127 protein-coding genes and 2 tRNA genes (2 of these 129 only partly in view) are annotated in these 108,038 nt (G+C 60.9%); 79 read left to right on the top strand and 50 right to left on the bottom strand.

The window, feature by feature from the left end:
• Positions 1-553, top strand: the 3' portion of a protein-coding gene (pyrF, locus tag V5N47_RS03670; RefSeq protein WP_338729498.1) for an orotidine-5'-phosphate decarboxylase. The gene continues 248 nt to the left of window position 1, outside the view; only the last 553 of its 801 coding nucleotides appear in the window; its start codon lies off the left edge, out of view; the stop codon is at positions 551-553.
• Here the strand turns inward: pyrF and V5N47_RS03675 are convergent.
• Positions 550-759: a hypothetical protein gene (locus V5N47_RS03675; protein WP_338729499.1), complete on the bottom strand. Its 210-nt coding sequence runs from the start codon at positions 757-759 to the stop codon at positions 550-552. The two genes, pyrF and V5N47_RS03675, sit on opposite strands and share 4 nt — an antisense overlap.
• Positions 760-835: 76 nt before the next feature.
• Between V5N47_RS03675 and V5N47_RS03680 the strand changes: the two genes are divergently transcribed.
• From V5N47_RS03680 to V5N47_RS03695, 4 genes are all read left to right on the top strand, one after another.
• Positions 836-1,321, top strand: a complete 486-nt coding sequence (locus V5N47_RS03680; RefSeq protein ID WP_338729500.1) for a DnaJ domain-containing protein — start codon at positions 836-838, stop codon at positions 1,319-1,321.
• Between the two features lie 86 nt (positions 1,322-1,407).
• On the top strand, positions 1,408-2,784 hold the full coding sequence (locus V5N47_RS03685; RefSeq protein ID WP_338729501.1) for a twin-arginine translocation signal domain-containing protein: 1,377 nt from the start codon (positions 1,408-1,410) through the stop codon (positions 2,782-2,784).
• A gap of 57 nt (positions 2,785-2,841) precedes the next feature.
• Positions 2,842-3,510, top strand: coding sequence for a phosphoglycolate phosphatase (locus V5N47_RS03690; protein ID WP_338729502.1), 669 nt, complete (start codon positions 2,842-2,844; stop codon positions 3,508-3,510).
• 66 nt (positions 3,511-3,576) lie between these two features.
• Entirely contained in the window at positions 3,577-5,172 is a 1,596-nt protein-coding gene (locus V5N47_RS03695) for a GTPBP1 family GTP-binding protein (protein ID WP_338729503.1), read from the top strand.
• Here the strand turns inward: V5N47_RS03695 and V5N47_RS03700 are convergent, their stop codons facing one another.
• The 6 genes from V5N47_RS03700 to V5N47_RS03725 are packed head-to-tail and all read right to left on the bottom strand — an operon-like array spanning position 5,173 to position 8,538.
• Positions 5,173-5,604 (bottom strand): DUF488 family protein, encoded by a 432-nt coding sequence (locus tag V5N47_RS03700; RefSeq protein ID WP_338729504.1) that lies wholly within the window; start codon positions 5,602-5,604, stop codon positions 5,173-5,175.
• Between the two features lie 39 nt (positions 5,605-5,643).
• Entirely contained in the window at positions 5,644-6,057 is a 414-nt protein-coding gene (locus V5N47_RS03705) for a GNAT family N-acetyltransferase (protein ID WP_338729505.1), read from the bottom strand.
• A gap of 1 nt (position 6,058) precedes the next feature.
• On the bottom strand, positions 6,059-6,733 hold the full coding sequence (locus V5N47_RS03710; protein WP_338729506.1) for an HAD family hydrolase: 675 nt from the start codon (positions 6,731-6,733) through the stop codon (positions 6,059-6,061).
• A 33-nt stretch (positions 6,734-6,766) separates the two neighbouring features.
• A complete protein-coding gene (locus tag V5N47_RS03715) occupies positions 6,767-7,252 on the bottom strand; it encodes a hypothetical protein (protein ID WP_338729507.1) in 486 nt (161 codons plus the stop codon).
• A complete protein-coding gene (mch, locus tag V5N47_RS03720) occupies positions 7,249-8,181 on the bottom strand; it encodes a methenyltetrahydromethanopterin cyclohydrolase (RefSeq protein ID WP_338729508.1) in 933 nt (310 codons plus the stop codon). The genes V5N47_RS03715 and mch overlap by 4 nt, the downstream gene beginning before the upstream one ends.
• 45 nt (positions 8,182-8,226) lie before the next feature.
• The gene (locus V5N47_RS03725) at positions 8,227-8,538 is read right to left on the bottom strand and encodes an MTH1187 family thiamine-binding protein (RefSeq protein WP_338729509.1); all 312 of its coding nucleotides are present in this window, start codon (positions 8,536-8,538) and stop codon (positions 8,227-8,229) included.
• A 78-nt stretch (positions 8,539-8,616) separates the two neighbouring features.
• Between V5N47_RS03725 and V5N47_RS03730 the strand changes: the two genes are divergently transcribed.
• The 3 genes from V5N47_RS03730 (at position 8,617) to V5N47_RS03740 (ending at position 10,941) form a co-directional block, all read left to right on the top strand.
• The gene (locus V5N47_RS03730) at positions 8,617-9,660 is read left to right on the top strand and encodes a YihY/virulence factor BrkB family protein (RefSeq protein WP_338729510.1); all 1,044 of its coding nucleotides are present in this window, start codon (positions 8,617-8,619) and stop codon (positions 9,658-9,660) included.
• A gap of 60 nt (positions 9,661-9,720) precedes the next feature.
• Positions 9,721-10,605: a mechanosensitive ion channel domain-containing protein gene (locus tag V5N47_RS03735; protein ID WP_338729511.1), complete on the top strand. Its 885-nt coding sequence runs from the start codon at positions 9,721-9,723 to the stop codon at positions 10,603-10,605.
• A gap of 126 nt (positions 10,606-10,731) precedes the next feature.
• Entirely contained in the window at positions 10,732-10,941 is a 210-nt protein-coding gene (locus V5N47_RS03740; RefSeq protein WP_338729512.1) for a hypothetical protein, read from the top strand.
• 519 nt (positions 10,942-11,460) lie between these two features.
• On the opposite strand, the gene V5N47_RS03745 is transcribed toward V5N47_RS03740, so the two are convergent.
• Positions 11,461-11,531 (bottom strand) — tRNA-Gly (locus tag V5N47_RS03745).
• 228 nt (positions 11,532-11,759) lie between these two features.
• On the opposite strand from V5N47_RS03745, the gene V5N47_RS03750 reads away from it, so the two are divergent.
• The 25 genes from V5N47_RS03750 to secY are packed head-to-tail and all read left to right on the top strand — an operon-like array spanning position 11,760 to position 25,891.
• Positions 11,760-12,644, top strand: a complete 885-nt coding sequence (locus V5N47_RS03750; RefSeq protein ID WP_338729513.1) for an RNA methyltransferase — start codon at positions 11,760-11,762, stop codon at positions 12,642-12,644.
• A gap of 4 nt (positions 12,645-12,648) precedes the next feature.
• Positions 12,649-13,662, top strand: a complete 1,014-nt coding sequence (locus V5N47_RS03755) for a 50S ribosomal protein L3 (RefSeq protein ID WP_338729514.1) — start codon at positions 12,649-12,651, stop codon at positions 13,660-13,662.
• Positions 13,662-14,405: a 50S ribosomal protein L4 gene (gene rpl4p / locus V5N47_RS03760; protein ID WP_338729515.1), complete on the top strand. Its 744-nt coding sequence runs from the start codon at positions 13,662-13,664 to the stop codon at positions 14,403-14,405. The genes V5N47_RS03755 and rpl4p overlap by 1 nt, the downstream gene beginning before the upstream one ends.
• Entirely contained in the window at positions 14,402-14,653 is a 252-nt protein-coding gene (locus V5N47_RS03765; protein ID WP_332899751.1) for a 50S ribosomal protein L23, read from the top strand. The genes rpl4p and V5N47_RS03765 overlap by 4 nt, the downstream gene beginning before the upstream one ends.
• Before the next feature lie 2 nt (positions 14,654-14,655).
• The gene (locus V5N47_RS03770) at positions 14,656-15,381 is read left to right on the top strand and encodes a 50S ribosomal protein L2 (protein ID WP_338729516.1); all 726 of its coding nucleotides are present in this window, start codon (positions 14,656-14,658) and stop codon (positions 15,379-15,381) included.
• Positions 15,378-15,800 (top strand): 30S ribosomal protein S19, encoded by a 423-nt coding sequence (locus V5N47_RS03775; RefSeq protein ID WP_338729517.1) that lies wholly within the window; start codon positions 15,378-15,380, stop codon positions 15,798-15,800. Before V5N47_RS03770 ends, V5N47_RS03775 begins: the two co-directional genes overlap by 4 nt.
• A gap of 3 nt (positions 15,801-15,803) precedes the next feature.
• Entirely contained in the window at positions 15,804-16,265 is a 462-nt protein-coding gene (locus V5N47_RS03780; protein ID WP_338729518.1) for a 50S ribosomal protein L22, read from the top strand.
• Entirely contained in the window at positions 16,265-17,164 is a 900-nt protein-coding gene (locus V5N47_RS03785; protein WP_338729519.1) for a 30S ribosomal protein S3, read from the top strand. Before V5N47_RS03780 ends, V5N47_RS03785 begins: the two co-directional genes overlap by 1 nt.
• A complete protein-coding gene (gene rpmC / locus V5N47_RS03790) occupies positions 17,164-17,376 on the top strand; it encodes a 50S ribosomal protein L29 (protein WP_332899756.1) in 213 nt (70 codons plus the stop codon). The genes V5N47_RS03785 and rpmC overlap by 1 nt, the downstream gene beginning before the upstream one ends.
• Positions 17,377-17,379: 3 nt before the next feature.
• Positions 17,380-17,721, top strand: a complete 342-nt coding sequence (locus V5N47_RS03795) for a ribonuclease P protein component 1 (RefSeq protein ID WP_338729520.1) — start codon at positions 17,380-17,382, stop codon at positions 17,719-17,721.
• A complete protein-coding gene (locus V5N47_RS03800) occupies positions 17,712-18,038 on the top strand; it encodes a 30S ribosomal protein S17 (protein ID WP_332899758.1) in 327 nt (108 codons plus the stop codon). Before V5N47_RS03795 ends, V5N47_RS03800 begins: the two co-directional genes overlap by 10 nt.
• Positions 18,038-18,436: a 50S ribosomal protein L14 gene (locus V5N47_RS03805; RefSeq protein WP_338729521.1), complete on the top strand. Its 399-nt coding sequence runs from the start codon at positions 18,038-18,040 to the stop codon at positions 18,434-18,436. The genes V5N47_RS03800 and V5N47_RS03805 overlap by 1 nt, the downstream gene beginning before the upstream one ends.
• Complete coding sequence (gene rplX, locus V5N47_RS03810) at positions 18,433-18,789, top strand: 50S ribosomal protein L24 (RefSeq protein WP_338729522.1); 357 nt, start codon at positions 18,433-18,435, stop codon at positions 18,787-18,789. The genes V5N47_RS03805 and rplX overlap by 4 nt, the downstream gene beginning before the upstream one ends.
• Complete coding sequence (locus tag V5N47_RS03815) at positions 18,782-19,483, top strand: 30S ribosomal protein S4e (RefSeq protein ID WP_338729523.1); 702 nt, start codon at positions 18,782-18,784, stop codon at positions 19,481-19,483. The genes rplX and V5N47_RS03815 overlap by 8 nt, the downstream gene beginning before the upstream one ends.
• Positions 19,480-19,998, top strand: a complete 519-nt coding sequence (locus V5N47_RS03820) for a 50S ribosomal protein L5 (protein ID WP_338729524.1) — start codon at positions 19,480-19,482, stop codon at positions 19,996-19,998. Before V5N47_RS03815 ends, V5N47_RS03820 begins: the two co-directional genes overlap by 4 nt.
• Positions 19,995-20,159 (top strand): 30S ribosomal protein S14, encoded by a 165-nt coding sequence (locus V5N47_RS03825; protein WP_332899763.1) that lies wholly within the window; start codon positions 19,995-19,997, stop codon positions 20,157-20,159. Before V5N47_RS03820 ends, V5N47_RS03825 begins: the two co-directional genes overlap by 4 nt.
• Position 20,160: 1 nt before the next feature.
• The gene (locus V5N47_RS03830) at positions 20,161-20,553 is read left to right on the top strand and encodes a 30S ribosomal protein S8 (RefSeq protein ID WP_338729525.1); all 393 of its coding nucleotides are present in this window, start codon (positions 20,161-20,163) and stop codon (positions 20,551-20,553) included.
• 3 nt (positions 20,554-20,556) lie between these two features.
• Positions 20,557-21,093 (top strand): 50S ribosomal protein L6, encoded by a 537-nt coding sequence (locus V5N47_RS03835; RefSeq protein ID WP_338729526.1) that lies wholly within the window; start codon positions 20,557-20,559, stop codon positions 21,091-21,093.
• Entirely contained in the window at positions 21,093-21,806 is a 714-nt protein-coding gene (locus V5N47_RS03840; RefSeq protein ID WP_338729527.1) for a 50S ribosomal protein L32e, read from the top strand. The genes V5N47_RS03835 and V5N47_RS03840 overlap by 1 nt, the downstream gene beginning before the upstream one ends.
• Positions 21,803-22,252 carry a 50S ribosomal protein L19e gene (locus tag V5N47_RS03845; RefSeq protein ID WP_338729528.1) on the top strand — a complete coding sequence of 150 codons (450 nt, stop codon included), beginning with the start codon at positions 21,803-21,805 and terminating at the stop codon, positions 22,250-22,252. Before V5N47_RS03840 ends, V5N47_RS03845 begins: the two co-directional genes overlap by 4 nt.
• Positions 22,252-22,806, top strand: coding sequence for a 50S ribosomal protein L18 (locus V5N47_RS03850; protein WP_338729529.1), 555 nt, complete (start codon positions 22,252-22,254; stop codon positions 22,804-22,806). Before V5N47_RS03845 ends, V5N47_RS03850 begins: the two co-directional genes overlap by 1 nt.
• A complete protein-coding gene (locus tag V5N47_RS03855; protein ID WP_332899769.1) occupies positions 22,803-23,444 on the top strand; it encodes a 30S ribosomal protein S5 in 642 nt (213 codons plus the stop codon). Before V5N47_RS03850 ends, V5N47_RS03855 begins: the two co-directional genes overlap by 4 nt.
• Positions 23,444-23,908: a 50S ribosomal protein L30 gene (gene rpmD, locus V5N47_RS03860; protein WP_338729530.1), complete on the top strand. Its 465-nt coding sequence runs from the start codon at positions 23,444-23,446 to the stop codon at positions 23,906-23,908. The genes V5N47_RS03855 and rpmD overlap by 1 nt, the downstream gene beginning before the upstream one ends.
• Before the next feature lie 2 nt (positions 23,909-23,910).
• Positions 23,911-24,411 carry an uL15m family ribosomal protein gene (locus V5N47_RS03865; protein ID WP_338729531.1) on the top strand — a complete coding sequence of 167 codons (501 nt, stop codon included), beginning with the start codon at positions 23,911-23,913 and terminating at the stop codon, positions 24,409-24,411.
• 4 nt (positions 24,412-24,415) lie between these two features.
• Positions 24,416-25,891, top strand: a complete 1,476-nt coding sequence (gene secY / locus V5N47_RS03870; RefSeq protein ID WP_338729532.1) for a preprotein translocase subunit SecY — start codon at positions 24,416-24,418, stop codon at positions 25,889-25,891.
• Between the two features lie 259 nt (positions 25,892-26,150).
• Here the strand turns inward: secY and V5N47_RS03875 are convergent, their stop codons facing one another.
• On the bottom strand, positions 26,151-26,762 hold the full coding sequence (locus tag V5N47_RS03875; RefSeq protein WP_338729533.1) for a hypothetical protein: 612 nt from the start codon (positions 26,760-26,762) through the stop codon (positions 26,151-26,153).
• Between the two features lie 151 nt (positions 26,763-26,913).
• Between V5N47_RS03875 and V5N47_RS03880 the strand changes: the two genes are divergently transcribed.
• Complete coding sequence (locus V5N47_RS03880) at positions 26,914-27,360, top strand: ArsR family transcriptional regulator (protein WP_338729534.1); 447 nt, start codon at positions 26,914-26,916, stop codon at positions 27,358-27,360.
• An 81-nt stretch (positions 27,361-27,441) separates the two neighbouring features.
• On the opposite strand, the gene V5N47_RS03885 is transcribed toward V5N47_RS03880, so the two are convergent.
• On the bottom strand, positions 27,442-27,930 hold the full coding sequence (locus tag V5N47_RS03885; protein ID WP_338729535.1) for an SRPBCC domain-containing protein: 489 nt from the start codon (positions 27,928-27,930) through the stop codon (positions 27,442-27,444).
• 243 nt (positions 27,931-28,173) lie between these two features.
• Here V5N47_RS03885 and V5N47_RS03890 point away from each other — a divergent pair, with 243 nt between their 5' ends.
• A complete protein-coding gene (locus tag V5N47_RS03890; RefSeq protein ID WP_338729536.1) occupies positions 28,174-28,371 on the top strand; it encodes a hypothetical protein in 198 nt (65 codons plus the stop codon).
• A 34-nt stretch (positions 28,372-28,405) separates the two neighbouring features.
• On the opposite strand, the gene V5N47_RS03895 is transcribed toward V5N47_RS03890, so the two are convergent.
• The 4 genes from V5N47_RS03895 to V5N47_RS03910 all read right to left on the bottom strand — a co-directional run bounded on the left by V5N47_RS03895 (position 28,406) and on the right by V5N47_RS03910 (position 31,822).
• On the bottom strand, positions 28,406-28,921 hold the full coding sequence (locus V5N47_RS03895; RefSeq protein ID WP_338729537.1) for a hypothetical protein: 516 nt from the start codon (positions 28,919-28,921) through the stop codon (positions 28,406-28,408).
• Between the two features lie 93 nt (positions 28,922-29,014).
• The gene (locus tag V5N47_RS03900) at positions 29,015-31,252 is read right to left on the bottom strand and encodes an amino acid permease (RefSeq protein ID WP_338729538.1); all 2,238 of its coding nucleotides are present in this window, start codon (positions 31,250-31,252) and stop codon (positions 29,015-29,017) included.
• Positions 31,249-31,677, bottom strand: a complete 429-nt coding sequence (locus V5N47_RS03905) for a universal stress protein (protein WP_338729539.1) — start codon at positions 31,675-31,677, stop codon at positions 31,249-31,251. Before V5N47_RS03905 ends, V5N47_RS03900 begins: the two co-directional genes overlap by 4 nt.
• Positions 31,670-31,822, bottom strand: a complete 153-nt coding sequence (locus V5N47_RS03910) for a hypothetical protein (protein ID WP_338729540.1) — start codon at positions 31,820-31,822, stop codon at positions 31,670-31,672. The genes V5N47_RS03905 and V5N47_RS03910 overlap by 8 nt, the downstream gene beginning before the upstream one ends.
• An 87-nt stretch (positions 31,823-31,909) precedes the next feature.
• Between V5N47_RS03910 and trkA the strand changes: the two genes are divergently transcribed.
• Positions 31,910-33,244, top strand: coding sequence for a Trk system potassium transporter TrkA (trkA, locus tag V5N47_RS03915; RefSeq protein WP_338729541.1), 1,335 nt, complete (start codon positions 31,910-31,912; stop codon positions 33,242-33,244).
• Entirely contained in the window at positions 33,241-34,776 is a 1,536-nt protein-coding gene (locus tag V5N47_RS03920; protein ID WP_338729542.1) for a TrkH family potassium uptake protein, read from the top strand. The genes trkA and V5N47_RS03920 overlap by 4 nt, the downstream gene beginning before the upstream one ends.
• On the opposite strand, the gene V5N47_RS03925 is transcribed toward V5N47_RS03920, so the two are convergent.
• Genes V5N47_RS03925 through V5N47_RS03935 form a run of 3 tightly spaced genes read right to left on the bottom strand, consistent with a single transcriptional unit; the run spans position 34,773 to position 37,472 of the window.
• Entirely contained in the window at positions 34,773-36,359 is a 1,587-nt protein-coding gene (locus V5N47_RS03925) for a TrkH family potassium uptake protein (protein WP_338729543.1), read from the bottom strand. The two genes, V5N47_RS03920 and V5N47_RS03925, sit on opposite strands and share 4 nt — an antisense overlap.
• A gap of 1 nt (position 36,360) precedes the next feature.
• Positions 36,361-37,044 carry a TrkA family potassium uptake protein gene (locus tag V5N47_RS03930; RefSeq protein WP_338729544.1) on the bottom strand — a complete coding sequence of 228 codons (684 nt, stop codon included), beginning with the start codon at positions 37,042-37,044 and terminating at the stop codon, positions 36,361-36,363.
• A gap of 44 nt (positions 37,045-37,088) precedes the next feature.
• Positions 37,089-37,472 carry a hypothetical protein gene (locus V5N47_RS03935; protein ID WP_338729545.1) on the bottom strand — a complete coding sequence of 128 codons (384 nt, stop codon included), beginning with the start codon at positions 37,470-37,472 and terminating at the stop codon, positions 37,089-37,091.
• 104 nt (positions 37,473-37,576) lie between these two features.
• On the opposite strand from V5N47_RS03935, the gene V5N47_RS03940 reads away from it, so the two are divergent.
• The 7 genes from V5N47_RS03940 to V5N47_RS03970 all read left to right on the top strand — a co-directional run bounded on the left by V5N47_RS03940 (position 37,577) and on the right by V5N47_RS03970 (position 41,735).
• Positions 37,577-38,209 (top strand): adenylate kinase, encoded by a 633-nt coding sequence (locus tag V5N47_RS03940; RefSeq protein WP_338729546.1) that lies wholly within the window; start codon positions 37,577-37,579, stop codon positions 38,207-38,209.
• A gap of 83 nt (positions 38,210-38,292) precedes the next feature.
• On the top strand, positions 38,293-39,207 hold the full coding sequence (locus tag V5N47_RS03945; protein WP_338729547.1) for a DUF106 domain-containing protein: 915 nt from the start codon (positions 38,293-38,295) through the stop codon (positions 39,205-39,207).
• Positions 39,208-39,243: 36 nt separating this feature from the next.
• A complete protein-coding gene (gene cmk / locus V5N47_RS03950) occupies positions 39,244-39,819 on the top strand; it encodes a (d)CMP kinase (RefSeq protein WP_338729548.1) in 576 nt (191 codons plus the stop codon).
• Positions 39,819-40,703 (top strand): RNA-guided pseudouridylation complex pseudouridine synthase subunit Cbf5, encoded by an 885-nt coding sequence (locus V5N47_RS03955; RefSeq protein ID WP_338729549.1) that lies wholly within the window; start codon positions 39,819-39,821, stop codon positions 40,701-40,703. The genes cmk and V5N47_RS03955 overlap by 1 nt, the downstream gene beginning before the upstream one ends.
• Before the next feature lie 65 nt (positions 40,704-40,768).
• Positions 40,769-40,841: transfer RNA gene (locus tag V5N47_RS03960), tRNA-Pro, on the top strand.
• A gap of 493 nt (positions 40,842-41,334) precedes the next feature.
• On the top strand, positions 41,335-41,556 hold the full coding sequence (locus V5N47_RS03965; protein WP_338729550.1) for a hypothetical protein: 222 nt from the start codon (positions 41,335-41,337) through the stop codon (positions 41,554-41,556).
• Positions 41,553-41,735 carry a hypothetical protein gene (locus V5N47_RS03970; RefSeq protein ID WP_338729551.1) on the top strand — a complete coding sequence of 61 codons (183 nt, stop codon included), beginning with the start codon at positions 41,553-41,555 and terminating at the stop codon, positions 41,733-41,735. The genes V5N47_RS03965 and V5N47_RS03970 overlap by 4 nt, the downstream gene beginning before the upstream one ends.
• A 13-nt stretch (positions 41,736-41,748) precedes the next feature.
• Here the strand turns inward: V5N47_RS03970 and V5N47_RS03975 are convergent, their stop codons facing one another.
• On the bottom strand, positions 41,749-42,189 hold the full coding sequence (locus V5N47_RS03975; RefSeq protein ID WP_338729552.1) for a hypothetical protein: 441 nt from the start codon (positions 42,187-42,189) through the stop codon (positions 41,749-41,751).
• A gap of 69 nt (positions 42,190-42,258) precedes the next feature.
• Positions 42,259-43,989, bottom strand: a complete 1,731-nt coding sequence (ilvD, locus tag V5N47_RS03980) for a dihydroxy-acid dehydratase (RefSeq protein ID WP_338729553.1) — start codon at positions 43,987-43,989, stop codon at positions 42,259-42,261.
• Between the two features lie 107 nt (positions 43,990-44,096).
• Between ilvD and V5N47_RS03985 the strand changes: the two genes are divergently transcribed.
• The 8 genes from V5N47_RS03985 to V5N47_RS04020 all read left to right on the top strand — a co-directional run bounded on the left by V5N47_RS03985 (position 44,097) and on the right by V5N47_RS04020 (position 49,344).
• On the top strand, positions 44,097-44,804 hold the full coding sequence (locus V5N47_RS03985; protein ID WP_338729554.1) for a glycosyltransferase: 708 nt from the start codon (positions 44,097-44,099) through the stop codon (positions 44,802-44,804).
• A gap of 51 nt (positions 44,805-44,855) precedes the next feature.
• Entirely contained in the window at positions 44,856-45,824 is a 969-nt protein-coding gene (locus V5N47_RS03990) for a beta-ribofuranosylaminobenzene 5'-phosphate synthase family protein (RefSeq protein ID WP_338729555.1), read from the top strand.
• 31 nt (positions 45,825-45,855) lie between these two features.
• Positions 45,856-46,692 carry an HTR-like protein gene (locus V5N47_RS03995; RefSeq protein ID WP_338729556.1) on the top strand — a complete coding sequence of 279 codons (837 nt, stop codon included), beginning with the start codon at positions 45,856-45,858 and terminating at the stop codon, positions 46,690-46,692.
• A 44-nt stretch (positions 46,693-46,736) separates the two neighbouring features.
• Positions 46,737-47,609, top strand: coding sequence for a hypothetical protein (locus tag V5N47_RS04000; RefSeq protein ID WP_338729557.1), 873 nt, complete (start codon positions 46,737-46,739; stop codon positions 47,607-47,609).
• The gene (locus V5N47_RS04005; RefSeq protein ID WP_338729559.1) at positions 47,606-47,977 is read left to right on the top strand and encodes a hypothetical protein; all 372 of its coding nucleotides are present in this window, start codon (positions 47,606-47,608) and stop codon (positions 47,975-47,977) included. The genes V5N47_RS04000 and V5N47_RS04005 overlap by 4 nt, the downstream gene beginning before the upstream one ends.
• A gap of 32 nt (positions 47,978-48,009) precedes the next feature.
• Complete coding sequence (locus V5N47_RS04010; RefSeq protein WP_338729560.1) at positions 48,010-48,330, top strand: transcription factor S; 321 nt, start codon at positions 48,010-48,012, stop codon at positions 48,328-48,330.
• Positions 48,331-48,398: 68 nt separating this feature from the next.
• Positions 48,399-48,773 carry a CBS domain-containing protein gene (locus tag V5N47_RS04015; RefSeq protein ID WP_338729561.1) on the top strand — a complete coding sequence of 125 codons (375 nt, stop codon included), beginning with the start codon at positions 48,399-48,401 and terminating at the stop codon, positions 48,771-48,773.
• Positions 48,774-48,834: 61 nt separating this feature from the next.
• Positions 48,835-49,344 (top strand): hypothetical protein, encoded by a 510-nt coding sequence (locus V5N47_RS04020; protein ID WP_338729562.1) that lies wholly within the window; start codon positions 48,835-48,837, stop codon positions 49,342-49,344.
• Position 49,345: 1 nt separating this feature from the next.
• On the opposite strand, the gene V5N47_RS04025 is transcribed toward V5N47_RS04020, so the two are convergent.
• The 3 genes from V5N47_RS04025 to V5N47_RS04035 form a co-directional block, all read right to left on the bottom strand.
• Positions 49,346-50,257, bottom strand: a complete 912-nt coding sequence (locus tag V5N47_RS04025) for a hypothetical protein (RefSeq protein WP_338729563.1) — start codon at positions 50,255-50,257, stop codon at positions 49,346-49,348.
• Positions 50,258-50,347: 90 nt separating this feature from the next.
• Positions 50,348-51,193: a ZIP family metal transporter gene (locus tag V5N47_RS04030; RefSeq protein WP_338729564.1), complete on the bottom strand. Its 846-nt coding sequence runs from the start codon at positions 51,191-51,193 to the stop codon at positions 50,348-50,350.
• 39 nt (positions 51,194-51,232) lie between these two features.
• Entirely contained in the window at positions 51,233-51,922 is a 690-nt protein-coding gene (locus tag V5N47_RS04035) for an SDR family oxidoreductase (protein WP_338729565.1), read from the bottom strand.
• A gap of 87 nt (positions 51,923-52,009) precedes the next feature.
• On the opposite strand from V5N47_RS04035, the gene crtI reads away from it, so the two are divergent.
• The 3 genes from crtI to cruF are packed head-to-tail and all read left to right on the top strand — an operon-like array spanning position 52,010 to position 55,219.
• A complete protein-coding gene (gene crtI / locus V5N47_RS04040; protein WP_338729567.1) occupies positions 52,010-53,497 on the top strand; it encodes a phytoene desaturase family protein in 1,488 nt (495 codons plus the stop codon).
• Positions 53,494-54,390, top strand: coding sequence for a prenyltransferase (locus tag V5N47_RS04045; protein ID WP_338729569.1), 897 nt, complete (start codon positions 53,494-53,496; stop codon positions 54,388-54,390). The genes crtI and V5N47_RS04045 overlap by 4 nt, the downstream gene beginning before the upstream one ends.
• The gene (gene cruF / locus V5N47_RS04050; RefSeq protein WP_338729570.1) at positions 54,380-55,219 is read left to right on the top strand and encodes a bisanhydrobacterioruberin hydratase; all 840 of its coding nucleotides are present in this window, start codon (positions 54,380-54,382) and stop codon (positions 55,217-55,219) included. The genes V5N47_RS04045 and cruF overlap by 11 nt, the downstream gene beginning before the upstream one ends.
• On the opposite strand, the gene V5N47_RS04055 is transcribed toward cruF, so the two are convergent.
• Entirely contained in the window at positions 55,216-56,166 is a 951-nt protein-coding gene (locus V5N47_RS04055; RefSeq protein ID WP_338729572.1) for a phytoene/squalene synthase family protein, read from the bottom strand. The genes cruF and V5N47_RS04055 overlap by 4 nt on opposite strands.
• Before the next feature lie 300 nt (positions 56,167-56,466).
• On the opposite strand from V5N47_RS04055, the gene V5N47_RS04060 reads away from it, so the two are divergent.
• Positions 56,467-57,921: a glycosyltransferase gene (locus tag V5N47_RS04060; RefSeq protein ID WP_338729573.1), complete on the top strand. Its 1,455-nt coding sequence runs from the start codon at positions 56,467-56,469 to the stop codon at positions 57,919-57,921.
• Between the two features lie 31 nt (positions 57,922-57,952).
• Here the strand turns inward: V5N47_RS04060 and V5N47_RS04065 are convergent, their stop codons facing one another.
• A complete protein-coding gene (locus V5N47_RS04065) occupies positions 57,953-59,263 on the bottom strand; it encodes a phosphoribosylamine--glycine ligase (protein WP_338729574.1) in 1,311 nt (436 codons plus the stop codon).
• A gap of 159 nt (positions 59,264-59,422) precedes the next feature.
• On the opposite strand from V5N47_RS04065, the gene V5N47_RS04070 reads away from it, so the two are divergent.
• On the top strand, positions 59,423-59,821 hold the full coding sequence (locus V5N47_RS04070) for a universal stress protein (protein ID WP_338729575.1): 399 nt from the start codon (positions 59,423-59,425) through the stop codon (positions 59,819-59,821).
• A 41-nt stretch (positions 59,822-59,862) separates the two neighbouring features.
• Positions 59,863-60,135 carry a hypothetical protein gene (locus V5N47_RS04075; RefSeq protein WP_338729576.1) on the top strand — a complete coding sequence of 91 codons (273 nt, stop codon included), beginning with the start codon at positions 59,863-59,865 and terminating at the stop codon, positions 60,133-60,135.
• Here V5N47_RS04075 and V5N47_RS04080 read toward each other — a convergent pair.
• From V5N47_RS04080 to V5N47_RS04095, 4 genes are all read right to left on the bottom strand, one after another.
• Positions 60,132-61,352, bottom strand: a complete 1,221-nt coding sequence (locus V5N47_RS04080) for a TIGR00300 family protein (protein ID WP_338729577.1) — start codon at positions 61,350-61,352, stop codon at positions 60,132-60,134. The genes V5N47_RS04075 and V5N47_RS04080 overlap by 4 nt on opposite strands.
• A 78-nt stretch (positions 61,353-61,430) precedes the next feature.
• Entirely contained in the window at positions 61,431-61,814 is a 384-nt protein-coding gene (locus V5N47_RS04085; RefSeq protein WP_338729578.1) for a hypothetical protein, read from the bottom strand.
• 50 nt (positions 61,815-61,864) lie between these two features.
• A complete protein-coding gene (locus V5N47_RS04090; protein ID WP_338729579.1) occupies positions 61,865-62,455 on the bottom strand; it encodes a hypothetical protein in 591 nt (196 codons plus the stop codon).
• The gene (locus V5N47_RS04095) at positions 62,452-63,123 is read right to left on the bottom strand and encodes a thioredoxin domain-containing protein (protein ID WP_338729580.1); all 672 of its coding nucleotides are present in this window, start codon (positions 63,121-63,123) and stop codon (positions 62,452-62,454) included. Before V5N47_RS04095 ends, V5N47_RS04090 begins: the two co-directional genes overlap by 4 nt.
• Before the next feature lie 104 nt (positions 63,124-63,227).
• Here V5N47_RS04095 and V5N47_RS04100 point away from each other — a divergent pair, with 104 nt between their 5' ends.
• The gene (locus V5N47_RS04100) at positions 63,228-63,938 is read left to right on the top strand and encodes an SOS response-associated peptidase (RefSeq protein ID WP_338729581.1); all 711 of its coding nucleotides are present in this window, start codon (positions 63,228-63,230) and stop codon (positions 63,936-63,938) included.
• A complete protein-coding gene (locus V5N47_RS04105; protein WP_338729582.1) occupies positions 63,935-64,381 on the top strand; it encodes a pyridoxamine 5'-phosphate oxidase family protein in 447 nt (148 codons plus the stop codon). The genes V5N47_RS04100 and V5N47_RS04105 overlap by 4 nt, the downstream gene beginning before the upstream one ends.
• A 1-nt stretch (position 64,382) precedes the next feature.
• On the opposite strand, the gene V5N47_RS04110 is transcribed toward V5N47_RS04105, so the two are convergent.
• Positions 64,383-64,901, bottom strand: a complete 519-nt coding sequence (locus V5N47_RS04110; RefSeq protein WP_338729583.1) for a gamma carbonic anhydrase family protein — start codon at positions 64,899-64,901, stop codon at positions 64,383-64,385.
• Positions 64,902-65,000: 99 nt separating this feature from the next.
• On the opposite strand from V5N47_RS04110, the gene V5N47_RS04115 reads away from it, so the two are divergent.
• Entirely contained in the window at positions 65,001-65,717 is a 717-nt protein-coding gene (locus V5N47_RS04115) for a fumarylacetoacetate hydrolase family protein (RefSeq protein WP_338729584.1), read from the top strand.
• A 41-nt stretch (positions 65,718-65,758) separates the two neighbouring features.
• Positions 65,759-66,190, top strand: coding sequence for a universal stress protein (locus V5N47_RS04120; protein WP_338729585.1), 432 nt, complete (start codon positions 65,759-65,761; stop codon positions 66,188-66,190).
• Between the two features lie 804 nt (positions 66,191-66,994).
• Here V5N47_RS04120 and V5N47_RS04125 read toward each other — a convergent pair.
• Complete coding sequence (locus V5N47_RS04125) at positions 66,995-67,429, bottom strand: PaaI family thioesterase (protein WP_338729586.1); 435 nt, start codon at positions 67,427-67,429, stop codon at positions 66,995-66,997.
• A gap of 124 nt (positions 67,430-67,553) precedes the next feature.
• Here V5N47_RS04125 and V5N47_RS04130 point away from each other — a divergent pair, with 124 nt between their 5' ends.
• The 4 genes from V5N47_RS04130 (at position 67,554) to V5N47_RS04145 (ending at position 71,316) form a co-directional block, all read left to right on the top strand.
• On the top strand, positions 67,554-68,744 hold the full coding sequence (locus V5N47_RS04130) for a redox-regulated ATPase YchF (RefSeq protein ID WP_338729587.1): 1,191 nt from the start codon (positions 67,554-67,556) through the stop codon (positions 68,742-68,744).
• Between the two features lie 42 nt (positions 68,745-68,786).
• Positions 68,787-70,199, top strand: coding sequence for a carotenoid oxygenase family protein (locus tag V5N47_RS04135; protein ID WP_338729588.1), 1,413 nt, complete (start codon positions 68,787-68,789; stop codon positions 70,197-70,199).
• Positions 70,200-70,238: 39 nt separating this feature from the next.
• Complete coding sequence (locus tag V5N47_RS04140; protein ID WP_338729589.1) at positions 70,239-70,790, top strand: carboxymuconolactone decarboxylase family protein; 552 nt, start codon at positions 70,239-70,241, stop codon at positions 70,788-70,790.
• 91 nt (positions 70,791-70,881) lie between these two features.
• Positions 70,882-71,316 (top strand): ester cyclase, encoded by a 435-nt coding sequence (locus V5N47_RS04145; protein WP_338729590.1) that lies wholly within the window; start codon positions 70,882-70,884, stop codon positions 71,314-71,316.
• 1 nt (position 71,317) lies between these two features.
• Here V5N47_RS04145 and V5N47_RS04150 read toward each other — a convergent pair whose 3' ends face one another.
• Together V5N47_RS04150 and V5N47_RS04155 are read right to left on the bottom strand one after the other, a co-directional pair.
• A complete protein-coding gene (locus tag V5N47_RS04150) occupies positions 71,318-71,800 on the bottom strand; it encodes an isoprenylcysteine carboxylmethyltransferase family protein (protein WP_338729591.1) in 483 nt (160 codons plus the stop codon).
• 442 nt (positions 71,801-72,242) lie between these two features.
• Positions 72,243-72,527, bottom strand: coding sequence for an antibiotic biosynthesis monooxygenase (locus V5N47_RS04155; protein ID WP_338729592.1), 285 nt, complete (start codon positions 72,525-72,527; stop codon positions 72,243-72,245).
• A gap of 168 nt (positions 72,528-72,695) precedes the next feature.
• On the opposite strand from V5N47_RS04155, the gene V5N47_RS04160 reads away from it, so the two are divergent.
• On the top strand, positions 72,696-73,541 hold the full coding sequence (locus V5N47_RS04160; RefSeq protein ID WP_338729593.1) for an alpha/beta hydrolase: 846 nt from the start codon (positions 72,696-72,698) through the stop codon (positions 73,539-73,541).
• On the opposite strand, the gene V5N47_RS04165 is transcribed toward V5N47_RS04160, so the two are convergent.
• Positions 73,538-75,004, bottom strand: coding sequence for a Na+/H+ antiporter NhaC family protein (locus tag V5N47_RS04165; protein ID WP_338729594.1), 1,467 nt, complete (start codon positions 75,002-75,004; stop codon positions 73,538-73,540). The two genes, V5N47_RS04160 and V5N47_RS04165, sit on opposite strands and share 4 nt — an antisense overlap.
• A gap of 233 nt (positions 75,005-75,237) precedes the next feature.
• On the opposite strand from V5N47_RS04165, the gene V5N47_RS04170 reads away from it, so the two are divergent.
• The 3 genes from V5N47_RS04170 to V5N47_RS04180 all read left to right on the top strand — a co-directional run bounded on the left by V5N47_RS04170 (position 75,238) and on the right by V5N47_RS04180 (position 79,351).
• Entirely contained in the window at positions 75,238-76,635 is a 1,398-nt protein-coding gene (locus V5N47_RS04170; protein WP_338729595.1) for an FAD-binding oxidoreductase, read from the top strand.
• Between the two features lie 138 nt (positions 76,636-76,773).
• Positions 76,774-78,216, top strand: a complete 1,443-nt coding sequence (locus V5N47_RS04175) for a hypothetical protein (protein ID WP_338729596.1) — start codon at positions 76,774-76,776, stop codon at positions 78,214-78,216.
• 70 nt (positions 78,217-78,286) lie between these two features.
• A complete protein-coding gene (locus V5N47_RS04180; RefSeq protein ID WP_338729597.1) occupies positions 78,287-79,351 on the top strand; it encodes a hypothetical protein in 1,065 nt (354 codons plus the stop codon).
• A gap of 1 nt (position 79,352) precedes the next feature.
• Here V5N47_RS04180 and V5N47_RS04185 read toward each other — a convergent pair whose 3' ends face one another.
• The 4 genes from V5N47_RS04185 to V5N47_RS04200 form a co-directional block, all read right to left on the bottom strand.
• Positions 79,353-80,198 carry an ion transporter gene (locus tag V5N47_RS04185; RefSeq protein ID WP_338729598.1) on the bottom strand — a complete coding sequence of 282 codons (846 nt, stop codon included), beginning with the start codon at positions 80,196-80,198 and terminating at the stop codon, positions 79,353-79,355.
• A 42-nt stretch (positions 80,199-80,240) separates the two neighbouring features.
• Positions 80,241-81,428, bottom strand: a complete 1,188-nt coding sequence (locus tag V5N47_RS04190; RefSeq protein WP_338729599.1) for an alpha/beta hydrolase — start codon at positions 81,426-81,428, stop codon at positions 80,241-80,243.
• Between the two features lie 138 nt (positions 81,429-81,566).
• Entirely contained in the window at positions 81,567-82,892 is a 1,326-nt protein-coding gene (locus tag V5N47_RS04195) for a ferritin-like domain-containing protein (RefSeq protein WP_338729600.1), read from the bottom strand.
• A gap of 161 nt (positions 82,893-83,053) precedes the next feature.
• The gene (locus V5N47_RS04200) at positions 83,054-84,568 is read right to left on the bottom strand and encodes a phosphoenolpyruvate carboxykinase (ATP) (RefSeq protein ID WP_338729601.1); all 1,515 of its coding nucleotides are present in this window, start codon (positions 84,566-84,568) and stop codon (positions 83,054-83,056) included.
• Positions 84,569-84,865: 297 nt separating this feature from the next.
• Between V5N47_RS04200 and V5N47_RS04205 the strand changes: the two genes are divergently transcribed.
• The gene (locus tag V5N47_RS04205) at positions 84,866-86,005 is read left to right on the top strand and encodes an FAD-dependent oxidoreductase (RefSeq protein WP_338729602.1); all 1,140 of its coding nucleotides are present in this window, start codon (positions 84,866-84,868) and stop codon (positions 86,003-86,005) included.
• A 142-nt stretch (positions 86,006-86,147) separates the two neighbouring features.
• On the opposite strand, the gene V5N47_RS04210 is transcribed toward V5N47_RS04205, so the two are convergent.
• A complete protein-coding gene (locus V5N47_RS04210; protein WP_338729603.1) occupies positions 86,148-86,813 on the bottom strand; it encodes a helix-turn-helix domain-containing protein in 666 nt (221 codons plus the stop codon).
• A gap of 124 nt (positions 86,814-86,937) precedes the next feature.
• Between V5N47_RS04210 and V5N47_RS04215 the strand changes: the two genes are divergently transcribed.
• Positions 86,938-88,503, top strand: coding sequence for a fused MFS/spermidine synthase (locus V5N47_RS04215; RefSeq protein WP_338729604.1), 1,566 nt, complete (start codon positions 86,938-86,940; stop codon positions 88,501-88,503).
• A gap of 15 nt (positions 88,504-88,518) precedes the next feature.
• On the opposite strand, the gene V5N47_RS04220 is transcribed toward V5N47_RS04215, so the two are convergent.
• The 4 genes from V5N47_RS04220 to V5N47_RS04235 all read right to left on the bottom strand — a co-directional run bounded on the left by V5N47_RS04220 (position 88,519) and on the right by V5N47_RS04235 (position 93,134).
• Positions 88,519-89,607, bottom strand: coding sequence for a sulfite exporter TauE/SafE family protein (locus V5N47_RS04220; RefSeq protein ID WP_338729605.1), 1,089 nt, complete (start codon positions 89,605-89,607; stop codon positions 88,519-88,521).
• Between the two features lie 177 nt (positions 89,608-89,784).
• On the bottom strand, positions 89,785-90,087 hold the full coding sequence (locus V5N47_RS04225) for a hypothetical protein (RefSeq protein ID WP_338729606.1): 303 nt from the start codon (positions 90,085-90,087) through the stop codon (positions 89,785-89,787).
• Between the two features lie 137 nt (positions 90,088-90,224).
• Positions 90,225-90,419 carry a cold shock domain-containing protein gene (locus V5N47_RS04230; protein WP_332899843.1) on the bottom strand — a complete coding sequence of 65 codons (195 nt, stop codon included), beginning with the start codon at positions 90,417-90,419 and terminating at the stop codon, positions 90,225-90,227.
• A gap of 342 nt (positions 90,420-90,761) precedes the next feature.
• On the bottom strand, positions 90,762-93,134 hold the full coding sequence (locus V5N47_RS04235) for an amino acid permease (protein WP_338729607.1): 2,373 nt from the start codon (positions 93,132-93,134) through the stop codon (positions 90,762-90,764).
• Between the two features lie 157 nt (positions 93,135-93,291).
• Here V5N47_RS04235 and V5N47_RS04240 point away from each other — a divergent pair, with 157 nt between their 5' ends.
• From V5N47_RS04240 to V5N47_RS04260, 5 genes are all read left to right on the top strand, one after another.
• Complete coding sequence (locus V5N47_RS04240) at positions 93,292-94,143, top strand: alpha/beta hydrolase (protein WP_338729608.1); 852 nt, start codon at positions 93,292-93,294, stop codon at positions 94,141-94,143.
• Positions 94,144-94,798: 655 nt separating this feature from the next.
• A complete protein-coding gene (locus V5N47_RS04245; protein WP_338729609.1) occupies positions 94,799-95,236 on the top strand; it encodes a CPBP family intramembrane glutamic endopeptidase in 438 nt (145 codons plus the stop codon).
• A 338-nt stretch (positions 95,237-95,574) separates the two neighbouring features.
• Positions 95,575-95,835, top strand: coding sequence for a hypothetical protein (locus V5N47_RS04250; RefSeq protein WP_338729610.1), 261 nt, complete (start codon positions 95,575-95,577; stop codon positions 95,833-95,835).
• Complete coding sequence (locus V5N47_RS04255) at positions 95,822-96,217, top strand: E2/UBC family protein (RefSeq protein ID WP_338729611.1); 396 nt, start codon at positions 95,822-95,824, stop codon at positions 96,215-96,217. The genes V5N47_RS04250 and V5N47_RS04255 overlap by 14 nt, the downstream gene beginning before the upstream one ends.
• Before the next feature lie 228 nt (positions 96,218-96,445).
• Positions 96,446-97,603 carry a ThiF family adenylyltransferase gene (locus tag V5N47_RS04260; RefSeq protein ID WP_338729612.1) on the top strand — a complete coding sequence of 386 codons (1,158 nt, stop codon included), beginning with the start codon at positions 96,446-96,448 and terminating at the stop codon, positions 97,601-97,603.
• A 1,191-nt stretch (positions 97,604-98,794) separates the two neighbouring features.
• Here the strand turns inward: V5N47_RS04260 and V5N47_RS04265 are convergent.
• The 8 genes from V5N47_RS04265 to V5N47_RS04300 form a co-directional block, all read right to left on the bottom strand.
• A complete protein-coding gene (locus tag V5N47_RS04265; RefSeq protein ID WP_338729613.1) occupies positions 98,795-99,280 on the bottom strand; it encodes a histidine kinase in 486 nt (161 codons plus the stop codon).
• Positions 99,281-99,361: 81 nt separating this feature from the next.
• Positions 99,362-100,384 (bottom strand): deoxyhypusine synthase, encoded by a 1,023-nt coding sequence (locus tag V5N47_RS04270; RefSeq protein ID WP_338729614.1) that lies wholly within the window; start codon positions 100,382-100,384, stop codon positions 99,362-99,364.
• Positions 100,385-100,449: 65 nt separating this feature from the next.
• The gene (locus V5N47_RS04275; protein ID WP_338729615.1) at positions 100,450-101,211 is read right to left on the bottom strand and encodes a Nif3-like dinuclear metal center hexameric protein; all 762 of its coding nucleotides are present in this window, start codon (positions 101,209-101,211) and stop codon (positions 100,450-100,452) included.
• A 222-nt stretch (positions 101,212-101,433) separates the two neighbouring features.
• Positions 101,434-102,234: an agmatinase gene (gene speB, locus V5N47_RS04280; RefSeq protein WP_338729616.1), complete on the bottom strand. Its 801-nt coding sequence runs from the start codon at positions 102,232-102,234 to the stop codon at positions 101,434-101,436.
• Complete coding sequence (locus tag V5N47_RS04285; RefSeq protein WP_338729617.1) at positions 102,235-102,612, bottom strand: translation initiation factor IF-5A; 378 nt, start codon at positions 102,610-102,612, stop codon at positions 102,235-102,237.
• A gap of 42 nt (positions 102,613-102,654) precedes the next feature.
• Positions 102,655-103,722 (bottom strand): aminotransferase class I/II-fold pyridoxal phosphate-dependent enzyme, encoded by a 1,068-nt coding sequence (locus V5N47_RS04290; RefSeq protein ID WP_338729618.1) that lies wholly within the window; start codon positions 103,720-103,722, stop codon positions 102,655-102,657.
• A gap of 161 nt (positions 103,723-103,883) precedes the next feature.
• Entirely contained in the window at positions 103,884-105,542 is a 1,659-nt protein-coding gene (locus V5N47_RS04295) for an AarF/ABC1/UbiB kinase family protein (protein ID WP_338729619.1), read from the bottom strand.
• 15 nt (positions 105,543-105,557) lie between these two features.
• Positions 105,558-105,914, bottom strand: a complete 357-nt coding sequence (locus V5N47_RS04300; protein ID WP_338729620.1) for an Hsp20/alpha crystallin family protein — start codon at positions 105,912-105,914, stop codon at positions 105,558-105,560.
• A gap of 90 nt (positions 105,915-106,004) precedes the next feature.
• Here V5N47_RS04300 and glp point away from each other — a divergent pair, with 90 nt between their 5' ends.
• Positions 106,005-107,222 carry a gephyrin-like molybdotransferase Glp gene (glp, locus tag V5N47_RS04305; RefSeq protein ID WP_338729621.1) on the top strand — a complete coding sequence of 406 codons (1,218 nt, stop codon included), beginning with the start codon at positions 106,005-106,007 and terminating at the stop codon, positions 107,220-107,222.
• On the top strand, positions 107,219-108,038 hold the start of the coding sequence (locus V5N47_RS04310) for a molybdopterin biosynthesis protein (protein WP_338729622.1). It continues 1,064 nt past the right edge of the window; the window shows 820 of its 1,884 coding nt (coding positions 1-820); its start codon is at positions 107,219-107,221; its stop codon lies beyond the right edge, outside the window. The genes glp and V5N47_RS04310 overlap by 4 nt, the downstream gene beginning before the upstream one ends.

Here is a 108,038-nt window from a genome sequence, read left to right on the forward strand (position 1 = left end):
ACACGGCAAAGACGTGCCCGTCATCTTAGATGCCAAACGCGGCGACATCGGCAACACGGCGCGCAAATACGCGCAACTCCTTGACGACGCAGACGCCATCACCGTGAACCCGTACATGGGTCGTGACACGCTCGAACCGTTCCTCTCACAGGAGGAGAAGGGCGTGTTCGTTCTCTGTCGCACCTCGAACCCGGGCGGCGCAGACCTTCAAAACCTCACGCTCGAATCCGGTGAGAAGTTGTACGAGCGCGTCGCCGCACTCGCAGACCTCTGGAATAGTAACGGCAACGTCGGCCTCGTCGTGGGCGCGACGACGACCGAAGAACTCGAAACCGTCCGCGAGCAGGTGCCAGACATTCCGTTTCTCGTGCCCGGCGTCGGCGCACAGGGTGGCGACGCAGAGGCCGCAGTCGAGTTCGGCCTCGCAAACGGCGTCGGCGTCGTAAACTCCTCTCGGGGAATCATCTTCGCGGGCGAAGGCGAACAATTCGACAAGGCGGCAGGCGAGGCGGCAAAGCGGCTGAAAAAGCGACTGAATCAGTACCGCGACTAGCTCCGGAAGGTATCGACGCCGTCCGAGAACTCGTCTTCTTCGGGGGTGGACGTTGGCTCTTTTGCCCCGCGAATTTCGGTGACGCAGTTCGTACAGTACCCGAAGCTGTCGTCGTAGTGGGTGGCACAGACAAGCTTCCCACAGCGACCGCAGTCGTCTGTAATCTCACGGGTACCACAGAGCTGGCAGGTGCCGGAGACGGACATGGCTACTTGTAGCACAGGAAGCCACTTGAGCATGCTGGGCGAGAGGTTTAGGGTCGTGTGGGTCAAAGCCACACGCGTGAACCAGTCGCGGCTCCTCCTCTCGTTGACCGCCGTGTTCGCCGGCATGACAGTGCTGTTTCTCGTCTTGAGTTTCGTCTACACGCCCGTGCTGCTCGTGGCGACGGCGCTGTTCGGCGCGACGACGTACGCCCTCTGGTTTCATGCGACGGGCAAACTCCAACAGCAGGTGTATCAACAGGCACGCACCGCGCGGCGGCCGCCACGCCAAGAGCGCGGCGGGTTCGGTGCAGGGCCACGTCAACAGTGGCGTGGGCCGCGACAAGACCGGCGCACCCAACAGCGAGTTCGGCGGCCGTCTCGACCCAATCAGTCGGTGGTAGAGGCCTACCGGATACTCGGCCTCGACCCTGGTGCGGACGCAGCAGCGGTCAAGAAAGCCTATCGGAAACGTGTCAAAGAGACACATCCCGACACCGAACGCGGGAGTGAAGAAGCGTTCAAACGCGTGACGGCAGCTTATGAACGTCTCTCGAATAGGTGAAAGTAATCCAATCAAGCATTACCAATTAATATGTATAAATTTTGGAGAATGAATAGCTATTTAGTAACTGCTGGCGAGTGACAAATATGGCATCTCGACGAAATTTTCTGAAAGCGAGCGGGGCGACATTCGCACTTGCGTCTCTTGGTTCTCTTGCTGGCTGTACGCAACTTGAAACCATCACCGGCCCGAGCGCACCAGCGTATTCGAGCTGGCTATACGACCCGGAAACGGTGCTCAACGTGGACAATCACCTCTTTATGTCAATCGACGTCCAGAGCTACTACGAGCACGAAGACCAGCTTCCAGAATCGCTGTTCGAATCGCTCGACCAACTGGACGAGGAGATTGATTCGGTCGAATTAGACGAGTTACAGCACATGACCATGCTCGCCTACGGCGAAACCGACTTCAGCCGCGCGGGGATGTCGTGGGTCGTCTCCGGATCGTTCGATAGCGAAGAGATCAGCGAAGAAATCGAGAACGAACTCGAGAAGAGTCAGAGCGGCGAGGACGTAGAGAAAGGCGAGTACGAGGGGTACACACTCTACAGCATCGAACAGCCCTACGGCTACGGCATGTCCGGCGAGTCCGACTCCACGATGTCCGTTACCTTCGCCATTGGTGAGGAGAACGCACTGCTCGGGATGGTCGTCGATGCAGAGGCAACCGCGAAGGCGGCCGTCGAACAGATGATCGAGTCGGATGCAGGCAACGTAGAGCGCTACTACGACACCAACGAGAACGCGAAGACAATGATGCAGGAACTCGGGGACGCCACCGTAGCGATGGGCCTGAACCTCGAAGTCAGCATCTTAAAAGACTGGGTGCCAGACGAGGAAACCGAGATAAAAGCCGTCCTCGACGACTTAGAGGCGATGGGCATGGGCGCGACCATCAACGGCGAGACGACGGAGAACAAAATCATCCTCGTCTACGAAGACGAAGACGCCGCGAGCGCAGAGAACGTCGAAGCGCTCATCGAGCGCCTCAAAGAGGAGTCCGAGGAGTTCGAAGAGAACACCGCAGAGATTACGGTGAGCGCGGACGGCCGCGCCGTCGTCGTCACCTCCGAAGTCGATACCGACGAGCTCTGGAGCGATTATCAGGACAATAGCGGCGGCCTGATGGGCACAGGCACAGGCAGTTCCTCTACGAGTTTCTCCAGTGACGCAAACGCCGAAGCCCCCCAAGTGTCGCTCAGCTTCGAGCAGAACACGGACGGCACGGTCACCATCACCCACCAAGGCGGCGACCACGTCACGGACGCACTTTATGTCGAGTACATCGACGACGAAGGCTACGACCAGTTCGAGTTCTGGATGCCCGAAGGCGGCGCAATCGCCGCGGGCGACTCCTACACGACGACATACGCCGTGAGTGCAGACACCCAACTCACCGTCCTCTGGACCGGGCCAAATGGCAGCAGCTTCGAGACGCTCGGCGTCTTCAGCGCGTACTAGCCCGGTCGCACTTTTCGAAAGCGGAAACCAGTAAGGCACAGAGTACGCACACGGTGTATGGTTCCGCCGCTCGTCCTCGATATCGACGGCACGTTGAGTCGCGCAGACCGCTCTCTCGACGAGCGGGTGTTTCCCATCATCCGAAACTGGGATGCACCCGTCGTTATCGCCACCGGGAAGGCGCTTCCCTACCCGGTTGGCCTCTGTGATTTCATCGGCATCCCGATTCGCGTCATCGCAGAAAATGGGGGCGTCGTCACCGTCGATGACCGCGTTGACTACCTCGGCGACCGCGCGGGCGCACAGGCCGTTGCGGATGAGTACGTCGCGGCGGGGCACGACCTCGGGTGGGGCGAGGCCGACTTCGTCAACCGCTGGCGCGAGACGGAAGTCGCGGTGTCGCTCGACTCCCCGAAACAACCACTGTACGAAATCGCCGAGCGTCACGGCCTCGAAGTGGTTGACACGGGCTTTGCCTACCACGTCAAAGACACCGCGATGAGCAAGGGGAAGGCGCTCAAAGTCACCGCGGATCACCTCGACCTGTCCCCCGAGGATTTCGTCGCGCTTGGCGACTCAGAGAACGACGTGTCCACGTTTTCGGTCGTCGGACGGTCGTTCGCGATGGCGAACGCGGACGAAAAAGCGAAGCAGGCGGCCGATTTCGTCACCGAGGGGTCGTACGGCGACGGCTTTGTAGAGGCGATAGACCAGATTACTGGGTAGCAGTTTGAGTGTCAATTGATAACACGCCTGACAACACTTTTCTTCGGTGGTGAACTATGGTGATTCATGAGCCCCGACCGGGCTATCCTCGAGAAAGCGCTCCAACGTGGCGAACAAGAGGATGGCAACGTCGAGTTCAAAGAACGGCTCAGCAAGGACCTGCACCTGGCAGGTGGCCGGCTCGAAAGCCTCGCGGCGCAACTGCGCCACCGCGTTCTCTCCGGAGGCGGCGAGGCACTGTACGTCGTTGGTGTCACCGACGACGGCGGGCTGGCGGGCCTCGAACCCGACGCATTTGCAGAATCGATGGACGTTCTCTCATTTCTCGCAGACGAAGCCGGTGCCCACATCGAAGCGGTACAGACGTGGGGCATAAACGACGGCATCGTCGGCGTCGCCACGGTAAAAGAAGGCGGCGTCCTCGAAACCGATGACGAGCACATCGTGGTTGGCACCGCTGGACACGTAGACCACGGTAAGAGCACGCTCGTTGGCTCGCTTGTCACTGGACAAGCCGACAATGGCGAAGGCGGAACGCGCACCTATCTCGACGTGCAACCGCACGAAGTCGAACGCGGTCTCTCTGCTGACCTTTCGTATGGCGTGTACGGCTTCACCGACGAGGGGCCGCTACGGATGCACAACCCCTTCCGCAAAGAAGAGCGCGCGCACATCGTCGAACAAGCAGACCGACTCGTCTCCTTCGTCGATACGGTTGGCCACGAACCGTGGCTTCGGACGACGATTCGCGGGCTGGTTGGCCAGAAGCTCGATTACGGCCTGCTCGTCGTCGCCGCGGACGACGGCCCGACCAAGACGACGAAAGAACACCTCGGGGTGTTGCTGGCGATGGACTTGCCGACCATCGTTGCGATAACCAAAATCGATGCCGTCACCGAAGACCGCGTCGTGGCGGTCGAACACGAAATCGAACGCATGCTCCGCATGGCCGGCAAAGCGCCGCTCTCGATTGCCCGCCACGGCGTGGATTCGGCAATCGAGGAGATTAGCCCACGCGTCATCCCCATCCTCCGGACGAGTTCGGTCACGATGGAGGGCTTAGACGTGCTTGATAACCTGTTCGAACGACTCCCGAAGACGGCCTACGGCGAAGGCGACTTTTCGATGTACGTAGACCGGTCGTACAACGTCGTGGGGGTCGGTCCCGTCGCTTCCGGGACGATTCGGTCAGGAACGGTCGATGCAGGCGACGAACTCTTGCTTGGGCCGATGGCGGATGGCACCTACCGCGAGGTCGAGGTGCGTTCGATCGAGATGCACTACCACCGTGTCGACCACGCGAAGGCGGGCCGCATCGTCGGCATCGCGCTCAAAGGCGTCAAAGAAGGCGACATCCAGCGCGGGATGGTGCTCGTCCGCCGCGACGCAGCGCCGACTGCCGTCCGCGAGTTCGAAGCCGACGTGATGGTTCTCAACCACCCGACGCGCATCGGCGACGGCTACGAACCGGTCATCCATTTAGAGACCATCAGCGAGACGGTGACGTTCACGCCAAGCGAGGGGCAGCTGCTCCCCGGTGACACAGGCGGCACCCGCGTCCGCTTCAAATTCCGGCCGTACCACGTCGAAGTCGGCCAGCGATTCGTCTTCCGCGAAGGGCGGAGCAAGGGCGTCGGGACGGTCACGAAAGTGTCCGAGTAGTCACCGACGGGCTTCGAGTTCGGCACGCAGAATCGTCCGGTGACACCGCTTTTTGTTTGTGTTTTCAAAACAGACGAGCGCGATGTTCTCACCGGATTCCAGCCGTGAGCGGAGCCGCTGCATCGCAGCCTGCGCCTCGTCGGTCGTCAAGTACTCGCGGTATCTCGATTCGAAATCGCACCCATCCCACGCGGCGTTGTGGGCCTCTTCGTCACAGAAACCTTGGAGCTTCAGGTCCTCGTGGCGGGTTTTGGTCGCAGAGAGGAGGTCTGCAGGAGGTCCGAGTGCGGGGATGTTCTCGTCTACTGCACCCGAGAACCACCGGGTCGGTTTGCGGACGACACCGACGAGCGTCGTCTCTTCGGGTAGTTCTGCGAGGTCGTGCTGGATGGCAGCGAGATACGTGTCGGTGAGCGTCCCCTCCGTCGTCATGGCGTAAGGTTTCATCGAGCGATAGCAAAGGTCTGGTGCCTACTCCGTCCGCAGAAACATCCCCTTCGACGCCGGGGCCGTGGGCTCGAAGCCCCAGCGCTCGTAGAAGCCGTCTACGTCTGCGATGAGGTTCACGTAGGCCTGTGGCGGAGCCGTCTCCTCGACGTACGCCATGAGCGCGTCCATGATACGCGTGCCGAGGCCCTGTCCCTGAAACTCGGGGCGGACGGCCATGTCGCAGAGGTGGTAGACAGAGCCGTCGTCACCGACGATACGACCCATGCCGACGACGTCGTCGGTCTGGTCGTGAACCGCGACGACGCCGAACACCGAGTTCGGCAGGCCCTGTTCGACGGCTTCCCGCGAGCGTGGAGCCATTTCCGCGGCCTCGCGGAGGGTGAGAAACTGGTCTACAGTCGGCAACTCCTCGCGGATGGCAACCGTCGCGGCCATCTCAGGCAGACCACGGTTTGTCGAGCAGGTCGTGGAGCGTCTCGACGGTGTAGTCCGGGTGGTGTTTGTCTGGGGTTGCGCCGGTGTGGTCTGGCACCCACACTGCGCCGACGCCGGCGGCTTGCGCGCCCGGCACGTCCGCTTCGAGGGAATTGCCGACGTGAACCGCGCGGTCGGGCGCGGAGTCGAGCGCGTCGAGTGCCCGATAGAACGGGTCTGGTGCGGGTTTCGCTGGGCCGTCGTAGCCAGCGTGGACGACCACGTCGAAGTGGTCGCGGATGCCGAGGCTGTCGAGTTTCGGCGCTTGCATCTCCGGGCTGCCGTTGGTCACGATGCCGAGGTGATGGTCAGAGAGGGCTGCTAACGCTTCTTTCGCACCGGGCAGGAACGTCACGTCGCCGTGGTCGCGTTCTGCGGCGAACACCTCCGCGACGGTTCTGCCCACTGACTCGTCGTAGCCGCCGTCGGTTGCAATCGCGGCGAAGCAGTTTGCGCGCAGTTCGTCGATGGTGTCCGCGTCAGTGAACTCGTGGAAGCGAGCGAAGTAGTCGCGCACGGTGAAAAACGGCTCAACGCCGGAGATTTCAAACGAGTGGTCGAGGATGTCTGTGGCGGGGCGACGATACGTACAGAGGGTGTCGTCAATGTCGAAGAGAATCGTATCGACAGCGGTCATTACCCGAGAGAATGCGCCCGACGGACAAAAGGCTCAGGCTCGGTAACCGTCGGCAGTTCGGTCCGCGAGGTTCAAGAGCACAGCCCAGTCGAGCATGCGTCGAACGCGCTCTGTCCAGATGTCCTCCCACGTTTCGGGGTTGCGGTGGCGCTCCCAGTTCGGGACGTGTTCTTCGAAGCGATCGAAGACTTCGGCCGACGTGAGCGGCTCGTCTGCAGCTTCGAGGAGGGTGAGGAGGTCGTCCGCGCCGAAGATGCGCTCGCGGAACGCGGCGGCGAGGTCTGCGGTATCGTACTCCTTGCGGATGCGCGAAAAGCCGGAGTCACCCTCGTTTGCGAGGCCGAGCGCCTGTAAGAAGGTGAGCCACTCGCGGGCTTGGTCGCGGGCAGGGACGTCCGCTTTCGCCATCATCCGCGCACAGCAGTCGTCCACGGAGCCGGCGACGAGCGGGACGGCACGGTGGGCTGTCTCGATGTAATCGAGCGACTCGGGCGGCACGGGGACGACTTTGAACTTCACAGCTCGAAACTCTCCGCGAGCAGGTCTTCGTGGGTGTCACCGAACACGTGGGTTGGGCCGCCGACCACGTCGATGGTGACCTGTGCCGGGGCGAACAGGCTCTCGGGGATGTCGTAGAACTCCCAGTCAACCGACTCGAAAATCTCCGCGAACGGCGTGCCGAAGTCGTCGGTCGCAGACGAGACGATTTCGTCGAAGCGGTCGAACTCGTCTTCAACGACGAGGTGCACCTGTCCGCCGTAGGCGAGCGCGTCGTTGGTGCGGGCAATCGCGGCTTCCTCGCTTCCGGCGACGGGGGCGACGGGGGCGCTTGCGCTCACAGAGAGCACCGAAAGTGGGTCGTAGCCGAGTTCCGAGAGGCGGAAGACGGCGAGTTCTGCGGCGCGAGCGGCGATGGTGACGCTGCCCGTGATGCTCGCCGTCGAGAAGGCGGGGAGGAAGACGGCGTTTGGCGACACATCAGTTAGTTCCGCGACGTGTTCTGCGACGGCTTCGGTGGGAAGGCGCTCCGATTCGACGGCGAGGGTGGCAAAGTCGAAGTCGTCTTTGTAGCCAACGCGGTCGAACTCAGACTCCTCTGCGACGAGCGCGCGGGCCGGGCCACTCCCGAGGCCTTCGAAGTCTTCGACGGCGAGTTCCCAGCCGGCTTTCTGCGAGCACAGCAGGGCAAATGCGGGATGGTCGGTGGACAGTTCGACGTGGGGCAGGGGCGCGCCAGCGACTTCGTCCATGCGCGTCTGGATGGTGGCAAGCCCGGCCGTCTGAATTTCTGCGAGCAACAGTCCGGCCTCGATGCCGCCGAGCGCTTCGACGCCGAAGTCGAGGACGGTCGCTTCGTTGTCGAGGGCAAACGCCTCGATTGCGAGTTCGTCGGCGAAGTCGAGCGCTTCATCGACGAGTTCGAGCGTCATCCGGTTGAGACTCTCCATGCCCACGATTGCGGGCCGCCGGATAAACCGTTTTTCAGTTCGAGACTACCGGTCGCTTCGCGCCTCGTGGCCGAGGACGCGTTCGACGGCCGTTACTTTCTCGCGGGCAGTCTGGGTTTTCGTCCGCTTGTCATCGATTTTGAGAACCGTGCTCACCCGGTCGCCGTCTACGGCTTGGTGGGCGGCTTGCACGGCGGCGAACAGTTCGCCAATGTCGTCGGTCTCGATGACGGTTCCCATCGGGTTCGTTTCGTATTCGACGGCGAAGTCATCGAGGGCGGCGACGGCTTTCGCGACTTCGTCTGCCATACTGCCTTCACGGACAGGCGCGACGCTGAGAAGTGCAACGACGGTCATAGCAGAGAGCGCACCCGCCAGCCGCAAAATCGTTGTCCTCGCCATCGTGTTTTTCCGGTGTGGTGACGTGATAGTGGTATGAACGCGCGCCTCGACCGGCCGGTCACCGTGGCCCGCGCCGTCGTCCACGAGATTCGGACGGAGAACATCACGTTCATGGCAGGTTCGATTGCCTACCACGCATTCGTGTCGCTGTTGCCGCTTCTCTTGCTCGTCACCGCTGTCATCTCAACGGTCGGAAACCAGACGCTGCAAGAGGGGTTCAGCCGCCTGATGCAGGCCGTCTTGACCGAAGATGCGGGCGATATTCTCATCACCGAACTCCAGACCGGCGGGAGTTCAACCGGCGTGTCAATCATCGGGCTTGTCGTCCTCGTCTGGGGGACGCTCCGCATCTTCCGCGGGCTCGATACCGCCTTCTCTGACATCTACGAAACCGAAGCTGAGAACACCTTTTTCGACTCGCTCGGCGACGGCCTCATCGTGCTGGTGGCAGTCGCCCTTGCCTTGCTCATCGGCGGCTGGGTCGAGACGAGTCTTCCCGAATTCGGGTCGCCTGCACTTCGGTGGGTCGTCCAACGCGGTATCCTCGTGGTGGGCCTCTCGTTCGCCTTCTTCCCCATGTACTACATCTTCCCCGACACGGACGTCTCGGTGCGCGAAGTGCTCCCCGGCGTCGGGTTCGCCGCTGTTGGCCTCGTCGTCTTCGAGACGCTGTTTCGCCTCTACACCGGCGGTGACGAGAGTAGTATCATCGGCGGCATCATCATCCTGCTAACATGGCTCTACTTCAGCGGCCTCGTCATCCTCATCGGCGCGGCAATCAACGCCGTCCTCTCGAATCGGAGCAAGGACGTGAACATCGAACCGGTCGTCGGCGGGATTCGTCCGCTCGAAAAACAGTCCGACATCGACCGCACCCACCTGACAGAACGACTCGCTGAACTGGACGCCCTCCTTAAACGAGAAGACATAGACGAGTTGGTCGTCACTGCAGATGGGACGAAAATCACCCTGCCGCGCCCGCTCAACGTGACCGCGGACACAACAGAGTCGCCGCTGCATCTCGGTGACGGCACCGTTGGCTTCGAGATTCGCTGGTCGCCGCGCGAAGACGAGTGATTCGTGACAGATAGCCAGTAGTATTTTACCCACACCGTCCTTGCCGATGGGTACAGAGAAATGATGTTACAGGTAGGGGTTCCACCGACAGTCGAAGGGATTATGGCCCAGTACGCTGGCCTGCTCGGCAAAGTTGCAGCCTTCATCCTCGCGTTCGTCGTCGTCTACATCATCGGACGAGCCATCGTCGCGCCGCTCGCCAGCCGCGCCATGGACAAACGCGGCTTCGACGAGACGATTGCGAACCTCGCGGAGAAGGTGGTCGGCGTCCTCACCCTCTTTTTCGCTGTCGCCGTGGCCTTCACCGTCGCTGGCTTCGGTGCGTTCCTCGCCGCCTTTGCAACCCTCGGGGGCGCACTCGCACTCGCCTTTGGCTTCGCCGCCCAAGACCTGCTCAGCAACTTCGTCGCCGGGCTGTTCATCCTCAAAGACAAACCGTTCGAAATCGGCGACTGGATCGAGTGGGAGGGCTACGCCGGGCGCGTCCAAGACATCGACCTCCGGGTCACTCGGGTCAAGACGTTCGACAACCAGCTCATCACTGTCCCGAACGCCGACCTCGCGAACAACCCGCTCATCAACCCCGTCGCGTTCGATACGCTCCGCCAGAAGTTCGTCTTCGGCATTGGCTACGACGACGACATCAATCAGGCGACGGACATCATCGTCGAAGAAGCCGAGAAGAACGACGACATTCTGGACGACCCTGCGACGTCGGTTCGCGTCACCGAACTCGGCGACAGCGCCGTTGGTCTCCAGTCACGCTTCTGGATAAAAGAGCCGAACCGCGCCGACTTCGTTCGCACGCGGTCTGAATATGTGCAAGCCGTCAAAGAGCGATTCGACGCCGAAGGCATCGACATGCCGTACCCGTACCGCCAACTCACCGGCGGCGTCACGGTCGATGGCGTGCCACAGGAAGTCGCTCTCGAAGCCGACGACTAGCGACACATCTGCGGTTTCATTCTTTGTTTTTATAATGGTAGTTTCGCACGCGAACGAGCACGCACGCGTAAGGCACACCTAATGTCATCCAAATAACTACATACGGCCACAGGTCCAACTGAGAATATGGACTGGCTCACGGCAGGGAATGGCGCACTGTTGCGTATTGGCCTGTATCTCCTCATCTTCTGGCCAACCGTAGGCTACTACGTCTATTCAGAGTCAACGCGACGAGACCTTTCACGCCCGAAAGTCCGAGGCGTGGTGTACGGATTTTTCGGGATTCTCGGCGTCGTCGTGTTTCTTGCGCAGTACGGGACGAAAGAGCGGGAGTGAGTGAAAGCACCACTTTCACGAACGTCGAAGCGGTCGCAGACCACTTTGGGATTTGAACGCCAGTCGCAAATCAGAGATTTGCTCCTTAGTTCAGAATCCCACGGTACCGCACACACCCTCGAACGGACGTGTGAGCGACGCACGCGTCGCTCACGGTGTTGTTCTCGGTAGAAGTGCGCTGACTGGGAGTGAGCAAACGCTTCGCGTTTGCGAGCCTTGGAGAGCCAAAGGCTCTCCTGCGTTTGAACCACCTGAACTTCGTTCGCGTCGCTCACTCGTTCCGTGCTTCAAATCCCAGTAGTACGACGACAGCAAATTCAGCCATTGCGACGCGATAAAACGCGTCGCTGGAAGATTTGAATTTGAAGAAGTGCGCTGACTGGGATTTGAACCACAGTCGCTCCCGTTCGCTTCGCTCACCTCTCGCTCCCTGATTCAAATCGCCACGGTACCGCACACACCCTCGAACGGACGTGTGAGCGACGCAAGCGTCGCTCACGGTGTTGTTCTCGGTAGAAGTGCGCTGACTGGGATTTGAACCCAGGTTGTGACCATGGCAAGGTCACGTGATACCACTACACTATCAGCGCGTGCCTGTTTCGGCGTTCAACTGCATTCGAATAGAGGTGGAGGATGGAATAAAAGAGTTGCGAATCAGGGGCGAAAATCGTGTGAGGGCGGGGCGAACCAAACTGTGCCAAAACTCACGCAAACGTGAGTGTCAGGCCCTCACACGCCCGCAGACGAAGCGAGGCCTTTTTACCACAGGATACGGTACAATCGCCACAGTCTAGTGTCGAGGCGCGAATGCGGACAGTATGACTGTCAGCATCCTCGTTCCCTCGTCTCTCGTCAGAGAGGCCGAGGACAAACGCGAGGCAACTCGAAAAATCGGCTACGTCGCCCGCGCGGCTACGATATTCAACGTAGACCGCGTGACCATCTTCCCCGACGAAGCAGGGGAGAATCGATGGGAAGGCGACTTCGTCGAGACCGTACTCCGGTACGCCGCAACGCCCCCCTACCTCCGCAAGGAGGCGTGGGGCAAGCGCGACGAGTTGCAGTATGCGGGCATTCTCCCCCCGCTTCGCACCGCGACACAGACCGGCTCCGAATCAGACGATTCGGAGTCGATAAGACAGGGAATCGTGACCGAGGTCGGACCTGACGGGCGCGTTCGGGTCAATTGCGGACTGCAACACCCGATCTCCCTCATCGTGCCTCCATCCATGGAGTCGCCCGGTGTGGGGGAGCGCGTGACCATCAGGATCTCTTCGCGACGTCCGGTCCGTGCGAAAATCGTCGACCAAGCCCCACCCGGGTTTGCCGTCGAACGCATGGACCTCCCAGAAGCACTCGGCCGTGAGGACGCTGGGTTCCGAATTGCAACCTCGCGCCACGGGGAAGCACTCTCCGTGGGGCGACTCGGAACGCTGGCCGGGCGCATCCAGACCGATGGAGCGACCATCGTGTTTGGGGCGCCCGATAGAGGGCTTGTGGAAATCTTCGGCGTTGAGGAAGCTGAGATCGCCGCTCATCGGAGCGGGATCTGGGACACAGACGCGGACGCTCCGCGTGTCGAATCAGGCGCACCCAGCCGGTTCGACCTTTGGCTCAATGCGATCCCGAATCAAGGTAGCAAGACCGTGCGAACGGAAGAAGCACTGTTCGCCGTGCTTGCCTGCCTGACACTCAAAGAGTGATACGATGCCACAACCAAGCAGACCACGCAAAGGTTCGCTGGGCTACGGGCCGCGAAAACGCGCGGCAAGTGAAGTCCCGCGGTTCGGCTCCTGGCCAGCAGACGACGGTCAGCCCGCACTGCAAGGCTTCGCAGGCTACAAAGCCGGCATGACCCACGTGGTGATGATTAACGACGAGGCAGAATCGCCTCGCAACGGGATGGAGGAAACCGTCCCCGTCACCATCGTGGAAACGCCGCCAATGCGCGCTGTCGCGCTCCGTGCCTACGAACAAACGCCGTATGGAAAGCGTCCGCTGACGGAAGTCTGGACCGATGAGTTCCACCCGGAACTCTCCCGCGTCTTAGACGTCCCAAGCGAGCAAGATGAAAGTGCCAAAGAAGAGCTGCAGGAAGCCCTCGATGCCGGTACCGTCGCGGATCTGCGTGTCATCACGCACACCGTGCCGTCCGACATCAACGGCGTCCCAAAGAAGCGCCCTGACGTGATGGAATCCCGCATCGGCGGGGGCTCCATCGAAGAGCGCGCCGAGTACGGACTCGAACTCATCGCCGAAGGCGGCGTCCACGAGATGTCGGACGTCTTCCGCGCCGGTGAGTACCTCGACGTTGGCGGGATCACCAAGGGTAAGGGTACCCAAGGGCCCGTCAAACGCTGGGGCGTCCAGAAACGCAAGGGCAAGCACGCCCGCCAGGGATGGCGGCGTCGCATTGGCAACCTCGGCCCGTGGAACCCGAGCCGCGTTCGCTCGACCGTTCCACAGCAGGGGCAGATGGGCTACCACCAGCGCACCGAGCTGAACAAACGGCTCATCGCGCTCGGCGATGGCGACGACGCCAGCGTCGACGGCGGTTTCGTCGGCTACGGCGAAGTCGACGGCCCATACGCGCTCGTCAAGGGCTCGCTTCCGGGCCCCGACAAGCGCCTCCTGCGCTTCCGACCAGCCGTCCGACCGAACGACCAACCGCGCCTCGACCCTGAGGTGCGCTACGTCTCCACCGCATCGAACCAAGGATAATGAAGGCAACAATTCGCAGTCTGGACGGCTCTGAGGCCGGTTCGCTTGACCTTCCCGAGGTGTTCGAGACGGAGTTCCGTCCCGACCTCATCAAGCGCGCTGTCCTCGCCGCTCAGGCAAACCGGAAACAGGACTACGGTTCCGACCGATACGCCGGGCTCCGAACGCCCGCGGAATCGATGGGTAGTGGCCGTGGTATGGCTCATGTCCCACGCCAGAACGGCGTCGGGCGTGCCGTCCCACAGGCCGTCGGTGGTCGCCCAGCGCACCCACCAAAACCCGAAAAGGACCGCTCGCTCAACATCAACGACAAAGAGCGCCAACTCGCCGTCCGCAGCGCAATCGCCGCGACGGTTGACGCCGAACTCGTGGCCGAGCGCGGTCACCAGTTCGACGAAGACGTTTCGCTCCCGCTCGTCGTCTCTGACGAGTTCGAAGACCTGCTGAAGACGCAGGAAGTCGTCTCGCTGCTCTCCGCCCTCGGCGTCGACGCCGACATCGAGCGCGCAGAGGACCGCAAGGTTCGCGCAGGCAAAGGGAAGATGCGCGGTCGTAAGTACCGCCGTCCAACGTCCATCCTCTTCGTCACCGCAGGCGAGCCGTCGAAGGCGGCTCGTAACCTCGCAGGCGCAGACGTCGCAACCGCGGCGAACGTGTCCGCAGAGGACTTAGCGCCCGGCACACAGCCCGGTCGCCTCACCATCTGGACGGAAAGCGCCGTAGAGGAGGTCGCAAACCGATGAGCCTCATCAAGTACCCGTACGTGACTGAGAAGGCGATGAACGCCATGGACTTCGACAACAAGCTCCAGTTCATCGTGGACTTAGACGCGAACAAGGACGAGATCAAAGCAGAGATTTCAGAGCGCTTCGACGTGTCGGTCACCTCCGTCAACACGCAGGTGACCCCGAAAGGCACGAAGAAAGCGACGGTGTCGCTGTCTGACGACGACGACGCGCAAGAAGTCGCCTCACGAATTGGGGTGTTCTAACCATGGGACGCAGAATTCTTGGCCAACGTCGCGGTCGCGGGACGCCCACGTTCCGGGCACCATCGCACCGATACAAAGCAGAGCTCTCCCACCGTAAGGTTGAGGACGCGGACGTCATCTCCGGCACGGTCGTTGACATCGAGCACGACCCAGCACGGAGTGCGCCGATCGCCGCCGTCGAATTCGAAGACGGTGACCAGCGTCTCATCCTCGTCGCCGAAGGCGTCGGTGTAGGCGACACCGTGCAAGTCGGCATCACCGCCGAAATCAAACCCGGCAACACGCTCCCGCTCGCCGAAGTCCCTGAGGGGATTCCGGTGTGCAACGTCGAGCGCCAGCCTGGTGACGGTGGCAAGTTCGCTCGCGCCTCTGGTGTGAGCGCACTGCTCATCACCCACAACCGCCAGAACGCAGTCGTGAAACTGCCAAGTGGCGAAATCAAGCGGCTTGACCCACAGTGTCGCGCCACGATTGGCGTGGTCGCTGGTGGTGGCCGCACCGAGAAACCGGTCGTCAAAGCCGGGAAGAAGTACCACAAGATGAAGGCACGCGGGTCGAAGTGGCCTCGCGTCCGTGGTGTTGCGATGAACGCCGTTGACCACCCGTTCGGTGGCGGTGGCCGCCAGCACCCAGGACGACCGAAGTCCGTCTCGCGTAACGCACCACCGGGCCGCAAGGTCGGTGACATTGCGTCCAAACGCACTGGCAGAAAGCGAGGTTCCAAATGAGTTCTGACTACCGTACCGGCCGTGAGGGTGAGTTCACCTACCGCGGTCACACGCTCGAAGAGCTGCAGGACATGGAGCTCGACGAAGTTGCGGAACTGCTCCCCGCACGGATGCGGCGAAGTATCAAACGCGGCCTGTCCATCGAGCAGGAGAAGCTCATGGAAAAGGCAGCTAACCGAGACGCGCAAGAGTCGGCCAACAACCCGATTCGAACGCACCTGCGCAACATGCCTGTCCTTCCGGCGTTCGTCAACAAGACGTTCTCCGTCTACACGGGACAGTCGTTCGAGCGCGTGCGTATCGAGCCGGAAATGATCGGCCATTACCTGGGCGAGTTCCAGCTCACGCGCACGTCGGTTACCCACGGACAGGCTGGTATCGGGGCAACCCGTTCCTCGAAGTTCGTGCCCCTCAAGTAAACCATGGGAATCAGCTACAGCGTGGACGCAGACCCGGACACCACCGCGAAAGCGATGCTTCGGGAGCGTCACATGAGTCACAAGCACAGCAAGGAGATTGCCCGCGAAATCAAGGGCATGACCGTCGGCGCAGCCAAGGACTACCTCGCAGAGGTCGTCGAAGGCAAGCGCTCGGTGCCGTTTAAGTCCCACAACTCGGGCGTCGGCCACCGGTCGGACATCGACGGTTGGGACGCAGGTCGCTACCCAGAGAAGGCATCGAAGGCCTTCCTCGACCTGCTCGAAAACGTCTCCGCGAACGCAGGCAACCAGGGCTTCGACGGCGACACGATGGAGATCGTCCACATCGCCGCCCACAAGGTTGGCGAAGTGCCCGGCCGCAAACCGCGTGCCATGGGCCGCGCCACCGCGTGGAACACCCCACAGGTTGACGTCGAAATCATCGTTGAGGAGGTCGAAAACTGATGGCAGACGAACACCAATTCATCGAAGACGGTCTCCAGCGTACCGCCATCGACGAGTTCTTCGGCGAAGAACTCGCTCGCGCAGGCTACGGCGGCATGGAAGTCGCTAAGACGCCGATGGGTACGCAGATTATCCTCAAGGCTGAGAAGCCCGGGATGGTCATCGGCAAAGGCGGGAAGAACATCCGAAAGGTTACCCGCCAGCTCGAAGAGCGATTCAATCTCGAAGACCCACAAATCGACGTTCAGGAAGTCGAAGAACCAGACCTGAATGCGCAGATTGTCGCAGACCGCCTCGCCAACGCGCTCGAACGCGGTTGGTACTTCCGGAAAGCCGGTCACACGACCATCGACCGCATCATGGACGCAGGCGCACTTGGCGCCGAAATCGTCCTCTCCGGGAAGGTCACTGGCGCACGCTCACGCGTGGAGAAGTTCAACCGTGGCTACATCAAGCACAACGGTGAACCCGCAGAAGCCATCGTCGACGAGGGTCAGGGCGTCGCCGTCATGAAACTCGGTACGATTGGCGTTACGGTGAAGATCATCCCACCAGAGGCGCGACTGCCCGACGACTTCAAAATCCACGACGACGTGGACATCGAAGCCGCACCGGAAGTCGAGTCTGACGACGACGGCGTCGAAGACCTGCTCGCAGAGTCCGACGAGGACGACGAGCCAGTCGACGACGCAGAACCGGCCCCCGAGGCTGACGAAGTCGTAGAGGAAGAAATCGTCGAAGAAGCGGACGTCGAAGCCGACGACGACGAGGCAGACTCCCAGAGTGAGGACGCCGACGTCGAAGAAGAACTCGACGACCTCGACGAAGCCGTCGAAGAGGAAGCAGAAGAGCTGCTCTCTGAGATGGAAGACGATGACGACGAGGAGGACGAGGAATAATGGCGATTCTCTACACCGACGAGATTCGTGACATGACGCCCGCAGAGCGCGAGGCGGAACTCGAAGAACTCGAAACTGAACTACTGAACGACCGCGCAATCCAGGCCGCCGGTGGCGCGCCTGAGAACCCCGGTCGAACTTCAGAACTTCGCCGAACCATCGCCCGAATCAAGACGATTCAGGCGGAGGAAGGCGACGCAGACGAGGAATAAGGAATGCTGACCCCCGAGACACTCCCACGACACGAACTCATCGGCCTGCACGTGCGGGTCGCTGCTGCCCCAAACCCCGACGTAGTCGGGATAGCGGGGCGTGTGGTGGGCGAAACCACCCAGATGCTCAGCATCGAGGTGGGGTCTCGGACGAAGCACGTGCCAAAGCAGGCCTCGACACTCGAGTTCGGACCCATAGATGAAGCTGCGGCCGACCGCAAGGAGGCCGGGACCGCATCCAAACCAGCAGGCGAGGATGCGGCTTACGTTACGGTGGATGGGGCCCGACTGCTCTCACACCCTGCTCTTCGCACAGAAACTACAGGAGATTCCAAATGGCGTTAGGACTGAACGTACCAGAACCGGAGGCCACTTGCGCCGACGAGAACTGCCCATTCCACGGCTCGCTTGCCGTGCGTGGTCAGCTCCTCGAAGGCAAAGTCGCCTCGACGGATATGGAGAAAACCGTGATCGTCGAACGAGAGTACGACGTGAAAGTACCAAAGTACGACCGGTACATGAAGCGACGCTCTCGCATCCCGGCCCACGCACCAGAGTGCCTGGGTCTGGAGGTCGGCGACACGGTTCGTATAGCAGAGACACGACCGCTTTCGAAGACGAAAGCACACGTCGTGGTCGAAACAACAGGAGGCGATGCCTGATGAAGGCGCTCAAAGCCGACATCACCCAAGGGCTCGAAAAGGGTTCGATTATCAAGTGTGCCGACAACACCGGCGCACGCGAACTCAAGGTCATCAGTGTTGCCGGCTACTCCGGCACCATTAACCGCCACCCCAAAGCGGGGCTCGCGGACAAGGTGACCGTCTCCGTGACGAAGGGGACCCCGGAAATGCGCCGGCAGGTCCTCGAGGCCGTCATTATCCGCCAGCGGAAACCGATTCGCCGCCCAGACGGGCAGCGCGTCAAGTTCCAGGATAATGCCGCCGTCATCGTCGATGAGAACGAAGACCCTCGCGGGACCGAGATTAAAGGTCCAATCGGGCGAGAGGTCGCAGAACGCTTCGGAAGCATCGCTTCCACAGCTACGATGATAGTATGACTCGACAACCAACCAAACAGCGCAACCAGACCGAGCGCGCACCGCTGCACAAGCGTCAGCGCCAGGTTCGTGCCACGCTCTCGGACGACCTCCGTGAGCAGTACGGCAAGCGAAACGTCCGCGTGAACGTGGGCGACACCGTCGAGGTTATGCGCGGCGACTTCGCTGGCGAAGAAGGCGAAGTCATGGAAGTTGACCTCAAAAAGACCGTCATCTACGTCGAGGGCGTGACCCTCGAAAAGGCAGACGGCGAAGAGGTCCCCCGTGCACTCGACACCAGCAACGTCCGCGTGACCGAGCTGAACCTGGAAGACGACGTCCGCGAGGCGCGCCTGGAGGAAGACAATGAGTAATCACCAGAAGCGACTCTCAGTGCCAAACTCCTGGCCGGTCGAGCGTAAGACCGCTGTCTTCACCGTGAAAGCGGGCGCAGGCCCCCACGGCGAAGAGGGTGTGCCGCTGCTCATCGTTCTTCGCGACGTACTCGGCTACGTCGACTCGAAGAAGGAAGCACGTTACGCGCTCAACCAGGGTACGGTGCTCGTAAACGGCAAGCAAGTAACCGACGAACGTCGCCCAATCGGCATGTTCGACATCCTGTCGTTCACCGAACGCGACGAATACTACCGCGTCTTCCCCGACGAGGGAGGTCGCCTCGCACTCACCGCCATCCCCGGCGATGCCGCAGACTCGAAACTCGGCAAGATCACGGGCAAGCGCAGCGTGCAGGGTGGCAAGACGCAGCTGTCTCTCCACAACGGCCAGACGCTCCTCTTCGACGAGGACCCTGGCTACAACGGCGGCGACTCGCTCGTCGTGTCCAGTGACGCAGAAGTCGTTGCCCACTTCGTCTACGAAGAGGGCGCGCTCGTCACGGCAATCAAGGGACAGCACGCAGGCGAAATCGGCACCATCGAGAACATCGAAGTTGCCCCATCGTCTGCCTCGAACCGCGTCGTCGTCTCCCAAGACGACGGCTCGTTCGAAACGGTCGAAGAATACGTCGTCGTTATCGACGAGAACTTCACCGGAGGTGACGACGAATGAGCGAGGCTGAGTTCCACGCAATGCGACAGCCCCGTGTCGAAAAAGTCGTCGTCCACATGGGTGTCGGCCGCGGTGGGCGCGAGCTCGCCAACGCAGAAGACATCTTAGAAGACGTGACCGGCCAGCAGAGCGTTCGGACGCTCGCAAAGCGTACGGTCCCGGACTTCGGCATCCGCGAGGGTGACCCAATCGGTGCCAAAGTGACGCTCCGCCACGAGGACGCAGAAGAGTTCCTCACGACGGCGCTCACGCTCGTCGACCTCAAACCAAAGCAGTTCGACGACAACGGCAACTTCAGCTTCGGCGTTCCGGAACACACGGAGTTCCCAAGCCAGGAGTACGACCCGAACATCGGGATTTACGGGCTTGACGTCACCGTCAACCTCGTCCGTCCCGGCTACCGTGTCGCAAAGCGCGACAAGGTCAATCGACAGATTCCGTCGGCCCACAAGCTGACGGTCGAGGACGCAATCGCGTACCTCGAATCGACGTATGACGTGGAGGTGAACAAATGAGCGAGGAACTCGGCGAGCACGCCACGAAGCGGACGGGCCAGCTCCAACAGTGCCAGCGATGCGGTCGCAAACAAGGCCTTGTTGGCAAGTACGACATCTGGCTCTGCCGGCAGTGCTTCCGTGAGATTGCCCGAAGCATGGGCTTCAAGAAATACAAGTAACATGGCAGATAACGACCCACTCAGCAGCGCACTCTCCGGCATCGACAACGCCGAGAGCGTCGGTCATCTGACCCAGACAGTTGAGCCCGCCTCGAATATCATCGGCAGCGTGCTTGAGGTCTTCTACGACCGCGGGTACATCAACGGCTTCGAGTTCGTCGAAGACGGCAAAGCCGGTCGATTCGAGGTTGAACTAAAAGGCGCGATCAACGAATGTGGTTCGGTCAAGCCCCGCTACTCGGCGGGTGCAGACGACTACGAGCGATGGGAGAAACGGTTCCTCCCAGCCCGTGACTACGGGACGCTTGTCGTGACTACCAGCCACGGGATCATGAGCCACTACGAGGCCCGCGAACAGGGTATCGGTGGCCAAATTATCGCGTACGTGTACTGAACCATGGCACGAGTAGAACTCGAAATTCCAGACGATGTGACGGCCGAAGTCGACCGCTTCGACCTCACAGTAAGCGGCCCAGAAGGATCGGTAACGCGCCGACTCTGGTACCCGAACGTCACCGTCTCCGTCGACGACAGCGTTGTCGTCATCGAGAGTGACGTTGAGAAAGCCAAGATGAACGCCACCATCGGGACGTTCTCGAGTCACATCGAGAACATGTTCCACGGCGTGACCGCAGGATGGGAGTACAAGATGGAAGTCTTCTACTCTCACTTCCCAATGCAGGTTCGCGTCGAAGGTGACGACGTTGTCATCCAGAACTTCCTCGGTGAGAAGTCCCCGCGACGGACCACCGTTCACGGCGACACGGAAGTTCAGATTGACGGCGAGGAGCTGACGCTCACCGGTCCCGACAAAGAACACGTCGGCCAGACCGCAGCGGACATCGAACAGCTCACGCGCGTCAAAGGCAAAGACACACGGGTGTTCCAGGACGGCGTCTACATCATCGAAAAACCACAGCGAGGTGACGCCTGATGGCAGACGAAGACCAACCACAAGAACTGACCGACATCAGCGGTGTCGGCGAGGCAAAGGCAGAGGCACTCCGCGAAGCAGGCTTCGAAACGGTCGAAGCCGTCGCACGCGCCTCCCAGTCTGAACTCGCCGAGGTTGATGGCATCGGTAACGCCCTCGCCGCCCGTATCAAAGCGGACGTCGGTGGCCTCGAAGTCTCAGAGGAGACGGAAGCCGAAGTCGAAGACGAAGACGCAGAAGCCGAGGAGGCGGACGCCGAAGACGTCGAGACCGAACTGCAGCCACGCGGACTGGTCGATAAGACCCCCGACCTCGACGACGAGGAAGCGCGCCTGCTCCAAGCACGCGCCCGCACTGGCAAACCGCAGTTCAACCGCCAGGACTACCACAAGAAAAAGCGCACGCCGACCTCGTGGCGCAAGCCACGCGGCGGTCTCTCGAAGCAGCGCCGCGGCATCAAGGGCAAGGGCCCGATGGTCGAGGCAGGCTACCGCACCCCGAAATCGATTCGGGGTCGCCACCCAAGCGGCTTCGAAGAAGTGCGCGTCTTCAACGTCGACGACCTCGAAGGCGTCGACGGTGACACGCAGGCAGCCCGTATCGCTGGCTCCGTCGGTGCTCGCAAACGCGAACGCATCGAAGAGGAGGCAGAGGAGAAGGGCATCCGCGTGCTCAACCCAACCTACGTCGAAGTTGAGGTGACAGAAGAATGAGCGACCTGAAAGCCCAGCGCCGTCTCGCAGCCGACGTCTTAGACGTGGGCAAGAACAAAGTCTGGATGGACCCAGAAGCCTCAGCCGAGATTGCAGACGCAATCACGCGCGAGGACATCCGCGAACTCGTCGCAGATGGCTCCATCAAGGCACAGGACAAGCGCGGGAATTCCCGCGGTCGTGCCCGTGAGCGCAACAAGAAGCGCGCCTACGGACACCGCAAAGGCCCCGGTTCCCGCAAAGGGAAGGCTGGCGCACGGCAGAACAAGAAAAAGGACTGGACGAGCCGCATTCGCGCACAGCGAAAGAAGCTCAAGGAACTCCGCGACGAGGGTGAACTCAACCGCACCCAGTACCGCTCGCTTTACAACAAGGCAAGCGGTGGCGAGTTCCGCAGTGTTCAGTACCTGCTCAACTACATCGAACAACAGTACGGTGACGAATAATGGCTAACGGACCACGATACAAGGTTCCGATGCGGCGCCGCCGAGAGGTCAGAACGGACTACCACCAGAGGTTGCGCCTGTTGAAATCCGGCAAGCCTCGTCTGGTCGCTCGAAAGAGCAACCAGCACATCAGGGCGCAGCTGATCACGGCTGGAGACGAAGGCGACGTGACACTTGCAAGTGCAACGTCCGCCGACCTCGCCGAGTTTGGCTGGGAGGCCCCGACTGGTAACCTGCCTGCAGCGTACCTGACCGGCTTCCTCGCCGGCAAGCGCGCGCTCGCAGCAGGCCTCGAAGAGGCAGTGCTCGACATCGGCCTTAACACGGCAACCCCCGGCAACAAAGTGTTCGCAGTTCAAGAAGGCGCAATCGATGCAGGACTCGACATCCCGCACAACGAGAGCGTCCTCGCTGACTGGTCTCGCACCCGTGGCGAACACATTGCCGACTACGCAGCATCGCTCGACGAACCACTCTACAGCGGAGAGTTCGACGCGACCGAACTCCCCGAGCACTTCGACGAAGTGCGTGAACGACTGGAGAACGAACTATGAGCAGAAACAACAACGGCTGGGAGCCACGAACCCGTCTCGGTCGGAAAGTCGCAGAGGGCGACATCACCACGATGGAAGATGCCCTCCGCTCGGGTCTCCCGCTGAAGGAGCCCCAGATCGTCGACCAGCTCCTCCCGGGGCTCGAAGACGACGTGCTGGACATCAACATGGTCCAGCGCATGACTGACTCCGGCCGCCGTGTCAAGTTCCGCTCGGTCGTCGCCATTGGTAACCGCGATGGTTACGTTGGCTACGCCCAGGGCCGGGACGACCAGGTCGGTGGCTCCATCCAGAAGGCAATCGAGCGCGCAAAACTGAACATCATCGACGTCTCGCGTGGCTGCGGGTCGTGGGAATGTGGCTGTGGGCGACCCCACACCGTCGCACTCCGCACGTCCGGCAAGGCAGGCAGCGTCGAGGTCGAACTCCAGCCCGCCCCACGCGGGCTTGGACTCGCGGGCGGGGAGACCGTCCGTTCGGTGCTCGAGCTCGCCGGTATCGAAGACATCTGGACGCGCTCGTCGGGGAACACCCGTACGACCGTCAACTTCGCAAAAGCAACCTTCAACGCGCTTCGCAACACGGCTGAGGCCCGCGTGCCCCAGCACGCCCGCGAGCAGCGTGAGGTGATCGAATAATGCGAGCACTCGTCCAGATTCGCGGTGAAGTGAACATGGAACAGGGCGTCCGCGACACGCTCTCCATGCTCAACATCCACAAAGTCAACCACGCGACCTTCGTCCCGGACACGGAGGCCTACCGTGGCATGGTCACCAAGGTCAACGACTACATTGCCCACGGTGAACCAAGCAAGGACGTCGTCGTCACGCTCCTTCGGACGCGCGCAGAGCCGCTCGAAGGCGACACGACCGTCGACGACGAGTGGGTGGCAGAAAACACCGATTACGACGACATCGAGAGCCTCGCAGACGCGCTCTTCGCAGAAGAGACGAACCTCCGCGAGCAAGGCCTCTCTCCCGTGCTTCGCCTCCACCCCCCACGCAAGGGGCACAACGGCATCAAGCACGTTACTAAAGAGGGTGGCGAACTCGGTAAGCACACGACAGAGGAGATCGACCACCTCCTCGAGGCGATGCGATAACCATGACCAGTAAGAAACGACGCCAGCGTGGCTCGCGCACCCACAGCGGCGGTACCCACAAGAACCGGCGTGGTGCCGGACACCGTGGTGGCCGCGGTCGCGCCGGTCGCGCAAAACACGAGTTCCACAACTACGAACCGCTTGGCAAACACGGGTTCACCCGGCCGCCGTCCGTCCGCGAAGACGTCCGCACCGTGGACGTCCAGACGCTCGACGAGAACGCGGTGCTCTACGCCGCAGACGGTCTCGCAGAAGAGACCGACCACGGTTTCAAGCTGGACGCCCGCGACATCGTCGAGGACGGTCACGACGTCGACGTCGTGAAAGTGCTCGGTGGCAGCCAGATTCGTAACCAGCTCGTCGTAACGGCTGACGACTTCAGCGAGAGCGCACGCGAGCTCATCGAGGGCGAAGGCGGCGACGCCATCCTCAGTGAGCGCGGCGAAGAGCGCCAGGCTGAACTCGAAGCAGACGACGAAGACGAAGACGAGGACGCGGAGTAGACCCATGGGCTGGAAGGAGGCTGCTGAACCGGTGCTCACCCGAATGCCGTCGGTACGCAGACCGGAAGGTCACGTGCCGTTCCGTCGCAAGCTCGGCTGGACAGCGGGCATTCTGGTGTTGTATTTCTTCCTGACGAACGTGTTCCTGTACGGACTCGGCTCCGGGCAGTCTGACGTGTTCGGGCAGTTCCGCTCCATCCTCGCGGGTGGTCAGGGGACAATCCTGCAGCTCGGTATCGGTCCAATCGTCACCGCAAGTATTGTGCTGCAGCTACTCGGCGGCGCCGACCTCTTGGGCCTCGACACGAGTAACCCGAGAGACCAGATCCTCTATCAGGGCCTCCAGAAGTTCCTGGTGGTCGTGATGATTCTGCTCACCGGCCTCCCGATGGTCTTCGCAGGAAACTTCCTGCCCGCAGACCCACAGGTCGCCCAGAGCCTCGGCATTGGCCTTGGCGGCGTGAAGTGGCTCATCTTCGCCCAGATCTTCGTTGGCGGCATCCTCATCCTGTTCATGGACGAGGTCGTCTCGAAATGGGGCGTTGGCTCAGGGATTGGCCTGTTCATCATCGCCGGTGTGAGCCAAAGTCTCGTGGGTGGCTTCTTCGCCGTCCCCGGGATTGGCTCGAACGAAGCCGGGCTGTTTGCGACGTGGTTCGGCATGCTTACCGGCAGCGTTGACATGCCAAGCCTCCTGACGGTTCCGGGCTTGCAAGTGCTCTTCATGGGTGAAGGGCAGATTCTTGCGCTCATCACGACCCTCCTCATCTTCGGTGTGGTCGTGTACGCAGAGAGCGTCCGCGTCGAGATTCCCCTCTCGCACTCGCGTGTGAAGGGAGCTCGCGGTCGCTTCCCCGTCAAACTCATCTACGCGAGCGTCCTGCCGATGATCCTCGTTCGTGCGCTCCAAGCGAACATCCAGTTCCTCGGACGCATCTTAGAGGCCCAGTGGGCCGGAATGCCCGGCTGGGTCGGCACGTACGCCCAAGGCCAGCCCGTGAGCGGGTTGTTCTACTACCTCGCTCCCATCCAGTCACCAGGGCAGTGGATGTGGTGGCTTGGCCAGACGACGGCCGAGCCGTGGATGATTATCATCCGCGTGCTCATCGACCTGACCTTCATGGTCATCGGTGGAGCTATCTTCGCCATCTTCTGGGTGGAGACCACCGACATGGGGCCGGAAGCAACCGCGCGCCAGATTCAGCGCTCGGGGATGCAGATTCCCGGCTTCCGCCAAAGTCCCGGTGTCATGGAGAAGGTCTTAGAACGCTACATCCCGCAGGTCACCATCATCGGTGGTGCCCTCGTGGGCCTGCTCGCCGTCATGGCGAACATGCTCGGCACCATCGGTGCCGTCTCCGGGACGGGACTGCTGCTCACCGTCTCCATCACGTACAAACTGTACGAGGAGATTGCTGAGGAGCAACTCATGGAGATGCACCCGATGATGCGCCAGATGTTCGGCGGCGGCGGCGACTAAGTAGATACTGGAATGTCGAATTGACTGAATTCGGCGTTCTGAGCCTTTTATTTCACTCTGTCTAAGCAGCTCTGTCGTTGCGAGTTGGGGTTGTTGCAATTCTACTGAGACTCCTGCGCCAACCCACTTTCTAGCTTCCTCCTGTTCGATACCGACCTGCTCCGCTGGATACCCCGCTGCGGTAGCCGTTTCTTTAGTGTCGCGCCAGCTGTTCGGTGCTGGCAAGTAACCGAACCGCTTGGGGTACCCCGGAACCGTGTTACGGGATATTGTCGGTCTTCCGTTTGAGTTCCCGTTCATCCCGCCAGGTCTGCCCGTGCTCTGTCCGCAGAAGAAAGGCGAGGTGTGATGCCGCCATCCCGTTATCGTACTTTTCTCGTTCTGTTTCGTCATCCGAGTACTGTCGCTTCAACACCCACGTCTTCGCCAGGTACGCCGGAGAGGCGAGCATTCCGAGTTCCCACGTGTACCCGCCATCGAAATCCTCGATGACCGCCACAATATGGGAGGCTCGGCCACACAGAATATCGAATACACCCCACCATAACGCCATCTGCTCCGATTCTATCCCAAAATCTTCTAACTGCATCGCCACCGACGGCGGCGTCTCTCGTCGGTCTAATCGGTCGTACACCAATTCTCGACGTTTCGCCGCCGGACTCGGCTCTTCGTTTTCGTCGCTGTCGTCACCCGCCCCGACAACCAAGTAACGGTGCTCGTGATTCTTGATGCGCTGTAGTTCTTGGCCATTCAGGATGCTTTTCAGCGTCTGGTGCTCCTCGGGAGTCAATACCCCCACAACCGCGTCGCCGAGTACATGCTGTATCGCGTCTTCAACGTCGTCTTCCTCGATGTCGGAAGGAACCGTCATTATCATACCCGTCGAAATGTCACACCATTAATCCTCGTACTACTTTCACCTTCACGTTGCTACTTTTTACGAGACTGGTTGCAGTACCATTTACAGATTCATCTTCACTGAGATACAAATAGTTATGTTGGCAGACCCAATATACACAAATATGCACCCGAGCAACGCTGGCCGGAACCATATCGACATCCGCCACACCACCAGCGACACCCCATCGAGTGCGACAGACAGCTTCAACGAGTGGCTCGCGCTCCAGAAATCCACCGACGAAACCCGTGCGAACATCATCGCTGACCTCGTTGGACACCCGACCATGGCCACCGTTGAGGAACTCGATTACATGAACCCCGACCTCAGCGACCACTCCATCCGAAGACATCTCAATATCCTCATCGACGCGAAAGTCGTCAAAGAGTACGAACTCGACACCCGTCTTCGCAACTATCCATACAAGTTCTACGGGGTTACCACAGAAGCCCGCGACCTGTTCGACCGGAACAACCTGTTCCCTGCCGACGCCTGGAAACGCCAGTACGCAAAAGTCAAAAAGACGCCCCGTATCCGCGAAGTTGAAACCATGCCACGGCCCGACAAGTGAACGATTGGAGACCGCGCGGGATGCCACCGACGCGCTACGAGGTGCAAGCGTCGAAGTCGTGACCGGTTTTGCGAACTGAACTTAGAGTGCGCCCCAGTCAACCGGCCCGCTCACGAAGCGTTCGTTGAGCCGCGGCAACACCGTTTCAGCCCACGCTTCGACGAAGTAGTCGTAGGCCTTCGTCCACGCTGCGCCTTCGCCCCAGCCGCTGTGGGTCAGCGTGACCTGCGTGCGGTCGTTCGGGAGGTCACGGAAGCGGACAACGACGCTCGTTCGCTGGTCGCGGACGGTGGGCAGCGACGGTGGGGCGTTCCACGTGAAACTCAGCATCCGCTTCGGTTCGATGGCGAGGATGACGTTGCCTTCGCCGCCGCGGAGGCCGTCATCCGCATCGGGACTGAAAAACAGCTCGTAGGTGCCCATCACGACGAGGTCAACGGTACAGTCGGGCGCGAAGAAGCTTCGAACGCCCGCGTCGGTGGTCCAGGCGTCCCAGACAGCGGCTCTGCTGGCCGGAACAGTGACCGTTGCGTGGATGACGCGCTCTCTGCCGATAGAACGAAGCTGCATACAGAGCGTAGGCTGGCAGAGAGCGTAAAGTCGTGCGCTCGCCAACCCGTTGTGGCATCCGGCCCCACAAACAACCGATTCTGAGAGTGAGAGGAGCCCCCGCAAAGAGCGATGCCCGTTGGCCGGTCGTTCACCCAAACTGGATATTGCAAAACCCAGAGGTGGAGACGCGCGCTGGGATAATGAGCGCGATTCAGGGCGACTGACTGGTCAGAATACGGCGCTTCGGCGCGAGGTTGAAACGTGTGGTACGCCAACCCACACCACATGTGGGTGTTGCAAATCGGCCTCGAAGGCTCCGGTGTCGAGACAGGACTCGGAGACCTCGTCGCCGCGGCGGTCGTCTGGGTGAGCGTGCTTGCGCTCCCGCTGCTGATAGGGAAAGCCTACGACTTCTGCTACGAGTTTTTCGATCCGGTCGTCGAAGACGACTGGGAGTGACGCGTTTCGAAACCGTTGGGTAAGAAGTGGTGGGTTAGTCGAAACTGAAGATGCCGTCGTCAGAGTCGTCTGATTCTGTCGTGGTGGTTGATTCGGTCGTCGTAGACTCGGTTGTGGTCGTGGTGGAGGTCGTCGCAGTCGTATCGGTCGTGGTGGTCTCTTCGGTTGTGGTCTCCGTGGTGGTCGTGTCTGTCGTCGTTTCCGTGGTCGTCTCCGTAATCGTCACCGTTGGCTCGGTCGTCGTGGTGGTTGTGGACGTTGTGGTTTCCGTCGATGTTTCCGTCGAATCGTCCGCGTCGTCATCGTCTGCGTCGTCATCGTCAGTCGTCGTGGACGTGGCTGTCTCTTGGGTGGTTGTCGTTGCCGTCGTGGCCGCCGTCGTCGTGGTTGCCGTCGGAGTTGCCGTGTTCGCCGTGTCAGAGTGATTGCCTTCAGCGAGGTTGCTGACGGACGAGCCCATTTCGGGCGCGAAGGGAGCGATACCCGTCGAGACGGCGATACCCGAAACGAACAGCAAGAGCCCAACGGCGAAGAGAGATTTTTGTGTCACACCCATTGTTGAGTATCCCTTACCTGTCACCCCTCGTTATTATCGGGAGGCTAAACCGGTGAAACGGTCAAAAAAGCGGGGAGGCGTGGTCGATTACCGACCGAATAACCGCTCGCGGAGGGTGCGACTGCGGCCTTTCTCTGCGAGCAATACCGAACACGAGATGTCGTCCACCACGTCGAGGACGAGCGACCCGCGAACGAGGCGGGTGAGCAGGCCCTTTTCGGTCGCGCCGATGATGACGAGCGACGACTCTTTCGCCGCCGTCTCGATGGCGCCTTCGACGTCGCCCGTGGTGTCGATGCGGAGGGTTACGTCCGTGAGGTCGTGGTCTGTGGCCCACTGCTCTAAGAACGCGCGACCTGATTCCTCCTCGTCGGGTGAATCGACGGCGTGTAGCAGCGTAATCTCCGAATCGTACTCTGCGCGCAGCATCGTCGCCACGGCCGCAGAGAGGTCTGAGTCCGGGCCACCGGCGGTCGGGACGAGCAGTTTCGACGGGTCGAACCCGCGGTTTTTGAGCACGAGGAAGTCACACGGGATGTTCTCGGTGAGTTCGTCGAACGTGCTCTCTGCGCGCCCGGGTGCGCCGTGGGAATCTTTGCCCCAGCCCATCACGACGAGGTCTGCGTCGTGGGATCGCGCCGCGTCGAAGATTTCCTCGAACGACCGGTGTGAGAGGATGGTGTGAGTGTCTATGTCCACGCCGAACGTCGTCGCGTCTTCGCGGGCGCGTTCGAGCAGCGACGAGGACTCTGCGTCGAGTTGGTCTTTGTAGGCTGCGGCCCCCGCAAGCGCCGTCTGGTCGGGGACGGTGATGATGTGGACGGCGTCTACGGTGCCACCTTTCTGCTTTGCCACCGCGCTCGCAAGTGAGATGAGGTCTTTCTCGCTCGCCGGGTTTGCAAGCGGCACCATCACGCGGTACTGACCACCGTCTGGCTGAACCGCGCCTGCCGCGGAGACGGCGGGTTCTGGCATCACTTCAGAGCGGTTCAGGATGTACTGGCTCAAGATGCCCTGTTTCTCCGTCCGCGAGCGGGCGTAGAAGACGTACCAGAGCGCGGCGAAGGCGACGAAGGCGAAGCTAAGGGCGATGATTTCCGGATTGATGAACGCGATGAGCGCAAACGAGATGAGCGCGCCGAGAATCGGCACGATGGGATAGAACGGCACCTTGTAATCCGGTTTGTAGCCCGCTGGGTTCGCCTCGCGCATCACGATGAGCGCGATGTTGAGCAGGCCGTAGATGATGAGGTGGAGCGTACTCCCGGCCGTTGAGAGGGTCTCTAAGTCACCGAACAGGATGAATAACAGAATGAACCCGCCGGTGAGCGCGATTGCGCGATACGGCGTCCCAAAGCGTGGGTGGATCGTGTTCAGGTCTTCGGTGACGATTTTGTCCCGACCCATGGCGAAGTTGATGCGCGAGGAGGCGAGAATCGAGGCGTTCGCACTCGATGCCGTGGCGAGCAAGCCCCCGAACAGGAGGGCAATGGCCCCGGCTGGCCCGAGTAAGATGCGCGCCACGTCCACGACGGCGGTGTCGTTGCCCGCGACCACGCTGTTTGGCACGGCGGCGAGGACGACGAGCAAGACAAGCGCGTAGATGGCGGTGACGAGCAGGACGCTCCCGATGACTGCGCGCGGTAGGTTGCGGCCGGGGTCTTTGATTTCCTCTGCGACAGACGTAATCTGGACGAAGCCCAGATACGAGACGAAGATGATGCCCGTCACAGGAAGCAACGGCCCGTAGCCATCCGGCGCGAACGGCCGGAGCGAGGAAATGTCCGCTTGCAGCGCGCCAACGGTCGTGAACACCGCGAGGATGGCCACGAGCGTGACGACGATGATGTTTTGGAGCCGTCCGGTCTCCTTTGCGCCCACGTAGTTGATGAAGGTGAACAGCGCCGCGCCGACGAGCGCGATGATTTTCGCACCCGTTAGCGTGAACGGCCCCAGCGCAAGTGTGGGCACGTCGACGAACACGGAGACGTACTGACCAAAGCCGAACATGTAGAACGCAGAGGCAAACGCAAGCCCCATCCAATTAGCCCAGCCAGCGACGCTGCCGAACAGCGGCCCGAGCGCGTGATTGACGTAGTAGTACGCGCCCCCGGCTTTCGGCATGGCCGTGCCGAGTTCGCTCGCGGAGAGCGCGGTCAGCAGGGCAATCCCCCCACCAAGGACGAACGCCGCGGCGGCGAGCGGGCCTGCGGTCTGGACGGCCACGCCGGGCAGGACGAAGATGCCCGCCCCAATCATGGTGCCGACGCCGATGGTTAACGCGGCGAGCGGCCCGAGGTCTTTTGCGAGTTCTTCCTCGCTCATTCGTCTGAGGCGTCCGGCAAGACGACCACCGGCCGGTCGGTGTCGGTCACGAGAGACAATGCAACATCACCGGAAAGCAGGCGAACCCACCGGCTTCCTCCGCGGGGCGAAAAGGCAATTGACGTCGCGTCTACGTCCGTGGCAGTGTCGAAAATCGTCTCCGCGACGTCCGTTCCGTAGCGCAGTTCGGTCTCGACGGTCCCCACGGTGAGCGTGTCTTTGACGACGGCGAAAATGTCTGCTGCGCCCTCTTGTCGTTGTTCGACCGACGCCTTGTCGGGTGCGCCACCTGCTTTCTCGATGACGTGGAGCGCCACGACGCGGCTGTCGGCGTCGAGATACGGCGCGAGTGCGAGACAGGTCGTTCGTGCGTCAGTCTCGTCAGCGACCGGGACGACGACGCATTCGACGAGAGAGTTACCCATCGACACCACCGCCCGGTGGTTCGTGTTCGATGGCGAGGCCGTGACTTTTCCCGTTGCTGGCGAGTGAATGGTTCATGATAGGTGCAGACAGACTACTCGAACTTAACTGGTCGGTGTCGTCGGTCGATACGTGAGCAATTTGCACACTGCGACGGTCTGAGGAATAGAAATGAACTTACCTGCCCCGGCAATACACGACAACCATGAAGAGTCTCGCTCGTGAGGGGTCTGGATGCGAGTAATCGTTGTGGGAGCCGGTGAAGTCGGCTCAAGTATCGCAGCGAGCCTCGCAGACAGCCACGAAGTGGTCGTGATTGATATTGACCGCGACCGCGTCGAGGCGCTCACCTACTCACTCGACGTGCTCGCTATCGAAGGCGACGGCGCAGACCTTGACACGCTCAGAGAAGCCGGTATCGAACAGACCGACATGGTCATCGCCAGCACGGACGACGACGAGACGAACATCGTGACCTGTGGGACCGTCAAAACCACGAGTGACGCCTTCACCATCGCCCGGGTGAAGAACACGAAGTATCTCACGACGTGGCAGAGCAAAGAAGGCGCATTCGGCGTCGACTTCCTCGTCTGTACGGACCTCCTGACCGCAGAGAGCATCGTCCGCGTCGTTGGCCTCCCCGCGACCCAAGACGTAGACGCCTTCGCAGGCGGGAGCGTCCTCATGGCCCAGTTCGGCATCTCCTCTGAGAGCCCCATCACCGGTCAAACGATTCGAGACGCAGACCGGTTCGACTCGCTCACGTTCGCCGCCATTTTGCGGGGAGATGAGGTCGTCATCCCGCGCGGGGAGACGACAATCGAGACCGACGACCAAGTCATCGTCATCGGAAGTCCAGAGAGCGTCCGCGGCTTTGCGATGGAACTTGCGCCCGGACAGGGAGGGAATGGCCAAGACGTGGTCATTATCGGCGGCAGCGAAATCGCCTTCCAGACCGCCCGCCTGCTCGAAGCCCGCGGCTTTCACCCGCGACTCATCGAAGACCGAGAGGCGCGCGCGCTCGACCTCGCTGAGAAACTGCCGAACACCACGGTCATGCAGTCAGACCCGACCGACATCGAGTTTCTCACTCGTGAGATGGTCGGGGAGGCCGACATCGTCATCGCTGGTCTCGAATCCGACGAACGCAACCTGCTCGCCTCGCTGCTCGCAAAGCGCCTTGGCGCGAAACGCACGGTTGCCATCGTCGATGCGGGCGAGTACGTCGACCTGTTCGAAGCCGTTGGCGTGGACGTGGCCGTAAATCCTCGAGAAGCGACCGCAGAGGAGATTACGCGCTTTACCCGCGACGAGCAAGCAGAGAACGTCGCGCTCATCGAATCAGATCGTGCGGAGGTGCTCGAATTCGAAATCAAAGCAGAGAGCGTGCTCGCGGGTCGCCCGATTCAAGAGTCCGTCGCAGACCTCCCCGAAGGCGTCGTCATCGGCGCGGTGACCCGCGACAACCGCATGATTACCCCGCGCGGGGACACCGTCATCGAAGTGAACGACCACGTTGTCCTGTTCGTTGACCACGATGCAATCGACGCGGTGACCGCGAGCGTATGAAACGGCGCGTAAACTGGTGGACGAGTGTCAGCCTGACCGGCACCGTCATCAAGTACCTCTCGGTCGCGCTGTTGCTCCCGCTGTTCGTCGCACTCGTAGACAGGGAGGGCATCATGACGTTCGTCGCCACCATCGCCATCACGCTCACCGTTGGTGTGGCCTTAGAGCGCTTCGAACGCGACGACGAGTTGGGCTTTCGTGAAGGCTTCTTGATGGTCGCACTGACGTGGTTCGGCGTCGCCGTCATCGGGACGATTCCGTACCTCATCGCGGGCTACGGCACCGAGTCCATGCTCGCAAACCCCGTGAACGCGCTGTTCGAGTCGATGAGCGGGTTTACGACAACCGGAGCGACGGTGATGGGCGACTTCACGATTCACTCGCGCGCCATCCTCATCTGGCGACAGTTGACGCAGTGGCTTGGTGGCATGGGAATCGTCGTCCTCGCCGTCGCGATTCTCCCCGAACTCTCGGTCGGGGGCGCACAGCTCATGGACGCGGAAGCGCCCGGCCCCGGCCTCGAAAAGCTCACCCCGCGAATCGCAGAGACGGCGCGGGCGCTCTGGGGGGCGTATCTCGGCTTCACCGTCCTCGAAATCGTGTTGCTCTACGGGCTACATCTGGGCGGGATGGCCCCGAACATGGACGCATACAACGCCGTCGCCCACGCGCTCACGACGATGCCGACGGGCGGCTTCTCCCCCGAAGCCCGCAGCATCGAAACGTTCTCTGCGGCCGTCCAGTGGGTCATCATCCCCTTCATGGTCGTGGCGGGCACGAACTTCGCGCTGTTCTGGCACGTCCTCACGGGGGAACCCAAGCAGTTATTCGAAGACAGCGAGTTTCGCGCCTATCTCGGCGCGATGGCCGTGCTCTCTGCGGTAATTGCTGGCTTGCTCTTTACGGGTGCGGGCATCGGAACTATCGCCGGACAGGTGCCCCCAATCATCGGTGAGGCGGAAGATTCGCTTCGCCACGCCACCTTCCAAATCGTCTCGATTGTGACGACGACGGGCTACGCTTCGATGGACTTCAACACGTGGAGTGCGCCCACCCAGTACCTCCTGCTGTTCGCCATGTTCATCGGCGGCAGCGCGGGGTCGACGGGTGGGGCAGTCAAAATCGTCCGCTGGCTCGTCATCCTCAAATCGCTCCGCCGTGAGCTGTTTACGACCGTCCATCCGGAAGCCATCTCACCGGTGCGCCTCGGCGGCCGGGCGGTCGATGAGCGCGCGATTCGTGGCATCTACGCCTTCACGCTGCTGTACGTGCTCATCTTCTTTTCCGGCGTGCTGTTCATCCTCGTGGACATGACGCGCGTCCAAGATTCGCTGTCGGTGCTCGAAGTCATGAGCGCCGTCGCCGCGACGCTCGGGAACGTCGGGCCGGGCTTTGGCGCGGCCGGACCGATGAACAACTACCTCGTGTTCACCCAAGAGAGCAAGCTCTTTATGGTGTTCTTGATGTGGGTTGGGCGACTGGAAATCTTCCCCGTGTTCGTCCTGCTCACGTCTACGTACTGGCGGAGTTAGGGGTTCAGCCCGTAAATCGCCGCCCGCACGAACACGAGGATGGGGATGATTTCTAAGCGCCCGACCCACATGTTGAGAATGAGCATCCCCTCTGCAAGGCGTGGCATCGTCGGCCCGGTGATACCGGTCGAAAGTCCGACGTTGCCCTGTGCGCTCGCAACCTCAAACAGCGCGTCTGCGTAGGTGAAGTCGGGGCCAGCGAGGTTCGTGAGTAAGACGCTCCCGACGATGAGCAAGATGAGCCAAAGGAGGGTGACGATGGCCGCCTCTGCGAACTCGCGCTCCATCTCATTGCGGTGGAGCGTCCGGCCATCCATCTTGAGCGTGACGACGGCGTTCGCCGGGAGGAATACGCGTCTGAACTGCCAGCGAATCCCGCGGCCAATCGTGTAGCCGCGGATGATTTTGATGCCACCGACCGTACTGCCTGCGGCCCCGCCCATCGTCATCGCCCCGGAGAGGATGACCTTCCCGCCCGCAGACCACGTCCCGATGGGGGCGGACTGAAAGCCCGTGCAGGTGAGCGCGCTGATGAACTGGAACGTCGAATCGCGAAGCGAAAGCGCAGGCGCGAGCGTGGCGAGGTTCTGGATCGTGAGCGCGACGACGCCGAGACCGAACAGGATGAACAGCCAGCGCGTCTGGAGGTCGGACACAAAGTGGCGCAGGTCGCGTTCTGTGAGGACGAGGTAGTGGATGGGGAAGGCAATCGCGCCGATCGCCATTATCGGCAGGAGCACGACTTCGATGAGCGGGGAGTCGTAGGTCCCAATCGAGTTGTCGGTGACCGAAAAACCGCCGGTCGAAAGGCCCGTCATCGCGTGATTTATCGCCTGCCACGCGACTTCCGTCGTCGGGAGCGCGCTGCCGTAGTCAGAGAGGCGAATCGCCATGAACAAGAGCGCAATCGAGAGAAGCGTGTAGCCGAGGAACATCTTCCAGACGGTTCTGACCGTCGAGACGACACTCGGGTGGATTTTCTCCTCGCGGGTCTCGCTCTGGTAGAGCGCGTAGCTTCCACTGCCGGGGCGGGCGAGAATCGAGACGGTGAGGACGATGACGCCCACGCCGCCGACCCACTGGATAAGTGACCGCCACCAGAGCAGTGCCTTTGGCATGGTCGGTTCGTGAACCGCCATCGTCAGGCCGCTGCCCGTCCAGCCGCTCATCGACTCGAAAAAGGCGTGCAGCGGCGACCGGAAGTGGGCGAGGCTGGAGCCGTAATCGACACCCGCAGGGACGTAACTCGCCGCAACGGAGTGGGGCACGAGGTACGCGGCGAACAGGAAGGGCAACGCGCCGAAAATCGCGGTCGCGAACCACCCGGCGGCGGCGATGACCATCCCGTGTTTCATCCGCGGGGCGGGCGCGTCGTCGAACAGCTTCCGGGCGAGGCCACCAGTCCCGGCGGTAATCGCGGCCGCGAGGACGAACGCCCCGGCGACGTAGAGTTCTCCGAACGCAAGCGCCACGCCCGCAGAGAGGGCGAGTAAGGCTGCTTCCATCAACACCAGCGCGCCAACGTCGCGGAAGATGGTGGCGAGGTCGGTGGGTACGATGCCGTCGCGGGTTCGATATACCATTTCAGTTGCGGTCCTCGTAGTGGCCAAAGATATCGGTTACCTCCGGTGTTGCGCCCTCCCCCGAATACACGGTCAGCAGGTCGCCCGCTTCGAGTCGCGTGCTCCCGCGGGGCGTAATCGGATGGCCCTCGCCGTTTCGCTCGATGGCCACGATGAGCATTTCCGCCGAGAGTAAGCCCGCCGCGTCGGCTTCCTGCAGCGTCTTACCGTCGATTGGCGAGTCCTCTTTGACAATGATTTCGAATACTTCAGCCTCGTCACCGATGCGCATGTAATCGACGATTGCCGGGCGTTTGACTGAGCGATAGAGGTACTCTGCGATGAGCCGCTGTGGATTTTCCATCGTGTTCACGCCAATCTGCCGGAAGATGTCCATGTGGTCTGGGTTGTGCACGACCGAGACGATTTTCGGGATGGACAGTTCCTGAGAGAGGAGACAGACCATGATGTTGGTCGCATCCTGGTCGGTCGTGCTGATGAGCGCGTCTGCGCGGTCTGCGCCCGCATCGAGAAGCGTGTCTTTGACCGTGGCATCGTCGTGGATGACGAGACAGTCGAACGACGAGGCAACGAGTTCTGCCTTTGCTTCGTCACGTTCGATGACGACGACCTCATTTCCCCCCGAAGTCGCAATCTGAATCAGCGGCGTACCAATGTCACCAGCACCAACGATGACGATATACATCTGGAATCGGGGTTATCTTCGGGATGTTGAAAGTGTGTCGTTTCTCAGATTTGCGTGACCCATGCCGTGTAATCCCCAGACTGGTCATAGACGGTACAGAATGCCACGTCGATGAACTCGGCAACACGTTCGGGGTCGGTTCGTGCTTCGATGCGAACGTTCGTCCCGTCTGCTTCTTCGGGGCGGGTGAGGTCGTCGATTTTGTACGCCGGATAGTCCGTGAGGAGAGATTTCAGGCGGTCGAGTTCGGCAGCGGTGCAGTCGAGGTTGAGCGTGCCTGTCGCAAACTGAACCCACGGAGACGGCTTTTCTCCCACGGCCTCGGCTTCGATGGTCAGAAACGGGCTCTCGCGGTGCTCGTGGGCGGCAATCGCATCGACAAAAAGCGCCTGGCGCCCGTCGGCAGTGTCGGCGGCGAATCGCGTCATGCGGACGGCTTCGTGGTGGAAGCCTAAAAGCGAGGGGGCCACAAAACGGGCGAACCTTCGCCCGTTTCCATACGCCTTTTAGGGCTGGCCTCAAATTCTCGGCTATGAGTCAGCCGCACATCCTGTTGCTCGGCGCACCGGGCGCTGGTAAAGGCACCCAGAGCAGTCGAATCGTGGAGTCGTTCGGCGTCGAACACGTCACGACAGGTGACGCACTGCGCGCCAACAAGGATATGGAGACGGAGTACGGCACGCCTCGGTCGTTCATGGAAGCCGGTGAACTCGTCCCCGACCCGGTTGTGAACGCCATCGTCGAAGAGGCGCTCACGAGCGCAGACGGCTTCGTGTTAGACGGCTACCCACGCAACATAGAGCAGGCCGAAGAACTCGACGGCATGACAAGCCTCGACCTCGTTGCCTACCTCAACGTTGACGAAGAAGAACTCGTTGCTCGCCTGACCGGCCGCCGCGTGTGCAGCGAGTGTGGCACGAATTTCCACGTCAAGTTCAACCAGCCCGCAGTAGAGGGCGTCTGTGACGAGTGTGGCAGCGACCTCATCCAGCGCGACGACGACACCGAAGAAACCGTCCGCGAGCGCCTGCGCGTCTTCCGTGAGAACACGGAACCGGTCATCGAATTCTACCGCGAGCGCGACCAGCTCGTCGAAATCGATGGCGAGGGCACACCCGATGAAGTCTGGACAACCCTGAACGCCGCCATCGAAGACGCACAGTAAGCGACTTTTCTCCCGGCACAACGCCGGTTTTCCAGCGCGCGAAGAGTAAAAGGTTGATTAACAGCTAGTGCCAAGAGAGGTCAATGGCACGGACAGCGGAAAAAGTGACCGCACTCGTCAATCAAGACGGGTCGATGGCCGACGCCCTCAACGTCGTCCTCGAACACGCCCAGAACGGGGATGGCTCCGTTGCGTGGGGCGATGTGAAAGGCGAAATCACGAGTGGCGAGTGGGGTCGTCTCATCGAGAAGGGCATCCTCATCGAGGGTGATGGCGACGGCTTCGTCGTGAACAACCCAGACCAGGTGCGCGCGGCGCTCGATGACACCACCCCGGGCACGAAAAGCCGGTCGCGGTCGAAGAAATCGAACAGCAGCGACACAGATTCGAGTTGGTCTTCGTACGACAAGGCCGCAGCCCTCATCACCGTCGGGCTGTTCGCAGGGTACTCCTACGGCCCGGTGCGCGACATCATCGGCGGCGGGATGAACGTCCTCCTTGGCCCGCTTGAATCGATGTTACCGTTCTACGTCGTCGTGATGGTGCTCGCACTCTTTACCGGGCTGTACTCCACGCTCTTGCAGGCGAATCTCATGGACATGGAGAAGATGGGCGAATATCAGTCTGCGATGAAGGAGATTCAAGAGCGGCGCAAGGCCGCCCAAGAGCGCGGCGACGACGACGAACTCGAACGCATCCAAGAAGAACAGATGGAAGCCATGGGTGACAACCTCGGTATGTTCAAAGAGCAGTTCCGCCCGATGGTGTGGATCATGCTGCTCACCATCCCAGTGTTCCTCTGGATGTACTGGATGCTGCTGACCCGCGGTGACGTGATTACACCGAACCAAATCACCATGCCGCTCATCGGGACGGTCGGCTGGGAAGAGGGTGTCCTCGGCCCATTGCAGGCGTGGATTCTCTGGTACTTCGTCTGCTCGGTGAGCTTCACCCAGATTATCCGTAAATCGCTCAACATCCAGACGACGCCGACGTAACGAACTTCTTTTTACTCCCTCGCTCGGAGGGTGTATATGCTAATTACCGTCTCCGGACCTGCCGGAAGCGGCAAGAGTACCACCGCAAAGGCGCTCGCCGAGTCACTCGGCTACGAGCACATCAGCGGTGGCGACCTCTTTCGCTCTCTCGCAGCAGAACGTGGACTGACGCCGCTCGAACTCAACAAGCAGGCAGAAGAAGACGAGCAAATCGACCGCGACTTAGACCGCAGGCTGCGCGACATCGCCCGCGAGAACGACGACGTGGTGCTCGAATCGCGCCTCGCTGGCTGGCTCGCAGGCGAGTACGCAGACCTCCGCCTTTGGCTCGACGCGCCACTGCACGTCAGAGCCGCACGGATTGCAGACCGCGAGGGCAAACCCGTAGAGCAGGCGCGAAAGGAAACCCGCGCGCGCTCAAGCAGTGAGGCCCAGCGGTATCAAGCGTACTACGGCATCGACATCACCAACCTCTCTATCTACGACCTGAACGTCAACACGGCGCGCTGGAGCCCGGAAAGCGCGCTCGCCATCGTCCGAACCGCGGCCGAAGAGTACACCGCAGCGGACGACGAAGGGACGGTCGAGATAACCATCGACTACCAGTTCTAATGCTCGAACGCGGCCCACCCGAAGATCGACGCCCCACAGACCGTCTGCAGTTCGGGGTCATCAACCTCGACAAACAGCCCGGCCCCTCGGCCCATCAGGTGACCGGCTGGGTACGCGACTTGGCCGGGGTCGACCAGGCCGCCCACTCGGGAACGCTCGACCCGAAAGTCACGGGCTGTCTGCCGATTTTGCTCGGCGACGCCACGCGCATGGCCCAGGTGTTCTTAGAAGGCCACAAGGAGTACGTCGCGGTGCTCGAACTCCACGGCCGCGCGCCCGCTGACCTGGAAGCAACAGTGAAGGAGTTCGTCGGCCCGATTTACCAGAAACCGCCGCGTAAGAGCGCCGTAGTTCGCCGCCTGCGCGTGCGAGAGATTTACGAAATCGACGTGCTCGAAGTCACCGAGCGCCAAGCCCTGCTCCGGATTCGCTGTGAGAGCGGCACCTACATCCGGAAGCTGTGTCACGACATCGGCCTCGCGCTCGGAACTGGCGGGCACATGGGGCACCTCCGACGGACGGCCACGACGCCGTTTGACGATTCGACCATGGTGACGCTCCACGACTTCGCAGACGCGCTTGCCTTCGCCGAAGACGGCGACGAAAGCTGGCTCGATGAAGTGGTTCAGCCCGCAGAACGCGCGCTCACCCACCTGCCGAAGGTTACGATTGCGCCGAACGCGGCCGAACAGGTCGCAACCGGCGCGCAGGTGTACGCCCCCGGCGTGATTTCAGTCGATGGCGTCGAAGACGGTGACGAGAAGGACCGCCCGCTCGTGGCGTGTTACACGCCGGATGGGGCCGTCGTCTGTCTCGGCAGACTGGCTGGCGCACCGTCTCGGGAGACGGGCTGTGTGGTCTCTTTAGAGCGCGTGCTCGTCTGAGGAAACCCGTAGGCGAGACGCCGAAGCGAAGGGCTTAATGTTCACACTCTCATCCCCTGATATGCGGGACCGTGGGGTAGCCTGGTATCCTCTGCGGATGGGGTCCGTAGGACCTGAGTTCGAATCTCAGCGGTCCCACATTTCTGACGCGAATAAGTTCAACGAGCACCGCGTAGCGGTGTGAGTTACACGATGAGCGGATAGAATGTGGAAAGAGCTGGGATTCGAGCAGGAAGTGGGAGGTGAGCGAAGCGAACGGGAACGACCGTGTTCGAATCTCAGCGTCTTGTACGAGCGACAGCGAGTACAAGAGAAGGAGTGAACGCAGTGAGCGACTGGCGTCCCACCTTTTGACGTGAATATAGACAACGAGCGCCGCATAGCGGCGCGAGTAACTCATGAACGTCAAAAGGTGGAATGAGCCTTGGCGTCTTGCGCGAGCGAAGCGAGCGCAAGGCTCGTTGCGACCGCAGGGAGCAACGGTGGTTCACGCGAGTGAAACGAGCGTGAATGAAGGCCCACATCCCTCCCCGCGTCCACCTTGCACATGCAAGCTCCAACCCGCCGCTGTACAGGACTTTTCACCCAAACGGCCCAAGCACATACAAGTGGTCGCGTACAATGGAGTGATATGGGGTTGGGGAAACTACTGAACTCGCCGGGAGCAAAGCGGATAAGCACGCTGTCGATGATTGCAGAGGCAGCGTTTGCGTTCCGACGCGGAGAACCGAAGATTGGAGCCATGCTCATCGGAGCGGCGCTGCTCTCGATGCGCTGGAGTGTCGTCGGGTTGGCCAGTGAGGGACTGATTCGACTGTACCGTCGTAAACGACCACTCTACGCACACCAATGACAGACGAAAGCTCCGAAGACAAAGCCGAGGCAGCACAGGCACAGCGAGAAGCGGGAAACGAGCACGAACAGGAGCGCAAACAGGAAAAGCTCGAACGCGAAGACGAGGCGCGCGAACAGGAAGCCGAGAAGGCGGAGAATCCGGACAATCACCGCGACGGCGAACCGTTCCAGAGCTAAACTGGAGTCCTTTTTAGAGCAGCCCGGCGACGACGAGCAGGGCGAGGGCGACCGCGCCCGCGGTGAAAAATAGCGGGAGGTTCTGCTCGACAGCCACCTTCGCGGTTCTACTGCCGAGTTCGCGCCGCAGACGGCGGAGACCGACTTGGAGGAGGCCGGAGAGAATCACCCAGAGGACGACCATCGAGAGGACGAGGTGGCCACGTCCGGTCGAAGCGAGTGAGCCGAAGGTGTAGAAGTTTCCGGCGAGGTGGCCACCGGTGATGAGCAAGAAGAGAATCGAGGCGGTCGTCACGGTGGTAAAGCGCCCGGCGATCCATTGGAGCCCGTCGGTGCTCATCTGCCCGGCGCGGGCGGCGGGGAGGATGATACCAACGAAAAAGAGCGTGCCGCCGACCCAGATGCCAGCGAACAGCATGTGGAACACGGCCATTATCGTATCAATGAGTGCCATGTTCCGAGTAAGGCACCGGGGTGTCCAAATTGTTCCGGTTGCTGAATTGTTCGGGTCGATGCCGGATGTTCAGTTGTCGTGCTTTGCGGCGGGGTTGGTCACCGCGCCGATTGCAGCCGACCCGAACAGCTGGCCGTACTTGGCGAGCACGCCCGAGTCGTAGTTCGGTGCGGGTGCCTCCCACTCATCGAGGCGGGCAGCGAGTTCGTCGTCCGAGAGGTCGATGTCGAGGGTACGTTCCGGGATATCGACGGTGACGGTGTCGCCGTCTTCGAGCACGGCGATTGGCCCGCCGACAAACGCTTCGGGGGCGACGTGTCCAATCATCGGACCGCGCGTCCCGCCGGAGAACCGGCCGTCGGTGATGAGCGCGACGTCGTCTTCGTGGCCCGCGCCGACGACGGCGGCGGTGACGCCGAGCATCTCGCGCATGCCGGGGCCGCCCTGTGGGCCTTCGTTGCGGATGACGATGACGTCGCCAGACTCGATGTGGCCTTCTTGGACGTAGGCCATCGCGTCCTCTTCGTCTTCGAAGATACGAGCGGGGCCTTCGTGGTGGAACTTGTCGTCGCCGGTGACTTTGAGCACCGCGCCGTCGGGGGCGAGGTTGCCTTTGAGGATTTTGATGGCTCCCTCTGCTTGTTTTGGCTCCTCGACGGTGTAGAGGAAGTCGGCGTCGATGTCCTCGTCTGCGGGCAGGTCAAGCTGGTCGAGTTCCGCTGCGATGGTGCGCCCGGTCACAGTCAGCGCGTCGCCGTGGATGAGCCCGGCGTCGAGCAGGCGACGGATGACGATTGGGACGCCGCCGATTTCGTGGAGGTCGTTCATCACGCGCGCGCCGCCGGGTTGGAGGTCGGCGATTTTCGGCGTGCGCCGAGAGATTTCGTCGAAGTCGTCGATGTCGAGGTCGATGCCTGCCTCGCGGGCGAGCGCAAGCAGGTGGAGCACGCCGTTGGTCGAGCCGCCGATGGCAGTCTGGACGGCAATGGCGTTCTCGAAGGATTTCCGGGAGAGAATATCGGAGGGACGGCGTTCTTCGCGAATGACTTCGACGGCGAGTTCGCCGGCGCGACGGGCCACGTCGTAGCGTTCGTCGTGTTCTGCCGGGGCGCTTGCGCTGCCGAGCGGGGCCATGCCGAGCGCCTCGCTGATGGAGGCCATGGTGTTCGCGGTGAACATCCCGCCACAGGAACCCGCACCCGGACAGGCGTGGCGCTCTAACTCGTCTAACTCTTCTTCGCTCATGTCGCCGGTGGCGTACGCGCCGACGCCCTCGAACACCTGGACGATGGTCACGTCGCGGCCGTCGTGGTGGCCGGGCATGATGGACCCGCCGTAGAGAAAGACGCTTGGGAGGTCGGTTCTGATGGATGCCATCATCATCCCCGGGAGGTTTTTGTCACAGCCTGCAACCGTGACGAGGCCGTCGAGACGCTCCCCGAAGGCGACGAGTTCGACCGAGTCGGCGATGACTTCCCGGGAGATGAGCGAGGCTTTCATCCCCTCTGTGCCCATCGAAATTGCGTCAGAGATGGTGATGGTGCCGAACTCGATCGGCATGCCGCCCGATTCGTCAACGCCCTCGATGGCAGAGGCTGCAACGTCATCTAAGTGGACGTTACACGGCGTGATGTCGGCGGCGGGGTTTGCGACACCAATCATGGGCGAGGCGAGGTCTTCGTCGTCGAATCCCATCGCGCGGAACATGGCGCGGTGGGGCGCTCGCTCTGGCCCCTCGGTGACATCGCGGGAGGGAAGCCCCTCTGGTTTCTCAAGCTTCTGCTTGTGACCGTGGCTCATACGCGGAGGTAGCCACGGAGGTTCTTAAAAGGCCGCACCTGAACAGATGTTGCTGTCATTCCGAAACAACAGAACACCTTTGACGACGGGGGCGGGAAGGCAGGGTGATGAACGCCGACTGGCCCGACGCTGCCGTCGTTATCGCCGCCTACGAGGAGGCAGACTCGATTGGCCGCACGCTCGACTCACTCGACGGGCAAGAGGCCGAGGTCATCGTCGTGGTCGGCGGCGACGACGACACTGCCGCGATTGCAGAAGGCCACGACGCCGTAGACCGGATATTAGAAGATGAAGCAGAAGACGGGCCGAGCGCCGCCCGCAATCAGGGCGCACGCGCGGCCACCGCAGAAGTCGTCTGTTTCACCGACGCGGATACCGTCGTCCCAAATCACTGGGTGGCAAAGCATCGGCGTCACTACACAGACGCTGCGGTAGCGGGCGTTGGCGGCCCGCTCCGGCCACAAGGAGACAGCACGAAACACCGGCTGCTGTTCAAGATTCTCTCCGATTACTGGTATCGCGCGGCGTGGCCCGTCGGCTTCGTCCAGCAGTCGGGGAACAACTGTTCGTATCGCCGGACGGCCTTTCTGGAGGCAGGCGGCTTCGACGAGGAAATCCCGTTCATGGAGGACACCGAGTTGTCCCTACGGATGAAACGTTTCGGGCGCGTCGTCTACGACAAGGACTGTCCGGTGTACACCTCGACGCGCCGCCAGACCGACCAGGGCTACGTCGGGCTGTTTCTCACCTACGCCCGCGGCTATCTCGATTACTTTGTCTTGAACCGGCGACCCGACGACGGCTACTTTAAATAGCAAGTTGCCACTGTCGAAACCCCGATACGACAACCCCGCCAAGCGACGGCCATGGTGCGGGTCACGACCGGTGGACGTCTCCACTTTGGCTTTAGCAACCTTTCGCTTGCGCACGCGCGCCTCTACGGCGGCGTCGGCGTCACGCTCGCAGAGCCACGCGTGGTGGTCGAAGCTCACCCCGCAGACGGCGTAGTGTGTGACCACCCGGTCGCCGCCCGCTACGCACAGGAAGCAGCCGCCGTACTCGGCGTCCCCGGCGCGCGCGTGACGGTTCACGAAGAACTGCCGCGACACGTCGGCCTCGGGAGCGGGACGCAACTCGCGCTCGCCACGCTCAAAGCGGTCGCAGAAGCGAACGGACGGGAGGTTTCCGTGCGCGAGATTGCGCCGACGCTCGGCCGAGGCGGCCGCAGCGGTATTGGGGTGGCGGGCTTCGAGTCGGGTGGGTTCATCTTCGACGCGGGCCACCCGACGGAGCGATTCACGACCAACCGCCCGGCGGACGGCGAATGGGACGTGCCCGCGGTCGCAGCGCGCCACGACATCCCCGCAGACTGGCGGTTCGTCGTTGTGATTCCGGACATCCCCTCGGGACGAAGCGGTGCGAACGAAGACGAGAGCATCCGGACGGCCGTCGAGGACGCAGACCCGGTGCTTGCAGACGATATTTCGACGCAGATTGCCCGGCGCGTCCTGCCCGCGGTCGCAGAGGGCGACTGGCGAACCTTCGGCGCGGCGGTGGCGACCATCAGCCGCCTCAATGGCGCGTGGTACGCCGATGAGCAGGGCGGCGTGTTCCGGCCACCGCTCGGGGAACTCGTGAACAGACTGACTGCGAGCGGGGCGGTGTCGGGTGCGGGCCAGTCGTCGTGGGGGCCTGCGGTGTTCGGCGTGACCGACCGGGAGCACGCGGCGGCCGCCCGCGAGGTGGCACGCGAGGCGCTCGACGCCGTTTCGGTGTCGGGTGACGTGTTCGTCTCGCGCGGTCGAAACACTGGCGCGGACATTCTATCGGAGTAACACGTAAGCGGAAGGCCTGCCATAGCCCGGTATGAAGCGCATCCCCTTTGGCATCCCGCGGCTCGACTCCATCATCGACGGTGGCGCACCCGCAGGGAGCGTTGTCTTGCTGTCTGGTGAAGCAGGCGCAGGGGCACGAGAGTTCATGTACACGAGCGCCGTGATGAACGGGCTCGCAAACGGTGATACGGAACTGTTCGACCTCTACTATGGCGACGTCCAACCGGAGACGGTGTTTCCAGACGAAGTTCACTATCTGTCCTTTACTGCAGACGAAGCCCAACTCACCCGTGAGATTGGGCTGACTATTGACGAAGAAATCGTCGAACAAAGCGTCGAGGCAATCACGTTCCACGACCTCTCAGACGAGTATTTCAACGAGAGTCAGGTGCCGAGAGAGTGGTACGCAGAGAAAGCACTCACAATCGAAGGTCTCGGCTCGTCGCACGACTCAGAAGGCGTGCTCACCGCCTTTTCGAACTGTCTCGACCGCGTCGCAAGCGGCAACCTCGTTGTCATCGACTCGCTCACCGACCTCGTAAACACCGTCTCCGATGAGCGCCAGTGGGCTGACATCACGCTGATTATTAAAGGTCTCCAGAAGGCTGCGTTCCAGTGGGAGGGGCTCATCTTGCTCTACATCAACGCGGAGACGGTTCAGCCAGAAGAGCACGAACAACTGGTCGAAGCGACTGATGGGACGATGGAATTTACGTGGGAAACCGGCGGGTCGAGTCGGGCGCGAACCATGTTCGTCAAACAGTTCCGCGGCATCCTCCCGCGTATCGAGGCAGAAAATATCGTTCGGTTCGAAACCGAAATTAATGACTCCGGGTTCGATATTAGTAATGTGCAGAAAATCAGATAAGTTTGAAGGAACGTTTAAGGTGATTGTTCCAATATCTACAGTGAATGGAGGGTGAGGAATCGAGGGACGTGGCCGTGCGGATACCGAACTCGCTTGATGAGTGGCTCACTGCCAAGACGGATGCGCTCGGTGTGTCACACGAAACGCTACTCGTTCAGTTACTCGCGGCGTATCGACTGACTGACGAGAACGCCGCGAGCGATCTCAAAACGGCGCTTGACCAACGCGATGCTGTGAACAGCGACCAACTTGCGTCGGTCGAAGCGACGCTCACACAGCGACTGGAATCGGAAGTTGGTGACGTCGACGAGAAGCTCGAATCACTCATCGGTGACGTGCGAGCGCGCGTCATTCAAGTGAAAAAGGAAGCAGACGCAAAAGCGCCGAGCGACCACACCCATCCCGAACTCTCGACCGTCGAAACCCTCGAACAGTCGGTGGCCAGCCTCCAAGACGAGGTTGACCAGCTTGCAACGGAAGTAGACCGCGAGGCCAGTACGCGCACGGACGAACACACGGCGTTCCGCGACCGAATCGCAGAGCTCGAATCGAAGCTCCAAACCGTCGCTCGCGTCACGCTCGACATGCGCAAAGTGGTACGCACCGACGCAGAGCGCGCAGAGCGCGAGCGACTCCTCACAACCCTCAGAGAGATTGCAGCAGAGGACGGGGTGCGTACGGCGAAGTGCGACGCGTGTGGTGCACCAATCGACGTGGCGCTCTTGAACGACCCGACCTGTCCGGGCTGTGGCCACCTGTTCACCGACATTGAGCCGGGGACGTGGCTCATCCGCTCGCCACGGCTCGTGAACACTCGCCCCGAACTCGAAGCCGGAACCGACGAAGAGACTGACTTAGACGTGCTCGCAGAGGTCGTCGGCGAGGTCGAAGTTGCCCCCGGAGGCAACAACCAATGACACGCGACGACCGCGACATCTTCGACAAACTCGCCGCGGAGACAAGCCACGAGGTACAAGACCCGCTTTCCGAACTCGACGAAGAATCACTAACCGACGCGGAGGCGAGCACCCTCGCGGACGACGACCTCTGGGACGCCCTCGCGGACACAGACGACATGACGATTACGAACGGGTCGGAAGAACTCGAGGAGGCCGTCGTCGAAAAACAGGCCTTTTGCGAGTCTTGTGAGCACTTTACCGCACCGCCAGAGGTCGGCTGTACCCACGACGGGACGAAAATACTCGAACAGACCGATATGCGCCACTTCAAAGTGCGAAACTGCCCCGTCGTCGCCCAGCGCCGCGAACTCGAAGCAGAGCGCTAACCCTTTTTTACGCAGAGCGACAACCCGCGTCCATGCAATTCTGCGACGAGTGTGGCTCCATGATGCACGCAGACGGCGACGAGATGGTGTGCAAGAGCTGTGGCGCGCGCGTGCCAAAGGACAAAGCGGCCGCAAAGAGCTTCGTCAGCACCGAAAAGCAGACCTTCGACGACGTCATCGAGACCAGCGAAGAGGCCGCAGACGAGGGGAAACCAACCGCCAAAGAAGAGTGCAAAAAGTGCGGCCACGACCGGGCGTGGTACACCATCAAGCAGACCGGGTCTGCGGACGAGCCGCCGACGCGCTTTTTCAAGTGTATGGAGTGTGGGCATCGGTGGCGAGGGTATAGCTGAGGTATCGGAGCCAAACGGTCACTCGCTCGAAGCAAAACACAGTAATCACCGCCGCGAGTACTAGCGGTATGAGTTCTAAAGATAAGGTGATGGTCAGAGACGTGATGTCCACACCGCTTGAGACGATTTCGAAGGGTGCAACGGTAATGGAAGCCGCCAAACAGATGCGTGAAAAAGACATCAACGCACTGGTCGTCGAGACCACGCCACGAGCGATTATCAGCAGTACGGACGTGCTCGACGCCGTTGCCGACGGCCGTGACATCTCGACGCTGACCGTGGCTGACGTGATGACCACCAACGTCGAAACTGCCACGCCAACCCTCTACATGGAGGAGGTCGCCGCGATGATGACCAGTTACGGTATCAAACACCTCCCGGTCGTTGACGGTGACTACGTCGGGATGGTTTCCTCGACCGACGTCATGGCCTACCTCTCGTAACCAACCGAGAAGCGTTACTGATTGCGAAAGGGGTTTCTCTCCAAACGCCTCACACCCGAACGTGAGTACAGACGAGCGACGAGTCGAGGTGCATCCGGGCTGTGAGGCGGTCGTGGACTTCGACCCCTCGCTCACCTTCGAGTGCATAGAGGAGTGTACGTGGTGTTGTACCCACGGCGTGCTCCTCTATGAGCCGGACTTTTTCGAACTCGCAAAGCACGCCGACTTGAACGAGGCGACGACGACGTTCCGGGGGGAGAACTTCGTCAAGCGCGAGCAGAAAAATCGTGCGGAGCACGTAAACGAGGAGGGCCAAGCCTGCTTTTTCCTGCGCGACGACGGGCTTTGCGAACTCCACTTAGAACACGACTGGAAGCCAGCGCGGTGTTCGGTGTTCCCCCTGCAGGTAACGGTCGAAGACGGCGAGATTCACGTCTCGGTTCGGGAGTCGGCCCACGAACACTGCGAGGGACTCGACGTGAGCGAGCGGAAGGTCATCGACAATCTGGACGCGTTCTTGCCGCAGGTGCTCTGGGAACTCGACGACCCGGACACGTTGAAAGAACTCTGAGTTAGAACAGCAGTTGCGTTTCGAAGCCGAGGACGACCGCGTAATTAGCGAGCGAGAGGCTTAGGTATGCGACTGCAGGGGGCAGGAGCGAGTCACTCCGCTCGTAGGTGTAGGCGGCGATAGCGAACACCGCGAGGTGTGTGAGCGTGAACAGGCCTTCCGCGACGGAGTCGGTGGCGTTGATGCCCGGTACGAGAATGACCACCGCAAGCAACACGAGCGGCAGGTACGCGAGATACCGAATCGAGGCGCGCTGCGTGCGCGCCGTGGCGTACAGCGCAATGCCGAGTGTGAGCACGAGCAGAAACGTCCCGACGAGTTTTCCGAGGTCGGGAGCCAGCGCAAAACCGCCAGTCGTACTCACCATCGCAACTCCGGCGAGCACTGCGGTGAGGATGACGGTGGCAGTCCCGTCGAACACCTGCCGGAGCGTTCCCTGCACGAGCACCTGACAAATCAAGACGAGCGTTGGGACGCCAATTACCACCGCTAACCCGATTATCAGCAATATCGGTGCAAGCGCCGCGTCTGTGGCGTAGGAGGTCTTGGTGAGCGTCCGGTACGGTATCCCGGTGAGCACGCCAACGAGTTTGGTGAGGGCGACGAATGCGAGGGGGCCAATCCCGGCGAGCACGAGCGCGATGCGGTTGGGTCGAGCGGGGAGTGACAGCCCCGGCCAAACGTCTCGAATCGACGCATACGCCGCGATGAACACGATGAGTCCAGCGAGGAAGATGAAGCCAGAGGCAAAGCCGCCGACTACCGACACGGAGCCAAGTACTGAAGTGTGCGATTGTGCTATCGCCCGCAATCCCTGACGCCAGAGGTAGACCACGCCCAACATCGCGCCAACGACGCCGAGTTCAACGAGGACTCGATGAATTGAGCGGGATGACAGCGATTGGATAAGCATAGAAAATGTTAGTATTCTAATTATTTAAATTTGCACGAATGTTTGAGCATTCGTAGCGTGACACGACGTGAGAGAAAGGAGCGTGCAGTGTTATGCAACGGCCAGCCACGCGAGGAGCACCGCGAACGCACCGAGTGAGGTGCTGATGACGGCATGTACCCGCAAGCGGTCGAGCAGGGCGTGGGCGTCGTCGGTGAGTTTCGCAACTTCGCCGACTTCGCCGCCGACCTCACACCGGGGCAGAAAGTCCATGGCGATGTGGAGGAAAATTCCGGCGGCGAACCCGAACACGGCGGCGTTGAGTTGGGCGGACTCGGGGAAGGCAACGAGTCCCGAGAGGATGGCCGTGATGCCGACGCCTGCGGCGGGGAGCAGGATAATCGAGGTGGACTTGTCGTTTGCCGCAAGGCGGCGAGCGGCGGCGTAGCCTGCTGGGCCTTTGTGCGAGACGATGGCGAGGCCGAGGACGAGGCCGAGTTCGGGGAGCGTCGCGTAGACGACGCCGATGATGATGCCCGCGGTGAGCGAGTGGGCGGTTAGGTGGGCCGTGGTCGCGTCGAAGGGCAGGTCAAGGTGGGCGAGGCGGTGGCCGACGGTGTGGGACGCGAAGCCGAGGAGGATGCCCGCGGCGACACCGAAGCCACCAATCTTGGGGTCGAAGCCGAACGCTTGGGGCAGGAGAAAGACGGCGGCGCTCGTGACCATCGCGCCTGCGGCGAGGCCGTAGCCCCAGACGAGGCGACCGGCGTGTTTCGAGGCGGCAGCGCGCTTGCCCGGGATTGCGGCACCGGCCATTGCGGCGAAGGCAACCCACCCGATAGTGAGCACCTTCCAGAGGCCCGCCGTGACGGCGAGCCCTGAGAGGACGATAAACGCGAGCACGCCCGCGTACCCGACGTAGGTTCGAGCGGGCGCGGAAACTCCGGGCTGAGACATGTTGTTAACGCAGTGGTTGTAATTAATAAGTTCGTCGGTTCACCGGGTTGCGCGCTTCCAGTCGCCGAGGCCGACGATTTTCCCGTCTACAGCTTCTGCCGGGCATTCGGTTGCGGCCCAGTAGAACATCGGCGCGACCGTTTCGGGTGCCCGTCCGCTGCCTGCGAGGTCGGTTTCGACCGCGCCGGGGTCGACGATTCCCACGGGGTGGTCGAGTTCGGCGGCAAATCCAAACACGAGGGCTTCGGCGGTTGCCTTGGAGATGGCGTAGCTTCCGTATCCCGGTGTGTACTCGCGCGCGACCGACCCCGAGGTGACGAGGATGCGGGCGTCGTCTGCGAGGTGCGGAAGGGCTTCGCGGATGGTCGAGAACACGCCGCGGGCGTTCGTCCGGAGATGGTCATCGAAGGCGGCGTAGGACTCGTGGGTGAGCGGCGTTTCGCCGGGAGCACCGTGATACACCCCGGCGTTCGCGACGACGAGGTCGATGTTGCCGTTCACCCGGGCAGCGGTCTCCATCAGGAACTCCACGTCGAACTCGTCGCGCACGTCTGCTCGCTGCGTGGTCACGTCGCCTGCTGTTGCGTCGAGTTCATCGACAAGAGCCGAGAGCGCGTCTGCGTCGCGTCCGGCGGCGACCACGTGTGCGCCTTCGGTGGCAAATGTGTGGGCGACTGCCTTCCCGATGCCGTGGGTCGCGCCGGTGATGACCGCCGTGTACTCTTGCATACGGATGCGTGCGAACCGGGGCAATAAGGCGATTTCCCTGTCTCGTTGGGGTGGTTCCTTATCATCGTAGAACATGTAGAGTATCTCATGAGTCCAGACTCGCGCCAGTCGGTCGTCGTCATCGGTGGCGGCGTCGGCGGCCTTTCGACTGCGTGCTACCTCGCTTCTGCTGACTTCGACGTCACGGTTTTAGAAAAGAACGAACAACTCGGTGGCAGAGCCAGTCGCCTCACCGAAGACGGCTTTCACTTCGACATGGGGCCGTCGTGGTACCTCATGCCCGACGTGTTCGAGCGATTCTTCCGTCACTTCGGCAAACTTCCCTCCGAGTACTACGAACTCGACCGCCTCGACCCACACTACCGGATTTTCTTCAAAGACGGCGACAAGGTGGACATCACGCCCGACCGCGAGCAGGTGAAAGACGTGTTCGACTCGTACGAACCCGGCGCGGGCGCACAGCTCGACGCCTACTTAGAAGAAAGCAAGCGCAACTACGAGGTTGCGATGAACGAGTTTGTCTACAAAGACCGCCCGAACCTCCGCGACTGGGTTGACCCGTCCGTGCTCAAGGCTGCGCCAATCGGCCTCAACCTCATCGGCTCGATGCAAGATCACGTCGAGGACTACTTCGAGCACCCGAAACTCCAGCAGATAATGCAGTACACGCTCGTGTTCCTCGGTGGCTCGCCGAAGAACACGCCCGCGCTCTACAACATGATGAGCCACGTCGATTTCAACCTCGGCGTCTACTACCCCGAAGGCGGCATTGGCGCAGTCATAGACGGCATCGTCGAACTCGCCGAAGAACTCGGGGTGAAGTTCGTCACCGACTGCGAGGTGACGGAAGTGACCCGCCGTCGCGAAGGCTTCCTCGTCGAAACGACACAGGACGAGTATCACCCAGACCTCGTCGTCTCGGACGCCGACTACGCCCACACGGAACAAGACCTGCTCCCCGAACACGAACGCCAGTACTCGGCCGATTATTGGGAGGATAGAACCTACGCCCCCTCCGCGTTCTTGCTCTACCTCGGCGTCGAAGGCGACGTAGAGGAACTCGCCCACCACACGCTCGTGCTCCCTGAAGACTGGAACCCACACTTCGAGCAAATCTTCGACCGGCCTGCGTGGCCGGACAACCCCGCGTACTACCTCTGTGTCCCCTCGAAAACGGACGACACCGTGGCTCCTGCGGGTCACAGCAACCTGTTTGCGCTCGTCCCCATCGCCGCCGGACTGACCGACACGCCGAAACTCCGCCGCCAATACCGCGCGAAAATCCTCGACGACATCGAAACGAACACCGGCGTCCGCCTCCACGACCGCATCGTCTTCGAAAAGTCGTTCTGCGTGCGCGACTTCGCAAGCCGGTACAACAGCACGCAAGGAACCGCACTCGGTCTCGCTCACACGCTCAGACAGACCGCCCTGCTCCGCCCGCCACACCGCTCGAAGAAGGTGAGCGGCCTCTACTTCACTGGGTCGTTTACCACCCCCGGCATCGGCGTCCCAATGTGTCTCATCAGCGGCGAACACGCCGCGAACGCCGTCATTCACGATTCGCCGCTATGAGAACTTCGACGCTTTCGCGCGCGACCGACGTGCTCACCAACGCGCTCCCCGGAGCGTCCACGCTGAGTGGCTACCTCCTCAGACTCTCGCGGCCGCGATTCTGGTTCTACCTCGCCGGACCGGTCATCGTCGGGGCGGCCTACGGCGCAGGCTCGCTCGACGCGTTGTTCGCGCCGCTTAGCGTCGCCCTCTTCGTGTATTTCCTGCTCCCGGCGAACGTGTTTCTGTACGGTGTAAACGACATCTTCGACCGCGAGGTGGACGTTGAAAACCCGAAAAAAGAGAACAAGGAAGTCAGGTACTCGGGCGACCGTGGCGTGCTGGCCGCGATTCTCGTCTCGGGGCTGCTTGGACTCGTTTTCGTCCCGTTCCTCCCGCTGCTCGCACTCGCCGTCCTCGCAGTGTACTACTTCCTCGCCGTCGAGTACAGCGCGCCGCCGTTCCGGTTCAAGACGACGCCCTTGCTCGATTCGCTCTCGAACGGGCTGTACATCCTGCCCGCCGTCGTCACGTACACCGCACTCGCGGGCGACCTGCCGCCAACCCTCGCCATCGTGGGCGGGTGGCTCTGGACGATGGGGATGCACACCTTCTCTGCGATTCCCGACATCGAACCAGATCGTGCGGCAGGCATCCGGACGACGGCGACCGCGCTCGGCCAGCGGCTAACCTACGTGTACTGTGCAGCCTGCTGGTTTGTGGCGGCCATCGCGTTCGCGCTCGTCCATCCCCTGCTCGGTGCGCTGCTCGCGCTCTATCCGCTGCTCGTGTTCGGTATCGTTGTAGCTGGGGTGGGTGTCAACCGCGCCTACTGGTGGTATCCCGCCGTCAACACCGTCGTTGGGATGGTGCTCACCCTCGGCGGTCTCTGGAGGTTCGTCGGTGGCGTCTGAGGTGTCGAAGCGACTCGACGCGCTCGTCCACGCAAATCGGTTCACGATTGCCGTCGTCTTCCCGCTCGTTGGAACCTTCCTGCTCATCCTCGGAAGCGAGGGCTACGTCCCGCAGGAACTCGCGCTCAATCCGTTCTTGCTCGTCGCGGCGACGTTCGTGATGCGCCTGCCGCTCATCGCCGGGTTGACGCCGCTTGTGACTCGCCGGGCGACCGTTGCGCTCGTCGCACTCGCCACCTTCACCTACGCCGTCGAACTCGTCGGCGTCAGAACGGGACTACCCTACGGCGAGTTTTCGTATCAACTCGCGCTCGGGCCGATGCTGTTCGGCGAAGTCCCTCTCGCGCTGCCCATCTTCTACTTTCCACTGCTACTCAACAGCTATCTGCTCGGATTGCTCCTGCTTGGGCCGCGCGCAACCACTCGCCTCCGTCGGATTCTTGCAGGTATCTGCATCGTCCTCGTGATGGATCTCGTACTCGACCCGGCCGCCGTTGACCTCGGCTTCTGGGCGTACGTCGGCGGTGGCGCGTACTACGACGTGCCGCTCTCGAACTACCTTGGATGGGTGTTCTCCGCCACCATTGCAGTGTCACTCATCGAACTGGGCTTCCATGCAGACCGGGTGAAAAACCGACTCGACACCTGCTCGTTCATGCTCGACGACCTCGTGAGCTTCGCCATCCTGTGGGGGGTCATCAATGGCTACTTCGGCAACTGGATTCCCGCCGCACTGGCCGCTGGGTTCGCGCTCATCTTGCTCCGACTCGACCGCTTTGACTTCGCGGTTGGCCCGGTCGTCAGGTCACAAAAATCGAAACACAGCTAGCGCGCTTGCGTTGGCGTGCCCGTGGGTTCGGGTGGCCTCGACTGCGTCGTTCCTGCCGTGCTCACTTTCTCGAAGACGGCTTCGGGGTCTGAATTCCACAGCCACTGCCACCGAGTTTCGGCGATGAGTCTGAGCTTTCGCACAGCAGAGAGCGACGGCGTCTGGGTGAGCGTGTCCATCCCCTGTTCGCGGATGAGACGGTGGTGGTCGGCGTAGAGAATCGCAGAGAGCAAGATGGCGAACTGGCTGTCTTCCGGCAAATAGCGAATCCCCGCGACGCCCTCGCGGTAGAGTTCCTCTGCGCGAGTTAGCTCCGAGGAGATAGCGTCTGCGAACTCTGGCGTGAACTCGCGGCGCTCGATTTGGGTCTCGCTCACGCCGAAGGTGTCGAGGGTGGTCTTCGGGAGATAAATGCGGTCGCGGTCAACGATGTCCTCGCCCACGTCGCGCAGGAAGTTGGTGAGTTGGAACGCCTCACCGAGGCGAGTTGCGTGGGGAAGGGCGCGGTCTGGCTCCTCGGGTTGCATCACACAGGTCATCATCCGGCCAACGGCGGCCGCAGACCCGCGCATGTACGTTTCGAGTTCGTCGTAGGTCGCGTACCGGTCTTTCTCGATGTCGGCGCACATCGCGTCGATGAACGCTTCGACCTCTGTATCTGGGATGTCGTAGGTCGTACAGAGGTCGCGGAAGGCGAGGAGCACGGGGTCGTCAGTCTCTCGACGGCCGAGTACCTCGTCGCGGAGCGTCTCCAACCGCCGACGCTGGGCGTCGGGCGTGAGGTCGTTTTCGCTGTCTACGACTTCGTCTGCGATGCGGAAGAAGGCGTACAAGACGTACGTTGCGTGACGAATCCGCTTTGGGAGCAGCTTCGTCGCATAGTAGAACGTCTTGCCAGTCCGACGGTGGATGGCCTTACTTTTGGCTATAGAGTGGCGGTGTACCATGCGGGAACAATAATTCAGTTGACGTTTCTCAGGGTTATAGAGATTTGCGCGGGTTTGGGAAACTCCCCAACCAGTAAGGTGTGCGACGTATGCTCGTTCGAATTGCCAGCGGGTCCGGTTGGCACGTTGGCACGTCGGCGCGTGAAATCTTAGCCTACCATAGTGGTAGTCACACGATAGCAAACAGCATAGAACGCATCTCTAGTCTGAGCGCAGCGTGTCCACTACCTATCCACCGGGTTCGCCTGCCAATAACGTGGCTCTGAACGCACCCAAGAAAGTCGACGAGGAACCCGACTGATGCAGGGAGGACTCCCCCTCAGCGTGTACGGCATCGTCGTCGCGCTGTATCTCAGTTTGAAGCTGGTTGGCTACTGCAGGTACCGGCCCTTCGAACAGGCAATTACGACGCCTCCGGTGAGCGTCATCATCGCGACGTACAACGAAGACCCGGCGCTGATGCGGGCCTGTCTCGACAGCATTCTCGACCAGCCGTATCCCGTGGCCGAGGTGTTCATCACGGACGACGGCAGCGAAGACAAGCGGGCATGGCGCGCAATCAACCAGTACGCGGCGCGCGATTCGCGCATCGTCGCCCACCGATTCCCGGAAAATCGAGGGAAACGCCACGCACAGGCCTACGGCTTCGCGCGGGCGACCGGCGACCTGTTTGTCACCGTTGATTCCGATTCGATTCTCGAACCGAACGCGCTTGCTGAACTGGTCAAACCATTTGCAGACCAAGGCGTGACCGCCGTCACCGGCTATCCGAAAATTCTCGACCGCGAACGCACCCTGCTCTCCCGGCTCATCGACATGCGCTACTGGAGTTCGTTCAACGTAGACCGCGGCGCACAGTCGGTGCTCGGCATCACGACCTGCTGTACCGGCGTGTTCAGCGCATATCGTGCAGACATTGTGCGCGAGGTTCTCACAGCCTACGTCGAACAGAAGTTCCTCGGCAAACCGTGTCACTACGGCGACGACCGCCACTTGACAGCCCACGCCCTCAAACGCGGAAAGGTGGTATTCCAGTCAACCGCCCAAGCGTGGACGGCCGCCCCAGACGGGTTTCCGACGTATGTTCGCCAGCAGACGCGGTGGATGCGGAGCTTCTGGCGCGAATCACTGCTGGCGCTCGCGTGGGCACCGAAACGAAGCATCGTCCTCGCCGCGCTCATGGTCGTGGAGTTGAGCCTGCCGCTCGCCTTGCTCGGCGTCGGCGTCGGGACGATGCTCTATCGCGTGTTCGTCCTCGGCGCGCTCGCAAGCCTCGGGATGTACCTGCTTGCGATTGCAGTGATGGCGTACCTGAGGAATCTCGCCTACAGCCGTCGCCACCTCGGGACGTTCCTCATCGCCCCACTGTACGGCGTGTTGTTCTTCACCGTTCACCTCCCGCTGTTGCTCTACGCGCTCGTGACACTCCGGACGACCCATTGGGGGACGCGGCAGGTCACGACGGCCGACGCTGGACGTCCGGCTTTGATAGGCAGAATTGGGTTCTCGCTTGGCCTCGGAAACCTGCTCAGACAAGACCGGGCGAACGCGGTGCTCCTGCCGGTTCGCGGCGCACAGCTCCACCGTCTTCAGCAACGGATTCACCGTCGCGCAACCGCCGACTCTGCACCGACCGCCGAGTCGGGCACGCCTCGTGAGGAGCCAACCGCCACACGGCACCGCGTCGTTCCGCCGGATACCTCGCTTGCCGTCCAGCGGTTCCGTGGGGTCGCAGCCGAAGCGGACGACGGCTAAAAATCTCGTTGTGTCGTGTGCGTCGAATTGTCTACGGCCCGAGATAGCCCCACGCGAGCAGCCGGTCGCCGTCGCCCTCAATCCACCGCCGGCCGATGTCGTCGCGGTAGTACAGATTCGGGATGATGATGTTCTCGATGCGGCCGTAGGCTTTCTCCTGTGCCCGACGCATCGTCGGCCCCTTTCCCGTGGCGATGATGGCGATTCCTGACGTGCCCGCGACGCGCCACTGGCCGTTTACCTTCTTCGTGTCCTCGATATGGATCCCCTCTCGGTCGTCGGTCTCGAAGACGATGGCCGCGTTGCGCGAGTTTTCGTCAAAGGTCTTGTCGTCATCAAAGGGGAACGGCGGCACGCAGATGCGAACTGCAATCTGGTAGCCGTTGTGCACCTGCAACTCGGGGTCGTCGCCGTGTGCGAGTTTGTAGAAGAACTCGCCAGTCTCCGTCTTGAACGATTCTTCTTGCAGGACAATCGTGGGGTAGCCAAAGCGTGGCGTGAATTCGAGCGGGTAAATGCCCGAACTGTTGACGATGCAGTTGATGTCGATGCTGCCGACGTAGCCTTCGTTTGCGAGCCAGTCTTCGAGTTTGCCGAGGGTTTCGCGGAACAGTTTGTTGCGCCCTGTCCAGAACATCGAGGTCCCCATCTCGCCGGTCGACGGGCCGATGTTGCCCGGGAACAGCTTCTTGTGCTCGAAGTTGAAGTTGATGGGTTCGACGAACTTGTTGCCGTTGAAAAAGCCACAAACGGCGATTTCGACGCCCGAGACGCGGCGTTGGAGCTGAAAGCCCTTCATCCGGTGGCCCCACGCTTTCTTGTAGGCGCGAAGCACGTCCACCACGTCGCTGCCGTCGTCTTCGCGGCCGACGTACAGCAAGCGTTTGACGTTCTGCACCTCACCGAGCGGCTTGATGACGTACGGGCCAGGATTCTCTCTGATGTACTCGATGCCCGCGTCGAAATCGGAAAACTCGCGGTGTTGGATGGTGTTGACGTCGTGTTCTCTGAGTATCTCCATCGCGTAGCCGCGGTCGTCTTCTAACCGGTCTGTGTTTTGTGTCCCGCCGACGACGGCTTTGCCCTGTGCGCGCAACTCTTCTGCGAGTTGTCCGGTGCCGACCTCGGAACCGACCCAGATGTCGTCGAAGATGATGACGTCGGCCCAGTCGATTTCCGCCTCCCAGTCATCGGTTTTTTCGACAAATCCGTCCGCGATTTCGCGGTCGGCCTCGGTTTCGATGTAGTACTTTACGTCGTGGCCCTCCTCGGCCACCTGCCACGCAATATCGCCGATGAGGGCGGCATCGAGCGAACAGAACAAGAAGTTCTTGGGGTCCATAGGAAAGCCGTCTCAGGCCACCCGTAAAAACCTCTCTCAGCCGACTGTTTCTGGCCGACGGAACCCGGATGAGGGTTGTGCCACAGTCGCGAATGCGGGTGTGAGCCACGGAACCACCCGGTCGGACACATTTAAGGTCTCCACACCCAATTTTCTGACATGGTTCGATTTCTCGTCGGCACGAACGACGTCACCACGAGCGAGGCACTCGTTTCGTACCTCGAAGCGCGCGCAACTGACGGCGACACGGTGTTCGCCGTAAACTCACTGTTTGGCGGCGACGACACGGACGACAAAGACGTGTTCGCCGGCCGTGACGCCATCGAGTACATAGAAGAGTCGTTGGGCGACACGCTGACGGTGGAGTCCCACCAGCTCGTCCGGGGCAACGCAGCCGCAGAGGACATCAAGAATTTCGCCGAAGAAAACGACGTCGACGAGGTCGTCATCGGCATCCGCAAGCGCAGTCCGACGGGGAAGGTCGTGTTCGGCTCGACCGCACAGGACATCCTCCTGAGTTCGAGTCGGCCTGTCGTTTCGGTACCGCTCTCCCAGTAAGCAGACAAACCATTTTTGTCGTCTGTACCCAACGGATAGGTATGAGCCGAGAGCACCTTCAAGCAGCAAGCGACCAACTCACAGCAATCGCCGCAGACCTAGACGACGAAACCCTCGCAGAGCGACTGTCCGGCATCGCAGAACAGGTCGGAACATTCGCGAGCCAAGAGCGCGGCCCAGACCATGGCCGACTCGCCCGCATCGAGAACGCGCTCCACGAGGTGAAAGCGAAGGTTGACGACGACCAGAAAAAAGCCATCGAACAGGCCCACGAAGAGATCAAGGCCTTCCGGTCTACGGTTTCGGGGATTTAACCGAGCAACTCTTCTTTGAGAATCGGGACGAACGTCCCGATGTCAGTCACCATGCCAACAGCCTGCGCGCTGCCGCGGTCTAGCAGTTGGGTCACGGTCGCGGGGCTGATGTCCACGCAGACGACCTTCGTCGTGGAAGGCAGGCAGTTCCCGACGGCCACCGAGTGAAGCAGCGTCGAGAGCATGAGCACCATGTCGGCGCCCCGTGCTTGCTCACGGATGGCGTTCTGGGCTTCGATGGAGTCGGTGATGGTGTCGGGGAGCGGGCCGTCGTCGCGGATGGACCCGGCGAGGACGAACGGCACGTCGTTCGTGACGCACTCGTACATCACGCCAGAGTCGATGAGTCCCTCCGCGACGGCCGCTTCGATGCCGCCCGCGCGGATGATCTCCGAGATGGTGTAGATGTGATGTTTGTGGCCTTTCCGCGGGTGGTCTAACGTTTCGACGTCCATCCCGAGCGAGGTGCCGTATAGGTCGCGCTCTAAGTCGTGGACAGCGAAGCCGTTGCCCGCAGAAATGCCGTCGATATAGCCTTCGTGGACGAGTTCGGCGAGCGCGGGGCCGGCGCCGGAGTGGAGGAGCGCCGGGCCACAGACAGCGATGATTTTCCCGCCTTCGTCTTTCGTTTTCTGCATCGCGTCCGCGATGTTCGAGATGGTCGTTTGCGAGGGTCGCTCAGAAGAGATGCCACCTTGCATGAAGCCGAACGCACCGCCTGCCTCGCGGGGGCGCTCTGGGGGTTTGACCTTGATGCCAGATTCGCCGGTGACGACGAGGTCGCCCTCCTCGATGCCGTTGAGCACCTTCGTGTAGGCGCGTTTTTCGTCGGTGTCGATGACGACCGCACAGTCCATCTCGATGTCTTCGACGGCGAGCCACTCATCTTCGTAGCGAACCCACGTCGGATGGTTCGTGGTCGAGTAAAATCCAATCGGGACGACTTGGTCACGGGGGGCGGGGTCGAGTTCCACATCGCGCACGTCAGAGGGGTTCGCCCCCGACTGGTGGAGTTCGTGCATGATGCGGCTCAGATCTTCTTCCGTCTCCGCAGACACCGTTAACCGGGCGTAAGATTCGTCCGTCTTCTGGCGGCCAATGTCGAACTCCTCGACGTTGAACCAGCCGTTGAAGTCCATGATGATGCCGAAACACGCCTGCATCATCCCCGAGTCGATGATGTGGCCCTCAAGTTCGACTTCACTCGAAACGCTCATGGAAACACCTCGGGGGCGGGGTGATAAGACGGTTGTGGGATACTGTCGGCTGTCCGCGTGTGACACACTCCAAATTCCTTATTCGGCTAACCGACAGGCAACCGTCCATGAACACTCCGTCGCGGCCGTCAGGCGCTGATAGAGCGCCTGTAAACCCGGTGGCTCGGTCGCGGGGAGGACGTGAAACTCCACCGCACCGGACCGGATGGCGACCCGGAACACGTCGCCCGTGTCGCGGTCATAAACGAGAAACAGTGGCATCGGCAGGTCGAACCAGTCGCCGTAGGTGTACGGGTCATCGTCGAGAATGGAGACGACGAGGGTTCTGAGGTGGGCGTCTTCCTGTTCGGGGTCAGGCGTGAGCGTGAAAATGGTTTGTCCCGCGAAGGTAACGCCGCCGTCTCTCGAATACTCGCGTCGCGGGCGCTGTGGAATCTCGAACGTTGGAAGCTCCGTACTCATGACCCCTCTTACCCATGTGATTGGTTCGCAATCACTTATATATGCTCGCCCTAGAAGTCCACGGGGCAGCCGTTTATCTCGCCGCCGCGCATGCCTTCTGCAATCCAGTAGATGGAGAGCAGCAGCGTGACGAACGCGAGCAAGGCGAATTCGAGGCCGTCGAGCGGGAGGAAGGTGAGCGAGACAGAGATACCGAACAGCGAGAGAATGCCGACGATTAGGACAGACCCGCACGCCGCACAGCCCGCGCCGAGCGTCCCAAGGATGAGCCCCGCGACGCCGGAGCTCCCTTGGCGCACCGAGAGGTCGTGTTCGCGCAGGTGGTAGGTGACCATCGCGATGTCGACGCCAAAGAGGAGCGCGATGAGGACGAGAACCGACCCGGTGAGCAGGTCGAACGACTCGCTCACGAAGGGGTAGAGCCCCGAGAGCAAGGCGAGTTGGTTTGCGAGTGGAAGCGACCCCGAGAACAGCGCGAAGCCGACGAGGTCTGGGTTGAGTGAGAACACAAACAACGTGAGGCCAAAGAACGCACCAACGAGCGTCACGACTGCGTAGAGCGGAATCGTGACGACGAGGCGGGCGGTTCGCGCCATCAGCCGCCAGTCGCGCCCGCGGGTCGGCAGTCGGACGCGGCTCATAGCTGGAGGGCGTTTTCGAACACCCGTACGTCTTGTGCGCCTTGTACCGACGTTTGGAGTTCGCCGTCGAGGAACAGGTAGAACGTTGGCGTGGCGCTCGCACCGGCGGCTTTGCCGGAGTCGAGGTCGAGTTGCACGGCGTCGTCGTACGCCTTGTCGCGGGCGTCTTGGGCGACGGCGGCCGCGTCGAGGTCGGTTTCCGCGGCGAGGAACTGCTCGGTCTTCTCGAGGACGTTCGCTTCCGAGAACGACGGCTGGTCTGCGTAGTAGTGGTCTTTCAGCGACCAGAAGGCGTCCTCGTCGCGGGCGTAGGTGGCTTCGAGCGCCTGGACGGCGGGCTTTCCCCACGGGTAGATGATTGGATACACCCGGAACGCGAACGCGACGTTTCCGGTGTCAATGTGCTTTGCTTTGAGTTCCGGGAGCGTGTTCTGCTCGAACCGGCGGCACGTAGAGCACGATGGGTCTTCGTAGGCGACGATGAGCGCTTCCTGGTCTGCAGAGCCGAGGACGGGTTGGACGTCTACATTCCCGAGCGCCGGGTGCATTTCACCGCCCCCGTCTCCACCGCCGTCTGTCGGCCCTGTATCCCCAGCACTGCCGAGACAGCCCGCGAGCGCCGTGAGCCCGGTGATGGCGGTTCCCGTGAGGAAGCGTCGTCGATTCATACCACCTGTTCGGGCGCGATGCTTATGGTGGTTTTGCGGAATTGCACCAAACTCACACCAAAATTCGGGGAGCGTTTAACCGACTGGAACGCCTCTGTGCTGTCATGTGTGGGCGATACAGCCTGTTTACACCGCCTGAGGAGGTCGAAGCGCGTTTCGATGCCCGCTTCGAGCGCCGATATCGACCGCGGTACAACGCCGCGCCGAGCCAAGACCTCCCCGTGATTCAGAACACCGCCCGCGACCAGATTCGAACCCTCCGTTGGGGGCTGATTCCGTCGTGGGCGTCAGAGGCAAAGGTGGGGAACAACCTCATCAACGCGCGCGCAGAGACCGTCCGCGAGAAACGCAGCTTTGCAGACGCTTACGAGCAGCGTCGCTGTCTCGTCCTCGCAGACGGCTTCTACGAGTGGGCGAAGACGGACACCGACAAACAGCCCTACCGCGTCGCCTTCGAAGACGACCGGCCGTTTGCGATGGCGGGGCTGTGGGAGCGCTGGAAGCCACCGCAGAAACAGACCGGCCTCGGTGATTTTGGCAGTGGGACGCCGGACGGGGCGGTCGAACCGGTTGAAAGCTTTACCATCATCACGACCGAACCCAATGATGTGATACGACCGCTCCACAACCGGATGGCTGTCATCCTCGAACCAGAGGCCGAAGCCGCGTGGCTCACCGGCGACGCAGCCGACGTGTCCGACCTGCTCAAGCCGTACCCGGGCGACGACCTGCGCGCCTACCCCGTCTCGACGGCAGTCAACAACCCCGGCAACGACCGTCCTGAGCTAATTGAGGAGGTCGATGTCGCCGCATGACGGGTGACCACATCGAGTACACCTACACCCACGGGATGACTGAGGAGGATGTTCAGGAGATTCTCAAAGAGACCAACACGGGTGTCCTCGGCCTCTCGCGTGACGGCAGTGCCTACGCGATTCCGGTGGCGTTTCACTACGACGGCGAGCGCTTTATCATCCGGCTTGGTCGCCACGCCGACAGCGAGAAGATGTCGTTCATCGAGACGACGGCGTCTGCGTGTCTCACCTGTTACGACTACGAACCGCCGGACACTTCGTGGAGCATCATCGCCCGCGGGCCGCTCCGCGAATTAGACGCAGCCGAACACGAGGCCTACCCGGACGCGGACATAAACGAGGCGTTCATCCCGCTCAGAATTTTCGGAGAAGCCCCTGAGGAACTGGAGCCTGCGCTGTTCGAACTATCAGTGATGGAGTTGACCGGGCGACGAACTGGCTAAGTCAGTCGAACAGGTCGGTGTAGCGCTCTGCGAGGTTCGTGTACTCGCCCGACGAGTAGTCGGTGAAGATGGTCTCCGGGTCGATGGTGGTCTCAGACAGCGGCGTCACAATGGCGGGCACGCCGCGAGCAAACGACTCTGGTGGGATGTGGTACTCCTCTGGAACAACGGAACCGGAGGCGACAATTGTCTTCTCGCCGACGACGACGCCTGCGTTCAACACGGCGTTGAAGCCGACGAGTGCGCCGTCTTCGACGGTGGCTTCGTTGATGACCGCCCCGTGGCCGACCATGACGCGGGTGCCGATGTTCGACGCGTGAACCACGGCGTTGTCGCCGACGTGTGATTCCGTGCCGACTCTGACCGGGCCGATGTCGCCACGGAGGACGACACCGGGCCAGACGCTCGCGTCAGCTTCCACCGTCACATCACCGATGAGCGTCGATTCCCGGCTGACGTGGGCGTGTTCGTGAACGTTCGGGCGCATTCCCTCGAATTCGTAATGACGTCGGTCACCCATGGGAAGATGTACGCGCGCTAACGTGATAACACTGCGCACGATGTGGCCAGTTAGGCCGCAAGCATAACACGTAAACGAGCGCTCCGAGATTTCTCGCGCATGCACCTAGCCCGCGTTCGCACGCCCGACGGCGTGGTTACTGGCGAGTACGATGACGGCGTCGTCATGCACAACGAGCGAGCCTACGAGGTCGGCGAAGACGCGACGTTGCTCGCGCCGAGTGAGCCGTCGACGTTCTATTGCGTCGGGCGCAACTACGCGAAGAAAATCGAGCAGATGTCCTACGAAATCCCGGACGAACCCGACTTCTTCATCAAGCCCGCCGTCTCGCTGCACCATCCCAACCAGCCGATTCCGTATCCAAGCTTCACGAACGACCTGACGTATGCAGGCGAACTGGCGGCAGTCATCGGTGAGGAGTGCCACGACATCACCCCAGCAGAGATTCCTGACGTGGTCCACGGCTACACCATCTTGAACGACCTCGACGCGCTCGACCAACCGCGACGGACGGCGCGCAAAGCGTTCGACGGCTCTGCGCCACTCGGCCCCGTAATTGCGACCGATGTCGACCCCGCGAATCTGGCGATGGAGACGAAAATCAACGGCGAGACCCGCCAAGAAGACCACACCGAGAACATGCTGTTCGACCCGCTCGACATCGTCGCGTTCCTCTCAGAGCGCTTTACGTTCAAACCCGGCGACGTCATCTCCTTTGGCAGCCCCGCAAATCCGGGCGGGCTTGAACCCGGCGACGAAATCGAGATCTGGTACGAGGGCATCGGCACGCTCCGGAATACGGTCGAATCGTCCTAGATTCATTACCGTAGCCATCCAACAGGTATGCAGGGTGGCGTATGTACGAACACATTTTACTGCCGGTAGACGGCCACGAGGGAACCGCGGGAGCGGTCGAACACGCGATTGACCTGGCGAAAACGTACGGTGCGAGCCTCCACGTGCTGTTCGCCGTCGAAGTACGCGGACTCGACCTGTTAGAAGAACCGAACCTCGGAAAGTTCCGCGAAGAGCTAGAAGCAGAAGGAGCGAGCGCGCTCGAAGAAGCGGAAGTGCGGGCAGAAGACGAGGGTGTGACGACCGTCACGACGCTCGTTCACGACGACCCGCGCGAGGCGATTTTGAGCTACACGGACGAAAACGACATCGACCTCATCGTGCTCGGACAGGGTCGAGAGGGGCTGTCTCGCTTCTTACTTGGGAGCGTCACCGACCGCATCGTCCGCGAAGCTTCTGTGCCGGTGCTCGTGGTCGGTGCTGGCGAGGACTAAGTTCAGACGCTCTGTGAAACACAACACAGGGTCATCGGTGAGTGCGTTTTACCTGTCAGCAGTGATTTCGAGTGTGAACCCCCACGTGAACTGGGGAGACGCATCTTGTGACTCACCAATCTTATATGCAGTTTCAAATTGGTACGTACCCGGCGGAATACACCCTTCTTCAGTGGGGTCGTCAACGACAATCAAGCGGTTACTCATTGTCTCAGCTGGCTGTAATTCGGTAAGTGGGAGGCTTTCTGTCGTCCAAACGAGTTGGTCGCTTGATTTTCCACTCGTCCCAATGCATTCGGGAGTGTAATTTGAAGGCGGGCTATCTGGCGCGGTCAGTGAGTACAAGAGAATTCCTGCAGTTCCGCTTCCCCCACTCGAACCTTTATAGTAGGCAGGTCGAAACCGCCCTGTTGAATCGCCAGTGTTTGTGACCGTTGATTTCAGAGTTGCTGTGTGATTGTGGGAGAGAGTCGGTTGTTCGACCACAATCTGTAAATCCACTCCAAAGGCGTCATCGACAGCGTCCACCTGTGTGACTTCGACACTTCTTTGAAAATCGCTTTCCACTGCTGGTTCGGTATCTGCTGACGAGGGTTGACGTGGGGTGCTGTTTATCCATTGAGTCCCGACACACCCGGCGAATGCTGGCATCACCCCACCAAGCCCACGAATAAAATTTCGCCGCCACATACACTCTCATTGGGAGTTGCTTGGTAAACTACTATCTATAAGTCAAACAGCTATTTGCCCTACGCTTCTCGTGGCGTTGGGTTTCAGCATATGACGTTTTCTGACAATCACGCCTCAGCGATAGCCCACGTCTTCGTCAAGTTTGATTCGACTCTTGATGAAATTCCCCGTCCCGCGAGCGATGACGTTTCCATCGCTGTCTCTCACGACTGCATCTGCGATGAACTGACTCCCGCTCTCGTGGACGACTTCGCCGACGGCTTCCATCCAACCCTCGGTGATGGGCCGTGTGAGATAGAGGTTGAACTGCGAGGTGAGGACGAACACGTCGGAGACGAGCGAGTTGACGGCGAAGAAGGCCGCGTCGTCTAAGGCTTTGAAGTAGCTCGACCCGTGGACGGCGTTCGCGGCGTGAAACTGGTCTTCTTTGACCGGCATGGTGAGCGTTGCTTTGCCCTCCTCGATGCTGAGTTCCGGTTCGTAGTACTCGTTGCACGGAGCGTCCGCGTACATTCGTTCGAGTTTGCGAAAATGCTCGGTGTTCGGCATAGGAAAACTGAGACTCGTGCCAACATAGTTCACAGGGTTTCGGCAGAAGACGGCGCTGTGACAGCCCTGCGCACGGCGTTTTCGGAACAAAACGCTTTACCTACCGTTGGAGCAAGAAGCGGCAATGAGCTACAAAGTCGGCCTCGTCGGCAAACCCTCTGTCGGCAAGTCGAGTTTCTTCAATGCGGCCACGATGAACGACGTCCCAGAGGGGGCCTACCCGTTCACGACTATCGACCCAAGCGTGGGCGAGGCCTACGCCCGCGTCGATTGTGCGGCACCTGACTTCGAAGAGGAGTGTACCCCGGAGACGGGCTACTGCGACCACGGCATGCGCTTTGTCCCGACCAAACTCGTCGACGTTGCGGGCCTGATTCCTGGCGCACACGAGGGCAAGGGCCTCGGCAACCAGTTCCTGACCGACCTGAACGAAGCCGACGTGCTCATCCACATCGTTGACTTCTCGGGTAAGACGGACGCCGAAGGCGAACCAACCGAGGGCCACGACCCCCGCGACGACATCGAGTTCTTAGAAAACGAACTCGACATGTGGTATCTCGAAATCTTAGAGAAGGGTATCGAGCGCTACAACGGCAAGTATCAGGCAGAAGAACTCAAAATCGAGGTCGAACTCGCAGAGCAGATGTCGGCGTTCCGCACGAACAAAGACGAACTCAAGCAGATCATCCTCCGATGTGACCTCGACTTAGACCCCGACGAGTGGGACGAAGACGACCACGCGAAACTCGCTCGCGAGATTCGCAAGGTGACGAAGCCAATCATCATCGCGGCGAACAAGATGGACACGCCAGAAGCGCAAGCAAACTACGAGGAGATTACGGGAGACCCCGAGTACGAACACCTGACCATCATCCCCGCGAGCGCCCACGCGGAGAAGGCACTCAAGAAGGCGGACGAACAGGGCGTCGTCTCCTACCGCCCCGGCGAAGCAGATTTCGAGATTCTCGCAGACATTTCCGCAGAACAGGAACAGGGCTTAGAGCAGATTCGCGAGTTCATGCAGGCTCACGACGGCACTGGCGTCCAGCAGGCACTCGAAGCCGCGCTGTTCTCTGAACTCGGTGTGAAGGCTATCTTCCCCGGCACGGCGAACGGCAACTGGGACGAGAAGGGCAAGTTCCGCGACTGCTTCCTGCTCCCCGAGTACGCCACCGCAGAGGACTTCGCCTACCATCTTCACACCGACATCGGCGACGGCTTCCTCCACGCCATCGACTGCCGGTCGAAGCGACAGGTCGGCGCAGACCGTGAGCTGTCCCACCGCGACGTCATCGAGATTATCTCGACGAACTGACGCACAGAATACACTTATCATCGTTCCCCGCCGAACACCGGTATGAACGGGTATGGGCGGGGATTTTCGACGCTCACAGAGGAGCGAACCGCTGAATCGCTGCTCATCGTCGGTGCGATTCCCGACTGGCTGAGGGGGACGCTCATTCGAAACGGCCCGGGCCACTTCGAACTCGGTGAGGGTCGCGTCACCCACTGGTTCGACGGGTTGGCGATGCTCCGGAAGTTTTCCTTTGCGGACGGCGACGTCACGTACTCGAACCACTTTCTCCGCACCGAGACGTACAAAGCGCGAAAGCAGGGGAACCTCGGGCCGGGCGAGTTTGCGACCGCACCTGCGACCGGATTTTTGGCGAAACTCAAGTCGATTGTCGTCCCGGAGACGACGGATAACGCCAACGTCACGATTGGGCGCGTTGGCGGGCACATGGTCGCGCTTACCGAAGTCCCGCGCGTCGTCGCGTTCAACCCAGCGACCTTAGAAACCCACGGTGAGGTCAGCTTTGACGACGACTTGACTGGCCACGTCATGACGGCGCACGTCCACCACGACGACGAGCGCAACGAGACGGTTGGCCTGCTCACGAAGTTTGGCAAACCGAGTACGTACACCATTTATCGGCTGCCGGATGGAAGTCTCCGCCGTGAGGAAGTCGCGTCGCTCAAGGTATCTCGTCCGGCGTACATCCACAGCATCGGTCTCACCGACCGGTACGTCATCCTCGTAGAAGCGCCGTTTACGGTGAACCCGCTCAGCTTCCTGAAGCTCGGCAACGATGGCTTCATCGAACACTTCACGTGGGATGGCACAGCCGACACACGCTTTATCATCGTCGACCGCGAGCGCGGCCGCGCCGTTGCCACGCCGCAGACGGCGGCGTTTTTCGCGTTCCACCACGTCAACGCCTTCGAGCGCGACGACTCCATTGTCCTCGACCTCGTGGCCTACCCTAACCCCGACATCATCGACGGCCTCTATCTCGACCGCCTCGAACGCGGCGAGTTCAAAGGCCTCGTTGGCGAACTCAGGCGCTACACCCTGCCGACCGACGACACCGGCCAAGTCGAATGTGAGCCACTGTCTGAGATTGCGATGGAGTTGCCAACTATCTCGCCAACCGTCCGCAGACAGCCCCATCGCTACGTTTACGGGCAAGGAAGCGTCATCGAGGGCGACGGGTTTTCGAACTATCTCGTCAAAGCCGACGTTGCGTCGGGGTCTGCGGCGATATGGACAGCACAAGAAACGTTCTGTGGAGAACCCATCTTCGTGCCACGGCCGGACGCGACGGCCGAAGACGACGGGGTAGTGCTCTCGGTGATTCTCGACACCGCCGGAGAGCAGTCGTTTTTGCTCGTCTTAGACGGCGAGACGTTTGTCGAACTCGCCAGAGCGCCGCTTCCACACGTCCTGCCCTTTGACTTTCACGGTGAGTTTTTCGACTGCGTCTGGTGACCGGCGAACAGTTATCATGATAGGAGCCAAGACAGCCACATGGCTCGCGTTCCGTATCTCGATTTTGACAACCTCTCTCCGGACGCCGCTGCGCTTGTAGAAGAAACCGGCCTCGGGCCACTCCACGTGTTTCGAGCACTGGCGAACAACCCGGCCGCACTCGCCACGCTCACGAAGTCTGCGGGGGTACTCTGGACGGATGCCGGACTCGACACCCGTGGTGCGGAGTTCGTGATTCTCACGGTTGCCCGCGCCGTCGACAGCGCCTACGAATGGCACCAACACGCCGAAATCGGCCTCGATGCCGGGCTTACGACCGAAACCATTCGCGCGATCAGTACAGGCGCTACAGACGCGCTCACGCCCGAAGATGCCGCGCTCTACGAGTACGTGACCGCCTACGTGGACGGCGCCGTCGATGACGCGACACACGACCAGTTAGCGACCTTTTTTGACGACAGTGCAGTCGTGGGCATCGCCATGCTCGCAGGCGAGTATCTCGCGCTCTCACGAACCATCGACGCCCTCGACATCGAAGTCGAAGGTGAATTTATTGGCTGGAACATCGAAAACCTCGATACGACAGCCTGAAAGACTGTACGGCCCGGCGTGAATGCCAATTTTTGTGCCGCCGCCCCTACCCTCTGACACCGAGTGTCGCGGTGACAGGCGGTGGTGAACGATGGCACAGAAGATTCCCCCCGAGCAGCGCAATCGCAGCCAAAGTTTGCGACTGTTCACTGACTACCTGATGGACGGCGAAGATGTGATAGACGAAGTCGTCGCCCCCGACTTCAGAGGCCACGGCTTTGGCGGCCACGACGGCGAACTCGTTGGCCCCGCCGGGCTCAGAGACTATTTCGGCGAGACGGTTGGCACGCTCTGGTACGACATCCACGACCAAGTCGCAACGGACGACACGGTCGTGACGCGATGGACAGTGCGCACTCCGAGCGACATCGTCCGTGGTGGGCCGTCGCCGACGGGTGGCGAAACGGAGATGTCCGGCATCACAATCGACCGCTTCGAAGCCGGGAAGCTAAAAGAGACGTGGGTACAGGCGGATTATCTCCACCTGTATCGCCAACTCGGCCTCGTCGCAGAGCCGGAACTGTAGGTTACGCCCGGCGAAGCCGCGGGAACCAACGCGGCGTCTCCGTGAGATACTGGTCGTACTCTTCGCCGAACTTTTCGCGGAGGTGTGGCTCCTCGTAGGAAACAATGAAGGCGTGAAACAGCCCCCAAATGAGCGCGCCATAGATCAGCAACAGTGCCGACTGGAAAAACAGCGCCTCGCCGAACACAATCGAGAGTACGCCCACGTACATGGGATTTCTGACGACGCCGTAGAGACCAACGGAGACGAGCGACTGTGGTTCATCTGAGGGAGCCGGAGTGCCACCAGCCGCCGCGAACAGCGCAACCGTCGTCGTGTAGATGCCAATCCCGATGAGAAAGAGCGTGATGCCGAGATAGCGAAACGGGCCAAACGGCAGCGTGAACATCGACGGGAAGCCCGTGAGAATGATGTACGGTACGAGGACGGTGACCGTACCCGGCCCGACGAGCGTGAAGAGCGCAGACCGGGCCAGAGGATGCATACGTGTCATTAGATGTACTCGTAAAAATCCTTATTTATATCGTTGCGTGAGACGTGTGGTGATGTCAACGTCCCCAACGCCGCGCAGAAAGTGATGGTCGAGAGACTGCGGGACGCGTGGCCAGAAACCCAGCGCGCAAGAGCGTGACAGCTCACGACTGCTGTGACGGCGTTTCGGTCTGTAACGAGCGCTATTACGTCGCCAACACACCAGTCGCATTAATATCACTCACTGGTTTGCAAACCGGAAGTAAATACACTGGGGTCTGAACCGCGTTGGATACGAAAACAGAGCGTGCGACGAGGAGAACCGAATCCAGTACGACGGCGGCCATGTTGACCCCAAGAGAACACCCTCGCGAGAGGGGCAGGTGAGTACCACAAGGTGTGTGACGCGGTGAATCGGTCTGCAAACTGGTAAAATTCGAGTGTGGGCGCAGTGACTACGATGCGAAGTGTTCGACGTGGTCTAAGTACGAGATGTCGGGTTTGCCAACGACGCCTGCACGCTCCATGACCTGTCGCAGATCGTCTGACTCCGCGAAGGTGCGCGCGTGGTCGTCCGTATCGAACTCCATGAGGATGGTCACCTCGTTCGTGTCGTCGTCGCTGCAGAACAGTTCGTGGCTTCGTTCCCCGCTTTGTTTTCGCAGTTCAGCGTGTTGGTCGAACTCCTTTTTCCACGCGTCATAGTCCTTTACCCGGTGATGGACGAGCATGTGTGTCATGTGTGTCACCACAAGAAGGTACGCTGAGTGGAGAGAAATACGCCGTGCACGGAAAGTCGGACACTCGCTCCGCCGGGATGGTCAGTGCGGGACACACGACCGGAATGGCGAACAAGACAATTCGACTCAGCCCCCACGCCTTTGCCCTCGTGTGTTGAATGCCCACACATGCCTCGAACTGACGAGTTCGTCACCGTCTCCGGCACCGAAGTGCACTATTCGTCGTGGGGGGACACCGACAAGCCGCCTGTCGTGTGCGTCCACGGCCTCTCGCGTGTAGGGCGGGACTTCGACCCGCTCGCCCGCCGACTCGAAGACGACTACTGGGTGGTGTGTCCCGACATGCCCGGCCGCGGCCTGAGCGAGTGGCCCGACGACGACGCAGCCTACGGCCCGGAGGCGATGGGCGCGCTGCTCGTGGCGTTCTGCGATGCGCTCGACATCGACGAGATGCGGTGGGTGGGTACCTCGATGGGCGGGACGCTCGGCATCGGCCTCGCCGCAGGCCCGCTCAAAGAGCGCATCACCCACCTCGTCGTGAACGACGTGGGACCAGCCCCCGGCGACGACGAGGGCGCAGACGAGGGAGTAGACCGCATCATCGAGTATCTCACGAACCCGCCGTCGTTCTCGACGTTCACCGACTTCGAAGGCTACTACCGCGAGACGTACGCGACCTACAGTGAGATGACGGACGCAGAGTGGCGACGATTTACGCGTGAGTCAATGCGCCGACTCGAAACGGGGGAGTTCACGCCCGCCTACGACCCGCGGGTGGTCGAACCGCTGCTGACCGCAGAGCCACCCGAAGACCCGTGGGCGATGTGGGAGGCGATTCGTGCGGACATCTTCATCATGCGCGGGAAAACCTCGGACATCCTCGCCGCAGAGACGTTCGAAGAAATGAAAGTGCGCCAGCCAGAGGCAGAATCACTCGAAATCGACTCGGGGCACGCCCCGTCGCTGAACACGCCCGAGCAGATTCGGCCGATTCGCGAGTTTTTCAGGGATTAATCGGCAGGCTGTGCCGTTTTCGTTCGCGTCGTCCGCTCGGGGAGACCCCACCCCGTCGCCGCGATGGCGAACAGGATGAGCGGCGAGAGGAAGCCAAAGAAGTAGTACGGGGCGTAGCCAGCGAGGCCGAAGCTTCCGGCGAGCGTCGGCACGCCCGTCGCTTGGGCCATGAACAGCGCGCCTGCGTGCCACGGAATGAGTGCGCCCGTTGGCGTGCCAGCGGCTTCGATGGCGCGTGAGAGGTCCTCGCTGTCGAGGCCGTATTCTGCGTACACGTCACGCAGGGTGAGGCCGGGGACGACGATGCTCATGTACTGCTGAGAGGTGAGCAGGTTCGTCACGATGGCAGCCGCGCCCGTTCCGGCGACGAGGCCGCCGACGCTTGCGACGCCGTTCGAGAGGTGGTAGGCAAGGACGGCGAGGACGCCCGTGCGTTCAAGCAGGCCACCGAGCGAGAGCGCGGCGACGACGACGGTAATCGTCCACGCAGAGCCAGTCAGCCCGCCGGTTGCGAGCAGGCCGTTTACGAGTTCAGAGCCGGTTTCCGGCGACGTGCCGTTCATGAAAATCGTCCACGCGCCGGTGAAGGATGCGCCTTGGACGACAATGGTGGTCAACACGCCAGCCAGTACGCCTGCGATGAGCGTTGGAATCGCCGGGTAGCGTTTGAGTGCGAGGCCAAAGGTCACGAGCAGCGGGAGGAACACGACGGGGCTGAGTGAGTAGGTGCCCGCCAGTGCACCCTGAATTTCTGCGATTTGACCTGCGGGGATAGCGCCCTGAGAGCGAAGGCCGAGAATCGCATAGCCCACGAGCGCGAGCGAGAAGGCGAGGAGGGTGCTGTTTCGCATCGCCCGGATGTGGTCGAACAGGTTCGTGTTCGTGACCCCTGCGGCGAGGTTCGTGGTGTCAGAGAGCGGCGACTGTTTGTCACCAGCGTAGGCTCCCGACAGGATTGCGCCAACGGTCATCGGCGCGGGAACGCCGAGGCCGGCACCGATGCCGACGAAGGCGACGCCGAGGGTGCCTACCGTGGTCCACGACGAGCCAATGGAGAAGGCGACGACGCCCGCGAGCAGTGCGGTTACGGGCAGGAAGATGACGGGCGTGAGCAGGTCGAGGCCGAAGAACATGAGTGCGGGGATGGTTCCGGCGCTGACCCACGTCGCAATCACGGCGTAGATGACGAAGATGATGAACAGCGCCTGTTTACCCATCAGCAGGCCGCGGGTCAACCCTTCTGCGAGCGCGTCCCAGCTAAAGCCGAGGTGGTAGCGTGCCAGCGCGCCGACGAAAATGATGCTCCAGAGCAGCGGGACGTGCGGCGAGAGTTGGAGTACCGCAGAGCCGATGCCGAGGAACACGAGCACGGCGAGCACTGGGAGCAGCGCGATACCGAGTGATGGTCGCAACTCGGGGTCGATGTCGTCGTACCCGAGCGGCGTGAACGATGGTGAACTCATTAGCAGGCCGTATGCAGATAGCGCATAAAATACCTTTGAATTATACACACAGAGCATGAGTTGTGGTGGCATTTCTCACGAGAACACCCGCCATAAAAACAGAACAAGACTGAAAAGAGCCACAACTTATTCCCCAGTATCCACGGACAGAACCGAATACTAACCGAGAATCCAGAGTGTATGACGAGGAAGCAACATTCTATTTCCCCGTATCCAGCGAAGTATTATGGGCTATGGCAGTACGAGAAGTGCGTATCAACGAAACAGCGATTGAAGCGCTCGAAGTGGGGTTCCGAGGGGAATTGATTCAGCCGGGCGACCCGACTTATGACGAGGCGCGGGAAATTTGGAACGCAGCGATTGACAAGCGTCCCGGACTCATCGCGCGGTGTGCGGGCGTGGCGGACGTCATCGCGGCGGTCAACTTCGCCCGCGAGCAGGATATTTTGGTGGCGGTGAAGGGGGCCGGACACAACATCGCCGGGAACGCACTGTGTGACGATGGGTTGGTCATCGACCTTTCGGGGATGAACGCAGTACGGATAGACCCCGAGGCGAAGACCGCACGGGTCGAACCGGGCGCAACGCTCGGTGATTTCGACCACGAGGCCCAAGCGTTCGGGCTTGCGACGCCGCTTGGCATCAACTCGACGACGGGCGTGGCGGGCCTCACCCTCGGCGGTGGCTTTGGCTGGCTCACCCGCCAGTACGGCATGACCATCGACAACCTGCGGTCGGTTGACCTCGTCACCTCCGCCGGGACGTTACTCCACGTGAGCGACGCAGAACACCCCGACCTGTTCTGGGGCATCCGCGGCGGCAGTGGCAACTTCGGCATCGTGACCTCCTTCGAGTTCGACCTTCACGAAGTCGGCCCCGAAGTGCTGTGTGGGCCGCTTGTCTACGACGCAACAGACGCAAAGCAAATCATGCAGAAGGTTCGGGAGTTCAACCACGACGCCCCCGACGAACTCTCGACCTGGATCGTCCTGCGACAGGCGCCACCGCTCCCCTTCCTCGACGAAGCAGATGTCGGCAAGGATGTCGTCATCGTCGTCCCGTTCTACGCGGGCGACGTGGCCGAAGGCGAGAAACTCATCGCGCCGCTTCGTGAACTCGGCACGCTCCTTGGCGAACACGTCGGACCAGCCCCGTACGATGCCTTCCAGCAGGCGTTCGACCCGCTGCTCGAACCTGGGCTTCGCAACTACTGGAAGACGCACAACTTCGAAGACATGAGCGACGACGTCATCGAGATGGCCATCGAATATTCCTCGAAGCTCCCGACTCCGATGTCGGAAATCTTCTTCGCCCAGATGGGTGGCGCGATGTCACGGGTTGCCGCAGACGAGACGGCCTACCCGTACCGCGACGCGACCTACGTGATGAACGTCCACACGCGCTGGGACGACCCCGCGCTCGACGACACGTGCAAGGCGTGGGCGCGTGAGTACTACGACGCGCAAGCACCATTTGCCCAGGGCGGGGCATACGTCAACTTCATCAGCGAGAGCGAAGGCGAAGAAGCGCTCGCATACGGCGACAACTACGACCGCCTCGCCGAACTCAAGAAGGCCTACGACCCGCACAATCTGTTCCGGGTGAACCAGAACGTGAAGCCACTGGCCTAAGTCAGGGTTTATTTTCACTCCACAGGTCACGTTTATGCGGGCGGTCGCACAGCAGGCAGAAATACTCAGAATAAAAGACAGTGTGGAGAACAGTAATTTTATCGTTCTCTCCGCCCTGTATAGTGTGGTGATTTGCCGATGCGTACCAGAAAACTCCTGAGTCTGTTGGTGTTGGGATTGCTACTGACTGGTACAATCGGTGCTGAAAACGCGCTCGTTGCGACCCATCGGACGGTCCTCGACCCCGGCTTCGTCAAGCAGAGTCTCGCAGAAGAAGGCGGCTACGACGTGCTTTCGACCGCGGCCATCGAAACGCTCGGTGGCCCGGCCGCAGGTGAACTGAACAACAGTGAGATGGGCGTCCTCGCGTCGCTCACGGCGGAAGCCTACAGCGAGGCGTTGCTCGACCCGGCGTACCTTGAGGGACAAACGAATGCCAATATCGATGAGACGTACGCCTACCTCCACGGCGATGCGGCAGAACCGCGGCTTGCGATAGACCTCGCCCCAGCGCAAGCGTCGTTCGCAGAAAATCTCGAATCGAGCATCGTTGAGACGCCGACCGCAGACCTCGTGGGCGACCTTGATTTTGCAGACACCGCGTTCCCCCTCGACACTGCGCTGTTGAGAGACGCAGAGACGAGTGAGGCAGGCTTCCTCGCCGCGCGGGCCGAGCTGCGTGAAACCGTGCGCGAACAGGTTATCCAACAGGCAGTCGGACAGGCGTTCGAGACGGCCACGGACGACCAGTTGCTCGCGCTGGTGATTGCGAACTACGACTCAGATGACTACACGGCGACAGAGAAAGCACGCGAGGTCGAGACTCGAAGGTCGGCTATCGAAGCCGCCCTGCGCGAGCGCATCGAGGCAGACGACGAGCGCGTCGAGGCGCTCACCGACGAGGCACTCGCTGAACTGGAGACGCAGGCTGTCGCCGCGGTCGAAGCTGCTGTGCCACCCGAAGAACTTGACCCGGCGCTCGTCGCCGCCACGACCGACCTCACGGCGGTCGTCGTCACCGGCCTCACCGACGAGGACGTGACGTACAACGCCTTTACCGCAGCCCTCGTGGACGCCAAAGCGACCCTTGCACAAGCGATCGCCACGGAGATGAACGAACAGCTCGCTGCCGAACTCGGCGGGACGGAACTCGTCCTCACTGAGGAGCTGCCAGCCGAGTCCAAGCAAGCGTTCGAAAACGCCCGCACGGTCGTCACCGTCCTCGACCGCGGTGTGGTCGTCCTCGCGGGCATCAGCCTCGTGTTAGTGGGACTCACGTGGTTTGCTGACCGCTCCGGTGTGACATTGCTCTCCACCGTCGGCGGGGCGTTCGTGCTCGCCGGGGGCATCTCGTTCGCCCTCGGGTCGGTCGCCAGCACACAACTCGGTGCGGCGATTGCGAGCAGCGACGGTCCAATCCCGGCGTTTGCAGACCTCGTTCTCGCGCTTATCGGGCGGGTGACGAGCGTGTTCACGGGCCAGTCGCTCGTGCTCGTCGGCCTTGGCCTCGGCTGCATCCTCGGGGCTGTGGTGTTGCACTATCACGTCGATTCGATAGACCACTTGAACGCCGCCACGTAAGTCACCGCGCAGAGAGCAGTACAGACTAGCTATTTTGTCCGTGCCAGCGTCTCTCTAGGTGGGATGGGGAATGGCGATTAACACACCGAGTCCACCACGAGGTGGCGACACGACGATTCCAGACGCACTGACTGCGACCACGTTCCTCGCAACGACGGATGGGGGTATCGCACGGGCCAGTTTCGAAGACAGCGGGTGGACTGTCTCACGCGCGCTTGTCACCAAAGACGTGCGCTGTCTCGCGGTAGACCCGACCACTCCGGCGATACTGTACGCCGGGACGCAGGGAGACGGGGTGTACCAGTCAGTAGACGGCGGTGAGACGTGGGAGGCTCTCGGCCTCGACGGCGTGGTCGTGAAATCGCTCGCAGTGAGTCCACACGACCCGGCGGTCATCTACGCCGGGACGAAACCGGCGTCCATCCACGTATCGAGAGACGGTGGGCTGACGTGGACAGAAGCCTCGGGCTTTGGAAAGATACCGGGCCGTCGACTCTGGTTCTCACCGGCCGAACCACCGTTCGTGACGGCGTACGTCCAAGAGATTGCTCTGTCGCCAACCGACCCGGACCTCGTCCTCGCAGGGATTGAATTCGGTGCGGTCGTGAGAAGCACCGACGGTGGCGAGACGTGGACCGGACACCGGCCGGGAGCGATTCGTGACTGTCACAGCCTCGCGTTCCACGCCACCGACGGCGACCGCGTGTACGAAGGTGGTGCTGGGTTACGGGGCCGGGCGGGAGCCACGAGCACCGACGGCGGAGAAACGTGGATTGCCCCGACGAACGGACTCGACCGGTCGTACGGCTGGGCGGTCGCGGCAGACCCAGAAAACCCAGCGACGTGGTACCTGTCGGCTTCGACAGGACCGTTCGCGGCCCACGGCGAAGAAAACGCTCGCGCGTACATCTACCGCTGGCAGGACGATGGGCCGTGGGAGCGACTCTCCGGTGGCCTACCGCAGCCGTCGTTTGCGATGCCCTATGCGCTCCGGACGCTTCCGGGAACGCCGGGCTTCGTCGTGGCGGGGATGAGCGATGGGGTGGTCTGGTACTCGGCTTCGTACGGTGACGCATGGGAGCGACTGCCCTTCTCGCTCGGGTCGATTCACCGGTCGCTCGTGCTCGCGCGCTGACTCACTCCCGCGAATCGTACTGCTGGTAGATGACGTGCCCACACGCCTTACAGTGGGAGGCGTCTTTGTCGTGATAGGCGAGGCCGCAGTTTTCACAGGTGACGTTGACGCGCTCTTTGTACGTCCACTCTTTGACGATGCGACTCGCCTGCCACGGAATGATGATGATGCCGATGATGATAGCAGAGACCGTCACCCAGCGCCCGGCGTTGGTGACGGGTGTGATGTCCCCGAACCCGACGGTCGTGAGCGTGACGACGACGAAGTAAAAGGCGTCGCCGAAGTTGTTGACCGTCGGATTCAGGTGGTGTTCGAAGCTGTAGAACAGCCCGGCGGTGACGAAGAAGATGGTCACGACGGTGAGCGCGAGCTTCATCGCCCGGAGCGTCGAGAGCGACACCGTCCCGAAGAAGAACTCTTCGTCTGCGGTAAATCGGTAGAAGCGAAGCGCTCGCATCACCCTGAGTACGCGCAGGAAGCCAACGTTGAGCGCGACGAGTTCGACGGTTGGAAACAGAAAGATGAGCAGCGTGGGCGCGATGGCGAGCAAATCAACTATCGTGTAGGGGTTGAGTGCCTCCGCCAGTCGATTTCGAGCGCTGTAGAGGCGAAGCAGGTACTCCCCGAGGAAGACGAAGCTAATCGCCACTTCAAGCTGGAACAAGATGGGCAGGTACGGCTCCGCGAATGCGTAGGTTTCAACGATAAACAGCGCGATGAAGACGAGAATCAAGGAGAGGAGTGCGACGTCTACGGTCTTTCCGGCGACCGTCTGGTGGTCAACCAGATAGAAGCGAACCCGCTCACGAGACGTGAGCCCATCGACCGCCGAGGCGTGACCAGCCATACACCTCTGTAGCCTTCCGACGGATAAATAGCATGTTCCCATTCAGGCGAGGGTGTCTGCGACCCAGTCGTAGATGACACCGTGGGCAAGCGGGAGGTTGCCGAGCTGGCAGTGGTCTGCTGCGCCTTCGTGCTCCTCGAACACGCGGAGGGTGGTCGGCCCGGCAACCGCGTCCACGAACTCGTAGGCAAGCGGGAGGGGAATCAGGTGGTCGTCCGCTCCGGCGAGCGCGAGCGTCGGGCACGTGATGCGGTGGGCCACGTCGCTGAGCGAGTAGGCTTTGAGCGTGTCGAGCAGCCCCGCCATGTCCGTCCCGAACACCCATTGCGCGTTCTGGCGCTGCCAGCGCGACCCGGCATCGACGCGCGCAGCGAGTGCGGCGACGCCGTTTACGAGCGCGCCCGGCAGGTACGAAAAGAGGCTTGCGACGGCTTCCTGTCCGTAGGCAGACGCCGCCCAGAGGTCATAGCAGTGGTCGAACGCGATGCACGCCGTCACTCGGTCGTCGAACGCGGCGGCGCGGGGTGCGTAGAAGCCGCCCATACTGACGCCGAGCAGTGCGATTTTCGAGGCATCGACGACTGGTTCCGTCTCCAGAAAGTCGATGACCGGCCCCACAACTGTTTCCCAATTCGTGCGCGCGCGCATCGACTCGTATCTGAGCAAGTCACCCTGTCCGGGGCCGTCGAATACGAAGCAGGCGTAGCCACGTTCGAGCGCCGCAGGCACGCCACACAAGAAGTAGAGTTCCTCTGCAATCGAATCAAACCCGCCGAGACAGACGAGCGTCGGGTGGGGTTTCTCGCTGTCGTCTGGCGCGAACAGATACCCCGAAATCGCCGTGTCCTCGAAGGGAACCTCGACCGCTTCGACGGGCGTATCGAGGAAGTCGAGCGCCGCCCGGAACGTCTCGCGGCTTCGTTCGTAGGTGGGGATACGTCGTGCGTCGTCGCCTGCTAAGAAAAATTCGGCCGTCCGGTAGTAGGTGTGCGCCCGGAAGAACGCGCCGCGAGCGGTTTCGTCGCGCCCCTCGTCACGAGCGCGCTCAGCTTCGCTCGCCACCCGGTCTGCGGTTCGTCGCCACTCGGTGTGCCACGACTCGAAATCGCCGTCCTCGATGCGGTCTGCAGTGGCGAGACACTCACCGAGCGCGCTCCCCTCGTAGGGCGCGTACGCAGTGGCTCTGAGCGTCTGGTAGTCAAACGTCTTGTCGGCGAAATGAACGCGCATACCGTCTCTACACGTCACTGAAGCAAAATGATTCGTGAGCGAGTTCACAAACCGAAAAAGGGTGGCAACGTGGCATGGTGGGGGCCACGTCGCCGGGATGGCACACAGGTGGTCGCGGTGGCGACCGGGTCGGGAGGATTACTCCGCTACGATGAACTGACCGGCTATTTCGACCACCTCCTCCATGCCTTTTGGCTGGTCAACCGCCGCCGGGAACGGGTTCGCCACGTTGAGTTCGTTCAGGAAACTCGCGTGGCGCGCCTCGACGCTATGGATGCCCGCGGCCGCGGCGAACACGTCGTCGTTCGAGACGGAGGGTGCCGCGCCAGCGTAGGCGGCGACGCCCGTGTTCTCAAGGGCTTTGCCAACAGCGAGGAACTCCGAAGGGGTTTCGTAGCCGAAATCGTAGGTTGCCTCTTCGACGGGCGTCCCGCCAAGCTTTTCGATGGTATCCGCGATAGCCGTCACGTGGGCGGCCTCGTGCTCACCAATCGCCGCGAGGCGGTCTGGCACCGTCATCCGGAGCTCCGCGTCGTAGTCAGAAAGGACGCTCGCGCTGCGGAGTTCGTCCGCGCTGAACGTCTCCAGCCCTTCGCGGTAGAAGACAGCCTCTAAGTGTTCGAGCGTGAGCGCGTAGTTCAGGATGTCCACGTCGCTCGTCCCATCGTCTTCCTTGCGCATTGGCGTCGCCATCGAATCACCGCGCGAAAGCGCACTGCTGTCGTTCGGATTCTCGGTGATGAACTGGCTCGCAATTTCGATGACCTCGTCCATCGACTTCGCCTCGTCTACGGCCTTCGGGAATGGGTCAGACGAGTTGACGAGGTTGAGGAAGCTCGCGTGGCGGGCTTCGACGCTGTGAATGCCGAGCGCAGCGGTGAGCACGTCGTTGTTGACAATGGACGGCGCGGCACCCGCGTAGGCGGCGACGCCCGTGTTCTCGAGCGCCTTGCCAACGGCGAGGAACTCCGTGGGCGTCTCGTAGCCGAAGTTGTACTCGGCTTCTTCAACGGGTGTGCCACCGAGTTGCTCGATGGTGTCTGCGATGGCCGAGACGTGGGCGGCCTCGTGTTCGCCCGTTGCTTTCAGGTACTCTGGAACCTGCATCCGGAGAGTCTCACTGAACTTGCTCAGCGCGTCAGCCTGCATGAGTTCGTCATCCGCGAACTCATCGAGGCCGTCACGGTAGAACGCGTTCTCTAAGTGCTCGAGTGTGAGCGCGTAGTTCAGGATGGCGACGTCTGGGTTGGTGTCCACCGACCCGTCTTCGGTCGTTGTCATGGTGCCTTCGGTCGTCGTCATGCCGCCGTCTTCCGTGGTCGTTGTGGTCATACCGCCGCCGGATTCGCCACCGCTCATACAGCCAGCGAGGGCGACGCCACCGATGCTGGCGATAGTTCCGAGGATGGTGCGGCGCGAGCGGAGGGCGCGACGGTCAGTCGGGGATGGTTCGGAGTCTCTCATAGTGCGGTATCTGGACGGAGCGCGAATCGACACAAGAGGATTTGCCGAACTGCGACAGCACTGATGCCAGAGTCTCACCCAAATTCGTTCGAAATTGGCCGCAATCGATGGAGACTGCTGTCGCTCACTGTCGAGAGAACGAGAGAAAAAATGCAGAGAGATTAGTAGACGGCGTCGAGAATCGCGCTGTCGAGGTCGTCGAACTGCGTCAAGTGGGCGAGGCGCTCGCCGCGCAGGTCAACGTTTTTCTGCTCGAAGTCTTCGACGTGGTCTGGGACGTAGAACTCGGTAATGTCGATGCCCGGAACGTTCGTCGGGATGGTGAGGCCGGTCTGCTCGTCACGTTCCCAATCGACGGTACCGCGAGCGATTTCACGAAGGATGGTGACGGACTCGGTCACGCCAATGTCCTGTGCGTTCGCGCCGATGTGGCCCGTGTTGAGGACGTAGCACTCGACGCCGAGGTCGGAGACGAGTTCGCGGAAGCGATTGCCTTCCTCGCCTTTCGAGCCGATGATGAACGGGTTGGTGCCGACGACGCGAATGGACTCGCCCGCTTTCGATGGGTCGCCTGCGCTGGTCTCGATGGACTCGCCAAGCATGAACGCGACGGCGGCCTCTTCGGGCGTGAGTTTGGCGACTGGCGGCATCACGGGATTGCGCGTGATGAAGAACACCTGGTCTACGTCAGGCAGGTCGATGTCTGCGTCGGCGGAGGCGAGTTGGTCGCGGACGATGATGGCCCGGCCGTTGCTCGTGTGGAGGTCAGAGTCGAAGTCAACCGTACCGTCTGTGTCGACATCGACGTTTTCGAGGATGGCCGATTCGTGGGTGACGGCGTCGTACATCGCTGGCTGTTCGTCCGCGTCTAACCCGATGGTTTTGACGAACAGGCCGTTGCCTTCACTGCCCGCGACGGTGCCGTCGGGGAGGAGCGCACACACGTCGTCTTGGAGCATCGAGGCTTCCTCGTCGTCGTCGAGCCAGAGGCCGTGGGCGGTGAGCGTGGACTTCCCCGTCGCAGAGAGGCCGAGGAACAACTGGCCAACGTCGTTCAGGGCGCCGTCGTCTCCTTTGAGGGTGACGCGCTTGCTGCCCGCGTGGAGGCCGAGGCCACCTGCCTGCTTTGCGTAGTACATGTGCAGGCGCAGGAACGACTTTTTCGCCTCGCCGGTGTAGTCGCTGCCGAGAACTGCGGTGAAGCCTTCGTCAGGGAGAATACGAACGGCGATTTCGTCCCACGCTGGAAGCTGGATGGTGACGAAGTCGGGTTCTGCTTCTTCGGTGACTGGTTCGAACAGTTTCGCCCACGCGAGTGCGATGCGGGCGAATTCTTTCTGGACGTACAGACGGCAGCGGTAGGAGTGGTCCGTGTGTCGGCCCATCATACGGTCGACACAGATCATTTCCTCCGTTTCTGCGTACTCGGCGGCCGCTTCGAGGTAGGCGTAATCTTCGTCTTCGAAGTCCGTGTCAACGGCGTTTTTGGTCTTGTCTGCGTTCCGCGAGCGTTCCTCGCTCACGTAGGACGGCGACCCAAACTCGGTCGTGATTTCGTCTCCGCGCGCAAGCTCGCGAAGTTCGTCGAGCGATGGGTTATAGAGGACGTTGTCTGCCTCTTTTGGATTCGGAAGTGCTGTTTTGAGCGACTGGGCTGATGTAGCCAGGTCCGTCATTATTCAATCAACAGGAGTTGAACGCTATAACTATACAAGGTTCACGGCCGATATCGTTAGCAAGAGAGTGTGTAACACCCGAATACGGACGTCTACTGAGATTGGAAGTTGCGGACTGAATCGACCCGCTTCGCGGGAAATCGAACACGATTGTTCGAGAATTACTGAACGTTTGTGAGCGAAAGTCGTGCATTATTAGAGAAATTCGATAGAATCAGTCGTGTGTGTCATCGCCACCCGCCCGCGTGAAAACCGACTTCCCGTAGCGTTTTATTGCACCTCGCCTTGTGTCCACACATGTCACGCAGTGACTCTCGTGTGGTCGTCGTCGGGGCTGGCGTCTCTGGGCTGGCGATCGCCCGCGAGTTGGCTCCCGACCACGACGTGTTGGTGTTCGACAAAGGCGGCGTCGCGGCCGATACCTCCTCGCGCGCGTCGGGGATGATTTCGCTCTCGCTCGAACCGTTCCCCGACGAGTGGGCGACGTTCGCGCTCTCGCAGTTTCACGACCTCGACGGCCAGGGAATCTTCACGTTTACCGACCGCGACACCGTCCGCCTCGTCCCCGAGGAAGACGCAGAAAAGTACACCGACCAAGCGCCCGCGGGCGGGGAGTACCTCCCGAAAGACGAACTTCGCGAGCGCTATCCTGACGCCTTTTCCGACCTCGCTGCCTACGGCGGGGCGCTCCATTACAACGGCACGGGCTACTTAGATGCCCTCGATTACACCATGACGCTCAAGTGGGCCGCAGAACAAGCGGGCGCGGCCGTCTTCCGCGACCACGAAGTCACCGGCCTGCGCGTCGAAGACGATTCTGTGGTTGGCGTCGAGACCGAGTACGGTCCTGTGGACGCAGACCACGTCGTCTACGCGACGGGCTGGAAAACCCGTGACCTGCTTTCTGCGTACGTCGAACTCCCGGTCAGGCCGCTTCGCTGGAACGCCGTCGTGGTCGAACCCGACACGCCACTTCCAGAAGCCGCGCCGATGGGTTCGGAGCCAACGATGCGCGTCTACTGGCGCACCACCGACCGCGGCGACGTGCTCATCGGCGGGAACGAACACCTCCTCTCAGACCCCGAAGGGACGGAGATGGGCGTCGAAGAAGAGTTTAGAGAACTGGTGATGGAGCGCGTTGGACCCCTGCTCGCCGGTGTCTCGGCGGGAACCATCCGCCGGGAAGACTGCTGTCCGACTGCCGATTGCGCTTCGCCCGACGGCCTGCCGATTATCGACGCGCCCGACGACGTGCCAGACGGCCTCGTGTTCGTGACGGGACTTCACGGCCGCGGGGTCATGCTCTCGCCCGTGACTGGCCGGGCAGTTCGGTGTCTCGTGACCGGCGAAGACGCCCCGTTCCCGATGGAACCGTTCGAACTGGCGCGGTTCGAAGACCGGTCGCCTGACTTCGAGTATCGGAGCCACTGGGACTAATCTCCCGCCAGCCACGAAGTGAGCGACAGAACGACGGGGTAGTTTTTCAGAGCGGGTTCAGCCCAAAATCGAGGGGCAGGGGCGACACTGTGAGGGCTACGAACTCATCGACGCACACAGCAATGGGTGACCAGCAGGTGAGCTACGGCTCAGTCTCGTCAACGTTCCCGATGACGAGCGTGTCTTCGACGAGTGACTTTAAGCCACGGCGCAGTCGCTCTGAGAGGGCTTGGTGAGAGACCCCGAAGTCGGCTGCGAGGTCTTCGAGCGAGACTTCTCGGGGGATTTCGAAATACCCCTGGTCGACCGCACGGATGAGCGTATCGTACTGACTCTGTGTGAGGCCATATCGTCCGACGGGTTCGTCGTCGAGTTCGCGAATCGAATGAATCTCAAACGAGAGGTCTGCTTGTTCCGAGAAATCGAGGTTCTCAGAGAACTTCTCTCGATTCGGGTACATCACCCGCAGATTCCACCGATCACCGCGACCATAGGCGTTCAACACCGTCGCCTCTGCGTCCGTGAGCATATTGAGGAGTAAGATGATTTGCTCTACCCACTCCATGCGATAGAGAAACTCATCGCCCAAGTCGGCGAGCTGTGAGATGGATTCGATGCTGTCGTCTGCTTCGAGAAGCGACTCTAGCTTGTCTTTTTCCATCCCGCGGAACCACACGAGCGGCATGACGGTTTCGTGCCCGCTCTGGACGATTCGCTCAACGTCAATCTCGACATCTAAATCAGAACGCAGTACGTGCGAAAGGGCGAGCTCAGTTGCGGGAATCGAACCCCGCACAATCACGACCATAGGTGTCCGTTTCCCGCAAGTGAGTTAGGTGTATTTGCCACACGCATCCACACTCACAGCGGTGTCGATGAAGATGTGTCTAGTGGCTGTATCCTTAATGCCACTCTGCGCGTAGGACACAGGAATGGTCGCCCTTCGAACCCGACTGCCGCCACCCCCTGCAAAGCCCGAACTCGCGGTGTTCGCCTCCGGAATGACCAGCATGGGATTAGAAATTCTTGCTGGCCGAATGATTGCCCCCCAGTTCGGGAGTAGCATCTTCACATGGGGGAGCATCATCGGTGTGTTCCTCACGGCGCTCAGTTTGGGCTATCTACGCGGTGGTGCCTCTGCGGCGAGCCGCGCTTCAAACCGGCGGCTGGTACGGCTGTTGCTCGGCACCGCGCTCTACGTCGCGGTAGTGATTTTCGCGGGCGATACGCTGTTGCGCGCCTCGACTGCGTTTCCGCTCCCGAGCCGGTTCGCGTCACTTCCGGCCATTCTCCTCCTGTTTGCACCGCCGACCTACCTGCTCGGGTTCATCAGTCCGTATGCGGCCGAACTGTCCGACAAACAGAGCACTGGGGCCGCCTCGGGGCGGGTGTACGCGATTGGGACGGTGGGCAGCATCATCGGCGCGTTCGGGACGACGTTCATCCTCATCCCGTCGCTTTCCATCGACCAAATCGGCCTCGTGCTCGGGCTGATCGCCGTTCTCGCCGCCATCCTCATCGCCCGGCCCATGACGACCGACCAAGCGTTCGGGAGCACGGCGGTCGCGCTCGTGCTCGTCGCCGCGGCCGGAAGCGGCCTTGCGGGACTCAGCATCGAGGGACGCATCGTCTACGAGACACAGACGCCGTATCAAGAGTTACAGGTCATCGACTTAGGCGACACGCGCACGCTGTATCTCGACGGCCAGCGACACAGCGCGATGGACCTCTCTGACCCGAGACGCCACGTCTTTGGCTACACGCGCTATTTTCACCTTCCCTTGCTGATGAACGACGACGTTGACAACGTCCTGTTCATCGGCGGCGGCGGCTTCACCGGACCAAAGCGGTTCGTTGCTGACTACAACGTGACCGTCGATGTCGTCGAAATCGACCCGGAGGTCATTGCCGTCGCAAAAGAGTACTTCGCGGTCGAAGAATCTGAGCGGCTTCGCATCCACAACATGGACGGCCGCCAGTATCTGCGTGAGACCAACGAGACGTACGACCTCATCATCTTAGATGCCTACCAGAAGGATAAGGTGCCGTTCCAGTTGACCACCGAAGAGTTCATGCGGCTCGCAGAAAGCCGCCTGAGCGACGACGGCATCCTGTTTGCGAACATCATCTCAGCGCCGAGTGGGTCGGCCTCCCAGTTCTACCGCGCCGAGTACAAAACCATGAGTGCGGTGTTCCCGCAGGTGTACAGCTTCCCGACGGTCGATGCCACCGTCATCCAGAACATAGAGGTCATCGCCACGAAAAACGCGACCGTGCTCACCCGCGAGGAGTTGCTTTTGCGGAACAGCGAACGCGACATCGGCATCAATCTCAGAAACGAGATTCAAACCTACCGCGCGAGCGAGAACACGGCTGGCGTGCCGTTGCTCAGAGACGACCAAGCGCCGATTGACAGTCTGCTCGACCCGCAGGTTGGCCAACGCTACGTAATCCAAGAGGGCAATCGCACGAATACGACCGCAACCGCAACAGGCTAGGCGAAAGTCGGCCGGTTAGAGCCCGCCGACCGAGATGATGAACAGCGCGACGGAGATGGCGGCGAACAGCACACCAACGCCCTTTTTGATGATGCTCGTATCGAGCCGCGAGGCGACGTAGGGTGCAATCTGGCCGCCGGTCACGGTTGCGGGAACCGTCCAGACGACCATGTTCCACGGCGTCGAAGCGAGGTCCATCGCGTGGCCGCCAATGATGCCGCCACCGAAGACGTGGACGAGCGAGGCGAGCACGGCCGTCAACGCGACGACGATGTGGTTCGTCCCGATGGCGACTTTCACAGGAATCTCAGAGCGGAGCATCGAGATGATACCGAGTTCGCCAATCCCGAAGCCAGCGAGACCCTGGAACACGCCGCCGATGCTGTAGTTGCCAAAGCGTTCGAGGTAGCCAGAGCGCTTGTAGCGGAAGGTGTTACCGTCGCGGTCGACGCGCGTGACGGTACCGTCGTCTGCGATCGTGACGCCCGCCGGACCGAGTTTGTCGTCGTCGTCGGGGAGGCGCGTGCCGCCGTCTGCACTGACCTCGGCATCCGTACCCCCGTGAGCGCTGTCGGGTTCTTCGTGGCTCAAGTCTGCTTTGAACAGCAGGTAGGCCGCCACGACGAGTGCGAGGCCGAGCAGGAACTGGAAGATTGGCTCTGGAATCACGAACGACAGGAGCGCGCCGCCGATGACGAACGGCACGGAGCCGCCAACGAGCGTGAGCGCGAGTCTGCGGTCGACGAGTCCGTACTGGATGAACGCGAGCGCGGAACTCGACAGGCCAAAGGACTCGCTGATGAGGCCAATCTTCACGATGGTTTCCGGTTCCAACGGGAACGCGAACACCGGGAAGATGAAGATGAGAAACGGCACGAACAGCGCAGAGCCGCTGATTCCGACCGTGTTCACAATCGTGGCCCCGAGGATGAAAAACGGGAACAGCCACCAGTATTCGAGCCAGTAGCTCGTTCCCGCATCTGTGGGGGTCGGGGCGGCGAAAAACACCCCGAGAATGAACAGGACTGGTGCGGCGAACACCAGAACGTGTTGATACTTGAGGAAGGTTCGCTTGAGTGCGCTTGCGTCCGGAGCCTCGCTCATGTGGGTGCTCGGGTGCCAGTGGTTCAGCCGTAAAAGAAGTTTTCCTTGAGAGGTGGCAGTATTCTCCTCTTGAGGGGGTGAGCGGCCGGAATTCGGACGAATTATCATGTAGAGTACAGGGGTGGGATGGGCAGACATACCGCATAAAATCGAGGTGTAAACAGCCGGAGCTGTGTGTCAACACTGGCGAGAGCCATACCGGCCACCGGCAATCCAAAGCCCGATGAGAACGAGTGCGAGGAGCCCGAGTTTGGTCGCAGATGAGCGGCGGTTCACACCCGGAGGGGTGGAGACAACAGCTTCTCCGTCCCCCTCGGTAGCGCTCGGTACAAAGATGCGACCCGCGACGAATGCGGCGAACTCCGTCGCCTGTAGCACCGTTGCAGTGTGCCCCCGTTCTGACAGCGTGGCACCAATGTGCGCTGCGATTTTCGCGGTCTGTCCCTGCCCGGTTGCGTACACGATGAGAAACGACGCCATGCAAAATCCCGCAGAAAACTACACTCGCGGAGCTAATAAATGAGAATTCGATGAGAGTGCAGTCGCTCGCAGGTCGAGCAGTGTCTGAAAGAAACGAAGTATGTTGCTGTCGCCCAAAGGCGACTGTTAAATCCGAATTACGCGCGAACGATGTTCGTTGCGCGTGGGCCTTTTGGGGCCTGTTCGATGTCGAATTCGATCTCGGTACCTTCCGTAAGGTCCTCACCGCCGACATCTTCCATGTGGAAGAAAACGTCGTCGTCAGACTCGTCCGTCGCGATGAAACCGTAGCCGCCCGTGTCGTTGAAGAAATCAACTTTACCGTTTGCCATTACAACTCTACAAAAACCGAGCATACGGATAAGAGTTGTGTATTTGTATTCAAAAGCCGCGTTTTGCTGGACAAATATCCTGTAGAAGAATGTTTTTGCCCGAATTTGTAGCGTGCATCGAACGATTGCCGATATTGTGTCCGTTTCAGCACATTGTGCAATGGGTTCTGTGGCATCCACAGTTCCCAATTGGATAGAGTCGCGTCAACAGCCCACACGGACGCTGACGCGACGGTTTAGCAGCCGGGAACGGAACACGAGAGTCGATAGCGCAGCCCCCGTCCGGACCGTGGCGACCGCCGTCGCAGGTCCTGAATAGTGTCGCTCTGACAGATTCCCGCGTCACCGACGGCCAAGAAGGTCGCCAAGCCGAGAGGGAACGTCCAACTTCCGTTTGGTCATGATGACGGTGTTCGGGGTTCGTTGACCAACCGCCTCCGGCACCGCGCCAAAGAGAAGGCGCTGGAAGAACCCTTCGCGGGTCGCGCCGATGATGGTGAGGTCGTGGTTTTTCGCCTCGGTGACGATGCCATCGGCAACGTCCGCGTTCTCGACGAGTGCCGTCTCGACGGGCGTGTCCTCGAAGGTCGCCGCAGCAGCGTCCAACAGCGCCAGAGCGCGCTCGCGCTCTTCGGCATCGGCACGCGGGTCGATGACGTAGATGACGCGCGTGACGGCGCCCGTGGCATGCGAGATGGCCCGCGCAGTCTCTGCGGCAAGTTGTGCGTGTGGGCCGCCCGCAGTCGGGAGTAAAATCGAATCGACCACCCCGTCGGCCCGTGGGCCGATTTTCTCGACGTACACGTCGCAGTCGGCATTCGTGATGACGTCATCAACGGTCGAACCGAACACCACGTTCCGCCGACTCGACCAGCTCCCCCGCCAGCCGAGGATGACGGCGTCGCTCTCGTTTTGGCGAATCGTGTTGAGAATCGCGTGAGAGGCGTCGTGACTGACCCGAACGACACCGCTCGCCGGAACGTCCCACTCGCCCGCGAACTCGATGGCCCGCTCTAACACCGCCCGGCGCTGTTCTGCCAAGCGATGGCCGCTCGAAAGCGGCGTCTGGTGTGGCACGGTGACGGCGCTGACCACGAACACCTCACCGTCGTTCTCTGCGGCGAGCGTACACGCGGTGCGCATCAGCTGTTCGATGTTCGCGGGGTTGGCGATGGGGACGACGACTTGGTAGCCGCGTTCCGGTCTCGCCGCCGTGTAGTCGGCGATTGCCGTGGGCGTCTCTGCCTCGATTCGCTCGAAAGAGGGCGCTCTGTCGATGACAGCGAACCAGAGGCCAACACCGATGACTTCCGCGACGAGGCCGATGGCAAAGCTTCTCGGTTCGACGTTCGCGAGCAAGACGAGGTTTGCGAGAACCGCCAGAATCGGCACCCATGGCGCGGCAGGCACGGTAAAGGGGCGTTCTAACTCGGGGAACTTGCGCCGGGAGGCGATGATAGCGAGGTTCACGATGGTCAGCCCGGAGAGGAGCAAGAAATTCGCAAATCCAGCGAGCGTTTCGAGGCCGAGGTGGATGCCGAACGGTTGGTTGGCCCCCTCGTTTCCCGGCATGCCGCCGAAGATAACGGTGAAGATGATGACGTAAATGAGGATGAACACACCCGTCAGCATCACCGTTTTGTACGGCGTGTTGAGCCGTGGGTGGAGTTGTTCGAACTGCCGGGGGAGATGGTCGCGCCGTGCCATCGCCAGCTTCACGCGCGAGCCAGCCATAATCGTCGCATTTGCCGCAGAAAGCATCGAGAACAGCGCGCCGACGATGACGACGTAGAAGCCGACGCTCCCGAGGTAGTACTGGGCGGCGAGCCCCATCGCCACCTCGCCGTTTTGGCCCACGAAGTCACGGGCAGCGTCGCTCCCACCCAAGGCGAGTTGGTCTGAGAGAAACGACAGGAAGCCGACGTCGTTGACGGCGATGACGATGACGAGCACGACGAGCGTGTAGATGACCGTGACAAAGCCCATGCTGAAGTAAATCGCGCGGGGTACCGTCCGGGCGGGCGACTGGATTTCCTCTGCGTTCGTCGCAATCGCCGAGAAGCCGAAGAAGGTGATGAACACGAGCGCGCTCGTCAGCCCGATGTCTCTGAACTGGGTGATGTTTTCTGCCATCGACGCCGTGATGGCACTCGAATCGAGCGCTTGCAATCCACCGTAGAGAAACAGCACGATGAGAACGATTTTGAGCGCGGTCACGACGATTTGGAACGTGTTCGACTCCTCCGTGCCTTTGAGGTTGAGGCCGACGAGCAAGAGGAGAATCACGACGCCAGCGACCCAGAACGGGACTGCTTCGGGGATGTTGAGGACGGGGTAGATGAATCGGAAAAACCACTCTGAGAAACTCGCGAGATAGAAGGCAGCGCTTGCGGGGTAACCAAGAATCATCGTCCACCCCATGATGTATGTGAGGTCGGTGTCGAACGTCTCTGCGACGTACATGTAGCCGCCGCCACTCTCTGGATAGATTGAGGAAAACTCGCCGTAGGCGGCCGCGGTAAACGCTGCGACGATGGCCGCGAGCAGGAAGGCGACGATAGCGGCGGCTCCGACCTTGCTCACTGCAAGCCCAGAGAGGACGAAAATACCCGCCGCAATCATCGTTCCAATCCCGATCGCAGACGCCCCGATGAACCCGATTTGACGGTCAAGCTTCTCCTCAACCACTCTCTCGGGCGTAGATTCCTGACTCATGGCACTCGTCGTCTGGCTATCGGTGATAGCCAACCTGGAGAATACCCTGTATTACGAACCCAGAGTATAGATAGGTTCTGTGACGTTTTCGTTCGGATACGTGTTCGCGACGAACTGGTGAACAACGGCTATCGTTCCAACAAACGTACTGAGAGAGATGACTCCGCCCCACGCAGAGCCGCCCGAGGGACACGCCACGCTCAAAACCGGTTACGTGACCGTGGATGGCACCCGTCTGTTCTACCGGACCGCCGGACACGGCACGCCACTCGTATTCGTGCACGCGGGCGTTGCCTACAGCCGACTGTGGAACGAGCAACTCGACGTATTCGCCGACGACTACCGCGCCATCGCATACGATTTGCGGGGGTTCGGCCGGTCGAAGCTTCCGCCGAAATCCTATGCCCACCACCGCGACCTCGCCACCGTGCTCGACGCGCTCAACGTCGAATCCGCCCACCTCGTCGGCGCGTCGATGGGCGGAGCGGCCGCCCTCGATTTCACCCTCACCCACCCACACCGCGTCAAGAGTCTCACCCTCGTCGCACCGGGCCTGAGCGGGTGCGAAGTCACCGACGCACAACTCCGCACTCGCTGGGACGAGGTCGAAGCCGCGTTCGAGGCGGGTGATTTTGAGCGAACCGCGACCATCGAGAGCGAGATGTGGCTGTCCGGGCCGTCGCGGGCGCTCAACGAGGTGGATGCAGAGAGTCGGGAACTGGTTCGGAGAATGCTCCTCCGGAGCTACGAGCTGTATACTGATGATGCGACGGAAGAGGAGTTAGAGCCACCCGCGATTGGCAGGTTGGGAGAGGTTGCGGTTCCTGTGTTGTTGATTTCGGGGACACTCGATGCGCCCGTCATGGAGGACACTGCGGCGGTGTTGGAAGCGGGGTTGGAAGATGTGCGGGTTGAAATGATTGCAGGGGCAGCGCATCTGCCATCGCTTGAGAAATCGGGGGAGTTCAATGGGTTGCTGAAGGACTTTTTGAATGCGATTGCTGAGTAGCGGGTCGCTCGGTTGTAGAAAATAGGTCGGTCAGGGTCTCTCTGCAGGTGGGCGAATTTTCTCAGTATTGCGGTTCGAAGTACGCCTTACCACGCACGACTCGTAGTCGATCCACAGAAAAGCACGTCCTCGTTTCAAATTCACGACCGTGGCACGCATTCTTTCAGGTAGGGTATCGGGTGGGATGGGTGCTCCCAGAACGTCCCGCTCAGCACCTATAAGCTATCAGTAGTCGAACTAGCGGTGTGAAAACCGGAGCCCCATCAGCCGACTCCACGGGTGTTGGATGGAGAGGGGTTGTCGCGTTCCTCGTGCTTACGTTCGGGTTTTCGTGGGGGATTTGGGTGCCACAAGCACTCGTCGCTGAGGGGTTCATAGAGAGTGTTCCAACGCTCCCAAGTATCGGCGCTTATGGCCCGACCGTCGCCGCGTTCGTCCTCGTGACGTACGCAAACGGGTTGACCGGGGCAAAACAGCTCGCGGTGCGAGCCGTACAACTGGATTTCCCGAAGCGTTGGCTCATTCCTGCACTCGTTCTCGCCCCGGTAATCGTGTTCCTCTCGCTTGGGGTTGCCGTCGTGACTGAAACGACTCCGTCGTTCCCGTGGACCGGGAACCTCGTCGTCCTCCCCATCGCGTTCGTGGCCATCTCTTGTTGGGCGGTCCCATCCAGGAGGAGTTCGGCTGGAGAGGATACCTGCTTGGGCCATTGCAAGAACGGTTTACGGCACTCGGCGGGGGTGTTGCGGTTGGGCTCATCTGGGCACTCTGGCACGTCCCACTCTTCTACATCCCGAGTGAGACGATTTACTATCAGAGTTCGTTCGTCGGGTTCACCGTCTCGATAACCCTGCTCTCGGTCCTCATGACGTGGGTGTACAACAACACGAACGCGAGCCTCCTGCCCGCACTGCTCTTCCACGCGACGTGGAACTGGTCACAGGGGATGTTTCCAATTCTCGAATCCGACCCGGCGAGCCTCACAATGGTCGTACTGCTTGTCGGTACGACCGGCGCAGTCGTTGCGTACTGGGGGCCACGGCGACTCCTTTGCGCCGACGATTCTGTGGCCACACACGCGCCTTCGCGATAGGTTTCTGCAGCTTCGTCACGGTACTCAGCGGTTGTGATTGCGGTTTTCAGGGTCGAATTCAGTGTTGAGAGCTATTGGGTAGAAAGCAGGCCTCGGCACACGAGCCAGTGAATATTACCGACTCGCTGAACTATTTATAGAAGAAGACTTGGTTTTTACTCAAATAGACATACGGCGCTACGATATCTCGAGGAATGCGCCCTATGTAGCGGAATACTCTGAGCCTGCTCGCAACCGAACTCGCTACGGACTCGACAGAGATTCCAAGACGAGATAATCCCGTTTCACTTTCACTCTGGTTTGCAGACACTTATTGTCTGACGCACGCATGACAACATATGAGCGATAAAGGAAATTCCCTTGCCAACATCAAGGTGAACAAAAAGCCCATCAAAGACCTCGACAGCGAAGTTGTGACAGCTCGAGAGATCATCAGTGCCTCCGGCCGAGACCCCGACGAGGTCGATGTCTTCCAACTCGAGAATCAGGGAGACGAAGACGGCGACAAAGTGGCACTGTCCACGGAGTTCGACCGAACCGAGAAGCCCACGAAAACGCTCTTCTTCCGAGCGGTTCCTCAGCGAAATGTCGGCTGCTGAGTTCCCTCCAAAGCTCCAACAAGACGCCGAGTATCTTCGGAAGGAAGGATACGACGTGGAGCTAGAGCGAGAAGGGAACAATGTCTATGCGCTGTTCCACGAGTTCCAGCTACCTGAGGGGAAATACAACAAGCAAACGGTGACTATCCTACAACCAGTCCCGATTCCATATCCTGACGGAGAGATGGAGATGTTCTGGACCGACGAAGACATTCGGACCACAAATGGAGAGATTCCTGAAAAGGCAGGTACGGTAAACTCCTATTTTGGTGAAAAATGGCGGCGGTTCTCGTGGCACAGAAAAAAGAAATGGGACCCTGCTACTGACGACCTGATAGACCAGGTCTCATTCATCGAGCAGCGGTTCGTCGAACACGACTAATCCTACCTCACGATGAACAAACTAGCCATCCTATCAGAGCCATGGTCGCATATTCAACAGCACATGACGAGAGAGTTTCCGGACGAATCTGGAGGCTTTCTTCTCGCGCGTGCAGTAGAAACAGAGAGCGGAGTCCGACTTGTCGTAGATGAAATCATAGACCCGTCCGAGGGAGACGATAGATGGCGACTGCAAAACCAACAGCAGCTCGCCCCTAGTGGTGAGTACATGAGCAAGACCGCTGCACGGGCCGATAACACTGGTCGAATTCCCGTATTCATCCACAACCACCCATCAGGAACGCTGAAAACGTTTAGCTACGCCGACGATTGGGCGCACGAAGCTTGGGCACCGTTCTTTGAGGAAGTCGGGCAAAACGGCTTCATTAGTGTCCTTGTTGCAGGCGATGGTGACAACATCGAGGCCGCCATTGCAGATGTTTGGTCCGAGGGAGAGCAATACGAGGTCGACACCGTCACGATTGCCGGGGAGCAGTTTCATCGCTCAGTTCGGGCAGTTGTGGACTCAGACTCCCATCCCTCTAATCCTCAGATGGACCGCCAAGAACGGATGTGGAGCGAGTATGGGCAGGCGCTCTTAGAGAACTCACGAGTAGCAATCGTAGGTCTGGGTGGAACGGGAAGCGCCGCTGCAGTCCAGTGCGCTCGTGCAGGTGTAGGCGAACTTCTGCTGGTAGATTATGACGATGCCGAGGAATCGAATTTGAATCGGCTCTACGGACTAACACCCTCGCAAGCTGAAAATGGTGCCTCAAAGACGGATGTAGTAGCTAGACACCTGCAATCAATTTCTGGTGTTGATATCGAAACCATTGATACAGAGATTACGGACTATCGAATTCTACCCACTCTTCTGGATGCAGATGTCATTCTCGGCTGCACCGATTCCGAGCAGAGTCGAGCGTATCTGAACAAACAAGCCCTTCTCTACGGAATCCCCTATGTCGATGTTGGCTGTGGACCCGAGGCGAACGAGGGAGAGGTGCTTTCGCTCTGGGCCGAAGTCCGTCGCGTTCTCTCGGGCGGTCCGTGTTTGTTCTGTATGGACGCCGTCGATTCCCAAGCAGTAGGCGGAGAAGGACTTCCAGACGAGGCACGAGAGGATGCACAGCGTGATGAGTATCTCCCAGACGATGTCATTGAGCCGAGTTTGGTAACGATGACGACGACAGCAGCCTCAATGGGTGTTACTCAAGCATTCGCTCTGCTCGTGTCACAACCAATCTACTGGGATCCACAGCACGCTATCGATGTCTGGTCGGGACTCAACCACATCGAAGTCAAAGAACCACAAACCGGCTGCGTATGCCAATCCGACCAGTGGGTCCCTCATCAAGCTTCGTTAGTAGACTGTAATCTGTATTGACCCTGTAGACAGGTCTGAAACTTCGACTAGCTCCCTCTGGACGCTATTGCATCAGAAGTCATCCAATGCCCGTTGGTATATTTCATATCGGTCTGCTACGTGAGCAGCACCTTCTGAAACACCTTCTTCACAGGACTCCTGATAGTACCTAAGCTCTCGCCCAAAGTTATCAATTCCAAACGCGCAAATGAGTGCGACTTCTGCAGTAGAGATTGCAGAGTAGGCTAACAGTCGGATTGCCCTGTCGATGAACTTGATGTAGCCCGGCCCATACAGCCGGCTGAATATTCCGCCATGTTCGTAGTTGGCCCATTCTCGGAGTAGTTTGAATACGTGGTAGAAAGTAGAGGTGTCCTGCCCATCAGCCCATGTCCTGATATTTTTTGCTTTGATATATACCGCATTCATTTGACGCTCATAGTGATTTGCATATTTTTCCTCACGCTGACCACGGATTTCAGGTATCCATTCTTCATTTTCAACGACAATGAAGTACGGAAATGGTTTCCTGAAGTCGAAGAATTGCCGAGACCACTTTCACTCTGGTTTGCTGACATTCATGGTTGTTGGCTACGGAGACTTTCATAGGCGAAAACGATGAACGACGTAATCTGTAAATCAATTCGAGAGCAGAAAGTCATCGAGTTCATTTACGATGGGCATCATCGAAAGGTCGAACCCTTCTGCCACGGTCGGAGCAAGAAGGGCAAAGAATCGCTTAGAGGTTATCAAATTGCAGGAGGGAGCAACTCACGGCAAGTTCCATTTTGGCGGCTTTTTACGGTCACAAAAATGAGGAATCTGAATTTGACAGACGAAACATTCACCGGAAATCGCCCTCGATACAACCCGAATGATAAGGATTTGTCTCCGGTCCACTGCAGCATCTGATAATATTTCAGGAACTTTCGAAAAGAGGAACCATCTCGGTAATAGGTCGGCCTCGGCACTCATAGGGCTCCGCATCACCAACTGCCTAGGTTGGTTCGGAGTCGGTGCCTCGTCATTGGCCACCTGAATGTACCCAACCGACGAGCAAGTCAGTTTTCTTCTGGAGAGCACGTTTCGACCCGACCGGAGAACCAGCAGGCGACGACCGGCTACGAGGAGGCGTGACGAGGAGTGCGAAGACGGTGGGCGAATCCGCTATCCCGAGGCGTTGCTCGACGTGGTAAAAACGGACTGGGCGGGTTAGAATTTCGCGGCGAGCACCGGGTAGAGCGCGCCGAGAACGACGCCGTAGACGGCGTGGCCGATGAAGCTCGATGGCGCGAGGTTCGGAATCGGTGGCGCCATCGGGAAGCCAACGGCCTGCAACCAGAGTGGCATGATGAAGCCGACCGCGACGATGGTCAGGAGGACGCTGAAGACAATTCCCAGAAGGGCACCGGTCGGGATATTTTCGGCGTACTCACGGAGTGGCTTTGGGGTGGCGAAGGCGGCATAAGCGATGCCGAGCAGTGCGCCGTGGACGAGGTGAATCCCCCAGCCAACGGCGAGGGCTGGTCCCTGAACCCCGTACAGGGCGGGGAGGGCGTGTGCGATGACGCTGCTCGACCCCATCACGGTCTGGAAGCCGCCGAAGGCGAACGTTGCGAGGAGTCCGGCGACGGCTGCGCCGAGCCAGTTGTCGGAGACGGTTCGTGTGGTCGTTGCCGTCTGCGTTTCTGAAACCATACGTTCGCGTCTCGGACGCGGATAAAAAGTGCACCTCGGACGGGCGGAAATGCAACACACGCGCCCAGCCGGTCGGGGTTTTTACGACGATTCCTGAATCTTCTCGCGTGCGCCCGCAACCACGAGCGGGAGGGTTATCGTGGCGTCTGCGTACACCGAGACGTTTCGCGCAGCTTTCTCTAATTTGCCCCACGAGCGGGCTTCGTCGAGCGTCGCCCCGGAGAGGCCGCCCGTGTTCGGCGCGTCCATCGTGAGCTGGACGGCGTAGTTGTAGGCGTCGGGGACGACGAGCATCGTCTGGAGGACGAAGTTCTTCGGGACCCCGCCGCCGACGACCATCGCGGCCGCCTGCTCTGCGTCGAAGGCAATGTCCGTGAGACCGGTCATGTCAGAGAGCGCATCGAGGCTGAAGTCGTTGACCTGTGAGTACATCCACGCTTGCAGGCCGAGCACGGAGTCCTGAATCGCAGGGACGTAGATTGGCACGTCGTTCTCGTACGCCGCGGCGGCGATACCAGCGTCTTCCTTGATTCCCTCGCGTTCGTTGACCTCGGCGTTTGCCCGGCCGAGTTCTTCGGTGAGTTCCTGAATGGTGACCGTCCGGTCGATGTTCGGGAACACTTCGGAGCGGAGGTGACCCTCAAAGGCAGTGAAATGTTCTTGGGGGAGATAGACGTTGTAGATGCGGTCGACCCACTCGTCGCGGAGTTTTTCGTCGAAGTCGCGCGGCGTGGATTCGCCGTCGTGGTCGCGGCCGTGATGGTGCTTGCCGCCGATGGCTTCGATGGCGTCGTGGGTGAGGTTCGCGCCGGTCGTTACGAGCACGTCGATGTGGCCATCGCGGATGAGGTCGGCCACGAGGTTGCGCATTCCCGTTGGCACCATTGCGCCCGCGAGGCCGAAGAAGTTGGTCACGTCATCGTTGCCAATCATTTCGGCGTAGATGTCCACGGCTTCGTGGAGGTCTTTCGCGCCAATGCCAGCGTGGCCGTACTCGGAGACGAGGTCGCCTACGCTCATGCCTGCCCACACATCGGTGTGCCCGATTGGATCGTGGTGGAACTCCTCGCGAGGTGGGAGTTCGTGGTCTGCGTCGTCGCTCATTGACACAGGGTGCGGGTTGCGAAGGTTTGAACGACGCGGTCTGTCACGAGGGTACGTACAGCCCGTCAGAGCCCCGTCGGTTCACCGATAAAGGTCGTGTCGAGCCCCCACTCCTCGGTGAGTTCCTGAAGCGCACGCACCCCGAACGTCTCGGTTGCGTAGTGGCCAGCAAGCACGACGTGGATGCCCGCTTCCTTCGAATTGTGGTAGGCAGGCTGTTTCCCCTCGCCCGTGATGAGCGCGTCGAGGCCTGCTTCTTCGGCTTCCGGAAGCCAATCGGTGCCGCTGCCCGTGATGATGCCAATGTCCTCGATTTTCTCTGGGCCGTGGTCGAGTATCTGCACGCCTTGTCCGCCGTTGTCGAGGCCGATAAGGGCTTCTCGGAGGCCGGTGACCGAAAGCGGGTCGGGCGCAGTCCCGCGAATCCCGATGTACTCTGAAGCCTCCACGCCGAATCGCTCGCGATTTTCGAGCGCCAGTAAGTCCGCGATACCGGCGGCGTTGCCGAGTGCTTCGTGCCCGTCGAGCGGGAGGTGCGAGGCGTAGAGCGCGATGTCGTTTTCCACAAGCAGGCGAATCCGCTCGTAGGTCGCGCCCGTGACGCGCTCGATACCACCCCACGAGAGCCCGTGGTGGACGACAAACACGTCCGCCCCTGCATCGGCCGCAGCTTCGATAGTCGAGACGGCGGCGTCCACGCCGAAAGCGACTTTCGAGACGTCCGTCTCCTCGGGGCCGACTTGCAACCCGTTCGCACTCACGTCGAACGCATAGTCTTCGGTGCGAAGGCGCTCGTCGTAGCGCGAGACGAGATCGGTGAGTTTCATAGCACAGAATTAGCCACCAGCGTTAAGAAATGCGGCGATAACAGAGCGACTACCCGCCTTCTGCGGGTCGGACAACGGAGTTGCTTCCCAATGGGAAAATTCCGCAACGCCGCATTCGTTTGGCGTCGATTGCCTCGACGAACAAAGAATCGGATTGTCCGAACAGCACGGGGACTCGTGCGCCGGGTGACCCCCGGGTCATAACCGGCCGCGTTCCCGTTCTTACGTCGAATCGGCGTGCGAGAAGACGAATTCTCTGCACAGCTTCGCCCCGAGCGTCGCCGCCTGCCCGTCGTCGCGATCGTTCACCTCAACAATGTCAAAACCGACAGCGTGGGGTGCGACTTCTCTGATCACGTCTCGCATCTCACGCGGCGTGAGGCCGTAGGGTTCCATCGTCCCCGTCCCCGGTGCGAAGCCGGGGTCTGCGGCGTCGATGTCTACGCTCAGGTAGACTGCGCCATCGCCCTCGAACGTCCAGTCTGCCACGTCTTCGGGGGGAATCACGGTCACGTCGCCGTCTGCGGCGCGCTCCCACTCGGCTTTGTTGCCCGTCCGTGCGCCGAGGATGATGGCCTCGTCTGCGACGGAGAGGGCGTGGCGGGTGACAGTTGCGTGGCTGAGCGGATTGCCAGCGTACTCCTCGCGGAGGTCGAGATGGGCGTCGAGACAGACGAACGTGTCGGGGGCGGTTGCCCGCACGCCCGCCACCGTTACCGTGTGTTCGCCCCCGAGCAAAATGGGGAGTGCCTCGTCACGCTCGATGTCGGTGACCATCCCCTGTAAGAAATCGAGGTAATCGGCCGCGTCGTCCCACGCGTGGAGGTCCCCCTCGTCTGCTACCTGCAAGTCAGTAAAATGTGCGTCCGTCCGGTGGTCGTAGTCGTCGAAGTTCTCTGCGTACTGTCGGATGCGTCCGGGGCCGAATCGAGCCCCGGGCTGGAACGAAGTAGAAATGTCAAGCGGCGCGCCGAGAATGACGTACGAAGCGTCGGTGCGAGAAGCCAGCGCGCCCGGGAACATTTAGATAATTTTGCGCTGGTCGTCCATCTCGAGGTATTCGATTTCGTCTTCCGGCGTCAGCGTCTTGTCACCGGGCACCTTGATGGAGAAGGTTTCGTAGGTATCGAGGTCCATGACCTGTGCGACGTCGGAGCTTTCGACGCTCACGACTTGGCCCTGTTTGCGCTCAATGATTGGAATCCAGATTTTCGCGTCAACGGGCTGGGAGAAAGTGCGCTTTTTGCTGTCGAAGACGCCCTTGCCCTCGACACGGGCCTTTGCGCTGCCGTGTTTGCCGGGCTTTGCCGTGCTGTAAGCGGTGATGAGGCACGGAACGTTGTTGATCATAACGTAGCTGCCTTCCTGGAGGTCGCGGACCTCGCCTTGTTGCTTCGCCATGTGTCTGCTTTTTCCACGAGACTGTATAAACGGTTTGGAACGCTATTCGTGCCGCCGGAGACAGGTTTCAAGCCGTGAGAGACCCTCAATGAGTTCCTCGGTTGGTAGCCCAAATCCGAGACGAAATCGGTCGGGGTAGCCAAAGAACTCGCCCGGTGCGAGGACGACACTTTCTTCTCCGACAACCGCCCGACAGAACTCCTTTCCGCTGGAAAACGAATCGGGAATCTCGATAAACGCGTTCACGCCAACCGGCTCAAAACACGACAGATCCCACATCTCAACGAACTCCGCAACGAGCGCCCGGTTCGTGGCGGCAATCTCGCGACTCTCTGTGAGCAGTTCATCTTCGCGCTCGAACGCTTGCCGTGCGATGTGCTGGCCGAACTGAGACGGCGAGATGGTCGTGTAATCTTTCCAGTGCCACGCCGCTTCGACGACTTCCGGTGGGCCAACAATCCATCCAAATCGCAGGCCTGCAAGGCCGTATGCTTTCGAGAGACTGGCCGTGCTGATGGCGCGTCGACCAAGACTCGCCGCTGGCGGATGGGGCTCGTCTGCGAGCAGTCGGTACACCTCGTCTACGAGCAGGTAGGCGTCGTTTTCAACCGCGAGGTCGTACAGTGCAGCCATCGTCTCCGCGTCGTGGTATTTCCCCGTAGGGTTGTTCGGGTTGTTGACGACGAGAAGGCGAGTATCTTCACGAATTGCCATCTCAACGGCAGCTACGTCGAGTTCCCACGTCGGTGCGTCAAGTTCGACCGTCGTCACCTCACCAAAGGCGTCCGGAATCGCGTGGAGCGACTGGTACGTTGGCGTGACCGTAACCGCGTGGCCGCCCTGCCCGAGCAAGGCGAGAAAGACGAGAAAGTTGGCTTCCTGTGCGCCACAGGTGAAGATGACTTCGTCTGTATCCCGGTCGTACCGAGCGGCGAGTTGTTCGCGCAGTTCGTCGTCACCGTTGGTCGGAATGACGTAGCCGAGTTCGCCGGGGTCGGTGTCGAACCGGCTCGCCGGAAGCGACCGAATCCCACTCTCTGCGAGCATAATGTCAGCGTCAGGTTCGTACCGGGCGAACCAGCGTTCGAGACCGAACGAATCGATTTCCATACCCAAAGTAACAGCCGAGTCGGAGAAAAGTAGCGGGGTTCGACCAAGCGTTTTTACCCAAAGACGCGGCCAGCGACGTCATGTTCTGACGAGCCACCACGAAGCGCCGCGCGGGTGTACGGCACACCGCTTCGTGACAGCCCCGTGTCGTCTGTTTGCCCCTACTTGCCCTGTCGCTGGCGGAGGTTCTGTCGCGTGAACTGCGGGGTTGCCCGAATCCCGCGGCGTTTGCGAAAGGAGAGATAAAGCAACCCAGCGATAGCGAGCGAGAACACGCCAGCCACCGCACTCGATTCCGGCGTCGAAAAGGCGTAGAGCACCGCGGTTGCAATCAGCCCGACCGAGAGCAACATCCCGTAGATGAGGCGTTTTGCGAGCCGCGTAAGGTGACCATCAGAGTCCTCGATGTCCGCCCGCACGTAGAAGTCATCGCGGTTGACCCGGTCGAGTGCTCGTTCGAGCTTCGGCGGGGTGCGAAGCCCTGACCACGCCGCCTGTCGAACCTCGTCGCCCCGGTCTTCTAAAAACTGCCTGACCCCCGCCTCGCGGTAGCCCTGCTCGGTGAGGTACTGCGTTGCAACCGAGATGAAGTCGAAATCGGGGTCAAGCGTCACGCAAACGCCCTCTACGACCGTCGCCACGCGCAAGACGAGCGCGAGGTTCGATGGCAAGCGAAGCGGGAACTCGTAGATTGTGTCTTCGACCTGACTCACAATCTGCTGGACGCGGTACTGTTCGATGTTCTCGCCGCGGGCGTCGGCGATGGCGAGCTCCATCACGTCGCCCATCACCCGGCGGTCTGCATCCGGACTCAGCGTGCCCATCTCGATGAGCGCATCGAGGATACCTTCGATGTCCTGATTCGCAACCGCGATGTAGAATTCGATGATTTTCTGCTGGACGAACTCGTCTACCCGCCCGCTCATCCCGAAGTCGTAGAAGACAATTTTTCCGTCCGGTCGCACCGCGAGATTCCCGGGATGGGGGTCTGCGTGGAACACCCCATCGTCGATAATCATCTGCAGGTAGATGCGCTGGAGCGTCTCTGCGAGCACCGAGCGGTCGACGTTCATCGCGTCGATGTCTTCGATATCGTTGATTTTCGTCCCGCTCACGTACTCCATCGTGAGGACGCGCGAATCGGAGTGCGATTCGATGACCCGTGGAATCACGATTCGGTCTTCGTTTTCGAAGTTCGCGCGAATCTCCGTGAGCATCTGCCCCTCGCGGCGGTAGTCCATCTCCTCGCGGATAGTTCTCGCAAATTCGTCTGCTAGGTTTTCGAGCGAGAACGCCCGCGCCGTGCCGGTAAACCGCATCAACACCGGCAGGCTCCAGCGGATGACCCGCAGGTCGGCTTCCACGAGGTCTTCGATATTCGGCCGTCTCACCTTGACGGCGACGGCTTGCCCATCGAGTTCGGCGTAGTACACCTGTCCGAGGCTCGCGCCGCTTATCGCCTCCGTCTCAAAGGTATCGAACTCCGCGTCTATCGGGCCGAGTTCGGCTTCGATGACCTGTTTCGCCTCCGGCCACGGTGCTGGCGGGACGCTGTCTTGGAGTTTGGCGAACTCGTCGATGTACTCTGGCGGGAGGATGTCCGGACGCGTCGAGAGGAGTTGACCGAGTTTGATGAACGTCGGCCCGAGCGTGAGCATCGCATCGAGGAGGGCTTGTGCTCGCTGGCGGCGAATCTCTGGGGTGACGGTTCTGCGCCCGCCGAACAGCAAGAATCGGCGTCGGTCGCGTGCGTAGGCGAGAAGCAGCGGTAAAAACTGTCTGGCGACGGTGAAAAACCGTCGGTACGGACGAAGGTTCACTGACTTTGGAACCCCCTATTCGTCACTGATTGGGATGCTCGTCCCGGGAGCAGCACGCCATTTCGGGAGAGTGATTTCGAGCACGCCACGCGACACCGACCCCTCCGCTTCAGTTCCGGTCACTTTCGGTGGGAGCGGCAGGTCTACGTCGAGGAACATAGAGCGGTCTTCCCGAAGATAGCGGTAGTCGGTCGGGAGGTCTTTCTCTCGGCGCGCCTCGATGTGGAGTCGTCCGTTCTCAACACGCACATCCACGGTGTCTTTCGTGACGCCGGGGAAGTCAATCACGAGGAGATACGAGTCGTCGTTTTCGAGGAGGTCTGCGAACACTGCGTCTGGAAGGTCTCGCAGAGCATCGCGCAGCGCTGACATACCCATGGGTATGGACGCAGGAGCGAAAAAGCCCCCGGTAGCGGGAATCTGTCCGGGTGCTTTTTGTCGGCCGGGTCGTAGGGGCCTGCCATGAGCGACCTCCTGAGAGACGCCGGGTTCAAAGAACTCACCCGCATCTCCACCGCCCGCACCCGCCTTCAGGACGTAACCACACGACACGAGCGGACTGTGCGCCGCCCGCTTGCCGAGGCAGACGGCTGTGTGCTGGCCGAAGCCGTCGTGAGCGGACAAAGCGTCCCTCACTACGACCGCGCGGCGATGGACGGGTTCGCGGTCAGAGCCGAAGACACGTTCGGCGCGTCGAGCAGAGCACCGAACCACCTCCGCATCACAACCGGTGAAGTCGCGCCCGGTGGCGCTGTCCAGGTGCACACGGGGAGCGAACTTCCGCCCGGCGCGGACGCCGTCGTGATGGTCGAACACGTAGAGCCAGTGGGTGACGACCTCGAAGTGTTCGACGCGGTCGCAGAAGGCGAGAACGTCGCACCCGAAGGCGAGGACGTCAAAAAAGGTCAAAATCTCTACGAGGCGGGCCACCGACTGCGCCCCTCCGACCTCGGCTTGCTCAAATCGACGGGCGTGACCGAGGTCACGGTGTCCGAAAAACCGCGCGTGGCCGTCATCCCGACTGGGGAAGAACTCGTGGAAGCAGACCCCGAACCGGGCGAAGTCATCGAGACGAACGGCCTGACGGTTTCGAGGCTGGTCGAACGCTGGGGTGGCGCGGCGAGCTATCACGACATCGTGACCGACGACGAAACGAGTCTCCGCGAAGCGGTCGAAGGGAATCTTGACGCCGACATCATCGTCACCACCGGCGGCTCGTCGGTCGGTGAACGCGACCTGATTCCGGAGGTCATCGAAGAGATTGGTGACGTGTTTGTCCACGGCGTTGCACTTAAGCCGGGCCACCCGGTTGCGCTCGGCGTGGTTTCTGAGACACCCGTCATCATGCTTCCGGGCTATCCCGTCGCGTGCATCATCAACGCTGTCCAGTTCCTTCGCCCGGCACTCAAATGGGCTGGCGGGCTGCCACTAGACGAGTTCCCGACGGTCGAAGCCAAACTCGAGCGGAAGATACACAGCGACGTGGGCGACCGGACGTTCGTCCGCGTGCGCTTGAGCGAAGACGACGGCGAGCGCGTCGCCACCCCGACACGGGCGAGCGGGTCCGGCGTGCTGTCGAGCGTCGCGCTCGCAGACGGCTGGGTTGAAGTACCCGAATCGAGCGAAGGGATTGCAAAAGGAGCGACCGTCACGGTACAGAACTGGGAGTGGCTCGCATGAGCAGAAAGGAGTTTCACGACCTCGCTGCGCCCCATGTCGCCCACGATGCGATTGCCTCGTTGGAGCTTGGTGGGCAAACCGAGACGGTTTCGCTTGCAGCGTCTCGCGGCCGCGTGCTCGCAAAACGAGTAGACGCCCATCTGGACGTGCCCGGTTTCGACCGGGCGAGCATGGACGGGTACGCAGTGCAAGCGCGCGACACCTTCGGCGCAGACGAAGCGAATCCTGCAGTACTGTCGCTCGTCGGTGAAGTACACGCGGGCGCAGAGCCAGCCGTCTCGGTTGGCGAGGGCGAGTGTGCGGAGATTTCAACCGGTGCGGTGCTGCCACCCGGCGCGGACGCCGTGGTCATGGTCGAGCGCACCGACGAACGCGACGGCGAGATAGCGTTTCGCACCGCCGTTGCGCCCGGCGACAGCGTGATGTTTGCGGGGGCGGACATCGCGGCTGGAGAGCGCGCGCTCGGCCCCGGAACCCGCATCACGCCCCGCGAGATTGGCCTCCTTTCGGCGCTCGGCGTGGACGAAGTTCCCGTCCGTGGGAAGCCCCGTGTCGGCATCGTCTCGACCGGCGACGAGCTTGTGCGACCGGGTGAGTCGCTCAACAGCGCGGCCGGACAGATTTTCGACGTGAACAGCACCACCATCGCCGCGGGCGTCGAGGACGCAGGCGGCGAAGCCGTGTTGTACCCTCACGCGGGCGACGACTACGACGAGATGGAGCGACTGTTGACGAACGCCGCGAGTGAGTGCGACCTCGTGCTCTCGTCGGGTTCGACGAGCGCATCCGCGGTGGACGTCATCTATCGTGTCATCG

Source organism: Haladaptatus sp. DJG-WS-42 (assembly GCF_037198285.1).
In the GTDB taxonomy this organism is placed as follows: Archaea; Halobacteriota; Halobacteria; order Halobacteriales; family Halococcaceae; genus QDMS2.

Excerpts from the sequence above, each read along its gene's own strand:
- V5N47_RS03700 (WP_338729504.1), bottom strand. The coding sequence starts at position 5,604 with ATGACGACGGAGGGGACGCTCACCGACACGTATCTCGCTGCCATCCAG.
- V5N47_RS03900 (WP_338729538.1), bottom strand. The coding sequence starts at position 31,252 with ATGAGCGAGGAAGAACTCGCAAAAGACCTCGGGCCGCTCGCCGCGTTA.
- V5N47_RS03690 (WP_338729502.1), top strand. The coding sequence starts at position 2,842 with ATGGTTCCGCCGCTCGTCCTCGATATCGACGGCACGTTGAGTCGCGCA.
- V5N47_RS04270 (WP_338729614.1), bottom strand. The coding sequence starts at position 100,384 with ATGAGCGACGACGCAGACCACGAACTCCCACCTCGCGAGGAGTTCCAC.
- V5N47_RS04075 (WP_338729576.1), top strand. The coding sequence starts at position 59,863 with ATGAGCCGAGAGCACCTTCAAGCAGCAAGCGACCAACTCACAGCAATC.
- V5N47_RS03805 (WP_338729521.1), top strand. The coding sequence starts at position 18,038 with ATGAAGGCGCTCAAAGCCGACATCACCCAAGGGCTCGAAAAGGGTTCG.
- V5N47_RS03795 (WP_338729520.1), top strand. The coding sequence starts at position 17,380 with ATGCTGACCCCCGAGACACTCCCACGACACGAACTCATCGGCCTGCAC.
- V5N47_RS04105 (WP_338729582.1), top strand. The coding sequence starts at position 63,935 with ATGACGGGTGACCACATCGAGTACACCTACACCCACGGGATGACTGAG.
- V5N47_RS04080 (WP_338729577.1), bottom strand. The coding sequence starts at position 61,352 with ATGAGCGTTTCGAGTGAAGTCGAACTTGAGGGCCACATCATCGACTCG.
- V5N47_RS04300 (WP_338729620.1), bottom strand. The coding sequence starts at position 105,914 with ATGTCAGCGCTGCGCGATGCTCTGCGAGACCTTCCAGACGCAGTGTTC.
- V5N47_RS03935 (WP_338729545.1), bottom strand. The coding sequence starts at position 37,472 with ATGACGCGATTCGCCGCCGACACTGCCGACGGGCGCCAGGCGCTTTTT.
- V5N47_RS03975 (WP_338729552.1), bottom strand. The coding sequence starts at position 42,189 with ATGGCACTCATTGATACGATAATGGCCGTGTTCCACATGCTGTTCGCT.
- V5N47_RS04100 (WP_338729581.1), top strand. The coding sequence starts at position 63,228 with ATGTGTGGGCGATACAGCCTGTTTACACCGCCTGAGGAGGTCGAAGCG.
- V5N47_RS04265 (WP_338729613.1), bottom strand. The coding sequence starts at position 99,280 with ATGGTTTCAGAAACGCAGACGGCAACGACCACACGAACCGTCTCCGAC.
- V5N47_RS03930 (WP_338729544.1), bottom strand. The coding sequence starts at position 37,044 with ATGTATATCGTCATCGTTGGTGCTGGTGACATTGGTACGCCGCTGATT.
- V5N47_RS03840 (WP_338729527.1), top strand. The coding sequence starts at position 21,093 with ATGGCAGACGAAGACCAACCACAAGAACTGACCGACATCAGCGGTGTC.
- V5N47_RS03825 (WP_332899763.1), top strand. The coding sequence starts at position 19,995 with ATGAGCGAGGAACTCGGCGAGCACGCCACGAAGCGGACGGGCCAGCTC.
- V5N47_RS03970 (WP_338729551.1), top strand. The coding sequence starts at position 41,553 with ATGACAGACGAAAGCTCCGAAGACAAAGCCGAGGCAGCACAGGCACAG.
- V5N47_RS03695 (WP_338729503.1), top strand. The coding sequence starts at position 3,577 with ATGAGCCCCGACCGGGCTATCCTCGAGAAAGCGCTCCAACGTGGCGAA.
- V5N47_RS03955 (WP_338729549.1), top strand. The coding sequence starts at position 39,819 with ATGCTCGAACGCGGCCCACCCGAAGATCGACGCCCCACAGACCGTCTG.
- V5N47_RS04065 (WP_338729574.1), bottom strand. The coding sequence starts at position 59,263 with ATGGACCCCAAGAACTTCTTGTTCTGTTCGCTCGATGCCGCCCTCATC.
- V5N47_RS04130 (WP_338729587.1), top strand. The coding sequence starts at position 67,554 with ATGAGCTACAAAGTCGGCCTCGTCGGCAAACCCTCTGTCGGCAAGTCG.
- V5N47_RS03710 (WP_338729506.1), bottom strand. The coding sequence starts at position 6,733 with ATGACCGCTGTCGATACGATTCTCTTCGACATTGACGACACCCTCTGT.
- V5N47_RS03835 (WP_338729526.1), top strand. The coding sequence starts at position 20,557 with ATGGCACGAGTAGAACTCGAAATTCCAGACGATGTGACGGCCGAAGTC.
- V5N47_RS04240 (WP_338729608.1), top strand. The coding sequence starts at position 93,292 with ATGACTCCGCCCCACGCAGAGCCGCCCGAGGGACACGCCACGCTCAAA.
- V5N47_RS04185 (WP_338729598.1), bottom strand. The coding sequence starts at position 80,198 with ATGGCTGGTCACGCCTCGGCGGTCGATGGGCTCACGTCTCGTGAGCGG.
- V5N47_RS03845 (WP_338729528.1), top strand. The coding sequence starts at position 21,803 with ATGAGCGACCTGAAAGCCCAGCGCCGTCTCGCAGCCGACGTCTTAGAC.
- V5N47_RS04210 (WP_338729603.1), bottom strand. The coding sequence starts at position 86,813 with ATGGTCGTGATTGTGCGGGGTTCGATTCCCGCAACTGAGCTCGCCCTT.
- V5N47_RS03800 (WP_332899758.1), top strand. The coding sequence starts at position 17,712 with ATGGCGTTAGGACTGAACGTACCAGAACCGGAGGCCACTTGCGCCGAC.
- V5N47_RS03920 (WP_338729542.1), top strand. The coding sequence starts at position 33,241 with ATGAAACGGCGCGTAAACTGGTGGACGAGTGTCAGCCTGACCGGCACC.
- V5N47_RS04200 (WP_338729601.1), bottom strand. The coding sequence starts at position 84,568 with ATGACGGACCTGGCTACATCAGCCCAGTCGCTCAAAACAGCACTTCCG.
- V5N47_RS04250 (WP_338729610.1), top strand. The coding sequence starts at position 95,575 with ATGAGCGATAAAGGAAATTCCCTTGCCAACATCAAGGTGAACAAAAAG.
- V5N47_RS04010 (WP_338729560.1), top strand. The coding sequence starts at position 48,010 with ATGCAATTCTGCGACGAGTGTGGCTCCATGATGCACGCAGACGGCGAC.
- secY (WP_338729532.1), top strand. The coding sequence starts at position 24,416 with ATGGGCTGGAAGGAGGCTGCTGAACCGGTGCTCACCCGAATGCCGTCG.
- V5N47_RS04115 (WP_338729584.1), top strand. The coding sequence starts at position 65,001 with ATGCACCTAGCCCGCGTTCGCACGCCCGACGGCGTGGTTACTGGCGAG.
- V5N47_RS03865 (WP_338729531.1), top strand. The coding sequence starts at position 23,911 with ATGACCAGTAAGAAACGACGCCAGCGTGGCTCGCGCACCCACAGCGGC.
- V5N47_RS04170 (WP_338729595.1), top strand. The coding sequence starts at position 75,238 with ATGGCAGTACGAGAAGTGCGTATCAACGAAACAGCGATTGAAGCGCTC.
- V5N47_RS03855 (WP_332899769.1), top strand. The coding sequence starts at position 22,803 with ATGAGCAGAAACAACAACGGCTGGGAGCCACGAACCCGTCTCGGTCGG.
- V5N47_RS03685 (WP_338729501.1), top strand. The coding sequence starts at position 1,408 with ATGGCATCTCGACGAAATTTTCTGAAAGCGAGCGGGGCGACATTCGCA.
- V5N47_RS04000 (WP_338729557.1), top strand. The coding sequence starts at position 46,737 with ATGGAGGGTGAGGAATCGAGGGACGTGGCCGTGCGGATACCGAACTCG.
- V5N47_RS04205 (WP_338729602.1), top strand. The coding sequence starts at position 84,866 with ATGTCACGCAGTGACTCTCGTGTGGTCGTCGTCGGGGCTGGCGTCTCT.
- V5N47_RS03780 (WP_338729518.1), top strand. The coding sequence starts at position 15,804 with ATGGGAATCAGCTACAGCGTGGACGCAGACCCGGACACCACCGCGAAA.
- V5N47_RS04005 (WP_338729559.1), top strand. The coding sequence starts at position 47,606 with ATGACACGCGACGACCGCGACATCTTCGACAAACTCGCCGCGGAGACA.
- V5N47_RS04275 (WP_338729615.1), bottom strand. The coding sequence starts at position 101,211 with ATGAAACTCACCGATCTCGTCTCGCGCTACGACGAGCGCCTTCGCACC.
- V5N47_RS03850 (WP_338729529.1), top strand. The coding sequence starts at position 22,252 with ATGGCTAACGGACCACGATACAAGGTTCCGATGCGGCGCCGCCGAGAG.
- speB (WP_338729616.1), bottom strand. The coding sequence starts at position 102,234 with ATGTTCCCGGGCGCGCTGGCTTCTCGCACCGACGCTTCGTACGTCATT.
- V5N47_RS03750 (WP_338729513.1), top strand. The coding sequence starts at position 11,760 with ATGACTGTCAGCATCCTCGTTCCCTCGTCTCTCGTCAGAGAGGCCGAG.
- V5N47_RS04025 (WP_338729563.1), bottom strand. The coding sequence starts at position 50,257 with ATGCTTATCCAATCGCTGTCATCCCGCTCAATTCATCGAGTCCTCGTT.
- rpmD (WP_338729530.1), top strand. The coding sequence starts at position 23,444 with ATGCGAGCACTCGTCCAGATTCGCGGTGAAGTGAACATGGAACAGGGC.
- V5N47_RS03705 (WP_338729505.1), bottom strand. The coding sequence starts at position 6,057 with ATGGCCGCGACGGTTGCCATCCGCGAGGAGTTGCCGACTGTAGACCAG.
- V5N47_RS04060 (WP_338729573.1), top strand. The coding sequence starts at position 56,467 with ATGCAGGGAGGACTCCCCCTCAGCGTGTACGGCATCGTCGTCGCGCTG.
- V5N47_RS04160 (WP_338729593.1), top strand. The coding sequence starts at position 72,696 with ATGCCTCGAACTGACGAGTTCGTCACCGTCTCCGGCACCGAAGTGCAC.
- V5N47_RS04090 (WP_338729579.1), bottom strand. The coding sequence starts at position 62,455 with ATGAGCCGCGTCCGACTGCCGACCCGCGGGCGCGACTGGCGGCTGATG.
- V5N47_RS03755 (WP_338729514.1), top strand. The coding sequence starts at position 12,649 with ATGCCACAACCAAGCAGACCACGCAAAGGTTCGCTGGGCTACGGGCCG.
- rpmC (WP_332899756.1), top strand. The coding sequence starts at position 17,164 with ATGGCGATTCTCTACACCGACGAGATTCGTGACATGACGCCCGCAGAG.
- V5N47_RS04285 (WP_338729617.1), bottom strand. The coding sequence starts at position 102,612 with ATGGCGAAGCAACAAGGCGAGGTCCGCGACCTCCAGGAAGGCAGCTAC.
- V5N47_RS03965 (WP_338729550.1), top strand. The coding sequence starts at position 41,335 with ATGGGGTTGGGGAAACTACTGAACTCGCCGGGAGCAAAGCGGATAAGC.
- V5N47_RS03880 (WP_338729534.1), top strand. The coding sequence starts at position 26,914 with ATGCACCCGAGCAACGCTGGCCGGAACCATATCGACATCCGCCACACC.
- V5N47_RS04260 (WP_338729612.1), top strand. The coding sequence starts at position 96,446 with ATGAGCAAGACCGCTGCACGGGCCGATAACACTGGTCGAATTCCCGTA.
- V5N47_RS04015 (WP_338729561.1), top strand. The coding sequence starts at position 48,399 with ATGAGTTCTAAAGATAAGGTGATGGTCAGAGACGTGATGTCCACACCG.
- V5N47_RS03885 (WP_338729535.1), bottom strand. The coding sequence starts at position 27,930 with ATGCAGCTTCGTTCTATCGGCAGAGAGCGCGTCATCCACGCAACGGTC.
- V5N47_RS04220 (WP_338729605.1), bottom strand. The coding sequence starts at position 89,607 with ATGAGCGAGGCTCCGGACGCAAGCGCACTCAAGCGAACCTTCCTCAAG.
- V5N47_RS03765 (WP_332899751.1), top strand. The coding sequence starts at position 14,402 with ATGAGCCTCATCAAGTACCCGTACGTGACTGAGAAGGCGATGAACGCC.
- V5N47_RS03905 (WP_338729539.1), bottom strand. The coding sequence starts at position 31,677 with ATGGGTAACTCTCTCGTCGAATGCGTCGTCGTCCCGGTCGCTGACGAG.
- V5N47_RS04110 (WP_338729583.1), bottom strand. The coding sequence starts at position 64,901 with ATGGGTGACCGACGTCATTACGAATTCGAGGGAATGCGCCCGAACGTT.
- V5N47_RS04175 (WP_338729596.1), top strand. The coding sequence starts at position 76,774 with ATGCGTACCAGAAAACTCCTGAGTCTGTTGGTGTTGGGATTGCTACTG.
- cmk (WP_338729548.1), top strand. The coding sequence starts at position 39,244 with ATGCTAATTACCGTCTCCGGACCTGCCGGAAGCGGCAAGAGTACCACC.
- V5N47_RS03830 (WP_338729525.1), top strand. The coding sequence starts at position 20,161 with ATGGCAGATAACGACCCACTCAGCAGCGCACTCTCCGGCATCGACAAC.
- V5N47_RS04290 (WP_338729618.1), bottom strand. The coding sequence starts at position 103,722 with ATGGAAATCGATTCGTTCGGTCTCGAACGCTGGTTCGCCCGGTACGAA.
- V5N47_RS04215 (WP_338729604.1), top strand. The coding sequence starts at position 86,938 with ATGGTCGCCCTTCGAACCCGACTGCCGCCACCCCCTGCAAAGCCCGAA.
- V5N47_RS04225 (WP_338729606.1), bottom strand. The coding sequence starts at position 90,087 with ATGGCGTCGTTTCTCATCGTGTACGCAACCGGGCAGGGACAGACCGCG.
- V5N47_RS04140 (WP_338729589.1), top strand. The coding sequence starts at position 70,239 with ATGGCTCGCGTTCCGTATCTCGATTTTGACAACCTCTCTCCGGACGCC.
- V5N47_RS04230 (WP_332899843.1), bottom strand. The coding sequence starts at position 90,419 with ATGGCAAACGGTAAAGTTGATTTCTTCAACGACACGGGCGGCTACGGT.
- V5N47_RS03725 (WP_338729509.1), bottom strand. The coding sequence starts at position 8,538 with ATGACCGTCGTTGCACTTCTCAGCGTCGCGCCTGTCCGTGAAGGCAGT.
- V5N47_RS04045 (WP_338729569.1), top strand. The coding sequence starts at position 53,494 with ATGAGAACTTCGACGCTTTCGCGCGCGACCGACGTGCTCACCAACGCG.
- V5N47_RS03820 (WP_338729524.1), top strand. The coding sequence starts at position 19,480 with ATGAGCGAGGCTGAGTTCCACGCAATGCGACAGCCCCGTGTCGAAAAA.
- V5N47_RS04255 (WP_338729611.1), top strand. The coding sequence starts at position 95,822 with ATGTCGGCTGCTGAGTTCCCTCCAAAGCTCCAACAAGACGCCGAGTAT.
- V5N47_RS04030 (WP_338729564.1), bottom strand. The coding sequence starts at position 51,193 with ATGTCTCAGCCCGGAGTTTCCGCGCCCGCTCGAACCTACGTCGGGTAC.
- rplX (WP_338729522.1), top strand. The coding sequence starts at position 18,433 with ATGACTCGACAACCAACCAAACAGCGCAACCAGACCGAGCGCGCACCG.
- V5N47_RS03985 (WP_338729554.1), top strand. The coding sequence starts at position 44,097 with ATGAACGCCGACTGGCCCGACGCTGCCGTCGTTATCGCCGCCTACGAG.
- V5N47_RS04055 (WP_338729572.1), bottom strand. The coding sequence starts at position 56,166 with ATGGTACACCGCCACTCTATAGCCAAAAGTAAGGCCATCCACCGTCGG.
- V5N47_RS03735 (WP_338729511.1), top strand. The coding sequence starts at position 9,721 with ATGATGTTACAGGTAGGGGTTCCACCGACAGTCGAAGGGATTATGGCC.
- V5N47_RS04070 (WP_338729575.1), top strand. The coding sequence starts at position 59,423 with ATGGTTCGATTTCTCGTCGGCACGAACGACGTCACCACGAGCGAGGCA.
- V5N47_RS04135 (WP_338729588.1), top strand. The coding sequence starts at position 68,787 with ATGAACGGGTATGGGCGGGGATTTTCGACGCTCACAGAGGAGCGAACC.
- mch (WP_338729508.1), bottom strand. The coding sequence starts at position 8,181 with ATGGAGAGTCTCAACCGGATGACGCTCGAACTCGTCGATGAAGCGCTC.
- V5N47_RS04195 (WP_338729600.1), bottom strand. The coding sequence starts at position 82,892 with ATGAGAGACTCCGAACCATCCCCGACTGACCGTCGCGCCCTCCGCTCG.
- V5N47_RS03740 (WP_338729512.1), top strand. The coding sequence starts at position 10,732 with ATGGACTGGCTCACGGCAGGGAATGGCGCACTGTTGCGTATTGGCCTG.
- V5N47_RS03875 (WP_338729533.1), bottom strand. The coding sequence starts at position 26,762 with ATGACGGTTCCTTCCGACATCGAGGAAGACGACGTTGAAGACGCGATA.
- V5N47_RS04180 (WP_338729597.1), top strand. The coding sequence starts at position 78,287 with ATGGCGATTAACACACCGAGTCCACCACGAGGTGGCGACACGACGATT.
- V5N47_RS03940 (WP_338729546.1), top strand. The coding sequence starts at position 37,577 with ATGAGTCAGCCGCACATCCTGTTGCTCGGCGCACCGGGCGCTGGTAAA.
- V5N47_RS03675 (WP_338729499.1), bottom strand. The coding sequence starts at position 759 with ATGTCCGTCTCCGGCACCTGCCAGCTCTGTGGTACCCGTGAGATTACA.
- V5N47_RS04145 (WP_338729590.1), top strand. The coding sequence starts at position 70,882 with ATGGCACAGAAGATTCCCCCCGAGCAGCGCAATCGCAGCCAAAGTTTG.
- V5N47_RS04165 (WP_338729594.1), bottom strand. The coding sequence starts at position 75,004 with ATGAGTTCACCATCGTTCACGCCGCTCGGGTACGACGACATCGACCCC.
- V5N47_RS04125 (WP_338729586.1), bottom strand. The coding sequence starts at position 67,429 with ATGCCGAACACCGAGCATTTTCGCAAACTCGAACGAATGTACGCGGAC.
- V5N47_RS03990 (WP_338729555.1), top strand. The coding sequence starts at position 44,856 with ATGGTGCGGGTCACGACCGGTGGACGTCTCCACTTTGGCTTTAGCAAC.
- V5N47_RS03925 (WP_338729543.1), bottom strand. The coding sequence starts at position 36,359 with ATGGTATATCGAACCCGCGACGGCATCGTACCCACCGACCTCGCCACC.
- V5N47_RS04190 (WP_338729599.1), bottom strand. The coding sequence starts at position 81,428 with ATGCGCGTTCATTTCGCCGACAAGACGTTTGACTACCAGACGCTCAGA.
- V5N47_RS03775 (WP_338729517.1), top strand. The coding sequence starts at position 15,378 with ATGAGTTCTGACTACCGTACCGGCCGTGAGGGTGAGTTCACCTACCGC.
- V5N47_RS04085 (WP_338729578.1), bottom strand. The coding sequence starts at position 61,814 with ATGAGTACGGAGCTTCCAACGTTCGAGATTCCACAGCGCCCGCGACGC.
- trkA (WP_338729541.1), top strand. The coding sequence starts at position 31,910 with ATGCGAGTAATCGTTGTGGGAGCCGGTGAAGTCGGCTCAAGTATCGCA.
- V5N47_RS03785 (WP_338729519.1), top strand. The coding sequence starts at position 16,265 with ATGGCAGACGAACACCAATTCATCGAAGACGGTCTCCAGCGTACCGCC.
- ilvD (WP_338729553.1), bottom strand. The coding sequence starts at position 43,989 with ATGAGCCACGGTCACAAGCAGAAGCTTGAGAAACCAGAGGGGCTTCCC.
- rpl4p (WP_338729515.1), top strand. The coding sequence starts at position 13,662 with ATGAAGGCAACAATTCGCAGTCTGGACGGCTCTGAGGCCGGTTCGCTT.
- V5N47_RS03770 (WP_338729516.1), top strand. The coding sequence starts at position 14,656 with ATGGGACGCAGAATTCTTGGCCAACGTCGCGGTCGCGGGACGCCCACG.
- V5N47_RS04235 (WP_338729607.1), bottom strand. The coding sequence starts at position 93,134 with ATGAGTCAGGAATCTACGCCCGAGAGAGTGGTTGAGGAGAAGCTTGAC.
- V5N47_RS04120 (WP_338729585.1), top strand. The coding sequence starts at position 65,759 with ATGTACGAACACATTTTACTGCCGGTAGACGGCCACGAGGGAACCGCG.
- V5N47_RS03730 (WP_338729510.1), top strand. The coding sequence starts at position 8,617 with ATGAACGCGCGCCTCGACCGGCCGGTCACCGTGGCCCGCGCCGTCGTC.
- glp (WP_338729621.1), top strand. The coding sequence starts at position 106,005 with ATGAGCGACCTCCTGAGAGACGCCGGGTTCAAAGAACTCACCCGCATC.
- V5N47_RS03995 (WP_338729556.1), top strand. The coding sequence starts at position 45,856 with ATGAAGCGCATCCCCTTTGGCATCCCGCGGCTCGACTCCATCATCGAC.
- V5N47_RS04150 (WP_338729591.1), bottom strand. The coding sequence starts at position 71,800 with ATGCATCCTCTGGCCCGGTCTGCGCTCTTCACGCTCGTCGGGCCGGGT.
- V5N47_RS03945 (WP_338729547.1), top strand. The coding sequence starts at position 38,293 with ATGGCACGGACAGCGGAAAAAGTGACCGCACTCGTCAATCAAGACGGG.
- V5N47_RS04095 (WP_338729580.1), bottom strand. The coding sequence starts at position 63,123 with ATGAATCGACGACGCTTCCTCACGGGAACCGCCATCACCGGGCTCACG.
- V5N47_RS04035 (WP_338729565.1), bottom strand. The coding sequence starts at position 51,922 with ATGCAAGAGTACACGGCGGTCATCACCGGCGCGACCCACGGCATCGGG.
- crtI (WP_338729567.1), top strand. The coding sequence starts at position 52,010 with ATGAGTCCAGACTCGCGCCAGTCGGTCGTCGTCATCGGTGGCGGCGTC.
- V5N47_RS03815 (WP_338729523.1), top strand. The coding sequence starts at position 18,782 with ATGAGTAATCACCAGAAGCGACTCTCAGTGCCAAACTCCTGGCCGGTC.
- V5N47_RS04155 (WP_338729592.1), bottom strand. The coding sequence starts at position 72,527 with ATGACACACATGCTCGTCCATCACCGGGTAAAGGACTATGACGCGTGG.